At 69.0% G+C, this 115,343-nt stretch carries 91 protein-coding genes and 1 pseudogene (2 of these 92 cut by a window edge); 42 read left to right on the top strand and 50 right to left on the bottom strand.

The annotated features are described in order from the left end of the window. From J2Y58_RS01440 to J2Y58_RS01410, 7 genes are all read right to left on the bottom strand, one after another. Positions 1–178, bottom strand: the start of a protein-coding gene (locus J2Y58_RS01440) for a glucan biosynthesis protein (protein ID WP_310097618.1). 1,316 nt of this gene lie to the left of the window's left edge; 178 of the gene's 1,494 nt are visible here — the first part of the coding sequence; the start codon lies at positions 176–178; its stop codon lies beyond the left edge, outside the window. A 75-nt stretch (positions 179–253) separates the two neighbouring features. Then, the gene (locus tag J2Y58_RS01435) at positions 254–1,048 is read right to left on the bottom strand and encodes a thymidylate synthase (protein ID WP_310097615.1); all 795 of its coding nucleotides are present in this window, start codon (positions 1,046–1,048) and stop codon (positions 254–256) included. A 225-nt stretch (positions 1,049–1,273) separates the two neighbouring features. Further along, positions 1,274–1,969, bottom strand: coding sequence for a methyltransferase domain-containing protein (locus J2Y58_RS01430; protein ID WP_310098335.1), 696 nt, complete (start codon positions 1,967–1,969; stop codon positions 1,274–1,276). A gap of 30 nt (positions 1,970–1,999) precedes the next feature. Next, on the bottom strand, positions 2,000–3,127 hold the full coding sequence (gene prfB / locus J2Y58_RS01425; protein WP_310097612.1) for a peptide chain release factor 2: 1,128 nt from the start codon (positions 3,125–3,127) through the stop codon (positions 2,000–2,002). Between the two features lie 121 nt (positions 3,128–3,248). After that, entirely contained in the window at positions 3,249–5,747 is a 2,499-nt protein-coding gene (locus J2Y58_RS01420; RefSeq protein WP_310097609.1) for a transglycosylase domain-containing protein, read from the bottom strand. 45 nt (positions 5,748–5,792) lie between these two features. Then, positions 5,793–6,113, bottom strand: a complete 321-nt coding sequence (locus J2Y58_RS01415; RefSeq protein WP_310097606.1) for a multidrug efflux SMR transporter — start codon at positions 6,111–6,113, stop codon at positions 5,793–5,795. A 225-nt stretch (positions 6,114–6,338) separates the two neighbouring features. Then, complete coding sequence (locus tag J2Y58_RS01410) at positions 6,339–7,235, bottom strand: N-acetylmuramoyl-L-alanine amidase (protein ID WP_405053053.1); 897 nt, start codon at positions 7,233–7,235, stop codon at positions 6,339–6,341. Positions 7,236–7,673: 438 nt separating this feature from the next. On the opposite strand from J2Y58_RS01410, the gene J2Y58_RS01405 reads away from it, so the two are divergent. The 3 genes from J2Y58_RS01405 to J2Y58_RS01395 all read left to right on the top strand — a co-directional run bounded on the left by J2Y58_RS01405 (position 7,674) and on the right by J2Y58_RS01395 (position 12,911). Next, on the top strand, positions 7,674–10,358 hold the full coding sequence (locus tag J2Y58_RS01405; RefSeq protein WP_310098332.1) for a ribonuclease E/G: 2,685 nt from the start codon (positions 7,674–7,676) through the stop codon (positions 10,356–10,358). 496 nt (positions 10,359–10,854) lie between these two features. Continuing rightward, on the top strand, positions 10,855–12,204 hold the full coding sequence (locus tag J2Y58_RS01400) for a M48 family metalloprotease (RefSeq protein ID WP_310097604.1): 1,350 nt from the start codon (positions 10,855–10,857) through the stop codon (positions 12,202–12,204). Then, positions 12,201–12,911: a DsbA family protein gene (locus J2Y58_RS01395; RefSeq protein WP_310097600.1), complete on the top strand. Its 711-nt coding sequence runs from the start codon at positions 12,201–12,203 to the stop codon at positions 12,909–12,911. Before J2Y58_RS01400 ends, J2Y58_RS01395 begins: the two co-directional genes overlap by 4 nt. 2 nt (positions 12,912–12,913) lie before the next feature. On the opposite strand, the gene J2Y58_RS01390 is transcribed toward J2Y58_RS01395, so the two are convergent. Beyond that, entirely contained in the window at positions 12,914–13,909 is a 996-nt protein-coding gene (locus J2Y58_RS01390; RefSeq protein WP_310097597.1) for a hypothetical protein, read from the bottom strand. 137 nt (positions 13,910–14,046) lie between these two features. Here J2Y58_RS01390 and J2Y58_RS01385 point away from each other — a divergent pair, with 137 nt between their 5' ends. Together J2Y58_RS01385 and J2Y58_RS01380 are read left to right on the top strand one after the other, a co-directional pair. Further along, on the top strand, positions 14,047–14,976 hold the full coding sequence (locus J2Y58_RS01385) for an ABC transporter ATP-binding protein (RefSeq protein ID WP_310097594.1): 930 nt from the start codon (positions 14,047–14,049) through the stop codon (positions 14,974–14,976). After that, positions 14,973–15,734 carry an ABC transporter permease gene (locus J2Y58_RS01380; protein WP_310097591.1) on the top strand — a complete coding sequence of 254 codons (762 nt, stop codon included), beginning with the start codon at positions 14,973–14,975 and terminating at the stop codon, positions 15,732–15,734. The genes J2Y58_RS01385 and J2Y58_RS01380 overlap by 4 nt, the downstream gene beginning before the upstream one ends. Positions 15,735–15,795: 61 nt before the next feature. Here the strand turns inward: J2Y58_RS01380 and J2Y58_RS01375 are convergent, their stop codons facing one another. The 5 genes from J2Y58_RS01375 to J2Y58_RS01355 all read right to left on the bottom strand — a co-directional run bounded on the left by J2Y58_RS01375 (position 15,796) and on the right by J2Y58_RS01355 (position 20,560). Beyond that, positions 15,796–16,542, bottom strand: coding sequence for a CPBP family intramembrane glutamic endopeptidase (locus J2Y58_RS01375; protein WP_310097588.1), 747 nt, complete (start codon positions 16,540–16,542; stop codon positions 15,796–15,798). Beyond that, complete coding sequence (gene glpX / locus J2Y58_RS01370) at positions 16,539–17,504, bottom strand: class II fructose-bisphosphatase (RefSeq protein WP_310097585.1); 966 nt, start codon at positions 17,502–17,504, stop codon at positions 16,539–16,541. Before glpX ends, J2Y58_RS01375 begins: the two co-directional genes overlap by 4 nt. 77 nt (positions 17,505–17,581) lie before the next feature. Then, positions 17,582–19,000, bottom strand: a complete 1,419-nt coding sequence (locus J2Y58_RS01365; RefSeq protein ID WP_310097582.1) for a carbohydrate porin — start codon at positions 18,998–19,000, stop codon at positions 17,582–17,584. Between the two features lie 70 nt (positions 19,001–19,070). Further along, the gene (dapD, locus tag J2Y58_RS01360; protein ID WP_310097579.1) at positions 19,071–19,898 is read right to left on the bottom strand and encodes a 2,3,4,5-tetrahydropyridine-2,6-dicarboxylate N-succinyltransferase; all 828 of its coding nucleotides are present in this window, start codon (positions 19,896–19,898) and stop codon (positions 19,071–19,073) included. Further along, a complete protein-coding gene (locus tag J2Y58_RS01355; RefSeq protein ID WP_310097577.1) occupies positions 19,895–20,560 on the bottom strand; it encodes a pyrimidine 5'-nucleotidase in 666 nt (221 codons plus the stop codon). The genes dapD and J2Y58_RS01355 overlap by 4 nt, the downstream gene beginning before the upstream one ends. A 287-nt stretch (positions 20,561–20,847) precedes the next feature. Between J2Y58_RS01355 and J2Y58_RS01350 the strand changes: the two genes are divergently transcribed. From J2Y58_RS01350 to J2Y58_RS01340, 3 genes are all read left to right on the top strand, one after another. Next, the gene (locus J2Y58_RS01350) at positions 20,848–21,846 is read left to right on the top strand and encodes an LLM class flavin-dependent oxidoreductase (RefSeq protein WP_310097574.1); all 999 of its coding nucleotides are present in this window, start codon (positions 20,848–20,850) and stop codon (positions 21,844–21,846) included. Between the two features lie 169 nt (positions 21,847–22,015). Continuing rightward, positions 22,016–22,492: a 5-(carboxyamino)imidazole ribonucleotide mutase gene (gene purE / locus J2Y58_RS01345; protein ID WP_310097571.1), complete on the top strand. Its 477-nt coding sequence runs from the start codon at positions 22,016–22,018 to the stop codon at positions 22,490–22,492. Next, positions 22,489–23,556 (top strand): 5-(carboxyamino)imidazole ribonucleotide synthase, encoded by a 1,068-nt coding sequence (locus J2Y58_RS01340; RefSeq protein ID WP_310097569.1) that lies wholly within the window; start codon positions 22,489–22,491, stop codon positions 23,554–23,556. The genes purE and J2Y58_RS01340 overlap by 4 nt, the downstream gene beginning before the upstream one ends. Before the next feature lie 225 nt (positions 23,557–23,781). On the opposite strand, the gene J2Y58_RS01335 is transcribed toward J2Y58_RS01340, so the two are convergent. From J2Y58_RS01335 to J2Y58_RS01320, 4 genes are all read right to left on the bottom strand, one after another. Continuing rightward, entirely contained in the window at positions 23,782–24,537 is a 756-nt protein-coding gene (locus J2Y58_RS01335; protein WP_310097566.1) for an SIMPL domain-containing protein, read from the bottom strand. Between the two features lie 73 nt (positions 24,538–24,610). Next, positions 24,611–25,027, bottom strand: a complete 417-nt coding sequence (locus tag J2Y58_RS01330) for a Dabb family protein (protein ID WP_310097564.1) — start codon at positions 25,025–25,027, stop codon at positions 24,611–24,613. Between the two features lie 127 nt (positions 25,028–25,154). Beyond that, a complete protein-coding gene (locus J2Y58_RS01325) occupies positions 25,155–25,454 on the bottom strand; it encodes a hypothetical protein (protein WP_310097561.1) in 300 nt (99 codons plus the stop codon). Beyond that, entirely contained in the window at positions 25,455–28,238 is a 2,784-nt protein-coding gene (locus tag J2Y58_RS01320) for a pitrilysin family protein (protein WP_310098329.1), read from the bottom strand. It lies immediately after the preceding gene. Between the two features lie 219 nt (positions 28,239–28,457). Here J2Y58_RS01320 and J2Y58_RS01315 point away from each other — a divergent pair, with 219 nt between their 5' ends. The 7 genes from J2Y58_RS01315 to J2Y58_RS01285 all read left to right on the top strand — a co-directional run bounded on the left by J2Y58_RS01315 (position 28,458) and on the right by J2Y58_RS01285 (position 38,575). Then, positions 28,458–28,919 carry a MarR family transcriptional regulator gene (locus tag J2Y58_RS01315; RefSeq protein ID WP_310097559.1) on the top strand — a complete coding sequence of 154 codons (462 nt, stop codon included), beginning with the start codon at positions 28,458–28,460 and terminating at the stop codon, positions 28,917–28,919. Then, on the top strand, positions 28,910–30,400 hold the full coding sequence (locus tag J2Y58_RS01310; protein WP_310097556.1) for an efflux transporter outer membrane subunit: 1,491 nt from the start codon (positions 28,910–28,912) through the stop codon (positions 30,398–30,400). The genes J2Y58_RS01315 and J2Y58_RS01310 overlap by 10 nt, the downstream gene beginning before the upstream one ends. Then, on the top strand, positions 30,397–31,566 hold the full coding sequence (locus tag J2Y58_RS01305; RefSeq protein ID WP_310097553.1) for an efflux RND transporter periplasmic adaptor subunit: 1,170 nt from the start codon (positions 30,397–30,399) through the stop codon (positions 31,564–31,566). Before J2Y58_RS01310 ends, J2Y58_RS01305 begins: the two co-directional genes overlap by 4 nt. A 159-nt stretch (positions 31,567–31,725) precedes the next feature. After that, on the top strand, positions 31,726–33,270 hold the full coding sequence (locus tag J2Y58_RS01300; RefSeq protein ID WP_310097551.1) for a DHA2 family efflux MFS transporter permease subunit: 1,545 nt from the start codon (positions 31,726–31,728) through the stop codon (positions 33,268–33,270). A gap of 308 nt (positions 33,271–33,578) precedes the next feature. Further along, positions 33,579–34,772, top strand: coding sequence for a kynureninase (gene kynU / locus J2Y58_RS01295; RefSeq protein WP_310097549.1), 1,194 nt, complete (start codon positions 33,579–33,581; stop codon positions 34,770–34,772). After that, positions 34,769–35,587, top strand: a complete 819-nt coding sequence (locus J2Y58_RS01290; protein ID WP_310097547.1) for a tryptophan 2,3-dioxygenase family protein — start codon at positions 34,769–34,771, stop codon at positions 35,585–35,587. Before kynU ends, J2Y58_RS01290 begins: the two co-directional genes overlap by 4 nt. Before the next feature lie 348 nt (positions 35,588–35,935). After that, complete coding sequence (locus J2Y58_RS01285; protein WP_310097544.1) at positions 35,936–38,575, top strand: M1 family aminopeptidase; 2,640 nt, start codon at positions 35,936–35,938, stop codon at positions 38,573–38,575. Between the two features lie 65 nt (positions 38,576–38,640). Here the strand turns inward: J2Y58_RS01285 and J2Y58_RS01280 are convergent, their stop codons facing one another. From J2Y58_RS01280 to J2Y58_RS01260, 5 genes are all read right to left on the bottom strand, one after another. Beyond that, positions 38,641–40,077 (bottom strand): sugar porter family MFS transporter, encoded by a 1,437-nt coding sequence (locus J2Y58_RS01280; protein ID WP_310097542.1) that lies wholly within the window; start codon positions 40,075–40,077, stop codon positions 38,641–38,643. A gap of 63 nt (positions 40,078–40,140) precedes the next feature. Continuing rightward, on the bottom strand, positions 40,141–40,893 hold the full coding sequence (locus J2Y58_RS01275) for an SDR family oxidoreductase (RefSeq protein ID WP_310097540.1): 753 nt from the start codon (positions 40,891–40,893) through the stop codon (positions 40,141–40,143). Beyond that, positions 40,890–42,023: a fumarylacetoacetate hydrolase family protein gene (locus tag J2Y58_RS01270; protein ID WP_310097536.1), complete on the bottom strand. Its 1,134-nt coding sequence runs from the start codon at positions 42,021–42,023 to the stop codon at positions 40,890–40,892. Before J2Y58_RS01270 ends, J2Y58_RS01275 begins: the two co-directional genes overlap by 4 nt. A 93-nt stretch (positions 42,024–42,116) precedes the next feature. Beyond that, complete coding sequence (locus J2Y58_RS01265; RefSeq protein ID WP_310097533.1) at positions 42,117–42,329, bottom strand: hypothetical protein; 213 nt, start codon at positions 42,327–42,329, stop codon at positions 42,117–42,119. A gap of 65 nt (positions 42,330–42,394) precedes the next feature. Beyond that, a complete protein-coding gene (locus J2Y58_RS01260; RefSeq protein ID WP_310097530.1) occupies positions 42,395–44,515 on the bottom strand; it encodes an EAL domain-containing protein in 2,121 nt (706 codons plus the stop codon). A gap of 205 nt (positions 44,516–44,720) precedes the next feature. Between J2Y58_RS01260 and J2Y58_RS01255 the strand changes: the two genes are divergently transcribed. Further along, on the top strand, positions 44,721–45,197 hold the full coding sequence (locus tag J2Y58_RS01255) for a GAF domain-containing protein (protein WP_310097526.1): 477 nt from the start codon (positions 44,721–44,723) through the stop codon (positions 45,195–45,197). Positions 45,198–45,301: 104 nt separating this feature from the next. Beyond that, positions 45,302–45,673 carry a response regulator gene (locus J2Y58_RS01250; RefSeq protein WP_310097523.1) on the top strand — a complete coding sequence of 124 codons (372 nt, stop codon included), beginning with the start codon at positions 45,302–45,304 and terminating at the stop codon, positions 45,671–45,673. Positions 45,674–45,675: 2 nt separating this feature from the next. Here the strand turns inward: J2Y58_RS01250 and J2Y58_RS01245 are convergent, their stop codons facing one another. After that, a complete protein-coding gene (locus tag J2Y58_RS01245) occupies positions 45,676–46,509 on the bottom strand; it encodes a D-alanyl-D-alanine carboxypeptidase family protein (protein WP_310097520.1) in 834 nt (277 codons plus the stop codon). Between the two features lie 81 nt (positions 46,510–46,590). Here J2Y58_RS01245 and J2Y58_RS01240 point away from each other — a divergent pair, with 81 nt between their 5' ends. Next, entirely contained in the window at positions 46,591–47,145 is a 555-nt protein-coding gene (locus J2Y58_RS01240; RefSeq protein WP_310097517.1) for a DNA-3-methyladenine glycosylase, read from the top strand. Positions 47,146–47,167: 22 nt separating this feature from the next. On the opposite strand, the gene J2Y58_RS01235 is transcribed toward J2Y58_RS01240, so the two are convergent. The 5 genes from J2Y58_RS01235 to J2Y58_RS01215 all read right to left on the bottom strand — a co-directional run bounded on the left by J2Y58_RS01235 (position 47,168) and on the right by J2Y58_RS01215 (position 54,571). Further along, on the bottom strand, positions 47,168–47,944 hold the full coding sequence (locus J2Y58_RS01235; RefSeq protein WP_310097515.1) for a DUF1080 domain-containing protein: 777 nt from the start codon (positions 47,942–47,944) through the stop codon (positions 47,168–47,170). Further along, positions 47,941–49,311: a Gfo/Idh/MocA family oxidoreductase gene (locus tag J2Y58_RS01230; RefSeq protein ID WP_310097513.1), complete on the bottom strand. Its 1,371-nt coding sequence runs from the start codon at positions 49,309–49,311 to the stop codon at positions 47,941–47,943. Before J2Y58_RS01230 ends, J2Y58_RS01235 begins: the two co-directional genes overlap by 4 nt. Before the next feature lie 96 nt (positions 49,312–49,407). Continuing rightward, a complete protein-coding gene (locus tag J2Y58_RS01225; RefSeq protein WP_310097510.1) occupies positions 49,408–51,180 on the bottom strand; it encodes a DUF885 family protein in 1,773 nt (590 codons plus the stop codon). Next, positions 51,177–52,205 carry an Ldh family oxidoreductase gene (locus J2Y58_RS01220; RefSeq protein WP_310097508.1) on the bottom strand — a complete coding sequence of 343 codons (1,029 nt, stop codon included), beginning with the start codon at positions 52,203–52,205 and terminating at the stop codon, positions 51,177–51,179. The genes J2Y58_RS01225 and J2Y58_RS01220 overlap by 4 nt, the downstream gene beginning before the upstream one ends. Beyond that, positions 52,202–54,571, bottom strand: coding sequence for a beta-L-arabinofuranosidase domain-containing protein (locus tag J2Y58_RS01215; RefSeq protein ID WP_310097505.1), 2,370 nt, complete (start codon positions 54,569–54,571; stop codon positions 52,202–52,204). The genes J2Y58_RS01220 and J2Y58_RS01215 overlap by 4 nt, the downstream gene beginning before the upstream one ends. A 35-nt stretch (positions 54,572–54,606) precedes the next feature. On the opposite strand from J2Y58_RS01215, the gene J2Y58_RS01210 reads away from it, so the two are divergent. Then, positions 54,607–57,357, top strand: a complete 2,751-nt coding sequence (locus J2Y58_RS01210; RefSeq protein ID WP_310097502.1) for a DUF5695 domain-containing protein — start codon at positions 54,607–54,609, stop codon at positions 57,355–57,357. A gap of 108 nt (positions 57,358–57,465) precedes the next feature. Here the strand turns inward: J2Y58_RS01210 and J2Y58_RS01205 are convergent, their stop codons facing one another. The 12 genes and pseudogenes from J2Y58_RS01205 to fabG all read right to left on the bottom strand — a co-directional run bounded on the left by J2Y58_RS01205 (position 57,466) and on the right by fabG (position 75,081). Then, positions 57,466–59,715, bottom strand: coding sequence for a DPP IV N-terminal domain-containing protein (locus J2Y58_RS01205; RefSeq protein ID WP_310097498.1), 2,250 nt, complete (start codon positions 59,713–59,715; stop codon positions 57,466–57,468). After that, positions 59,712–62,822 carry a glycoside hydrolase family 2 TIM barrel-domain containing protein gene (locus J2Y58_RS01200; protein WP_310097496.1) on the bottom strand — a complete coding sequence of 1,037 codons (3,111 nt, stop codon included), beginning with the start codon at positions 62,820–62,822 and terminating at the stop codon, positions 59,712–59,714. The genes J2Y58_RS01205 and J2Y58_RS01200 overlap by 4 nt, the downstream gene beginning before the upstream one ends. 50 nt (positions 62,823–62,872) lie before the next feature. Then, the gene (locus J2Y58_RS01195) at positions 62,873–65,833 is read right to left on the bottom strand and encodes a TonB-dependent receptor domain-containing protein (RefSeq protein WP_310097492.1); all 2,961 of its coding nucleotides are present in this window, start codon (positions 65,831–65,833) and stop codon (positions 62,873–62,875) included. Between the two features lie 201 nt (positions 65,834–66,034). Continuing rightward, the gene (locus tag J2Y58_RS01190) at positions 66,035–66,700 is read right to left on the bottom strand and encodes a GntR family transcriptional regulator (RefSeq protein ID WP_310097489.1); all 666 of its coding nucleotides are present in this window, start codon (positions 66,698–66,700) and stop codon (positions 66,035–66,037) included. 76 nt (positions 66,701–66,776) lie between these two features. Continuing rightward, on the bottom strand, positions 66,777–68,021 hold the full coding sequence (locus J2Y58_RS01185; protein ID WP_310097486.1) for an FAD-dependent oxidoreductase: 1,245 nt from the start codon (positions 68,019–68,021) through the stop codon (positions 66,777–66,779). Then, positions 68,018–69,434 (bottom strand): annotated as a pseudogene (locus J2Y58_RS01180) (amino acid permease). Before J2Y58_RS01180 ends, J2Y58_RS01185 begins: the two are co-directional and overlap by 4 nt. Positions 69,435–69,570: 136 nt before the next feature. Next, positions 69,571–70,566, bottom strand: coding sequence for a 4-hydroxyproline epimerase (locus tag J2Y58_RS01175; RefSeq protein WP_310097483.1), 996 nt, complete (start codon positions 70,564–70,566; stop codon positions 69,571–69,573). After that, positions 70,566–71,483: a dihydrodipicolinate synthase family protein gene (locus tag J2Y58_RS01170; RefSeq protein WP_405053057.1), complete on the bottom strand. Its 918-nt coding sequence runs from the start codon at positions 71,481–71,483 to the stop codon at positions 70,566–70,568. The genes J2Y58_RS01175 and J2Y58_RS01170 overlap by 1 nt, the downstream gene beginning before the upstream one ends. 98 nt (positions 71,484–71,581) lie before the next feature. After that, positions 71,582–72,550, bottom strand: coding sequence for an endolytic transglycosylase MltG (gene mltG / locus J2Y58_RS01165; RefSeq protein ID WP_310097476.1), 969 nt, complete (start codon positions 72,548–72,550; stop codon positions 71,582–71,584). A gap of 7 nt (positions 72,551–72,557) precedes the next feature. Beyond that, on the bottom strand, positions 72,558–73,814 hold the full coding sequence (gene fabF / locus J2Y58_RS01160) for a beta-ketoacyl-ACP synthase II (RefSeq protein ID WP_310097474.1): 1,257 nt from the start codon (positions 73,812–73,814) through the stop codon (positions 72,558–72,560). A 165-nt stretch (positions 73,815–73,979) separates the two neighbouring features. Beyond that, positions 73,980–74,216, bottom strand: coding sequence for an acyl carrier protein (locus J2Y58_RS01155; RefSeq protein ID WP_028056834.1), 237 nt, complete (start codon positions 74,214–74,216; stop codon positions 73,980–73,982). 121 nt (positions 74,217–74,337) lie between these two features. Next, the gene (gene fabG / locus J2Y58_RS01150; protein ID WP_310097470.1) at positions 74,338–75,081 is read right to left on the bottom strand and encodes a 3-oxoacyl-[acyl-carrier-protein] reductase; all 744 of its coding nucleotides are present in this window, start codon (positions 75,079–75,081) and stop codon (positions 74,338–74,340) included. Positions 75,082–75,287: 206 nt separating this feature from the next. On the opposite strand from fabG, the gene J2Y58_RS01145 reads away from it, so the two are divergent. Next, positions 75,288–76,040, top strand: a complete 753-nt coding sequence (locus tag J2Y58_RS01145; protein WP_310097466.1) for an FkbM family methyltransferase — start codon at positions 75,288–75,290, stop codon at positions 76,038–76,040. A gap of 67 nt (positions 76,041–76,107) precedes the next feature. Here the strand turns inward: J2Y58_RS01145 and fabD are convergent, their stop codons facing one another. After that, on the bottom strand, positions 76,108–77,067 hold the full coding sequence (gene fabD, locus J2Y58_RS01140; RefSeq protein WP_310097463.1) for an ACP S-malonyltransferase: 960 nt from the start codon (positions 77,065–77,067) through the stop codon (positions 76,108–76,110). Positions 77,068–77,378: 311 nt separating this feature from the next. Here fabD and rpsF point away from each other — a divergent pair, with 311 nt between their 5' ends. From rpsF to J2Y58_RS01120, 4 genes are all read left to right on the top strand, one after another. After that, the gene (gene rpsF, locus J2Y58_RS01135) at positions 77,379–77,807 is read left to right on the top strand and encodes a 30S ribosomal protein S6 (protein WP_310097459.1); all 429 of its coding nucleotides are present in this window, start codon (positions 77,379–77,381) and stop codon (positions 77,805–77,807) included. Then, positions 77,807–78,031, top strand: coding sequence for a 30S ribosomal protein S18 (rpsR, locus tag J2Y58_RS01130; RefSeq protein ID WP_007403456.1), 225 nt, complete (start codon positions 77,807–77,809; stop codon positions 78,029–78,031). Before rpsF ends, rpsR begins: the two co-directional genes overlap by 1 nt. Before the next feature lie 12 nt (positions 78,032–78,043). After that, positions 78,044–78,637, top strand: a complete 594-nt coding sequence (gene rplI / locus J2Y58_RS01125) for a 50S ribosomal protein L9 (RefSeq protein WP_310097408.1) — start codon at positions 78,044–78,046, stop codon at positions 78,635–78,637. Positions 78,638–78,756: 119 nt separating this feature from the next. Beyond that, positions 78,757–79,221, top strand: a complete 465-nt coding sequence (locus tag J2Y58_RS01120; RefSeq protein ID WP_310097405.1) for a hypothetical protein — start codon at positions 78,757–78,759, stop codon at positions 79,219–79,221. Between the two features lie 58 nt (positions 79,222–79,279). Here the strand turns inward: J2Y58_RS01120 and J2Y58_RS01115 are convergent, their stop codons facing one another. Both J2Y58_RS01115 and J2Y58_RS01110 read right to left on the bottom strand, forming a co-directional pair. After that, a complete protein-coding gene (locus J2Y58_RS01115; protein ID WP_310097402.1) occupies positions 79,280–80,350 on the bottom strand; it encodes an FAD-dependent oxidoreductase in 1,071 nt (356 codons plus the stop codon). Then, positions 80,347–81,285 (bottom strand): alpha/beta hydrolase, encoded by a 939-nt coding sequence (locus J2Y58_RS01110; RefSeq protein ID WP_310097399.1) that lies wholly within the window; start codon positions 81,283–81,285, stop codon positions 80,347–80,349. Before J2Y58_RS01110 ends, J2Y58_RS01115 begins: the two co-directional genes overlap by 4 nt. 50 nt (positions 81,286–81,335) lie before the next feature. Here J2Y58_RS01110 and J2Y58_RS01105 point away from each other — a divergent pair, with 50 nt between their 5' ends. Genes J2Y58_RS01105 through J2Y58_RS01070 form a run of 8 tightly spaced genes read left to right on the top strand, consistent with a single transcriptional unit; the run spans position 81,336 to position 88,917 of the window. Beyond that, positions 81,336–81,812 carry a prepilin peptidase gene (locus tag J2Y58_RS01105; protein ID WP_310097396.1) on the top strand — a complete coding sequence of 159 codons (477 nt, stop codon included), beginning with the start codon at positions 81,336–81,338 and terminating at the stop codon, positions 81,810–81,812. Positions 81,813–81,860: 48 nt separating this feature from the next. Then, entirely contained in the window at positions 81,861–82,889 is a 1,029-nt protein-coding gene (gene cpaB / locus J2Y58_RS01100; protein WP_310097393.1) for a Flp pilus assembly protein CpaB, read from the top strand. A gap of 1 nt (position 82,890) precedes the next feature. After that, the gene (locus tag J2Y58_RS01095; protein WP_310097391.1) at positions 82,891–84,492 is read left to right on the top strand and encodes a type II and III secretion system protein family protein; all 1,602 of its coding nucleotides are present in this window, start codon (positions 82,891–82,893) and stop codon (positions 84,490–84,492) included. Positions 84,493–84,503: 11 nt separating this feature from the next. Further along, a complete protein-coding gene (locus J2Y58_RS01090; RefSeq protein WP_310097388.1) occupies positions 84,504–85,136 on the top strand; it encodes a CpaD family pilus assembly lipoprotein in 633 nt (210 codons plus the stop codon). 1 nt (position 85,137) lies between these two features. Beyond that, the gene (locus J2Y58_RS01085) at positions 85,138–86,409 is read left to right on the top strand and encodes a P-loop NTPase (RefSeq protein WP_310097385.1); all 1,272 of its coding nucleotides are present in this window, start codon (positions 85,138–85,140) and stop codon (positions 86,407–86,409) included. A gap of 31 nt (positions 86,410–86,440) precedes the next feature. Continuing rightward, positions 86,441–87,409, top strand: coding sequence for a type II secretion system F family protein (locus J2Y58_RS01080; RefSeq protein ID WP_310097383.1), 969 nt, complete (start codon positions 86,441–86,443; stop codon positions 87,407–87,409). A gap of 1 nt (position 87,410) precedes the next feature. Further along, a complete protein-coding gene (locus J2Y58_RS01075; protein ID WP_310097380.1) occupies positions 87,411–88,394 on the top strand; it encodes a type II secretion system F family protein in 984 nt (327 codons plus the stop codon). A 52-nt stretch (positions 88,395–88,446) separates the two neighbouring features. Then, complete coding sequence (locus J2Y58_RS01070; RefSeq protein WP_310097377.1) at positions 88,447–88,917, top strand: hypothetical protein; 471 nt, start codon at positions 88,447–88,449, stop codon at positions 88,915–88,917. A gap of 124 nt (positions 88,918–89,041) precedes the next feature. On the opposite strand, the gene J2Y58_RS01065 is transcribed toward J2Y58_RS01070, so the two are convergent. From J2Y58_RS01065 to J2Y58_RS01050, 4 genes are all read right to left on the bottom strand, one after another. After that, positions 89,042–89,764: a PEPxxWA-CTERM sorting domain-containing protein gene (locus tag J2Y58_RS01065; RefSeq protein ID WP_310097375.1), complete on the bottom strand. Its 723-nt coding sequence runs from the start codon at positions 89,762–89,764 to the stop codon at positions 89,042–89,044. After that, entirely contained in the window at positions 89,761–92,430 is a 2,670-nt protein-coding gene (gene ppdK, locus J2Y58_RS01060; RefSeq protein WP_310097372.1) for a pyruvate, phosphate dikinase, read from the bottom strand. The genes J2Y58_RS01065 and ppdK overlap by 4 nt, the downstream gene beginning before the upstream one ends. A 75-nt stretch (positions 92,431–92,505) precedes the next feature. Beyond that, positions 92,506–94,590 (bottom strand): glycine--tRNA ligase subunit beta, encoded by a 2,085-nt coding sequence (gene glyS, locus J2Y58_RS01055; protein ID WP_310097370.1) that lies wholly within the window; start codon positions 94,588–94,590, stop codon positions 92,506–92,508. Beyond that, positions 94,587–95,426, bottom strand: a complete 840-nt coding sequence (locus J2Y58_RS01050; protein ID WP_310098326.1) for a glycine--tRNA ligase subunit alpha — start codon at positions 95,424–95,426, stop codon at positions 94,587–94,589. Before J2Y58_RS01050 ends, glyS begins: the two co-directional genes overlap by 4 nt. A 128-nt stretch (positions 95,427–95,554) precedes the next feature. Between J2Y58_RS01050 and J2Y58_RS01045 the strand changes: the two genes are divergently transcribed. The 4 genes from J2Y58_RS01045 to J2Y58_RS01030 all read left to right on the top strand — a co-directional run bounded on the left by J2Y58_RS01045 (position 95,555) and on the right by J2Y58_RS01030 (position 98,633). Further along, on the top strand, positions 95,555–96,448 hold the full coding sequence (locus J2Y58_RS01045; RefSeq protein WP_310097368.1) for a TraB/GumN family protein: 894 nt from the start codon (positions 95,555–95,557) through the stop codon (positions 96,446–96,448). Between the two features lie 228 nt (positions 96,449–96,676). Beyond that, complete coding sequence (locus tag J2Y58_RS01040) at positions 96,677–97,333, top strand: 50S ribosomal protein L25/general stress protein Ctc (protein ID WP_310097363.1); 657 nt, start codon at positions 96,677–96,679, stop codon at positions 97,331–97,333. A 95-nt stretch (positions 97,334–97,428) separates the two neighbouring features. Beyond that, positions 97,429–97,995: an aminoacyl-tRNA hydrolase gene (pth, locus tag J2Y58_RS01035; RefSeq protein WP_310097360.1), complete on the top strand. Its 567-nt coding sequence runs from the start codon at positions 97,429–97,431 to the stop codon at positions 97,993–97,995. Positions 97,996–98,048: 53 nt separating this feature from the next. Beyond that, positions 98,049–98,633, top strand: coding sequence for a TIGR02466 family protein (locus J2Y58_RS01030; protein WP_310097357.1), 585 nt, complete (start codon positions 98,049–98,051; stop codon positions 98,631–98,633). Here the strand turns inward: J2Y58_RS01030 and J2Y58_RS01025 are convergent. Then, a complete protein-coding gene (locus tag J2Y58_RS01025) occupies positions 98,617–99,477 on the bottom strand; it encodes an oxidoreductase (RefSeq protein WP_310097354.1) in 861 nt (286 codons plus the stop codon). The genes J2Y58_RS01030 and J2Y58_RS01025 overlap by 17 nt on opposite strands. A gap of 100 nt (positions 99,478–99,577) precedes the next feature. Between J2Y58_RS01025 and J2Y58_RS01020 the strand changes: the two genes are divergently transcribed. After that, positions 99,578–101,263 carry a DEAD/DEAH box helicase gene (locus tag J2Y58_RS01020; RefSeq protein WP_310097351.1) on the top strand — a complete coding sequence of 562 codons (1,686 nt, stop codon included), beginning with the start codon at positions 99,578–99,580 and terminating at the stop codon, positions 101,261–101,263. A gap of 130 nt (positions 101,264–101,393) precedes the next feature. Here the strand turns inward: J2Y58_RS01020 and J2Y58_RS01015 are convergent, their stop codons facing one another. Next, the gene (locus J2Y58_RS01015; RefSeq protein ID WP_310097348.1) at positions 101,394–103,892 is read right to left on the bottom strand and encodes an alkaline phosphatase PhoX; all 2,499 of its coding nucleotides are present in this window, start codon (positions 103,890–103,892) and stop codon (positions 101,394–101,396) included. A gap of 393 nt (positions 103,893–104,285) precedes the next feature. Here J2Y58_RS01015 and rplJ point away from each other — a divergent pair, with 393 nt between their 5' ends. From rplJ to rpoC, 4 genes are all read left to right on the top strand, one after another. Next, positions 104,286–104,801, top strand: a complete 516-nt coding sequence (rplJ, locus tag J2Y58_RS01010; protein ID WP_028965446.1) for a 50S ribosomal protein L10 — start codon at positions 104,286–104,288, stop codon at positions 104,799–104,801. Positions 104,802–104,870: 69 nt separating this feature from the next. Then, positions 104,871–105,248 (top strand): 50S ribosomal protein L7/L12, encoded by a 378-nt coding sequence (gene rplL / locus J2Y58_RS01005; RefSeq protein WP_058756378.1) that lies wholly within the window; start codon positions 104,871–104,873, stop codon positions 105,246–105,248. 413 nt (positions 105,249–105,661) lie between these two features. Further along, complete coding sequence (gene rpoB, locus J2Y58_RS01000) at positions 105,662–109,837, top strand: DNA-directed RNA polymerase subunit beta (RefSeq protein ID WP_310097343.1); 4,176 nt, start codon at positions 105,662–105,664, stop codon at positions 109,835–109,837. 143 nt (positions 109,838–109,980) lie between these two features. Then, entirely contained in the window at positions 109,981–114,279 is a 4,299-nt protein-coding gene (rpoC, locus tag J2Y58_RS00995; protein ID WP_310097340.1) for a DNA-directed RNA polymerase subunit beta', read from the top strand. A 335-nt stretch (positions 114,280–114,614) separates the two neighbouring features. Here the strand turns inward: rpoC and J2Y58_RS00990 are convergent, their stop codons facing one another. Beyond that, on the bottom strand, positions 114,615–115,010 hold the full coding sequence (locus tag J2Y58_RS00990) for a hypothetical protein (RefSeq protein ID WP_310097337.1): 396 nt from the start codon (positions 115,008–115,010) through the stop codon (positions 114,615–114,617). Between the two features lie 123 nt (positions 115,011–115,133). Here J2Y58_RS00990 and J2Y58_RS00985 point away from each other — a divergent pair, with 123 nt between their 5' ends. Beyond that, on the top strand, positions 115,134–115,343 hold the 5' portion of the coding sequence (locus J2Y58_RS00985; RefSeq protein WP_310097334.1) for a TRCF domain-containing protein. 2,961 nt of this gene lie beyond the right edge of the window; the window shows 210 of its 3,171 coding nt (coding positions 1–210); it begins with the start codon at positions 115,134–115,136; its stop codon lies beyond the right edge, outside the window.

Below are 115,343 nucleotides of genomic sequence, written 5' to 3'. Positions count from 1 at the left end.
CGACCGGCTGTGGCGCGCGATACGGCTGCTTGGCCAGCGCCGCGGCCCGCTGTTGCAGGATCGCCCAGGAAAACGGCGTCGCCGCAGCGCCATTGCGCCGTTGCGCTGCCGCCAGGGCCGGCCACAGCGCCGCCGCGCCGGTCGCCAGCATCGCGTCTCGTCGACTGATATTCGTCATGGCTGCGAAACCGGCTACGCCGCCGATTGTTGCATCGCAAAACGCCAGCGACGGGCCGCCGCGCCCGCGCGACGGTCAGACCGAGACCGCCGCCTTGATATGCGGCTGCGCCTCGTAGCCGTGCAGGACGAAGTCCTCCGCCTCGTATGCGTCGATCGCCGGCGGCCGGCGCGCGATCTCCAGCCGCGGCAGCGCGGTCGGCGTCCGTGCCAGCTGCGTCTCGGCCTGTTCCAGATGGTTGAGGTACAGGTGGCAATCGCCGCCGGTCCAGATGAACTCGCCGACCTCCAGGTCGCATTGCTGCGCGATCATGTGCGTCAGCAGCGCGTAGCTGGCGATGTTGAACGGCACGCCGAGGAAGATGTCCGCCGAACGCTGGTAGAGCTGCAGCGACAGCTTGCCGTTGGCGACATGTGTCTGGAACAGGCAATGACACGGGCTGAGCGCCATCGCGTGCAACTCGCCGGGGTTCCAGGCGGTGACGATCTGCCGTCGCGATGCCGGCTTGGTCCGGATCTCCTCGATCAGCGCCGCGATCTGGTCGATATGCCGTCCGTCTGCCGCCACCCAGTCGCGCCACTGCTTGCCGTAGACCGGGCCGAGATCGCCGTCCGCGTCGGCCCATTCGTTCCAGATGCTGACCTTCCGCTCCTGCAACCACCGCACGTTGGTGTCGCCGCGCAGGAACCACAGCAGTTCGACGATGATCGAGCGCAGGTGCAGCTTCTTGGTCGTCAGCACCGGGAAACCGGCGCCCAGATCGAAGCGCATCTGGTGCCCGAAGACGCTCAGCGTCCCCGTGCCGGTCCGGTCGTCCTGCCGCACGCCCGAATCGAGCACGCGGCGCATGAGGTCTAAATATTGCTGCACGACGCGGTTGGTAGCGCGAGAGTGCGGAGATCGCCACAGCTCCCAATACCTTCGTGATGGCACGCCAGTGCCGCACCTGATCCGTCAATCCCTGCGCAGGCGGAAATCCCGATGCCGGGACCGCCCGCGGGTTCATATGTCAGAGTTTCTGAATGCTCGCCGTCGCGGGAAAGACGAGGACGCTTTCACACGACTCCGCCAGGCCGTAGCGACTGCCCGGCCCGCTCACTTCATCCGGCACGCGACGATATCGGCCGGGTCGGGCCGCGTCCCCGCCGCGCGGAATGTCGCCAGATACCCGCCCGCCGAGCGCAACTCCTGAAACCCGACCTGCGCATAGCCGACCGCCTCGAACTCGCAGCGCAGCAGCCGCGGCGGGGTACCGTGCTGCTCGGTCGGGCGGTCGGCGTCGACCACCACCACCAACCCGTCGCGGCGCAGGGACGGACGCATCCGCCACAGGAACTCGTACGGCTGCGCGATCTCATGATACATGTGCACCATGAAGATCCGTTCGAAGCTGTTGGCCGGCAGCCGCGGATCGGCCGGCAGCCCCAGCCGGACGCTGACATTGTCGAGCTGCTCGCGCGCGACGCGCTCGGCCAGCGCCTCGTGGACTGCGGGCACCACGTCCTCGGCCAGCACGCGCCCGTCCTCCCCCACGCGCGCCGCCAGCCGGATCGTGTAATACCCCTCGCCCGCGCCCAGGTCGGCGACGGTCATGCCCTTGCGGATATCCGCCAGCTGCATGACCCGCTCGGCCTCGCCCAGCCGGTCGCGCGTCTCCTCGTTCGACCAGCGCGGCGAGACGATGCGCGCGATCGGGCGGTCGGCGACCGGGAACGGCCCCGGCTCGCGCGCCTTCTTGCGGACGAGCGGCTGCGACCCGTCGCACCCCGCGATCAGCAGGGCCGCGAGCATCGCCAGGGCCAGGCGCGCGCGCCGCGCCACTTAGTCGACGTCTTCCACGACCACCGCCTCGCCGGTCACGCGCTGCGACAGCGCCGCGGCCATGAAGTCGTCGAGATCGCCGTCCAGCACGTCGCCGGGCGAGGTGCTGGTCGTGCCGGTGCGCAGGTCCTTCACCAGCTGGTACGGCTGCAGCACGTAGCTGCGAATCTGGTGGCCCCAGCCGATGTCGGTCTTGCTGGCGTTCTCGGCGTTGGCCGCCGCCTCGCGCTCGGCCAGCTCGCGCTCGTAGAGGCGCGCGCGCAGCTGGTTATAGGCTTCGGCCTTGTTCTTGTGCTGCGATCGCTGGTTCTGGCACTGCACCACGATGCCCGTCGGCAAGTGCGTGATGCGCACCGCGGAATCCGTGGTGTTGATGTGCTGCCCGCCCGCGCCCGACGCGCGATACGTGTCGATGCGCAGTTCGCTTTCGTTGATCTCGACCTCGATATTGTCGTCGATCACCGGATAGACCCACACGCTCGAAAAGCTGGTGTGGCGGCGGGCGGCGCTGTCGTACGGGCTGATCCGCACCAGCCGGTGCACGCCCGATTCGACCTTGGCATAGCCATAGGCGTTCTCGCCCTTGATCAGCAGCGTCGCGCTCTTGATCCCGGCCTGCTCGCCGGCGTGATAGTCGATCAACTCGACCTTCAGCCCGCGCCGCTCGGCCCAGCGCGTGTACATGCGCTGGAGCATCCCGGCCCAGTCCTGGCTCTCGGTGCCGCCGGCCCCGGCGTTGATCTCCAGATAGGTGTCGTTGGCGTCGGCCTCGCCCGCCAGCAGCGCCTTGACCTTGTCGGCCTGCGCGCGATCGGCGAGCGTCTTCAGCGCGGCAACGCCCTCGTCCGCCATTTCGGCGTCGCCCTCGGCCTCGGCCATCTCGATCAGCTCGGCGGTGTCGGCCAGCTCGCGCTCGATATCGCGCGTGGCGGTGATCGCCTCGTCCAGCCGCCGCCGCTCGCGCATCACCGCCTGCGCTTCCTTGGGGTTGTTCCACAACGCCTGGTCCTCGACGCGCGCGTTCAGCTCGTCGAGGCGACGCAGCGCGCGGTCCCAGTCGAGGAAGCGGCGCAACAGCGCCAGCGCCTCGTTGATGCTGTCGACATGGGCCTGCGCTTCGGCGCGCATCATTCTTCTCCACACTGTCGTCATTCCAGCGGAAGCCGGAATCTCGTGCGGCAAGCGGTGCGCTTATCATACCGGGAGATCCCGGGTTTCGCCGGGATGACGTAATCACTGAAACGACGACTTAGTAGATGCCCCCCTGCCTCTGCAAGAAGTCGCTGTCGTTCGCGGTGGCACGCGTCGCGCTGGCGCTGGGGCGTGCGGACGGGGCCGCGGCGGCCGGCGCGGCGCGGCGGGCGCGGCGCGCCTCGCTCTGCGGCTTGAACGCTTCCCAGATCACCGCCGGCTTGGGATCGGTGTCGGTCGGGAAGGTGCCGAACACCTCGAGCCCGCTCGCGCGGTCGATGCGTACCATGCGGATGCCCGGCGGCGCGCGGAAGGGGATCGGCGGCAGCCCCTCATACGCCTTCTGCGCCCATTCCCTGAACACCGGCACCGCCACCGTCCCGCCCTGCGCATAGCCGCCCAGGCTGCGCGGGCTGTCGAACCCCATGTAGAGCCCGGCGATCATCTGCGGCGTGCCGCCGACGAACCACACGTCGGTCGGGCCGTTGTTGGTGCCGGTCTTGCCGAACATCGGGCGGTTCAGGTCGCGCAGGCCGGTGGCGGTGCCGCGCTGGATCACGCCCTCGGTGATGTGCACCATCTGATACGCGCTCATCGCGTCCAGCACCTGCCGCCCGCCCGTCTGCGGGCGCGGCATCGCGCGACCGTTCCAGTCGCGCTGGTTGCACCCGTCGCACGCCCGCCAGCCCTCCGGCCAGATCACCTTGCCGTGCCGATCCTGCACCACGTCGATCAACGACGGGTCGTGCCATCGCCCCCAGTTGGCGAGCACCCCGTAAGCGTTCACCATCTTCGTCACCGTCGTCTCGCCGGCGCCCAGCGCATAGGATAGGTACGGCGCATAATCGCCGATCCCCATGCCCTTGATCAGCTTGACGACCCGGCCCATGCCGGTCTGCGCGGCGGTGCGCACCGTCATCAGGTTGCGCGACTGCTCGATGCCCCAGCGCATTGTATGCGGCCCCGCCCCGCGTGAATTGCCGAAGTTGCGGAAGCATTTCTGCCCCAGCCGCGCGCCCTGGTCGACACAGAACGGCCCGTCGACGATGATCGACGCCGGGGTCATGCCGTTCTCCAGCGCCGCGGAATAGACGATTGGCTTGATCGTCGAGCCCGGCTGCCGGAACGCCTGCGTCGCGCGATTGAAGGACTGCACGCTCGACTCGAACCCGCCCTGCATGGCCAGGATGCGGCCGGTCGCCGGCTCCTGCACCACGAACCCGCCCGAGATGCGCGGGACCGAGCGCAGCGCGAACCGCCCCGCCCCGGCGGGCGCGACCGCGATGATGTCGCCCGGCTTGATCGCGGCGAAGGCGGTGCCGCCTCGCCCGCGCACCGGCATCTGCGCCGCATCGCGCGCCATCGTGCCCGTGGATCCGTCCGCGAAGCCCAGCCGCCACGCATCGCCGTCGCGCGCGATCGCGATCCCCGCGCGCCAGTTTTCGTGGTCGAGCATGATGTTGGTGCCGAGCAGCGGCCCCTGCCACGCCTCCCCGTCGATCTCGACATGCCGCAGCGGCCCCGACCAGCCGCGCCCGGCATCGAAGCGCAACAGGCCGTTGCGCAGCGCCTCGGCGGCATAGCGCTGGATCTGCTTGTCGAGCGAGGTGCGCACCCACAGCCCGCCGGCATAGACGCTGTGCGGCCCGTCCTCGGACTGTTCGCCGAACCTGGCGATCAGTTCGCGGCGCACTTCCTCGACGAAATAGCCGCCGACGCGCTCGAACTTCGGCGTACGCCGGGTGATCGCGCCGATCGGCTCGGCGGCGGCGGCCTGCGCCTGCGCGGACGAGACGAAGCCGTTCTTCACCATCTCGCGCAGCACGTAGTTGCGGCGGTCGAGCGCGCGCTCGGTGTCGCGGAACGGGTCGTAGTTCGACGGGCCCTTCGGCAGGATCGCCAGATACGCCATCTGCCCCAGCGACAGTTCGTCCAGTTCCTTGTCGAAATAGGCGTGCGCCGCCGCCTCGACGCCGTATGCGTTGCGGCCGAGGAAGATCTGGTTGAGGTACAGTTCGATGATCTGCTGCTTGGTCAGCGTCTCCTCGATCTTATACGCCAGCAATGCCTCGCGGATCTTGCGCGTCGGGGAATATTCGTTGCCGATCAGCAGGTTCTTGGCGACCTGCTGCGTGATCGTCGATCCGCCCCGCGCGCGCTGCCCGGTGCCGAACTTGCGCGCATAATCGATCACCGCGCCCGCCAGACCGGGAAAGTCGACGCCGTGATGCTCGAAGAACGTCTTGTCCTCGGCGGCGAGGAATGCCTTCACCAGCGTCGGCGGATATTCGTTATAGGCCAGCTCGACCCTTCGCTCGCGCGCATAGGAATAGATCGGTGCCCCGTCGCTGCCGCGCACGTTGGTCGGCAACGGCGGCTCGTACGCCTTCAGCTTGTCGACCGAGGGCAGGTCGCGCGCGAACACCAGCCAGAACACGCCCAGCGCCACCGCCAGCACGCCCAGCAGGTAGACGCCCCAGCGCACCCACCACCGGCGCCAGAGCGCGCGGGGCCGGAAACGCCGAACGGGCACGGCAGCGGTCGGATCGGAAGCCATGTCGGCTAGGCGTTTACGCACGCCTCGCCGAAACGGCAACGCCGCTCACGCGGGCGCGAACAACTTGGTGCCGACCACCCCGACGATGATCAGCGCGATGAAGCCGATCTGCGCCGGGTTCAGCTTCTCGCCGAACAGGATCACGCCGAAGATCGTGACGCCGACCGCGCCCAGCCCGGTCCACACCGCATAGGCGGTGCCCGCCGGCAATCCGCGCATCGCCATCGCCAGCAGCCCCATGTTGACGAAGCTGAGCGCGATCGGGACGGCCGAGGCGGCCCACGACCCGTGCGTCGCCGCCCATTTCAGGCTCAGCGCCCAGACGATTTCGGTGACCACGGCGATGCCGAGGATGAGCCACGCCATGGCGGGGATCTCCTTAGATTGCGGGCTCGAAGGGGCAGGCGCGACGGCCGGAAACCCGTAAGAGGCGCGCGCGGCGGCTCGATTAGGCGGCATCCACCGCGATGTCCACCCGTCCGCGACGATCGTCATCCCCGCGAAGGCGGGAATCCAGACGCGCAGGTTTATCGATAGAAGCGCGAGGTCAGAGGTTCTGGATTCCCGCCGCCGCGGGGATGACGGGAACCCCTACCGTTCCGCCATCCGCCGCGCGAAGAACACGTCCACCGCCCGCCGCACGCTCTCCGCGATCTTCTCGCGCCCCTCGTCGCTGTCCAGGAACGCCGCGTCCGACGCGGTCGAGAGATAGCCGGTCTCGAACAGGATCGACGGCATGTCCGGCGCCTTCAGCACCATCAGCGAGGCGGTGCGATGGAAGTTGGTCTTTGTCGGGATCAGCGGCCGCGCCTCGCGCCCCAGCAGCCGCGCGAACCCCGCCGAGGCGTTCATCGTCTCGCGCTGCGTCAGGTCGATCAGGATCGACGACACGTCGGGGTCGCGGTCCAGCGTCACCCCCGCGATCACGTCGGCGCGGTTCTCGCGCGCCGCCAGCCGCGCCGCCTCGCGGTCCGAGGCGACGTCGGACAGGGTATAGGCGGTCGCACCCGTCGGCGTGCCCGTGCCGACGCTGTCGCAATGCACCGAAATGAACAGGTCCGCCTTCAGCCGACGCGCGATCCCGAAGCGTTCGCGCAGCACGATGAAGCGGTCGTCGTCGCGCGTCAGCGCCACGCGCGCGCGCCCGCCGTCGAGCAACGCGTCGCGGATCGCCCGCGCGATCTTCAGCGTGACGTCCTTTTCGCGCAGCCCCGTCGCCGGGTTGATCGCTCCCGGATCGCCCCCGCCGTGGCCGGCGTCGATCACCACCAGCGGCCGCCCCGCCGCCCCGCGGATGCGCGGCAGCCGCACCCCGCGCGCCGGCGGCGGGACCGGTACGGTCACCTTCCTCGGCGTCGCCGCGCGCGCCTTCCACGGCAGGAAATCGAGCTGCGGCAACGGGTCGCCGCTTGCGGCGGTGGCCGCCGTCGCCAGCACCGCCACCCCGACCACCGCCGCCGTCCACCTTGTCGGCCTGCCTGCCGCCATCGCCCCTTTCCGCTTCCGTTTCGCCGGCCCTAGCCGCCGATGCGTGTCCGTGTGGTTAACGCCTTCCCGCACCAAAAACGAGCCTGTTGAAGCGCGTGCGCAACGATGCTACGTCCGGCGATGACCGGAATGTTGCGCGAAGGTCGCGCGACGCAGCTCCGGTGCCACCCCCCGACCGGCGACGTGCCGGCCCCGGGGTCATCAGGTTGACGTTCGCAATGCCGCATTCCGCCCGATCGCTGTTCCGCCCGGCCCGTGCCGGCGGCGGCACGGTCGCGGTCGGCTCGTCCCGCTCGGTGGAGCGGGCGGCATCGCGCGCCGCAGCAGACATCATCATCCGCGCCGCCGGCCCCATCGGGCGGCCGGCCGCGCCTTATCGTCGCGCCCCTTCCCCTTCGGCGGAGGGCGGCGCGTGGAGAGTTTTCAATGACCACGCGTATGCTGATCGACGCACGCCACCGGGAAGAAACCCGCGTGGCGGTCGTCAAGGGTAACCGGATCGAGGAATTCGATTTCGAAAGTGCCGAGCGCAAGCAGCTCAAGGGCAACATCTATCTCGCCAAGGTGACGCGCGTCGAGCCGTCGCTCCAGGCCGCGTTCGTCGATTACGGCGGCAATCGCCACGGCTTCCTGGCGTTCAGCGAGATCCACCCTGATTATTACCAGATCCCCAAGGAGGATCGCGAGGCGCTGCTGCGCGAGGAGGCCGAGCACGCCGCCGAGGAGGCTGCGCTGCGCGCCGAGCAGGACGCGCTCGACGACGGCGACTTCGCCGACGACGCCGAGGGCGACGAGCACGACGAGGCGGATCACGACCACGATCACGACGACGAGGAGGGCGACGCCCCCGCGGCGCGCCGCCGCGGTCGCTCGAACGGCAACGACGATCAGGTCGAGGCGCTGCGTCAGCGCCGCATGAACCTGCGCCGCCGCTACAAGATCCAGGACGTCATCCATCGCCGCCAGGTGCTGCTGGTGCAGGTCGTCAAGGAGGAGCGCGGCAACAAGGGTGCGGCGCTGACCACCTACCTGTCGCTTGCCGGCCGCTATTGCGTGCTGATGCCCAATACGTCGCACGGCGGCGGGATCAGCCGGAAGATTTCGAACGCCGCCGACCGCAAGCGGCTGAAGTCGATCATGGCCGACCTGCAGCTCCCGGCCTCGATGGGCTGCATCGTCCGCACCGCCGGGCTCCAGCGCACCAAGTCCGAGATCAAGCGCGACTTCGACTATCTCGCGCGCCTGTGGGACGAAATCCGCGAAAAGACGCTGACCTCCAGCGCCCCCGCGCTCGTCTATGGCGACAGCGACCTGATGAAGCGCGCGATCCGCGACATCTACAACAAGGACATCGACGAGGTCATCGTCGAGGGCGACGACGGCTATCGCCAGGCGCGCGAGTTCATGCGGCTGCTGATGCCCACCCACGCCAGGAAGGTGAAGCATTACAGCGATCCGGTGCCGCTCTACCAGCGCGCCGGCGTCGAGGATCAGCTCGCCGCGATGTACCACCCGGTCGTGCAGCTCAAATCGGGCGGCTACCTCGTCATCAACCCGACCGAGGCGCTCGTCTCGATCGACATCAACTCCGGCCGCTCGACCCGCGAGCACAATATCGAGCAGACCGCCACCGCGACCAACCTCGAGGCCGCGCAGGAGATCGCGCGCCAGCTGCGGCTGCGCGACATGGCCGGGCTGATCGTCATCGACTTCATCGACATGGATAACGGATCGAACGTCCGGAAGGTCGAGAAGGCGATGAAGGAGGCGCTGAAGAACGACCGCGCCCGCATCCAGGTCGGCCGCATCTCGGGCTTCGGGTTGATGGAGATGAGCCGCCAGCGGCTGCGCACCGGCGTGCTAGAGGCCTCCACCCGCCCCTGCCCGCATTGCGAAGGCACCGGCTTCGTCCGCACCGCCTCGTCGTCGGGCCTGTCGGCGCTGCGGCTGCTGGAGGACGAGGCGGCGCGCGGGCGCGGCTCGGTCCTGACGCTGCGGTGCAGCCAGGAGGCGGCCTTCTACGTCCTCAACCGCAAGCGCGCCGACATCGCCGAGATCGAGGATCGCTACGGCGTCACCGTCGAGATCATCCCCGATGGCGAGGAGGAAGGCGCGCGCATGTCGGTCGAGGCCAGCGGCCCGCCGCCCGCGCACCCGCCCAAGTTCGACCGTCCGATCGTCGAGGAAGCCGAGGACGATCTGGTCGAGGACGAGATCGACGAGGAAGAAGACGAGGTCGAGGACGAGGACACCGTCGAACAGGTCGCCGCGCCCGAGGGCGAAGGTGGCCGCAACGGCCGTCGCCGCCGTCGCCGTCGCGGGCGTCGCGGTCGTGACCGCGCCGAGGGCGAGGAGCGTACCGAGGGCGGTGACGTCGCGGAGGACTTGGTCGCTGACGAGGAAGACGCCGACGAGGCCCCGGTCGCGGACGCGGTCGACGCCGAGGCGAGCGAGGAGGCCGAGCGCGAGGGCGGCCGTCGCCGTCGCCGCGGTCGTCGCGGTCGCCGTCGCGAGGGCGATCGCGCTGCCGAGCCGGCGGTAGAGACCGTCGAGGTCGTCGAGGAGGCACCCGCAGCGCCCGAGCCGGTCGTCGCCGACGAGCCGGCGGACGAGCCGGTTGCCGAGGTCGCGGAGGAAGCGCCCGCCGCGCCGAAGACGCGCCGTCGTCCCCGTGCGCGCGTCGCCGCCGAGCCGACCCCGGCGCCCGCTCCGGCGCGTGGTCGCGGTCGCAAGGCCGCCGCTGCGCCCGAGGCCGACGTCGTGGCCGAGCCCGCTTCCGCTCCCGAGGCGGTCGCGGAGGAGGCGCCGGCCAAGCCGAAGCGCACCCGCAAGAAGAAGGTGACCGAGCCGGTCGTCGAGGCCGGTGACGCCGGCCCGATCAGCGACGGCCTGCCCGCGCCCGAGCCGGTGGCGGAGGAAGCACCGGCCAAGCCGAAGCGGACGCGCCGCAAGAAGGTCGCCGACGATGCACCGGCGCCGTCGCCGGCAGCGGTGGCCGACGAGGCGCCCGCCGCCGACGAACCGGCGGCCGAGGCGCCTGCCGCCGCCGACACCGCGACCGGCGACGACGCCGCCACCGCACAGCCGCGTCGCGGCTGGTGGCAGCGCACCTTCGGCGCGTGACCCGATCGGCCGGGCTTTCAGCGACGGTTCAGCCGAACCGCCGCAAAGCCCGGCCGATGAACCAGCGATGCCCCCTGCGCCCTCGCCCCTCGCAAAGGGGAGAGCGTCACGCAGACCCGCTCTTCGGACCTCGCAGGCTTGGCCGAAGCTGGGCGAGGGGAGGCACTCGCGCCAGCGCGGGCGCGAGCCAACGGCGCGCACTGTCAGACGACACGCTCCGGAACACGTGCTTCGACAAGCTCAGCACGAACGGGTGGAGAGGATCATTCCTCGCGCGCGCCATACGCCTCCCTCAACGCTCGCCCCGCCCCTCCCCGTTCGTCCTGAGCTCGTCGAAGGACGTGCCCCATGACACCCCGCTCGCGTCCCTCGCTGAACACCCGCCCCACCACCCTCCGTTCGCCCTGAGCCTGTCGAAGGGCGTGTCCCAGGCGCCCGCTCCGACAAGCCCGGCGCGAACGTTTCAACCGGTCCCGAAAGGTCGTAGGGCCTCCGCATGCGCCGCCTGATCGCCGCCGTCGCCACTGCCGTCCTGCTGCTCGCGCAACCCGCGCAGGCACAATCCCTGCTGCGCGACGCCGAAACCGAGGCGCTGCTCCACGACATGTCGGCACCGCTCGTCACCGCCGCCGGCCTGCGCCCGGCCGATGTGTCCTTCGCGCTGGTCAACGACGAGTCGATCAACGCCTTCGTCGCCGGCGGCCAGACCGTCTACATCCACACCGGGCTGCTCCAGCAGGCCGACAGCGCCAACCAGGTGCAGGGCGTGATCGCGCACGAGCTCGGCCACATCGCCGACGGCCATGTCATCACCGGTGCGCAGGCGCAGAAGCCCGCGATGGGCATGTATCTCCTCTCGATGGTGCTCGGGCTCGCCGCCATGGCGGCGGGCGGCGGCGAGGCGGGCGCCGGCATCCTCGCTGCCGGGCAGCAGGTGGCGATGGGCAAGATCCTGGCGTTCAGCCGCGTGCAGGAGGCCACCGCCGATGCGTCCGCCGTCCGCTACCTCGACACCGCCGGCATCACCGGCAAGGGAATGCTGGAATTCTTCAAGAAGCTGCAGCAGCAGGAATATCGCTACGGCACGAAGAACATCGATCCGTTCATGCAGTCGCACCCGATGTCCGGCACGCGCGTCCAGACGCTGACCGCCGACGTCGAGGCGTCGAAGGCGTGGGCCAAGCCCGCGGACGCGAAGCTGCAGGAACGCTTCCTGCGCGTCCGAGCCAAGCTCGACGGCTATCTGATGCCGCCCGCGCAGGCGCTCCAGAAATATCCCGACAGCGACCAGTCGATCTACGCGCATTACGCGCGCGCCTATGCCTATCACCGCGCCGGCTACCCCGAGAAGGCCGATGCCGAGGCCGAGGCGCTGGTCGCCAGGGAGCCGTCCGACCCTTATTTCCAGGAGATCATGGGGCAGATCCTGCTGGAGGCCGGCAAGCCGAAGCTGGCGCTGGCGCCCCTCAAGCGCGCCACCGAGGGCTCGCGCTCCAACCCGCTGATCGCCACCACCTACGGCCATGCGCTGATCGCGACCGAGGATGCCGCGAACTATGACGAGGCCAAGCGCGTGCTGCGCACCGCGGTGGCGCGCGACGACGAGAATCCGTTCGCCTGGTTCCAGCTCGGCACCGTCTACGAACTGACCGGCGACGAGGCGCGCGCCGCGCTGGCAAGCGCCGAGCGTGCCAGCATGATGGGCGACGACCGCACCGCCGCGGATCGCGCGCGCTATGCGATGGCCGGCATCCCGAAGAACACCCCCGACTGGATCCGCGCGCAGGACATCGCGATGACCGCGCAGAACGAGGTCGACAAGAACGGAAAGAAGAAGCGGCGTTGAACCGGTTGATGGTGTTGGGGCTGGTCGCGATCGGCCTGGTGTTCGGGGCTGGCGGCATGTGGCTGGCGAACCGCGTCGCGCCGGTCGGCGCGGCCGACGACGCGCGGATCGGGCGCGTCGTACGCGACTATGTCCTGGCGCATCCCGAACTGATCCCGGAGGCGATCGAGCGCCTGCAACAACGCGATGCCACTCGTGCGGTGACCGCCAATCGCGGCGCGATCGAGGCGCCCTATGGCTCCGCATGGATCGGAAACCCGCACGCCGACGTCACGCTGGTCGAATATTACGACTATAATTGCGGCTTCTGCCGCGCCAGCCTGCCCGTAATCGAGCAACTGGTCGCCGCGGACAAGAACCTGCGCGTCGTCTTCAAGGAACTGCCTGTCCTCGCCGACACCAGCCGCACCGCCGCCCGCGCCTCGCTGGCCGCCGCATCGCAGGGCAAATTCAAGGCCTTCCACGACGCTCTCTACGCCGCCGGCCCCGTAAGCGACGCGACGATCGCGCAGGCGGCCCGCGCCAGCAACGTCGATCTTGCCAAACTCCCCCCCGACGCCGACGCCACCCTGCGCCAGAACCTCGAGATCGCGCAGAAACTCGGCATCACCGGCACCCCGGCCTGGGTCGTCGGCGACCAGTTGCTCTCCGGCGCCCTCCCCCTCGACCGCCTCCAAGACGCCGTCGCAAAGGCGCGTGCGTCCTAGGGCTAGGGACGTTCCAACCGCCACCGCAGCATCCGCACGAACGCCTCCGGCTCATCCAGCCGGAACGCCACCCGCACTATCGCCGGCCTGCGCCGCCACGATCGCGCCGGCAACGGTGTCCCAAGCCGCAGCACCACGTTCGGCCATGCCAGCAATGCGGCATTGAGCGTGGTGTGGTCGCGCATCTCCTCGCCGCGCACGTCGCCGTCCACCCCGGCGATCGCCGCCAGCGGGATCGTCCGATCGATCAGGAACCCGGCGCGCACGTGCACGCCCTCCGCCGTCAGCAGGATCGGCCTGAACCGGAACGACTTGATCAGCCCGATCAGATAGACGAACCCGACATCGCTCAGGACGAACATCACTACCGCCCCCGCGCGGCTCCAATGCGCGAGCAGCAGGTGACAGACCGCGATCTCGATCCCCGACAGGATCAGCAACGCCGCGCACATCGGCGCGAGGTGCCGGTGGTAAGCGAAGGCGCGCGCCCCGGCCGGCACGTCCGCCGCCCCGCCCCAGCGAACCAGCGCCATGTGCAGCACCGTGAGCTCCGCACGTGCCAGCCGTAGCAGCGCCGGCGGGAACACTTCCGCCGCCACGCCCGCGCACCGCTGCGCCACGCCACCTCCAGCCGGCACGCGCCAGCCGCGCCGCGCCGCCGGCGTGACATGCGCCAGCACCAGCGCCACCATCGCCGTCATCAGCCATGGCATCGTCCACAGCACCCCGCGCAACGCCGGCGGCGCGCCGATCGCGACGGTCGCGCTCGCGCCGGCCAGCACGCCGAGCACCGCCCGCCGCTCCGGCTTCCCGGCAGTGCGTGTAATCAAGGCCAGCATCATCGTGTCGGCGACGACCCAGAGGAAGAGCAGCAACGCCGCCAGCGGCCAGGCGGCGACGGCCGGCGTGCGCACCGCCAGCCCGGCGCCCGCCATCACCGCGACCGGCACCCATGTCGTCGCCAGCCGCCGCCCCGCGCCCTGCTCCAGCACCGTCATCGCCGCACCCCCTGTCGCCCAGGTCCGTCATCTTTGCATAGACTTCGCGCCGGCTACCCGCCATCGCGGGATCGCCGATCCGGGTCGGGAACATTGGCGGCGCGCCCGCGTACCCACGCGCAGCACAAGGGGGACGAATGCCGGAGCCGATTCTCACCGTCGCGGGCGTGTCGAAGACCTACAGGAACGGCCCGACCGCGCTCGGCACGGTCGACCTGACCGTCAACCGCGGCGAGATCTTCGCGCTGCTCGGGCCCAACGGCGCGGGCAAGACGACGCTCATCAGCATCATCTGCGGCATCGTCACCCCGACCTCGGGCACCGTCACCGTCGCCGGCCACGACGTCGTGCGCGACTACAAGGCCGCGCGCCGCGCGATCGGGCTGGTGCCGCAGGAGCTCGCCACCGACCAGTTCGAAAGCGTCCTCGCCACCGTCACCTTCTCGCGCCGGCTGTTCGGGCGCTCGGGACATTCGGACTATATCGAACAGGTGCTGCGCGACCTGTCGCTGTGGGACAAGCGGCATTCGAAGATCAAGGACCTGTCGGGCGGCATGAAGCGCCGCGTCCTCATCGCCAAGGCGCTCGCGCACGAACCTGCCATTCTCTTCCTCGACGAACCGACAGCCGGCGTCGACGTGGCGCTCCGCCGCGACATGTGGAAGCTGGTCCACCGCCTGCGCGAACAGGGCGCGACGATCATCCTGACCACCCATTATATCGAGGAGGCCGAGGAGATGGCCGACCGCGTCGGCGTCATCACCGGCGGCAAATTGCTGCTGGTCGAGGAGAAGAACGCGCTGATGGCCAAGCTCGGCAAGCGCCAGATGGACCTGACATTGGTCGAGCCGCTCGCCGCCGTGCCCCCGTCGCTCTCCGACTGGTCGCTGTCGCTGGAGGACGAGGGCCACAAACTGCGCTACGTCTTCGATGCCAAGGCCGAGGATACCGGCATCCCTGCGCTGCTCGACCGGCTGGCGCAGGAACATATCGCCTTTCGCGATCTGGAGACGCGCAAGTCGAGCCTCGAGGACATCTTCGTCGACTTGGTGGGAGAACGCGCATGAACCTGCACGGGATCTGGGCGATCTATCGCTTCGAAATGGCGCGGTTCGGACGGACGATCTGGACCAGCCTCGCGACGCCGGTCATCACGACGACGCTGTATTTCATCGTGTTCGGCGCCGCGATCGGGTCGCAGATGCGCGGCATCGACGGGGTCAGCTACGGCGCGTTCATCGTGCCGGGGCTGATGCTGCTGACGATCTTTTCCGAAAGCATCTTCAACGCCAGCCTCGGCATCTACATGCCCAAGTTCACCGGCACGATCTACGAACTGCTGTCCGCGCCGCTGTCGCCGGTCGAGACCGTGATCGGCTATGTCGGCGCGGCGGCGACCAAGTCGATGGTGATCGCGCTGGTGATCTTCGCGACCGCGCATCTCTTCGTCGACCTGCACGTCGCGCATCCGGCGCTGATGCTGCTCTACCTGCTGCTGGTCACCGCCAGCTTCGCGCTGTTCGGCTTCTGCCTCGGCATCTGGGCGAACGGTTTCGAGCAATTGCAGGTCATCCCGCTGCTCGTCATCACCCCGCTGACGTTCCTGGGCGGCGCCTTCTACTCGGTCAACGTGCTGCCCGAGCCGTGGCGCACGGTGACGTTGTTCAATCCCGTCGCCTATCTCATCAACGGCTTCCGCTGGACCTTCTTCGGGCAGAGCGACGTGTCGTTCGGGCTGTGCGTCGCGGTGACGCTCGGCTTCGCGGGCCTATGCCTCGCCGCGGTGGTGACCATCTTCCGCACCGGCTGGCGCCTGAAAAGCTGAGCACCCGCTCCGTCATTTCCGCGGCGGAACGCCGGAACCTCTCAGCTCGCGGCGCCGACGATCACCCGCTCGTCTGGACTCCCGCCCTCGCGGGAGTGACGGACAAAAGACCCGCCAGCACCGGCCGCAGCACCAATCCGTTCAGATCGATCACGGCATGCACCAGCATCGCCACCCACAGCTTCGCCGAGACCAGATACACCAGCGCCAGCACCACCCCTGCCAGCACCGTCGCGACCACCCCGCGCCAGCCCTGATAAAGATGCGCATAGCCGAACAGCAGCGTCGCGACGGCGAACCCCAGCACCGCCGACCCGCCGACCAGCACCACCGATAACGGCAGCAGCAGCCGGAAGAACAATTCCTCCGTCACTCCCGCGACGATCGCCAGCACCACGCCCCAGCCGAGTTCGGCCCGCCGCACCGGCAGCACCGCGCGCGCATCGCCGAGCGTCGTGCGCCATCCCCGCCGCGCCGCGACCGCCGCGATCGCCACCCCCGCCACGCCGCCGACCGCCAGGGGTTCCCACGACAACTGCCCGGCCCAGGAAAGCGCAACCGCGCGCGCCGGGACGAACGCCGCCGGAAACCCGCCGATCGCCGGCCACGCGCCGACGACACCGAGCAGCACCACCGCCACCAATCCGAAATGCACCAGCGAACGCAGCGCCAGCCGCGCGAAATAGCGATGCCGTACCGTACCGGCCGGTACCGCGGCCGCACGCGGCCAATAGCCGAAGCGCGCGCCGTGCAGGTGCAGCGCCAGACTCGCCAGCGCGACCGCCAGCGCGGCGACCGCGATCGTCACCGATCGAGGCGATGCTCGCCCTTCACCCAGCGCACCGTCCCAGACGAGGCGCGCATCACCACGCTCTCGGTCGTCATCTTGCCGCCGACGCGCCGCACGCCTTCCAGCAGCGAGCCGTCGGTCACGCCGGTCGCCGCGAAGATGCAATCGCCCTTCGCCAACTCCTTCAGGTCGTACTGGCGGTCGAGGTCCTCGATCCCCCATTTGCGCGCGCGCGCACGCTCGTCGTCGTTGCGGAACAGCAACCGGCCCTTGAACTGCCCGCCGACGCAGCGCAGCGCCGCGCACGCCAGCACGCCCTCGGGCGCGCCGCCCGATCCCATATACACGTCGATCGTCGTATCCGGGTCGCTGGTCGCGATCACCCCCGCGACGTCGCCGTCGCCGATCAGCACCACGCCGCACCCGATCGCGCGCAATTCCGCGATCAGTGGCTCGTGGCGCGGGCGGTCGAGCACGCACGCGATGATGTCCTTGGGCGCGACGCCCTTGGCCGCCGCGATCGCCTGCACGTTCTCGGTCGGCGTCCGGTCGAGGTCGATCACGCCGGCCGGCAGCCCCGGCCCCACCGCCAGCTTGTCCATATACACGTCGGGGGCGTTCAGCAGCCCGCCCGCCTCCGCGATCGCCAGCACCGCCAGGCTGTTCGGCCCCGACTTGGCGCAGATCGTCGTACCTTCCAGCGGGTCGAGCGCGATGTCGATCGCCGGGCCGTTGCCGGTGCCGACCTTCTCGCCGATGAACAGCATCGGCGCCTCGTCGCGCTCGCCCTCGCCGATCACGACGGTGCCGTCCATGTCGAGCTCGTTGAGCGCGGCGCGCATCGCCTCGACGGCGGCGGCATCCGCCGCCTTTTCGTCGCCGCGCCCGGTCAGCGTCGAGGCGGCGATCGCCGCCGCTTCGGTGACGCGCACCATTTCCAGCACGAGCACACGGTCGAGAACCTTGCTGGCGGTCGGCATCCTGGCGTCCTTATCCTGTGTCGCGCCACGGATAGGCGCGCAACATGACGCTGTCGAGGCATTTTGTTTTACACGTTTTACAGCGTCAATGCCGCCTTGAGCCCGACCACCCCGACGTCCGGCGCGTCGCGCACGCCGCCGGGCTGGTGCACCCATTGCAGGTTGGGGCGCAGCTCCAGCCAGTCGATCGGATGCAGGCTGTAATAGACTTCGGCGGCATATTCCGCATCGCGCACCGGCGTGCCCGGCACCAGTTCGTCGCCGCGGGCCGCCCGACCGTTGACGTTGGTGCGCGCCACCGCGACGCCCAGCACGTCGCCCGGCAGCGTGGGCACCAGTCCCTTGTAGAACAGGCCGAGCGCGACCTGATTGTCGGTCACGCTCGTCTTGCGGTCGGCCTGCGTCACGTTCAGGAACATGCCCAGCCCGGTCAGCGACTTGCCGTCCTTCGACGTGCCGGTCAGCTGCTGCTGCATCGTGAAGTACACGCCGTAGCGGCTGGATCGCCGCAGCGGGTCGGTACCGGTCAGCACGATCGCGCGGCGGTTGCGGTCGAGCAGCACGTCGTCGCCGTCCGCGGTCGCGATCCAGCCGCCGACCTTGTACGATCCGACCTTGCCGTCGTCGCCGCCCCGGCTGACACCGGTCTCGACCGGGATCAGCACGCCCGTCGCGCCGCGGAAATGCCCGATGAAGAAGTCGTTATCCAGGTTGCGCGGATTGATCTCGTACACCGCGCCCTGCACGTAGCGGTCGTCGTCCAGCGCGACGCGCACCCGCGCGCCCCATTGGCTGACGGGCCAGTTGTACCAGTAATCGCCCGCCAGATTGCCGGGCTGCGCGCCGCAGAAGCTGAGGTTCATGAAGTGGCACGAAAACGCCGCGAAGTCTTCGCCGGGGTTGGTGCGGCCCAGCTTCACCTCGGTGCGCGCGCCGATCTTCTGCTCCCACCACAATTGCGTGACGCGCACCGTCTGCCCGCGCCCGTAGATCTCCTGCACCTGCTGAAGCGTGTTCAGTCCGGCATCCGCGGTCAGGTTATAGCCGCGCCGCCAGGTCACCGTCGCCTGCACGGCGCCGCCGGTGACGCCCGCCAGCTTCTCCATATCGAGCAGCGCCCCGGCGTCGAACTGCCCGGTCTCGCGGAACAGCTTCCGCGCGCCGCCGGCGAAATTATACCCGCTCTCGGAGGCATAGCGCGCGGTCAGCCCGATCCCGCGCCGCCCCAGCCGGGTGCGGATCTCCTGCCAGTCGCCGATCAGCCCCGGCGGCGGCGTGCTTTGCGTGTCGCCGACCAGCGACGACGGCGAGGTATCGCGCGGCCGCCGCGCCACGGGAGTACGTGGCTGCCGCTGCGTATCGCCCGACCGCGTCGTCGCGCTGTTGCCCGGCTTGGGCGCGTTGGGATCGTCGGGCGGCGACGCCCCGATATCCACCTGTTGCGCCTGCGCCGCGCCCGCAAACACCAGCGCCGCGACGAACAACCCCTTGCGCATCGACTCTCGAACCTTCCCGGTTATCGTTTCACCACGACAACAAAGAAGGTCCGGAAAGGTTCGGCGCGCGTCAGTCGCGCAGCAGATCGTTGATGCTCGTCTTGCTGCGCGTCTGCGCATCGACGCGCTTGACGATCACCGCGCAGTACAGCGCCGGCTTGCCGTCCCCGCCGCCGATCGAACCGGGCACCACCACCGCATACGGCGGCACCTGCCCGCGGAACGTCTCGCCGGTCTCGCGGTCGATGATCTTGGTCGACGCGCCCAGATAGACGCCCATCGACAGGACCGCGCCCTCGCCGACGCGCACGCCCTCCGCCACCTCGGCGCGCGCGCCGATGAACGCGCCATCGCCGATGATGACCGGATCGGCCTGCAACGGCTCCAGCACGCCGCCGATGCCGGCCCCGCCCGACAGATGGACGTTCTTCCCGATCTGCGCGCAGCTGCCCACCGTCGCCCAGGTGTCGACCATCGTGCCCTCGCCGACATAGGCGCCGATGTTGACGAAGCTCGGCATCAGGATCGCGCCCTTGCCGACGAACGCGCCGCGCCGCACGACGCTGCCCGGCACCGCGCGGAACCCGGCGCTGCGGAACTCCGCCTCGCTCCAGCCAGAGAACTTGCTCGGCACCTTGTCGAACCAGTGCCCCGCACCCGGCCCGTTGTCGATCAACGCATTGTCGTTCAGGCGAAAGCTGAGCAGCACCGCCTTCTTCAGCCACTGGTTGACCCGCCAGCCACCCTGGCCGTCCGGCTCCGCGACCCGCGCTTCGCCGGCGTCCAGCAGCGCCAGCGCGCGATCGACCGCGACGCGTACCTCGCCGCCGGTGGTCAGCCCCAGCTCGGCGCGGTTCTCCCACGCGGCGTCGATCGTGGCGGAAAGCTCTGCGGTCATCGGTCCTCCAAAACAGACTGGACCCACGCGGTGACATCGGTCACGCGGTGGTCGACATAGGATCGGTCGGCGTCGTGGTCCTGCTCGGACCCGTTGTCCACCCAGACGGTGGTCATCCCGATCGCCTTGGCGGGTTTCAGGTTGCGCGCCATGTCCTCGACGAACAGCGCGCGGGTCGGCTCGATCCCGAAGGCGGCGCACAGCCCGGCATAGGCGCTGGCGGCGGGCTTGGGCACCAGGTTCATCGCGACGATGTCGTGCACCGCCTCGAAACTCTGCCCCAGCCCCAGCCGCTCCAGCACCTTCAGCGCATACGGTCGGTCGCCGTTCGTGAAGACCAGCTTGCGCCCCGGCAATCGCGCCAGCCCGGCGGCGAGCGGCGCATTCTGCTCCAGCGCGTCCATCTCGATATCGTGGACATAGGCGAGGAAGGCGTGCGGATCGACATCATGTTCGGCCATCAGCCCGGCCAACGTCGTGCCGTGACCGAGGAAATACTCCTTCTGGATCCGCCGCGCCTCGACCGGATCGACGTCGAGGAACTCGCCGATGAACGCGGTCATCCGCCGGTCGATATGCGCGAACAGATCCGCCGTCGCCGGGTAGAGCGTGTTGTCGAGATCGAAGATCCACGTGTCGACGTGCGCGAAGTCGGGGTGCATGGCCGCGCGTCTAGTGGGTTCGAAGGCAGGCGTCATCCCATTGCTTCCCCCTGCTCCCTTCTTCGTATTCCCGCGAAGTCCCCTTCCATCATCGTCATTCCCGCGCAGGCGGGAATCCAGACGCGCAGGTCTTGCGATAGAAGCGCTACGCCAGAGCTTCTGGATTCCCGCCTTCGCGGGAATGACGAAGCGCGCGGGATGACGAACCGGGCGTCTGAAACCCATCCTTTGCTCCACCAAAGCACACCACACTGGCGCTCCCCCGCCACGCTCCCCACCTTGCTGATATGACCCGTTATTCCCTCCTGGACCTCGTCCCCGTCACCGAAGGCGGCTCGGTCGCGCAGTCGCTCGCCAACGCCGCCGATCTCGCGCAGCATGCCGAGCAGCTCGGCTTCAACCGCTATTGGGTGGCCGAGCACCACGGCATGACCGGGATCGCGTCGGCCGCCACCGCGGTGGTGATCGCGCACGTCGGCCATGCGACGAAGCGCATACGGATCGGCGCGGGCGGCATCATGCTGCCCAATTCGGCTCCGCTCCAGATCGCCGAGCAGTTCGGCACGCTCGACGCGCTGTTTCCCGGCCGCATCGACCTGGGGCTCGGGCGCGCGCCCGGCTCCGACCAGCGCGTCGCGCACGCGCTGCGTCGCAATTTGAGCAGCGACGCCAACGAATTCCCGCGCGACGTGGTCGAGCTGCAAAGCTACTTCGCCGATGACGGCCGCACCGGCATCACCGCCACGCCGGGCGCGGGCGCGAAGCCGGAGATGTGGATCCTCGGCTCCAGCCTGTTCGGCGCGCAGCTCGCCGCGATGCTCGGCCTGCCCTACGCCTTCGCGTCGCACTTCGCGCCCGATGCGCTCGATCAGGCGCTGGCGATCTACCGCCGCGACTTCCGCCCGTCGCCGACGCTGGCCAAGCCCTATGCGATGGCCGGCTTCAACGTCTTCGCCGCCGACACGCGCGAGGAGGCCGAGCTGCTCGCCAGTTCGCAGCAGCAGCAGTTCGTGGCGCTGCGCACCGGCAATCCCGGTCGCATGAAGCCGCCGGTGCCCGGCTACCGCGCCTCGCTCCCGCCGCAGCACGCCGCGATCCTCGACCACGCTTTGTCGGCGAGCGCGATCGGCACCCGCGACGACGTCGCGCGCGGCATCGCGGCGTTCGTCGAGCGCACGCAGGTCGACGAGTTGATGCTGACCAGCGCGGTCTACGACCACCAGGCCCGCCGCCGCTCGATCGCGCTGGCCGCCGAGGCGATGCAGGAACTACCGCTGGCGGCGTGAGCGACGTAAGGACGTCACCCCAGCGAAAGCTGGGGTCTACCCGCGACAAGCGGCACGCCCGCCAAGCAGAAGACCCCAGCCTCCGCTCGGCTGACGTCGCGGGCGGCACGGTCGCCCCTGCTGCGCAAAGTCGGTTGCCCTCCTTGCGCCGCCCCGCTAACCGCGCCCGATGGCGCACGTCGGCATCATCATGGGCTCCACCTCGGACTGGGAAACGATGCGCCATGCGAGCGAGACGCTCGACGCGCTCGGCATCGCGTATGAGGCGAAGGTCGTCTCCGCGCACCGCACGCCCCAGCGCCTCTACGATTACGCCACCGGCGCCGCCGGCCGCGGGCTGCGCGTCATCATCGCCGGCGCGGGCGGTGCCGCGCATCTGCCCGGCATGGCCGCGTCGATGACGCACCTCCCCGTGCTCGGCGTGCCGGTCGAATCCAAGGCGCTGAAGGGCATGGATAGCCTGCTGTCGATCGTCCAGATGCCCGGCGGCATCCCCGTCGGCACGCTCGCGATCGGCAAGGCCGGCGCGATCAATGCCGCGTTGCTCGCCGCATCGATCCTCGCACTCTCCGACGACGCGCTGTCGCAACGGCTTCGGGCCTGGCGCGCGCAGCAGACGGACGGCGTCGCGGTCGACCCGGCATGAGCGTGATCCCGCCCGGCAGCACCATCGGCATCCTTGGCGGCGGGCAGCTCGGCCGCATGATCGCCAGCGCCGCGGCTGATCTCGGCTATCGCACCCACGTCCTCGCGCCCGACCGCGAAAGCGTCGCCGCGCAGACCGCCTCGTCGCTGACCCGCGCCGATTACCACAACAAGGTCGTCCTCGCCGACTTCGCCGCGCAATGCGACGTCGTCACCTACGAGTTCGAGAATATTGCGGTGGCGCCGGTCGAATGGCTCGCCGAGCGTGTCCCCGTCTACCCCTCGCCGCGCAGCCTCGCGGTCGCGCAGGACCGCGTGCGCGAGAAGCAGTTCGTCGCGCAGGTCGGCGGTCGCCCCGCGCGCTGGCAGGCAGTGAACTCGCGCGAGGAACTGGACGACGCGCTTGCCGCGATCGGTTGCCCCGCGGTGCTCAAGACGACGCGCTTCGGCTACGACGGCAAGGGGCAGACCCGCCTCCAGTCGCCCGCTGACGCCGACACCGCCTGGGAAGCGATCGGCGGCCCGGCGATCCTCGAGGCATTCGTCACCTTTACGCACGAATTCTCGATCGTGCTGGTGCGCGGCCGCGACGGCACGATCACCAGCTACCCGCCGCCCTGGAACGAGCACCGCGACGGCATCCTCCACCGCTCGACCCTGCCCGCGCCGGCGCAGATCGCCGCGCAATGGACCGAGGCGGCGGCGCTCACCGGCCGCATCGCCGACGCGCTCGACCATGTCGGCGTGCTGACCTGCGAGTTCTTCGCCGGCGCCGAGGGTCCGGTGTTCAACGAAATGGCCCCGCGCGTCCACAATTCCGGCCATTGGACGATCGAGGGCGCGGCGACCTCGCAATTCGCCAACCACGTCCGCGCGATCTGCGGGCTGCCGCTCGGCGACACCGCGCTGGTCGCGCAGTCGGTCGAGATGGAGAATCTGATCGGCGCCGATTGGGAACGCTGGCCCGACTATGTCGCCGCACGCGATACCTACCTGCACCTCTACGGCAAGCGCGAGACCCGGCCCGGGCGCAAGATGGGCCATGTGACGCGGCTGGGCCGGTAGGCTCCGGCGCTCCCCGGACGCTGCGTACCCTCCGGGCGGTCAGCGAAAGAGCTGCACCTCCCGCGGCCCCGGACCACCCACCGTCATCCCCGCGAAGGCGGGGATCCAGAACCTCTGACCTCCCAGTTCAACACGCGACCAAAGCGTGTTTGGAAGCCCGCTTCCCGCGGGAAGGACGGCCAGAACGTCTCCAAGCCGACGCGTTCCCGCCCTCCGCCTCGCCCGTTACGGCGCGATCGCATATTTGACGTACACCTGCGCGCGCGTCTCGATGGGCCGCGGCTTAGTGTCGAGTTCGACCGGCGGAGGCGCGGGGGGCGGCGGCGGCGGGGGAGGCGGCGGCACGTCGCCCACCCGCATCTGCGCCGCGCCATCATACCCCTGCTGATCGCGCACCTCGATCAGTTCGCCCAGTCTGACGCCCGCATTGCGCGCGAGCGTCGCGGCCCGCTGCGCCGCATCCTTCATCGCCGCGACCCCGGCGCGCGCCTGCGCCGCCTCGGGATCGGACAGCACGAAGCCCTGCAACCGCGCGTCGTTCGCGCCCAGCCGCGCCGCCAGCCCGGCCGCGGTCGCCGCCTTCGCCACGTTGCGCGTCCGCACGTCGGCCTGCATCGTCGCGATATAGCCGACGATCGCGCAGTCGCCGGTGCTGACGCGCGGCTGGCTGTTATAGCCCTGCCCGTCGGCGCAGGTGCCGCCGCGCGCGCCGATCACCGTGACGTTGCCGGTCGTCATCGCGCTGTCCGCGCCCAACAGCGCGGCCAATCCCCCGGCTACCGCCTTCTGCCTGGCCGCCAGCTGCCGGGTCGCGTCGTCCGGCGTCGCGCCCTCGCCGCGCAGATAGACCACCAGCGTCGCGACGTCTGGGACGGTTTCAACGGCCGCGCTGCCGGTCACCTGGATCACGCGCACCGGCGGCTCCTGCGCCACCGCCGGCGCGGCGCCGAGCACCGCCGCCATCACGATCATCTTGCGCATCCACCGCTCTCCTGCCCGTCGCCGATGCGGTAGCGTGCGGCCATGACAGCGCCGCGTCAATCCGCGTGCAGCGTCACACCCGCAGCACGTCGTAGACGACCACCTTGCGCCACAGCGGCTCGCAATCGGCGACGAACTTGCGGTGGATCGGATGGTCCTGATAGGCCTTCTGGTCGGCGACGGTGTCGAAGAACATCAGCTCCGACACCTGCCAGCTGCCGTCGACCACGTCGCGCGCCTCGGTATCGGCGGGCACGCCGATGTGCAGCGCGCGGATGACCGGGATCGCCGCCAGCGTGCGCAGCCCCGCGATCAGCCGGTCGCGATCGGCGGTCGAATCGACGTTCTTCAGCCAGAAGAAGACATGATGCACCACCTTGGCGGGCACCGTCGCCGCCGCGGCCTCGCCGGTGCCCGATGCGCCCGCCACCAATCCCGCGCCGCCGGCTGCCATCATCGCCATCATCTCCCTGCGTCCTGCGTCCACCATGCGTCTCCCTTGCGGCACAAGGGACTAGCCGCACCGCCGCGCCAGGGGCCAGCGCCAAATGGTCGTAAGGTGCGGGCAGGGTCTCCCCCACCCGCGCCTTACCTGCACCCGTCGCCGGGACGCTCGATCAGGCGGTGCGCGTGCCCGTCAGCGGGAAGCTGCCGAACGCACCCGCGCCGACACTGCCGGTCACCGTGTCGCCGTCGACGGTGGCGGTGATGTCGAGCGTCATCGGCATCGGCACGGTCATCTGCTGCTTCCAGGCCAGCGTATTGCCGTCCACCGTGCCGTTCACGTCCGACGCGCCCATCGCGCCCGACGCCTGGCCGGTGAAGGTGTCGCCCGACTGCGTGACCGTCAGCGTCAGCTTCTGGTCGCCCAGCGGCGATTTCACCGTGCAATCGTACGTACCATCCACTCCGGCCATTTACTTCACTCCTTGCTTGGCGGCATTCGCCGGAGGCGTTCCGGCCACCGCGGCAGCGGGCATGACCTCGACCGGCAGGCCGATGGTGTCAAGCTGCGGCTTCACCTTCGCCGCCTCGCCGACCACCACCCAGACGAACTTCGCCGGATCGATCGCCGCCTTCGTTGCCGCGGTCACCTGCGGCAGCGTCAGCGCGCGATACTTCTGCGTGATCGTCGCATAATAATCGTCGGGGCGCCCGTAGAGGTCGTTGGCCTGCATCGCCGCCAGCACGTTGTCCGACGTCTCGAAATCGCCCGACAGCGAGCGGGTGCCGGAGTTGATCGCCCGCGCGAACTCCTCGGGCGTCATCGGCTTGGTGGTCAGATATTGCGTCACGTCGCCCCGCAGCGCCGTCACCGAAGGGCCGGTCTGGTCGGCCTGCACCGGCGCGTAGAGCACATAGGGCGCATCCATCGCCTTGCGGCTGTAGGCGCCCCGGACGCCATACGACCAATGCTTGTCCTCGCGCAGGTCCATGTTCAGCCGCCCCAGGAAGCTGCCGCCCAGCGCGTCGTTGCCGACCTCGACCGGCAGCAGGTCGTCGACCCCCTTCAGCCCGGTCTGCACCCCCGCCGCGATCATCGACTGCGGGCTGTTCGGCCGATCGATCAGCACGATGCGCGGCGAGACCGATGCCGTCGTCGCGGGAAACGCCTTCGTGCCGGCCGCGCCCGTCGCCTTCCAGTCGCCGAACCGAGTCTCCAGCACCTGCCGGATTTCCGCCAGCGGCCGGTCCGACACGACGAAGATCTTCGCCTTGTCCGGGCGCAGCCATGCCTGCTGGAACGCGATCAGGTCGGCGCGGGTCAGCCCCTGCACCGCCGCCGCATCGCCCGAGCCCTGCGCCTTGGCATAGGGCGATCCCGGCGACACCAGCTTCGGCAGCACGCGCTGCACCAGCCCCTGCGGGCTCGTCAGTTCCTGCGCGATCTGCGCCACCTGCTGGCCCTTGACGCGGCCCAGTTCGTCCTCCGGGAACGTCGGCTGGCGCGCGATCTGCGCCCACAGGTCGGCCGCGGCGGGCAGGTTGGCGCTGGGCACGCGCAGCGACAGCGTGGTGCGATCCGCGCTGCTGCCGCTCGAAATCGACGCACCCAGCCGCTCGCCCGCCTCGGCGATCTGGATCGAGTTCAGCTTGCCCGCGCCCTCGTCCATCATGTTCAGCGTCAGCTGCTGCGTGCCCAGCTTGTCCGCCACGTCCGCCGCGACGCCGGCGTCGAAGCTCAGCACCGCCTGCGTGATCGGCACCACCGAACGGTTGGCATAAACCACTTCGATCCCGTTCGACAGCCTGGTGCGCTCGACGGTCGGGAACGACAGGTTCGCGACCTGCCCGACCTCGGGCAGCGGCCCACGATTGCCCTTCACCGGCTGCTCGGGCGCCTCGACGACCTTGGCCGGCGGCGCCGCCTTGGATTCGGCATAGGCGTCGCGATCGCCGTTGACGATGTCGACCTGATAGAACGGCCGCGACAGCCACTTGTCCGCCGCCGCCTTCACGCTCGCCGGGGTCTGCGCCGCCAGCGCCGCCAGCTGCTTCTTATAGAAGCCGGGATCGTTCGAATATAGCGCCCCCTCGGCGAGCGCGGTCGCCTTGCCGCCGAAGCCGCCGACCGCCTCCAGCCCGTCGATGCGGTTCGACACCGTGCTGGTGACGTAGCGGTTGACCTCGTCCGCGGTCGGCCCGGTGCGCAGGAACTCCGCCACCAGCTCGTCGAGCCGCTTCGACACCAGCGCCGCATCGCCGCCCGGACGGACGATCGCGGTGAGGCTGAACGTGCCGACCTGCGCGAACGATTCGTACGACGCCGACACCCGCGTCGCCAGCTTCTCGCGCTTGACCAGCGCATTGTCGAACCGCGAGCTGGCGAGGCCGCCCAGCACGCCGGCCGCGACCTGCAACGCCGCGGCATCCTTGTCGTTCAGCCCGGGCACCGCCCATTCCTTGAACACCATCGTCGCGGCGACGCGGTCCTTCATCACTTCCTTGGCGGCACCCGGCAGCGACATCGGGATCGGCGCGGGCGGTGCGACGCTCTTCGGCCCCGCCGGGATGTCGCCGAAATACTTCTCGACCAGCGGGCGCGCGGTCGCGACGTCGACGTCGCCGGCCAGCACCAGCACCGCATTGTTCGGGCCGTAATGGCTGCGGAACCAGTTCTTCACGTCCGCCAGGCTGGCCGCGTCCAGGTCTGCCATCGACCCGATCGTGGAGTGGCCGTACGGGTGTCCGGCCGGGAACAGCCCCTCGATCGCCTTGTATTCCAGCAGGCCGTACGGCTGGTTGTCGCCCTGCCGCTTCTCGTTCTGGACGACGCCGCGCTGCTCGTCGAGCACGCCCTGCGTGATCGCGCCGGTCAGATGCCCCATGCGGTCCGATTCGAGGAACAGTGCGCGGTCCAGCGCCGCGGTCGGCACCGTCTCGAAATAATTGGTGCGGTCGTAATAGGTCGTGCCGTTGAAGTCGGTCGCGCCGACCTGTTGCAGCGGCTCGAAGAAGTCGCCCGGCGCATTCTCGCTGCCGTTGAACATCAGGTGTTCGAACAGGTGCGCAAAGCCGGTCTTGCCCTTCGGCTCGTGCTTGGAACCGACGTCGTACCAGACGCTCACCGCGACGACCGGCGCCTTGCGGTCGGTGTGTACGATCACGCGCAATCCGTTCTTCAGCGTGAATTGCTGATACGGAATGTCGACCGCCTTCACCAGTTGCGCGACGGGCGCCGGCGCGGCGGCCTGCGCCATCACGGGGGTCGTCAGAAGGGGGGTCGTCAGGGCCGCCAGCGCCGAACCGGCGGCCAGGAATGCGCGATAAGCCAAAGTGGATGCTCCCCCGGGGAAAGGTGTCTGGCGAAACCATAGCGCGCGCCCCCGCCGCCGCAAGCCGTCGCGCACGCGCGTGTTCGGCAACGTTGCGAAACAAACTCGTTGACTGCCCCGGCAATGGTTGCCATGGCAACCGTAATGAGTTTCTACGATCCCGATGACTACACGCCCGAACGATCGGTCGGTTACGTGATAAAGGTCTGTAATCAGATCGGCGTCGCGGCGCTCGACCGTGCCTTCGCGGCGGAGGGGCTGAACGCGTCGCAATGGTCGGCACTGATGGGAATCCATCACCATATTGAGCCAACCTGCGCGGTGCTGGCGCGCGACATGGCGCACGACAAGGGCGCGATGACGCGGATGATGGACACGCTGGAGGCGCGCGGCTGGGTGGAACGCACTCGCAGCGCCGACGACCGCCGGGTCGTCCACCTGTCGCTGACGGTCGATGGACAGGCAGTGATGAAGCGCTGCCGCGACCTCGTCGTCGCCTATTGGAACCGTTGCCTCGCCGACTGGAGCGATGCGGAGATCGAGCAATTCCTCGCCCATTTGCAGAAACTGCGCGGCACGATGGAGGACATCGCGACATGCCCCTGACCATGTCGGCTCCCACGCCGGCCCCTTCGCCCACCGCTGGCCCGGCGACACCGCCCCCGTCGCGCTGCGGCGTCGCGCGCGCCCGCGCCGGGCTGACGGCCGCGATCGCACTGCTGTTCGCCGGATGCGCCGCCCCTGCCTCGCACACCTCGGTGGCCGCAACGACGCCCGCGACGCTCGCACTCGCCGGCCCGTCGGTCCAGCTCGCCCCCGATTGGTGGCGGGCGATCGGCGACCCGCAGCTCGACCGGCTGGTCGCCGATGCGCTCGCCGGCAATCCCTCGCTCGACATCGCCGCCGCGCGCGTCCGCCAGGCACAGGCGGCGCTGGAACGGCAGGATGCCGAACGCCGCCCCTCGGTCGACGTCGACGCGCAGGTGCAGGGTTCGCGGCTGTCGGGCAATTACACCATCCCGCCGCCCTTCGCCGGCACCGTCCGTGCGCTCGGCACGGCGCAGGCCGGGCTGTCGTGGAACCTCGACCTGTTCGGGCGCCAGAAGGCCGCGATCGAGGCGGCGGCCGCGCAGACCCGCGCCGCCGGCTATGACGTCGCCGCCGCGCGCCTGATGCTCGCCGGCGCGGTCGTGCAAAGCTATGCCGAGGTCGCGCGCGCCGAACGCCGCGCCGCGATTGCCACGCGCACGATCCAGACGCGACAGGGCTCGCTGTCGCTGGTGCAGGCGCGCGAGCGCAGCCAGCTGGCCAGCCGCATCGACGTCACCGCCGCCGGCACCCTGCTGGCGCAGGCCCGGCTCGCGCTGGTGCAGGCGCAGGCCGCCCGCGTGCTCGCCACCAATGCGCTGGCGGCACTCGCCGGCCGCGGCGCCGACTATGCCGCCGCGATCGGCCCGACGCAGCTGGCGAGCAACACCGCGCTCCCCGTCCCCGCCACGATCCCGGCCGACCTGCTCGCGCGCCGCGCCGACATCGCCGCCGCACAGGCGCGCATCGCGGCGGCCGGGGCGGAGCGGCAGGTGGCGCGCCGCGCCTTCTACCCCAACATCAACCTGTCGGCGCTCGTCGGGCTTCAGGCGATCGGCTTCGGCAATTTCGTCGACCTCGACTCCGGCACCGCCGGCGGCGGGGCGGCGATCCACCTGCCGCTGTTCGACAGCGGGCGGCGCCGTGCCGAGCTCGCCGGCGCCACCGCCGCGCTCGACGTCGCGACCGCGCAATATAACGACGCGGTCGTCACCGCCGCCAGGCAGGTCGCCGATGCCATCGCACAGGTCCGCGCCACCGACACCGCGCGCCTGCGACAACGCGAGGTGACCGCCGGCTTCGCGGAGACCAACCGGCTCAACGCGGTCCGTGTCGAAAGCGGGCTCAACAGCCGCCTCGACCTCGTCGACAACGACGTCCGGCTGCTCGACGCGCAGCTCGCCGACGCCAGCCTCTCCATCGACGCGCTCACCGCGCGCGCGCAACTCGCCACCGCTCTGGGCGGCGGCTTCGACCCCGTTCAGGACGCTGCCCGATGACCGATACCCAGACGCCTGCACCCGCTCCCGCCCCAACCCCCACCGGCAAGCCCGCCGCGCGCCGCCGCGCGCTCAGCATCCTCGCGGTCGTCGTGGTCGTCGCCGCGGTCGCATGGGCGATCTTCCACTTCTTCTTCAGCCCGCCCGAACAGGAAACCGACGACGCCTATGTCGCCGGCGACGTGGTCGCGATCACCGCACGCGATCCCGGCACCGTCACCGCGCTGCGCGCCGACAACACGCAGGCGGTCAAGGCCGGACAGCCGCTGATCGACCTCGACCCGACCACCGCCGACGTCAACGTCGCCGCCGCCGCGGCGCAGCTGGCACAGGCGGTCCGCGCCACCCGCGCGGACTTCACCCGCGTCGGGCAGAGCGACGCCGGCATCGTCCAGGCGCAGGCCGAACTCTCGCGCGCACAGGCCGACTACGCCCGCCGCCGGAGCGCCGCCGCGCAGGGCGCGGTCTCGGGCGAGGAACTGTCGCACGCCGCCGACGCGGTGAAGGTCGCCTCCGCCAATCTCCGCCTCGCGCGCGAGCAGCGGCGGCAGGCGCAGGCGACCGTGCAGGGCACCGACGTGAACACCAACCCCGCGGTGCTGGCCGCGATCGCCGCCTATCGCCGCGCCGCGATCGTGCGCGGGCACATGCACATCACCGCGCCGATCGCCGGCGTCGTCGCGCAGCGCACCGTGCAGGTCGGGCAGCAGGTCAACGCCGGCACGCCCCTGATGGCGATCGTCCCGCTCGACCGCGTCTGGGTCGACGCCAACTTCCGCGAGACGCAGCTGAAGGACGTGCGTATCGGCCAGCCGGTCGAGCTGACCAGCGACATGTACGGCGACGACGTGACGTATCATGGTCGCGTCGTCGGTCTGTCGGCGGGCAGCGGCAACGCCTTCGCGCTCCTGCCGCCGCAGAACGCCAGCGGCAACTGGATCAAGATCGTCCAGCGCCTGCCGGTCCGCATCAGCCTCGACCCGCGCGAGTTGCGCGCGCATCCGTTGCGCGTCGGGCTGTCGATGAAGACCGTGATCGACACCGCCGACACCCGCGGCGCGCTGCTCGCGCAGACCGCGGCGGTGCCCTACCAGGGCGACACGACCACCGGCACCGACCCGCAGGTCGAGGCGCAGATCCGCCGCATCGTGGCGGCGAACCGGTGAAACCGGTGCGGTTTCGCCCATTCTCACGCCGTCGTCATCCCCGCGGAGGCGGGGATCCAGAACCTCTGACCTGGCGGCTCCTGCCCCACGCTCAGCGTGTCTGGATTCCCGCCTGTGCGGGAATGACGGCAGGGGTTGGAACGACGGGAGTACGCCACCATGGCTGACGCCGCCCCCGCCGGCCCGCCGCCGCTCACCGGCGTCAAGCTCGGCATCACCGCCTTCGCGCTGGCGCTCGGCACCTTCATGATGGTGCTCGACAGCACGATCGCCAACGTGTCGCTGCCGACGATCGCGGGCAACCTCGGCGTCTCCAGCGACAATTCGACCTGGGTGGTCACCGCGTTTGCGGTCGCCAACGGCGTCGCGGTGCCGCTGACCGGCTGGCTGATGCGCCGCTTCGGCGTGGTGCGCGTGTTCTGCACCTCGGTGGCGCTGTTCACGCTGGCCTCGTTCCTGTGCGGCATCGCCTGGGATCTGCCGTCGCTGATCCTCTTCCGCGTCATGCAGGGCGCCGTCTCCGGCCCGATGATGCCCGGCAGCCAGGCGCTGCTGATCTCGATCTTCCCGTCGGACAGGCGCTCCACCGCGCTCGGCATCTGGTCGATGACGACGCTGGTCGCGCCGATCATGGGGCCGATCCTCGGCGGCTACATCTCCGACAACTACCATTGGTCGTGGATCTTCCTGATCAACGTGCCCTTCGGCATCCTGACCGCCTTCGTCTGCTGGACGCGGCTGAAGGACCGCGAGACGCCGACGATGCGGCTGCCGATCGACACCGTCGGCCTGGGGCTGCTGGTGCTGTGGGTCGGCTCGCTCCAGGTGATGCTCGACCTCGGCAAGAACGCCGACTGGTTCAACGATCCCTTGATCGTCGCGCTGACGATCACCGCGATCGTCGGCTTCGTCGCGTGGGTGATCTGGGAGTTGACCGACGCCAACCCGACCGTCGACCTCACGCTGTTCGCCAGGCGCAACTTCTGGATCGGCAACCTCGCCTTTGCGCTCGGCTATGCGGTGTTCTTCGCCAACATCCTGATCCTGCCGCTGTGGCTCCAGACGCAGATGGGCTATACCGCCACCTGGGCCGGCCTCGTCGCCGCGCCCAGCGGGGTGGTCGCGGTGATCCTCACCCCGCTCGTCGCGCGGCTGTCGGGCAAGGTCGACGCGCGCATCCTCGCCACCGTCGCCTTCGCCGGCTTCGCGATCAGCTACTGGATGCGCTCTGGCCTCACCACGCAGGCGACGTTCGTCGACCTCATGCTCCCGCTGCTGGTGCAGGGCGTGTCGATGGGCACCTTCTTCCTGGCGATGCTGACGATCCTGCTCGACCGCATCCCGCCCGAAAAGCTCCCCTCGGCGACCGGCATCTCCAATTTCGGCCGCATCGTCGCGGGCGGGTTCGCCGCCTCGCTGATCTCGACCGCGTGGGACCGGCGCGAGGCGCTGCACCAAAGCCGCCTCGCGGAGGCGATCGGCAGCGGCGTGCCGTGGCAGATGGCGTCGGCGCAGCTCGAGAAGCTGGGCATGACCACGCAGCAGGCCGCCGCCGCCGTCACCCGCCAGATGGTCGGCCAGGCCTATCTGCTCTCGTCGACCGACCTGTTCCGGCTGTCGGCCTGGCTCGCCGCGGTGCTGATCGTCCCCATCTGGCTGTGCCGCCGCCCGACCCCGCAACACGGCCCGGTCGCCGCCGATTAGGGTCTGTACTCAGTCGCAACAAGGTCGTGACGGAGCGGATTTTGGCGCCAGGCCAGGAGCAAGGAGGGGGGCGATGCAGTAGCATCGTGACCGCCGACGCGACGCCGCATGGCGCCAAAAGCCGCCCGCCGCGCAGCGGTCGCCCGTGGAAAGCCGCCCAGCATCGTCGCTTGCTTGCGGGTAGCGCAGCTACCCGACTGCGCTGCGCTCCTTGTGGGCGGCGTTCCACGGGCGATCACGATCCTTGTTGCGACTGAGTACAGACCCGAACGCTTCCGTATCGCGCGAGACGAACCTAGGGTGGCGCCATGACCGATTTCACCGCCACCCGCGCGCTGTTCCATTTGCCCCCTGGTGTCATCTACCTCGACGGCAATTCGCTCGGCCCCCTGCCGCTCGCCGCCGAGGCACGCGCGGTGCAGGTGCTGCGTGCCGAATGGGGCGACCGGCTGATCCGCGCCTGGAACGAGGCGGAGTGGACGACGCTCCCCACTCGCGTCGGCGACCGCATCGCGCGGCTGATCGGCGCGCCGCCGGGCACCGTCACCACCGGCGACACGCTGTCGATCAAGGTCTTCCAGGCGCTCGCCGCCGCGCTCGCGCTGCGACCCGACCGCCGCGTGATCCTGTCCGACAGCGGCAACTTCCCCACCGACCTCTACATCGCCGATGCGCTCGCACAGGCGCTCGGCCGCGGGATCGAGGTCAAGGTGGTCGCTCCGGAAGACGTCGCCGCCGCGATCGACGAGACGGTCGCGGTGTTGATGCTCACCCAGGTCGACTATCGCACCGGCCGCCTCCACGACATGCCCGCGCTCACCGCCCGCGCCCACGCGGCGGGCGCAGTCACCGTCTGGGACCTCGCGCATTCCGCCGGCGCGCTCCCCGTCGACGTCACCGCCGCGAAGGCCGACTTCGCGGTCGGCTGCACCTACAAATATCTCAACGGCGGCCCCGGCGCCCCCGCCTTCATCCACGTCGCGCCCGCGCACGCCGACGTCGCCGAGCCGATCCTCGCCGGCTGGTTCGGCCACGACGCCCCCTTCGCGTTCGAGCGCGGCTACCGTCCCGCCCCCGGTGTCGCGCGGATGCGCGTGGGCACGCCCCCGATCGTCGCGCTGTCGATCCTCGACGCCGCGCTCGACGTGTGGGACGGCGTCGACATGGCCGATGTCCGCGCCGCGTCGATCCGCCTGTCGGAAACCTTCATCCGCGAGGTCGAGGCGCGCTGCCCGCACGTCACCCTCGCCTCCCCCCGCGATCCGCACGCGCGCGGCAGCCAGGTCAGCGTCACCCACCCGCACGCCTACCCGGTCATGCAGGCGCTGATCGCGCGCGGCGTGATCGGCGACGTCCGCCAGCCCGACGTGCTGCGCTTCGGCTTCACCCCGCTCTACCTCGCCGAGAACGAGGTGATCCAAGCGGCCGGCATCCTCGCGGAAATCCTGACGACCGGCGAATGGGACCAGCCGCACTTTCATCAGCGCGCCAACGTCACATGAGCGAGCGCCACCACGATGCCGAACTCAACTTCGCCGGGAAGATGGGGTACGCCGACTATCTCGCGCTCGACCGCGTGCTGGACGCGCAGCACCCGCTGAGCACCGCGCACGACGAACTGCTGTTCATCATCCAGCACCAGACCAGCGAATTGTGGATGAAGCTCGCCGTCCACGAACTCGAAAGCGCGCGCGACGCGATCCTGTCGGGCGCCCTGCCGCAGGCGTTCAAGCTGCTCGCCCGCGTCTCCCGCATCCTCAAGCAGTTGAACGGCGCCTGGGACGTGCTCCGCACGATGACGCCCAGCGACTATACCACCTTTCGCGACACGCTCGGCCAGTCGTCGGGCTTCCAGTCGTGGCAATATCGCGCGATCGAATATCTCTGCGGCAACCGCACCGCCGCGACGCTCGGCCCGCACCGCCACCGCCCTCAAACGCTGGCGCGGCTGGAGGCGATCCTCGCCGCGCCCAGCATCTACGATGCGGCCCTGGTCTGCCTCCACGCCGCCGGGCTGCTCCCCGCCGACCCGACCCGCGACTGGCGCACGCCGCATCGCGCCGACGAGGCGGTCACCGCCGCCTGGGCGACGATCTACCGCGACCCGCCCGCGCACTGGCCGCTCTACGAACTCGCCGAGAAGCTGGTGGATCTGGAGGATTACTTCCGCCGCTGGCGCTTCAACCACGTCACCACCGTCGAGCGCGTGATCGGCATGAAGCGCGGCACCGGCGGCACCGCCGGCGCCTCCTACCTGCGCCGGATGTTGGAGGTCGAGCTGTTCCCCGAATTATGGGCGGTCCGCACGCATCTTTAGGGTACCCGCCTGCCCCCCAGCCCACCTCCCGTCATCCCCGCGGCGCCGGGGATCCGGCTCCTCCGACCTGACGGCTCATCGAAGACCGGCGCGTCTGGATTCCCGCCTGCGCGGGAATGACGTGGGTGGCAAGGAAACTCCTTCTCGCCATCCAGCTGGTCACACCGACCCCCCGTTCACCGCCGTCATCCCCGCGAAGGCGGGGATCCAGAACCTCTGACCCCCGCGGCTCTCACAAGGACCTGCGCGTCTGGATTCCCGCCTGCGCGGGAATGACGGGACGGAGCCACCCACCTCGCCATCCCGCACCCCGCCTGTTACCCTATCCCGAAAAAGGGACCCCACCGAATGAAGACCATCCTGCTCGCCTCCGCGGCGCTGCTCATCGCCACGCCCGCCCTTGCCCGGGCGCCCGCCGCGGCCCCCGCCGCCATCCCGCTGGGCAAGCTCTCCGACGCCGCACGCCCGACCGCCTATCGGCTCGACCTCACCGTCGACCCGACGCAAACGCGCTTCACCGGCCATACCGAGATCGACACGCAGGTCGCCCGCCCCACCCGCACGCTCTACCTCCACGGCAACGGCCTGAACGTCACCCGCGTCGCCGCCACCATCGGCACCCGCAAGATCACTGCGCGCTATACGCAGGTCGATCCCTCCGGCGTCGCCCGGCTCGATTTCGACGGCGATCTGCCCGCCGGCCGCGTGACGCTCGCCTTCGACTATGACGCGCCGTTCATGACCGGCGGCGAGGGTCTGTACCGCACCCGGGTCGGCGACCGATGGTATGCCTGGACGCAGTTCGAGCCGATCGACGCCCGGCGGATGTTCCCGTCGTTCGACGAACCCGGCTTCAAGACCCCGTTCACGCTGTCGATCACCGCGCCGACCACGCAGCGCGTCTTCGCCAACACGCCCGAGGTGGCGCATGGCACGTCGGGCGGCGGGCTGACCGTCCACACATTCGCGCCCTCGCGCCCGCTGCCGACCTATCTGGTCGCGATCGCGGTCGGCGCGTTCGATGTCGTGCCGGGCAACGCCCCCGCCAATGCGGTGCGCAAGACCGCGCTCCCCTACCGTGTGATCGCCACCAAGGGGCAGGCGCCGCGGCTGCAACTCGCCGCCAGCGAAGGCCCGAAGATCCTCGCGCTGCACGAGGACTATTTCGGCATCCCCTACCCGTTCGAGAAGCTCGACCAGATCGCCTCGCCCGAGATGAGCGGCGCGATGGAGAATGCCGGGCTGGTCACCTACGGCGACACGCTCCTGCTGCTGTCGCCCGACGCGCCGCCGTCGCAGCGCCGCGACTTCGGCATGGTCGTCGCGCACGAACTCGCTCATCAATGGTTCGGCGACCTGGTCACCCCGAAATGGTGGACGGACCTTTGGCTGAACGAAAGCTTCGCCGAATGGGCGGGCAACCGGGTGGGCGAGCTGTGGCAGCCGGGGCTCGGCACGGAGGTCGGGCAACTGGCGGAGGCGCTGGCGGCGATGGATACCGACAGCCAGTCGGTCGGCCGTCCGATCCGGCAGGAGATCACCCGCAACGATCAGATCGCCAGCGCCTTCGACGCGATCACCTATCAGAAGGGCGGGCAGGTGCTGACGATGGTCGAGCGCTACCTCGGCCCCGACCGCTTCCGCCGCGGCGTGCAATATCACCTGAACCGCTTCCGCTACGGCAATGCCGCCGCCGACGATTTTTTCGCTTCCATGGCGAAGGGGTCGGGCGACCCCGGCATCGTTCCGGTCTTCCGCAGCTTCGTCGAGCAGACCGGCGTGCCGGTGCTGTCGATCCGTCAGGACGGCGACAGCTGGCATGTGTCGCAGCGTCGCTATCGCCCGATCGGCGTCGCCCCGCTCGCGCCGCAGACGTGGAACGTGCCGGTCTGCGCGCGTCAGGGCGAGGTGCGCAGCTGCACGTTGCTGACCGGTGCGACCGGCACGCTCGCGCTCAAGGGCAGCGGGCTGGCCGTGCCTAACGCCGATGGCGCGGGCTATTGGCGCTACAGCCTCGACGATGCCGGCTGGCAGACGCTGATGGCGGGTGCGCCGTCGCTGCCCGCACGCGAGGCGATGGCCGCCGCCGACAGCTTGTGGGCCGATTTCACCGCCGGCAACGCCCGCTTCGCGCGCGTCGTGGACAGCGCGCGGCTGCTCGCCGGGCACCGCGAGCGTTCCGCCACGCTATTGCTCCCCGCCGCGATCGACGGGGTCGAGCGGTTCGACCTGTCGCCCGCCGCCGATCGCGGCTTGCGGCGTTTCGCCGCCGATGTGTCGCTCCCGCGGTTGCGCACGCTGGGTCCGCTCAGGCTGACCGCCGGGGCCTATGCCGGCGAGGAATCGGGCCAGAGCCAGCTGCGCCAGTCGCTCGTCTCCTATGCCGCCTTCGTCGCCAGGGACGCGGCACTCCGCCGCCAGCTGAGCGACGCGGCGCGCGCGTCGGTCGGCGGCGACGCGCAGGCGCTCGACCCCGGCTACCGCGCGATCGCGCTACTCGCCGGCGTGCAGGAAGTGGGCGTGCCGTTCATGGACCGGCTCCGGACGGCGCTGATCGCCAGCACCGACCCGCTGTTCCGCCAGCAGGCGGTTCGCGCGCTCGGCGGCGCGGACACGCCCGCGACGGTCGCGCGCGCGCTGGCGCTGTCGGACGACGTCGCGCTGCAACCCAGCGAGCGGCTGTCGATCATGCGGACGCTCACCAACCGCCCGGTCGGGCGTGACGCGGTGTTCGCGCGGCTCCGGCAGAATTTCGATGCGATCGCCGGGACCGTCCCGGCGTTCGGCCGTCCGCGCCTGCCGATGCTGTTCGCGGGCTATTGCAGCGCCGACAAGGCCGCGGCGGTCGAGGCGCTGTTCCGCCCGAAACTGGCGGTGCTCGGCGGCGGGGAACTGGAGCTTGGCCAATCGCTCGACGCGATCCGGCAATGCGTGGCACTGAAGGACGCCAAAGGCGCCGAGATCGAGAGCGTTCTGGGCAAGTTCTGACACCTGCGCCGTTATTTTGGGCGCCCGTGCGGTACGGGCGCCCGTTTTCGTGTCACCGGCGGGCGTCAGCCCTGCATGTCCTCCAGCTCGCGTCCGCGCGTCTCGTGCACCATCTTGCGCACGAAGAAGAACGACACCGCGGCGAAGAACGCATAGCCGCTATAGGTCACCGCCAGACCCGGCGAGACGACAAGTGCCGGAAACGACACCGAAATCACCGCGTTGGCGATCCACTGCGCGAAGCCGGCGACCGCCAGGCCGGAGCCGCGGATCTGGTTCGGGAACATCTCGCCCAGCATCACCCACATGATCGGGCCCCAGCTGGCGTTGAAGAAGATGACGTAAAGATTGGCCGCAACCAACGCAATTACCCCGTTATTTTCCGGCAGGCTCACCGCGCCGGCCGCGTCGGTGATCGCGGTCGAGAACGCCCAGGCGACCACCGCCAACGTCACCGCCATCCCCGCCGAACCGATCAGAAGCAACGGCTTGCGCCCGATCCGATCGACCGTGAAGATCGTGAACACGCACGCCGCGATCGAAAGAACGCCCGACAAGATGTTGGTTTGCAGCGCATAATCTTCGGAGAAGCCCACCGCTTCCCACAAGGTCGCGCCGTAGTAGAAGACGACGTTGATTCCGACGAGCTGCTGGAACACGGCCAGCCCGATCCCCGCCCACACGATCGGCCGGATCTTGCCGCTGGCCCGATCCTTCAGATCCGACAACCGCGGCCGATGCTGATCGCCCGCCAGACTGCGACGGATATCCGCCACCTTGCGGTCCGCCTCGGCCGTCCCGAACAGCCGCGTCAGCACCGCATGTGCCTCGGCATCGCGCTTCTGCGCCACCAGGAAGCGCGGGCTTTCGGGGATAACCAACAGCGCGATCAGGTAGATAGCCGCCGGAATCGCCTGGAGCCAGAACATCCACCGCCACGCCGGAAAGCCCAGCCAGAAGCTGGCGGTCGATCCGCCCGCGTAGCGTGCGAGCGCGAAATTGGCCACGAACGCACCGGTCAGACCGGTGATGATCATCACCTGCTGCACGCTCGACAGCCGTCCGCGAATCGCCGCCGGCGTCACCTCGGAAATGTAGACGGGCGAGATGACGCTGGCTGCACCGACGCCCAACCCCCCGATAATGCGCGCAAAGATAAAGATCGCCGACGCACTCGCCGCTCCCGCCAGCAGCGCGCTGCCGAGGAAGAGCACCGCCGACAGCATCATCACGCCGCGCCGCCCGATCCGGTCCGCCAGCCGCCCGGCGAGGAATGCGCCGATCGACGAACCGACGAGGATCGCGCCGACGTTGACGCCGATCCCCAGCTTGCCGAGGTCGAAGGCCGATTCCAGCCCCTTCTGCGTCCCGTTGATGACGCCCGAATCGTACCCGAACATGAAGCCGCCGATCGTCGCCACCGCCACGATCGCGGCGATGAAGCCCATGTTCACCTGCGCCGCGGCGCCGGGGTCGCCCGGCTCCATCACTCTCGTCGCCATCCCGTCCCGCTCCTGTCTCGTCGTTGTTTTGTCGCCTATCGTCAGGCGTTTGTCACGTCCGGCTCAGCGCCAGCCCGCATCCACGAAATACTCATGCCCGGTCACCATCCGCGCGTCGTCGGAAGCGAGGAACAGCGCCAGCGCGGCCACGTCGGCGGGCTGGATGCGTCCGTCCAGACATTGCGCCGCCACGATCTCCGCCTCGCCCTCCGGCGTATACCATTTTTCCTGCCGCGGAGTCTGGACGTTACCGGGCACGATGGTGGTGACACGGATGTTGTCACGTCCCAGGTCGCGCGCCATGCTGCGCGTCATCCCCTCGATCGCGGCCTTGGCGGTCTGGTACAGCACCAGTTCGGGCAGCCCCAGATGCCAGCTGATCGATCCGAAGTTGACGATGCTGCCACCGCCGGCAGTCCTCAGATGCGGAACCGCAGCCTGCGCGGCGAAGAACAGGTGGCGCAGGTTGACCGCCATCCGTTCGTCCCAATAGGCCGGCGTGACCTCGGCGATCGTATGCCGATCGTCGTTGGCGGCGTTGTTGATCAGCACGTCGAGACCGCCGATGTCGGCGGCAAGCGCGTCGATCGTGCCCGGCAGCGCGGCAACATCGGTCAGGTCGCAGCGGCGGAAGACCACGCGCTCGCCCAGCCGCGCGGCCAACGCCTGCCCCGCCTCCTCGACAACATCGACGAACGCGACGTGCGCACCTTGTCCGGCGAACGCCTCGACCAGCCCCGCGCCGATCCCGCTCGCGCCGCCGGTGATCAGGACGCGCTTGTTCTTCAACGATGGGTAGATCGCGCGCCCGCTCACTTGGCCGTCTCCAGCAGCCCGCGCTGCGCCAGATTGCGGAACAGGGCGCCGATCCCGTCGGTCCACGGCGCGGCGTCCTTCGACGTCACCACCCGGTTGACCAGCCGGCCGAGCCGCGCGCTCTCGATCGTCACGGTGTCGCCGATCTTGTGCGTGAAACCGCGACCGGGCTCGTCCCGGTCCTGCACCGGCGCGAACAACGTGCCCAGAAACAGCACGAAGCCGTCGGGATATTGGTGCTCGGACAGCGTCTGCCGCACCAGATCGAGCGGATCGCGGCTGATCTCGGCCATGTTGCTGACCCCATCGAGTTCGTAGCCGTCGGCGCCACGGATGTTCAGGCGCACCTCGGCGTGGCGCACGTCGTCGATCGTGAACGTGTCGTCGAACAGCCGCACGAGCGGCCCGAGCGAGCACGACGCGTTATTGTCCTTGGCCTTGCCGAGCAGCAGCGCCGAGCGCCCCTCGAAATCGCGCAGGTTGACGTCGTTGCCCAGCGTCGCGCCGACCGCCTCGCCGCGGCTGTTCACCAGCAGCGCGACCTCCGGCTCGGGGTTGTTCCAGCTCGAATCGGAGCGGATGCCGATCTCCGCGCCCGCGCCGACCGTGGCCAGCACCGGCGCCTTGGTGAACACTTCCGCGTCCGGCCCGATCGCGACCTCGAGATATTGCGACCAGAGCCCGTCCTCGATCAGCGCGCGCTTCAGCTCCGCCGCCTCGGGCGTGCCCGGCACCACCGAGCGGATCGAGCCGCCGACGCGTGCCTCCAGCCGGCCGCGGATCTCGGACGCCGCCGACCAGTCGCCGCGCGCGCGCTCCTCGATCACGCGCTCGATCGCCGATACCGCAAAGGTGACGCCGCACGCCTTGACGCATTGCAGGTCGACCGGGCTCAGCAGCGTCAGTCCTGCGTCGTCGAACATCCCCAGCGACCGACCGCCAGCGCCAGAAAGGTCGCCGCGCTCGACCAGCATCGACACGGTCGGCGCGACCGACGACATGTCGAACACCTCACCGGCAATGACCAGCAGCGGGATCGGACCCGTGCCGGTCGCGGCGCGTCCCACGAATCGTCCTGCCCGCCAGTCGTGCGGCAAGCCCGACGCGAATGCATCGGCTGCTTCAGCCATCATCCCCTCCACACCATCTAAACCTGATAGCGCTACCAACACTGCGGAACGGCGCATGTCAAGCCGGCGTGGCGATCGTTGGCGATCCTTCGATCAGCGGCCGCGACGCGCGAGCCACGGCGGCAACGTGCGTGGCGCCAGCGCACTTTTCACCGCGCTGCGCCGTCCCAGCCACGGCAGTACGGGCGCCGCCTCCTGCGCCTCATCATGCTCACGCAGTTTCTCGACCATTTCACGCTGCAATTTCTCGAGCTCGGCCAATTGTTGCGCCAGCACATCACGAGTCACGGTACCGCTGTCGTTCATCTTCCAACCCCCCGGTTCGAGATGACGCAGCCTACACCGGTTCGTTTCGAGCGACAATTCGGGGATCAGCGGCGCGCGACCCATTCCGGCGATGCCGGGCGTGCACACGCCAGCGCCGCGGGATCGGCGCAATGCAGCGCCTCGCGGCTCGGGCGCCCGACCAGAAAGCCCTGCACCTGCGGCACCGCCCACTCGCGCAGCTGAAGCAACTGCGCTTCCTCCTCCACCCCTTCGGCGACGATCGGGATTCCCAGGCTGGCGCCCAGCGCCGCGATGCTGCGCACGATCGACCCCGAGGGCGCATGGTTGAGCATCGTCGTCACGAAGCTGCGATCGATCTTCAGCTTGTCGAAGCGAAAGTCGCGCAGATTTCCCAGCGACGAATAACCGGTGCCGAAATCGTCCATCACGATCCGGGCGCCGTGGTGCTGCAACGTCCGCAGCACGGTCAGCACCGGCTGGCGACGGTTGTCGAGCAGCGTCGCGCTCTCTGTGACCTCGAATTCGAGCCGCGTCGGCGCGACCTTGTGCCGCCGCGCCAGCGCCAGAAGTTCGTGCCCGAGCGCCGGCTGGCGGAACTGGATCGCCGACAGGTTCAGCGCCAGCGTCATGTCGTCGGGCCATCGGCTCGCCGCCGCCATCGCATGATCCGCCATCCACAAGCCGATCGCGTCGATCCGCCCGCTCGCCTCGGCCAGCGGGATGAAGCGGTCCGGCGGTATCTCGCCCAGCTCAGGATGCGCCCAGCGCAGCAGCACCTCCTGCCCGATCACCTCCAGCGTGTCGGCATCGGCGATCGGCTGGAAGACGAGATACAGCTCGCCGCGCTCCGCCGCCCCCTCCAGGTCGCGCGACAGCCGCCAGCGCAGCCGGACCTCCTCCTTGAAATGGTCGTCGAAGAAGCGGGCGGTATGCCGTCCCTCGGCCTTGGCGCGGTACATCGCCATGTCGGCCAGGTTGTAGAGTTCCTCGCCCGCCTGCTCGACGCCCGACATTGCGACGCCGATGCTCATCTGCACCGGTACGGTATCGCCCGCCGTCGCCTCGCAGGCGCGCAGGATCCGCCGGACCAGCGCCTCGGCGGCATCCGGCTGCTCGCCGCCGACCTGGATGATCGCGAATTCGTCCCCGCCCAGCCGCGCCACGAGGTCGCTGGCACGAACGCTCGCGCTCAGCAGTTGCGCGGCCGCGCGCAATGCCTCGTCGCCGCCGGCGTGTCCGAACCGGTCGTTGATCGACTTGAAGTCGTCTAGGTCGATCGCGAACACCGCCACCCGCTCGCCGGTACGCCGCACGCGGGCCAGCTCCTGCGTCAGTCGCTCTTCGAACAGCAACCGGTTGGGCAGGCCGGTCAGCATGTCGTGATGTGCCAGGAACTCCGCCCGCCGCTCGGCCCGCTGCCGCTCCTCGACGGCGCTGCGATATTCGCCGATCCCCCGCGCCAGATCGCCCAGCTCGTCGCGTCGCGATGCGCCGGGCACGCGCGCCCACGCATCCTCGCCACGGCTCAACTGCCGTACCCGCTCCGCGATTGCGGCGATGGGCCGGATCACCCGTCGCCGCAACCACACCATGCACGCCAGCAATAACGCCAGCACGACGCCCGCGCCGATCAGCACGCGGGCCAGGTTGGTGGCCAGCGTGCGCGAACTGCCGCGCACCTCGACGTCGATCCGGTCGACCAACGCCCCGCGCAAGCTGGAGCGCGACGATTCCAAGGTCCGCAACGCCGACAGGAACGCCGGCATGTGCGCCGGGATCGCCGCGGGCTGCTCGTGCGCATCGCGCAGCAGCTGCAGGCTCAGCTCGGCGAAACGTGCCTCCGCCCTCGTGCGTGCGTCCGCAAACGCACGAAGATCGGCGGAAACCGGCAAGCCGGGCGACAGATGTGCATTGCCGCGATGGAAGCCAGCCAATGCGCTCCCGACGTGGCGCCACTGCGCGGGCTTCACCGGACGCCCCTGCTCGGCAAGGCGCGTCACCTCACCCACCCCCAGCCGCAGCCGGCGTTGCAGCTGATCCTGGCGGTTCTCCATCTGCAACAAGGTGGTCAGCTGCCCGACCACCACATTCTCGGACTGGATCGCCCGCGCCAGCACCAGCCCGCCTGCGAGTAGCATCACGCCCAGCGCCAGCACGGCACCGAACGCGGCAGCGACTCGAGTCGAAATGGATGTCGGCAGCACACAACCTCCGCGGAGCAACCTATTGTAAGGTGCAGAATCTTACCGATCCATGAGCAAGCACGGGCCTTACGCGCCGATTGCCGGACGGCGGCATGGTCGGGCGCGCGGTCGCCATCAGGCGGCGCCCGCACTTGACTCGCGCGAGATCGGATTCAAAAATGCTGTATTAACAAGTGGCTGCACCAAAATTTTGAGCGAAGGTTCGATGATGGTCGCCGACGAGCCCGATCGCCAGCGTGCGGTGGACCGGCTCGATCTGCGGTCGAAGCGTGGAGCGGACGGCCTACAGGAGGTGGTCGAACGCGCCGCCCGGCTGGCGAGCACGCCGATCGGTGCGATCTCGGTCATCGATCGCACGCGGCAGTGGACGATCGCACAGCACGGCCCGATGTCGGAGGATATCCCGCGCGCGCTGTCGTTCTGCGCCCACGCGATCCATCGCCCGGGCGAAGCGATGATCGTGCCCGATGCGGCGCGCGACGCGCGCTTCGTGGACAACCCGCTGGTCGCCAAGGCGCCGCCGATCCGCTTCTACATCGGCATCCCGCTGGTCGACCGCGCCGGCTATCCGCTCGGTGCGCTGTGCGTGATCGACCACAAGCCGCGCGACCAGATGCCGGACCTCTACGAACTCGCCGCGCTGGCGCGCGAGGCGGAGCGGATCGTCACGCGGCGCCACTGATAATTCCGTCGGAAAGACAACGCACTTCGGAACGCGGTTGCCGTTTGCGACTTGCAGTGACGCGGCGCAGCGCGCACGCCAGATCGTCGGCGACGGGAGGAACGGTGAACGACCGGAAGTGCATCATGCTGGTGGAGGATACCGCCAGCCATCGCAAGCTCTACGCCTCCTGGCTGCGGATCGGCGGGTATGATCCGCACGTACTGACCGACGAACGCACCGCGCAGGCGGTCGCCGAGGAACTGAATCCCGCCGCGATCATCGTCGACATCCGCCTGCCGAACGTCAGTGGGCTGGACGTGATCGAGGGGTTGAAGACGGCGACCAGCACACGCGCGATCCCGGTCATGGCGCTGACCGTGCTCGACAGCCCGACCGATCGCAGCGCCTGCCTGGCCGCAGGCGCCGACGTGTTCGTGACCAAGCCCGATCACATCGCGACCTTCCTCGATCGGATCGCCGCGCTGCTTGACTGACGTCAGCGCCGGGGGCGGCGCAGCCGCGGCTCGCTGAACCCCACTTCCATCAGGTTCGCGACCAGCAGGTCGCGCTCCGACGCCGAGGGCGCCCCCATCACCACCACGATCACGCGGCGCGCGCCGCGCTTCGCCGAGGCCGCCAGATTGAACCCGGCCTCCACGGTATAACCGGTCTTGAGCCCGTCGAGCCCCGCGACCTTGCCCAGCAGCTTGTTGTGATTGGGCCGCGACCGCCCCTCCCAGCTGATCGAGCGCGTCGAGAACAGCCGATAGTGTCTCGGCTCGGCGCGGATCAGGTGCCGTGCCAGGATCGCCATGTCGCGCGCCGTCGTCCGTCCCGCGCTCGGCGCCAGACCGGTGGCGTTGCCGAAGCGCGTGTCCGTCATCCCGATCGCGCGCGCGCGCGCGTTCATGCGCGCGACGAACGCGCGCTCGCTGCCCGCCAGCCGGTCGCCGATCGCCACCGCGATGTCATTCGCCGAAATCACCGCCACCGCGCGCAACGCCGCATCGACCCGGATCGAGCGCCCACGCCGCAGCCCCAGCCGCGACGGTTGCTGCCGCTCGCCCGCTGCGGTCATGCGCAGCATCGTCCCCGGCTTCAATTCGCCCGCGTCGAGCGCCTCGAACGCGAGCAGCAGCGTCATCATCTTGGCCAGCGATGCCGGCGGGCGCGCCCGATCGGCGTTCTCGCTCTCCAGCACCTCGCCGGTCCCGGCATCCATCACGATGTCCGACACCGGCGCACGCGGCGCGGCATCAACGGATGAGGGGGCGGACACGGCGGCGAGCAGCGGCAGCCCCCATGCGACGACACGCGACACGATCGACATAGCCGGCAGGCGTAACCGCTGCGTCGCGCGGCGACAACGCCGCGCGGTTCACATCGCGCGACGGGTCGCCATATCGCAGCGATGAACCGCTCGTTCTTCGCCCGCGACGTGGTCGCGGTGGCGCGCGCACTGATCGGCATGACGCTGACCGTCGACGACGTCGGCGGCACGATCGTCGAGACCGAGGCGTATGACGCTGCCGATCCCGCCTCGCACAGCTTCGCCGGCCCCACTGCCCGCAACGCCGCGATGTTCGGTCCGGCGGGCGTCGCCTACGTCTATCGCATCTACGGCCTGCACCATTGCCTGAACGTCACCTGCGGCGACGGCGCGGCGGTGCTGATCCGCGCGCTGGCGCCGACCATCGGCGTCGCCGCGATGCGCACGCGGCGCGCGACGACAAAACCCGACGCGTTGCTCTGCGCCGGGCCGGGCCGGCTGGCCAGGGCGCTCGGCATCGACCTGTCGCTGAACGCCGCGCCGCTCGACACCGCGCCGTTCGCGTGGGCCGAGCGTGACGGCGAACCGCCGATCGCCGCCACGCCGCGCATCGGCATCACCCGCGCCGCGGAGGTGCCGTGGCGCTTCATCCTGCCCGGCTCGCCATCGCTGAGCCGCGCCGGACCGAAGGGGTGATGCTCCGGTCCGGCCTGGCTATTCAGTCCTTCAGCTCGCGAATCCAGATATTGCGGAAGCTGATCGGCTGGCTCGGATCGCCGTGGTCCTGCAATTTGATCGGCGCGCGGCCGTGTGCGGTATATTCCGCCTGCCCGATGTAGCGCGTCTGTCCGCGCACCTGCGTATGGTTCTGCACCAGCACGCCGTTGACATAGGCGGTGACGAACGCAGGCCGCGTCACCTTGCCGTCGCCGCCGAACTGCGGCGCGCTCCACGTCACGTCGACCGTCTGCCACTCGCCGGGCTTGCGCGCCGGATTGGCGAGCGGCGGCGTCTGCTTGTACACCGCGCCCAGCTGCCCGTTGACGTAGGTGGCGTTGTTGTAGCTGTCCATGATCTGCAACTCGTACCCCTCGTCCCCCTTGCCGGTGGACGCCAGGAACAGCCCGCTGTTGCCGCGCGCCTGTCCCTCCCCGGTGATCCCGACCGGGATGCGATATTCCAGGTGGAGCTGATAGCTGCCGAACGCCTGCTTGGTCTGGATGTTGCCGGTGCCCTTCTTCACCGTCACCGCCCCGTTCGCGACCGTCCAGCCCGCCGCGCCGCCGGTGTTCACCGCCGTCCATTTGTCGAGGTTGGCGCCGTCGAACAGCACCACCGCGTCGGCCGGCGCCGCCCAGCCCGCGAACGCGCCCGGCGTCACCACCGGCACCGCCGGCGACCATTGCTCGGTCGCCTTCGGGTCACCCTGTGGCGCCTGCGCCAACCCGGCCGAGGATGCCAACGCCAGCCCGGCGCCCAGCACGATACCCTTCATAGCTCCCATCCCTTTCGATACTCCCGATCCAGATGACGGTTCGCATCCGCCACGTTGGTAACGCGTCCCGCCGCCCCGTCATAGTCGATCGGGGCGCCCGCCTTCAGCGCGACGACGCCCAGCAGCATCGTCTCGGTCAGCGGTACCGCGGTCGCGAACGGGCTGGAAATCGCCTCCTCGCCGCGGATCGCGCGGATCCAGTTCATCTCGTGGCCGCCCATGCCGCCGCGGATGCGCGGCAGCGTCTGCGCCACCGCCTGCGCGCGCTCGGCGACGCCGTCACCGATCAGCGTCGGATTCTCGCCATAGGTTTCGTGCATCAACATGCCCTGCTCGCCGATGTAGAGCACGCCCCCGCCCGGATCCATCCGCGCGCCCGCCGGCATCCCCGGCGGCGTCGGCGGCATCAACCCACCGTCGTACCACGTCATGCGGATCGGCCCGCCCTTGGCATTGCCGAAGTCGAAATAGGTGACGGTCGCCAGCGGATAGCTGCCGTCCGCCGGATTCTTGGGATTGCCCCACACGCTGTGCCGCGTCTCGACCCGCGTCGGCAGCCCTAACTCCAGCGCCCACACCGGGAAGTCGACCAGATGCGCGCCCATGTCGCCCAGCGCCCCGGTCCCGAACGGTGCCCAGCCGCGCCAGTTGAAATGCGCGTACATCGGGTTGTAGCCCCAGTCGACCGGCGCCGGCCCGCGCCATGCGTCCCAGTCGAGCGAAGCGGGCGCCGCCACCGGCTCCGGCCGTGCGACGCCCTGCGGCCAGATCGGGCGGTTGGTCCACACCTGCACCTCGCGCACGCGCCCGATCGCGCCGCCGCGCAGGATCTCGACCACGCGGCGGCCATCGTCACCCGAATGGCCCTGGTTGCCCATCTGCGTCACCAGCTTCGGGTTGGCGCGCGCCAGTTCGGCCAGCACCCGCCCCTCGCGCACGGTATAGGTCAGCGGCTTCTGCACGTAGACGTGCAAGCCTCGCTCCATCGCCCATTTCGCCGCCACAGCATGATGATGGTCGGGTGCCGCGATCAGGACCGCGTCGACGTCCTTGCGCGCGTCGAACATCCGTCGATAGTCGGCGTATTTGTCAGCCTTGTCATAGGCGGCCTTCAGCGCGGCACGCTTCGGATCGGCGACGGACTTCGCGACATGCGCCATGTCGACGTCGCACATTGCGACGATGTTCTGCGAGGTCAGCTTGTCCATATTGGACGCGCCCATGCCGCCCGCGCCGATCACTGCCACGTTCACGCGGTCGCTGGCAGAGCGGCGGCGCGTCCGCGGCGCAGCGCCGGCCGGCGAAGCGCCCAACCCGGCCGCCAGCGCCGCGGCGCCGCCCATCCATGTCCGGCGGTCGATCGTCATCCGTGCCTCTCCCGTTATGCTCTAGGGCACAGGATGATCGGATCGGCCAGCGAACTCAAGCAATTACGCTATCGTCTTTGCTTATCTCGTCCCCTTTCACGGTATCGGGTACGGCCCCTTCCCCTTGTCGGCGATGAAGCGGTCGACGCGCGCGTCGATCATCGGCAGCGGCACCGATCCCAGGCTCAGCATCGCATCGTGGAAGGCGCGATAGTCGAACTTCTCGCCCAGCGCCTTCTGCGCCTTGGCGCGCGCGTCCAGGAACGCCAGCTCGCCCATGTAGTAGCTCAGCGCCTGACCCGGCCAGGCGATGTAGCGATCGACCTCGGTGGTGATCTCGTGATTGGACAAGGCGGTATTGTCGCGCAGGAAGGCCTGCGCCTGCTCGCGCGTCCACCCCTTGGCATGGATGCCGGTGTCGACCACCAGCCGCGCCGCGCGCCACATCTGGTAGCTGAGCATCCCGAACGTGTCATAGGGCGTCTCGTACATCCCCATGTCCTCGCCCAGCGCCTCGCAATACAGCGCCCAGCCCTCGCCGAATGCCGAAATATATTCGTTGCGGCGATAATCGGGCAGGTCGGTCAGCTCCATCGCGAACGGCATCTGGAAGGCGTGCCCCGGCGCGCTTTCGTGCAGTGTCAGCGCGGGCAGCGAATAGAGCGCGCGCGACGGCAGGTCGTAGGTGTTGACCAGATAGATGCCCGGCCCACCCCGCCCGCTGGTATAGAAGGGTGCGATGTCGGGCGCGACCGGCTTGATCGCGAAGCGCATGCGCGGCAGCCGCCCGAAATAGGTGCCGGCCTTGCCGTCGAAGGTCTTGGCGATCCACGCGGCGCGATCGAGCAGGTCCTGCGGTGTCTTGGCGTAGAATTGCGGATCGGTGCGCAGATGGTTCAGGAACGACGGCAGGTCGCCCTGCCATTTCACCTGGGCCATCACCTCCAGCATCCGCGCGCGGATCTTCGCCACCTCGCGCACGCCGATCGCGTGGATCTCCTCGGGCGGCAGATCGCGGGTCACGAATTCGCGGATCTTCGACTGATAATAGGCGCGCCCGTCGGGCAGGTCGTAGGCCGCCAGCTGCACCCGCGCATTCGGGATGTAGTCGTCGCGCAGGAAGATCTGCAACTTCCGGTGCGCCGGCACCACCGCCTCTGCGATCACGCGCTTCGCCTCGGCGCGCAATGCCGCCTGCCTGGCCGCGGGGATCGTCGACGGCATGGTCTTGAACGGCGCGTAGAAGGGTGATGCCTCGCCGGCTCCGGCCTTCACGATCTCCGCCACCCCGGCATCGCGTCCCTGCAGGGTGACTCGCGGCGGCGTGAACCCGCGCTTCAGCCCGGCGCGCATGTTGACGATCTGCTGATCGAAGTAGCGCGGCACGCTCGCCAGTTGCGACAGGTAGCGGCGATACGCCGCCTCGTCGCGATACGTGTCGCGCGCCATCCCGCCGACGTTCATCCAGAAACTGGTGTCGGCGTTCAGCGGCTTCTCATATTCGCGGAACTGCTGCTCGGCGAGCAGCGCGGCGATCTGTCCGCGATAGACGGTGTAATCGTCGCGTGCCGCCGGGCTGAGCGTCGCCGGATCGATCCGGTCGAGCGCCGCCATCGTCTCGGTCCAGCGCCGGGTCATCGCCGCCTGTGCCGCCGGGCCGACATCGGGCAGCGTCGCATTCTGGCTTGCGGGCGCATCCTCGTCCGGACCGTTCAGCGTCCGCCGCCACGCATATTCGCTGTCCGAGAGCTTGCGGAACGCCGCGTCGCTCGCCGGCACCGCGCTCGCGGCGGTCGGCGGCGGCGTCGCCGCCGCCTGGGTCGCGGCAGGCGCCGCCATCAACAGCGTCAGCGCAAGCGTGGTCGTCATGCCTTCTCCCTCGTCACTTCGTCGATGTCGCGCAGCAGCGCCCGCGACACCAGCACGCCTTCGCGCTCGCTGACCGGACGCAGCGCATGGCGCCGCGATCCCGACACGCGCGCGCCCTGTTCCTCGATCGCCGCGAACACGCGCTCGGCACGCGCCATCTGCTCGGCCGCTGCCTCGCCCAGAAAGCCTGCAGGGTCCAGCGCGACGATCAATTCGCCGCCCAGTGGCGAGCCCTTGCGCCCCGCGTCCCAGGCGATCGATTCCGCACTGGTCATGTCACCGATCAGCGGCCCGGCCAGCAATTCGACCATCAGCGCCAGCGCCGATCCCTTGTGCCCGCCAAACGTCCGCATCGCGCCCGCCAGCACCGCCGCGGCGTCAGTCGTGTCGCTGCCGTCCGGCGCATGGCCCCAATCGGCCGGCACCGGCTTGCCCGCCCGCCGGTGCAATTCGATCTCACCCCGCGCCACCGCACTCGTCGCGAAGTCGAAGACGAACGGCGCGCCCCCGGCGCGCGGCCAGCCGAACGCGATCGGATTGGTGCCGAACACCGGCATCGTGCCCCCGGCCGGCGCAACCCACGCGTGGTTGGGCGTCACCGCCAGCGCCACCAGCCCGCGCTCCACCAGCGCCTCGATCTCCGGCCACAGCGCCGCGAAATGCACGACATTGTTGAGCGCCAGCGCCGCGATCCCGTTCGCGCGCACCGCCTCCACCAGCGCCTCGCGCCCGGTTTCGAACGCCAGCTGCGCGAAGCCGCCCCCGCCGTCGACGCGCACTACGCCGCGCGCGCGCCTCTCCAGCATCGGCACCGCATCGGGCACCACCACCCCGGTTGCGACCGAATGCGCGGCGACCAGCAACCGGTACAGACCGTGCGCCCCGCATCCGTCGCGCTCCCCGGCCACGATCGTCTCCGCCACCGCCGCGACATGCGCCGGTGCCAGCCCGACCCGCGCCAGCGTGGCGCGCGCATAATCGCGCACCGCCGGCAGCGTCATGCGGACCCGGTCGTCGTCGCTCATGCGGTCATCGTGGCGGGCTTCGCGGTGAACATCCGCACCCCGAACACCGGCCCGGCGCTGTTCTTGTCATGCGGCACGAACCGCACCTTCACCTTGCTCTTGCCCTTGGTCAGCGCCGGCGGCACCGGGTAATCGACGTCGAAGAACGATCCCGGCCTGTCGGCATCGAGCGTCTGCGTGGCGATGCGCTGGTTGTCGATCAGGATATCGAAGCTGCGCTTGCGCTCGTCGCCCCAATAGGTCGCCTGCAGGATCAGCGGCCCCGGCTTCACCGCCATCGCGAACTCGAAGAACCCGCCGGTGCGCGCGTCGCGCCCGTTCCGCCCGCGATAGACCAGCGGATAGGAAATCTCCGAGGTCAGCTGATGGTCGCGCTCCGGCTGCATCTCGCCCAGGTGCATGACGTCGACCGAGCGCGCCGCCAGATCCTTCTGTCGTGCCTGCTCGGCCAGGAACGCGGCCTCCTCCACCTTCCACTGCGCCTCCGTGAAGCGCTTGAAATAGACGGCCGAGCGCCGGTCGTACTGGCGATAGAAGGGCACGAACGTCAGGTCCGCCGGGCGGATCAGCCCGGTCGTCGCATATTGCGCCTCCTGCGCCGCGACGGGCGCGAACCCGGCGAGCAGGTCGTCGCCGACCATCGACGGATCGGGCTTGTCCCAGTCGCCATCCGCGCGCCCCAGATCACCCGCCAGCACCAGCGGCCCGCGCAGCACCGCGATCGTCTGCGCATCGCCCGGCGTCGCCTCGATGCGCAGGTCGAGCGGCAAGCGGATCGTCACCGCATCCCCCGCCTTCCAGCGCCGCGTCACGATCGCATAGCCGCCCGCCGACGCGGCTTCGACCGGCTTGCCGTTGACCAGCACCTCGCGTCCCTTGGCCCAGCCCGGCACGCGCAACGCGACCGGGAACGTCCCGGCCTTGCCCAGCGTCGCGAAGGTCAGCGTCGCCTCGCCCGCGAACGGATAGGCGGTCTCCAGCCCCAGCGTCGCGCCGCGCGCCGCCCACGTCGCGTCGGCGGGAATGTAGAGATTGACGATCAGCGCGTCGTCGCCGGTCCAGAAGATGCTCTCGCCATGCTTGGCATGACTCTCCATGCCGGTGCCGACGCAGCACCAGAATTCCTCGCCGTCGCGCGCCGAATAATCGCGCTTCGTGCCGGTCATCAACGGCGTCATATAGGTGAAGCCGCCGTTCACCGGCTCCTGCTGCGCCATGACATGGTTCAGGTGCGCGCGCTCGTAGAAGTCGAACAGCGCGCCGTCCGGCTGCCACCCGTACAGATGCCGCGTCAGCTTCAGCATGTTGTACGTGTTGCAATGCTCGCACGTCTGTTCGGTGATGTGCTGCGCGATCGTGTCGGGCGCGCTGAAATATTCGCGGTCGGCGTTGCCGCCGATGACGTAGCTGTGGTGCCGCGTCACCTGTTCCCAGAAAAAGCGCGCCGCGGTCGCCTGTTCGGGCTTGCCGGTGATCTCGTGCAGTCGCGCCAGCCCGATCAGCTTGGGCACCTGCGTGTTGGCATGGAAGTTCGCCAGCTGGTCGCGCTTCTGCGTCAGTGGATCGAGGTTGCGCTTGTCGTAGATACGCTCGGCGAGCCGCAGCCAGCGCGCGTCGCCGGTGCGCGCGTGCAGTTCGGCGAAGCTCTCGTTCAGCCCGCCATATTCGCACGCCAGCATCGTCTGCACCTGCGCGTCGCTAAGCGCGGCGAACACCTTATCGATATAACCGCCCAGGCCGATGGCGATCGCCATCGCCTGTTCGTTCGGGCCGATATGGTCGATGACGTCGAACAGCCCGGTGTAGAGCTTGTGCCAGTTGTAATACGGCACCCAGCAGCCGTTGAGATCGAACCCTGCCGAGCGGATGTCGCCGCGCATGATCTCCGGGAAGATCTCCTTGCCGTCGACGACGGTCCCGTCCTTGCGCTTGCGCGTGAACCCGGCGACGTAACCGTCGCCGCTCGCCGCCTGACATTGCGCGAGCTCTCCGACGATATAGCGCGCACGCGTCGCGCACTCCTCGCATCCGGTCTGCGCGTGGGTCAGCGCCAGCCCCGAAAGATAATGGCCGAGCGTGTGCCCCGCGATCGTGTCGCTCTCCCACCCGCCATAGATGGGAGCCTTGGGCGGCAAGCCCGCATGTTGGCGGAAGTTGTGCAGCAGCCGGTCGGGGGACAGCCGCAGCAGGTACGCGCGGTTCACCTCCACCGCGCGCGCGTAATCGGACGGGCGCAGTCGCACCGCCGCCAGCGGGAAAGGCCTGGCCTTCGTCGGCAGCCCCGCCCCGCCCTGCGCCGCTGCGGGCAGCGCCAGCATCGGCAAGGTCGCTGACGACATCAGGAACGCACGACGACCAACCAGCATTTCCATCTCCCCGGAATATTGTATACGATACTTCGATGCCGTTCGGAGTCAACCGATCGGCCGAGGAAAAGGACAGGGCGATGCGGCGGTTGGCACTTTATCTGAGCAGCGTGGCGCTGGCGAGCGGTGCGATGCTCCACGCCGCTGCGCCCGCCCCTGCCGGCGCCCCCGCACCTGCCGGCGCCTCCGCCACCGCTCGTCACGTCGTCGGTGCGCTGACGCTCACGCTCGATCCCGCCAGCCAGACGCTGCGCCGCCTTTCGCCGGTCAGCGAACCCGCCTTCGACTTCGCCCCCTCCGGCCGTGCGGCGGAGCGTAGCGGCGACGGCTATGTCCACGTCGGCGACCTCCACCTGCGCGTGCGCTCCGCCGGCGGCACATGGCGCGACTTCTCCTCCGCCCGCCACCGCGTGCCCGTCCGCGCGCTCTCCGCCCGCGGCGACGTGCTCGCGCGCGCCGATATCACCGCCACCATGGGCGCCGGAATCCCGCTCACCGTCGAGCGCGCGTGGCTGCGCGATCGCGGCGCGCCGGTGCTGCGCTTCACGCTCGCCAACCGCGGCACGACCCCCGTCGAGATCGGCGCGCTGGGGATGCCGATGGTCTTCGACAACATCATCACCGACCGCACGCTCGAACAGGCGCATGCAAAGGCGAGCTTCGTCGACCCGTACATCGGCAACGACGCCGGCTATCTCCAGGTCACCCGCCTCAACGGCCGCGGACCGGCGCTGCTCGTGCTGCCCGACGGCCGGACCCCGCTGGAGCAATATCGTATCCTCCACGACGCGAAGCGCGCGCCGGCCGGCGACATCTTCACCGATCGCACCCCTCGCCAGCAGACGTTCGAGGGCTTCTACGACTGGATGGTCGCCAGCGCCGCGATGAACGACGCCGGCCGGCCGTGGAACCCGGCCACCACCTTCACGCTGGCGCCGGGCGAGCGACGCAGCATCGGCGTCCGCCTGGTCGCCGCACCGTCGATCCGCGGCATCGAGGCGACGTTGCAGGCGGAGCGCCGCCCGGTCGCGATCGGGCTGCCCGGGTATGTCGTCCCGACCGACAGCCCCGCCGACCTGTTCGTCCGCGCCGCGCAGGCCGTGCGCGGGGTCGACGTCACCCCCGCCGACGCGCTGACGCTGACGAAGGTCGCCGGCCCCGCCGGGTGGCACCGCTGGCGCGTGACCGGCACGGGCTGGGGCCGCGCGCGCGTCGCGATCACCTATGCGGACGGCAGCGTGCAAAGCGTGCATTACTACGTCACCAAACCGCTCGATCGGGTCTCCGCCGACCTCGGTCGCTTCGCGACCACGCGCCAATGGTTCGACGACGCCGCCGACCCGTTCCACCGGGCGCCGTCGATCCTCACCTACGATCGCGACGCGAACCGCATCGTCACGCAGGACCAGCGCGTCTGGATTTCGGGGATGAGCGACGAAGGCGGCGGCGGCGCATGGGTGGCGGCGACCATGAAGCAGCTCGATCACCCGGATGCGACCGAGATCGCGAAGCTGGAGCGGATGGTCGACGAAACCGTGCTCGGCAAGCTGCAGGTCGCAGGAGGCGGCGTGAAGAAGAGCCTGTTCTACTACGATCCGAAGGCGTTCGCCGGCTATTACGACAAGGCGATCGACTGGTCGACATGGGCATCGTGGGACAGGAAGCAGGCCGACGACCTCGGCCGCTCCTACAACTACCCGCATGTCGCGATCGGGCATTGGGTGCTCTACCGCCTCGCCCGCCACCACGCCGGCCTGGTCACGCGGCACGACTGGCGCTTCTACCTCGACCGGGCATACCGGACAACGATCGCGATGATGCGCGACGCGCCGCATTATGCGCAGTTCGGGCAGATGGAGGGCGAGATCTTCCTCGAAATCCTCGCCGACCTGCAACGCGAGGGGATGACGACGCAGGCCGCAGACGTCGACAAACTGATGAAGGCGCGCGCCGACCACTGGCGCACGCTCGCCTATCCGTTCGGCAGCGAGATGGCGTGGGATTCGACCGGCCAGCCGGAAGTCTACGCCTGGATGCAGCATTTCGCACACCCGCGCGAAGCGGCGGTCACGCGCGACGTCATCCTCGGCTACGACCCCACCGTCCCTCACTGGGGCTATAACGGCAATGCCCGCCGTTATTGGGACTTCCTGTATGGCGGCAAGGTAAAGCGCATCGAGCGCCAACTTCACCACTACGGCTCGGCGCTCAACGCCGTCCCGCTGTTCGACGCCTTCCGCCGCGATCCTGCCGACCTGCACCTGCTGCGCGTCGCCTATGGCGGGTTCATGGGCGGGATCACCAATGTCGATCGCGACGGTTTCGCGTCGGCCGCCTTCCACTCCGAACCCGACATGATGCGCTGGGACGCGTATAGCGGCGACTATGGCATGGGCTATTTCGGCCATGCCTATGCCGCCGCCACCTATCTCGTCCGACATCCGACGTTCGGCTGGCTGGGCTTCGGCGGCACGGTGACGGAGCGCGGCGACGCGATCGAGATCGTCCCCCACGACGGCGCACGCACCCGCCTGTTCGTCGCCCCCGCCGGGCAATGGATCACGCTGGCGGCGGGGAAGATCGCGCGCGCGCGCTGGCTGCCGGGGAGCCGTCGTATCGAGGTGACGCTCGATCCGGCGACCGCGACGACGCCCGCGGCGCATCTGTCGGTCGAGGCGCCCGCGGGGGGCGCCGCCTATTCGATCGATCGCGGCACGCCGGAACGCGGGTTCACGACGATCCCGCTGTCACCGGGCGCTACGACCGTGATCCTGACCCCGCCCTAACCACCCCCGTGCTTCCCGCGCAGGCGGGAATCCAGACGCGCAGGTCCGTCGATTGAGGCGCAACCGGCAGAGGTTCTGGATTCCCGCCTCCGTGTGAATGACGGACGGCTAACGCGCCCCGCCCAGCGCCCGCAGGAAGAAGTCATATTCGCGTCGCTGACCGTATGCGACCGGCCCGGTCGACCGCCCGGCGGCATGTTCGCCGTTCGGGATCACCAGCAGCTCGAAGTCCTTGTCGGCGCGCACCAGCGCGTCGACCACCTGCATCGTCGAGGCCGGATCGACATTGGAATCCTGCTCGCCGACCACCAGCAGCAACTTGCCCTGCAACTTGCCCGCATGAACCACGCCCGAGGCGGCAAGATAGCTTTGGTCCACCGGCCAGCCGAGCCACTGTTCGTTCCAGTCGACCTTGTCCATTCGGTTGTCGAAACACCCCGCGAAGGCGACCCCGGCCTTGTAGAATTCGGGATGGAACAGCAGCGCGTTCAGCGTGCTCTGCCCGCCCGCCGACCCGCCGTAGATGCCGACCCGCGACAGGTCGATCGCGGCGTCCTTCGCCGCCAGCGCCTTCATCCACGCGATGCGATCGGGAAAGCCGCTGTCGGCCAGGTTCTTCCACGCGACGTCGTGGAACGCCTTCGACCGGTTCGCCGTCCCCATCCCGTCGATCATGACCACGACGAAGCCCAGGTCGGCGATCTGCTGCATCCCCATCGCCTTGTCGCCGCCCGAAAAGGCGCCGAACGGCCAGTACCCCTTCGGCACGAAGCTGTCGTGCGGCCCGGCATAGATGTTCTCGATCACCGCATAACGCTTGGCGGGATCGTAATCGCGCGGGCGCACCACCAGCCCGTAGATGTCGGTCGTGCCGTCGCGTCCCTTGGCGACGAACGGTTCGGGCGGGCGATAGCCCGCGGCGGTCAGCGCGCGCACGTCGCCACGCTCCAGCGTCGCGATCACATGGCCGTCGTTCGCATCGCGCAGGTCGGCGACCTCTGGCACGTCGGTGCGCGAATGCACGTCGACGAAGGTCGCGCCATCCGGCGAGAACCGTGCCTCGTGCGTCTCGTCGCCACGCGTCAGGCGTGTCAGGTGGCGCCCGTCGAAGTCGACGCGAAACCAGTGCTTGTGGTACGGGTCCTCGCCCGGCGTCGCGCCGCTGGCCGAAAACCAGATGCGCCGGGCGTCGTCGTCGACCCGCGCGATGTCGCGCACCACCCACTTGCCCGTGGTGATCTGCCGCGTGATCCGCCCGGTCCGCGCATCGATCAGGTACAGGTGCCGCCAGCCGTCGCGCTCCGATGCCCAGATCAGCTCGCGTCCCTCGCCCTTCACGTCGTGTGCGAAGCGCCGCTCGTTGAAGACGAAGGTGTTCGCATCCTCGCTGACCGCCGCATGAGCCGCGCCGGTCGCGGCGTCGACCGCCACGACCTTTGCATGCTGGAACCCGCGCTGCATGTAATCGAACGCGAAGCTGCGCGCGTCCTTGCGCCACACGATCGCGCCCAGCTGCCACGGGTTCGGGAACAGCGTTGCATCGACGTCGATGCGCCGCCCCGTCGCCGCCTCGAAGATCACCGGCCGCTCCTGGTCGATCGCATCGCCGGGCTTGGGATAGAGCTGCTCGGCCAGTTTCGGCTGTACCTGTCCGGCCGGCGACGACACCACGCGCGTCACGATCCGGCGATATCCCGGCCGCACGCGGTATAGCGCGATCCACTTGCCGTCCGGCGACCAGGCGATCGTCTCGGGATCGTAGAAGTCGCCTGCGCTGCCGTCCTGGCTCCGCCACGCCTCCGCGCCGCCGCCGACCGCGCGCACGACCAGATTGTCGTCCACCACCAGCGCCTCGCGCGCGTCGTCCGGGGAGCGATGCGGCACGTTGAGCGCCGGCACCGTCAGGTCGCGCACCACGCCGAACCCGCGCGGCCGGGGGCCCGGCGTATCGGCCCGCGCACAGACATGATCGGTCAGTGAACAGCGCCACGGTTCGTAGTCGATCGAAAACGCGATCGCGCGCCGCCCGTCCTCGAACGTGAAGTCCTCGAACGGCAGGCGCAGCGGATCGATCGTCCGCCCCATCGCGGTGCCGAGCGCGCCGGCGATCGCCGCCGCATCGAAAGCTGCGCCCTTCGTCCGCGTCGCCGCATCGACGTCGACGAAGGCGAACCCGCCCGCCACCGTCTTGCGATAATGGAAGTGCCGCCCGTCCGCGTCCCACCCCGCCGGGAACGCGATATCGCGCGTCAGCCACTGCCATTCCTCGCGAAGCGCGATCGAGCGCGCGACGCGCGGATCGGTCTGCGCCAACGCCGGTGTCGCCAGCAGCGCCAACGCCAGAACGATCCGCTTCATCGCACCACTCCCAGGGTGAAGGTCCAGTCGATCGGCCTGAGCGGCACGCGATATTTCATATGCGGCCGCCCGTCGGTGCTCCATCCGGTATCGCCGCCCACCCCGCTCTGCACGGCGTCGATCAGCAGCGTGCCGTCGCCATGCGGACGAATGTCGCTGCTATGCGCCTTTGCCGGCGGCTTCTCCATCAGGTCGGCATAGGGAAACGGCAACGCATTGACCGCCAGCGGCCGGTCGCCCGCCACCCGCACCCCCGCGCCGTCGGCGCCGGTCACGTCGATCCACCGCACGTCCTGTTTGGTCCCCGTTTCCTGCGGCCGCGCATAGCCGTGATACTGGTCCGCCAGCAGGCCGCGCCACGCGCCGACCAGCGCGGCGGTCTTGCGATCGGCATAGCTCTCCCACGGTCCGCGCCCGTACCAGCGGATGCGGTCGAGCGTCGCCGGCATCCGGAACTGCACGCCGACGCGCGGCGGATCGGGCAAGTCGTCGCGCACGGGCACGAACCGGACGGCTGCACGCGCGACCCCCGCCGCGTCCATCGTCCAGCGTGTGGTGACCTTTACCGATCCCACGCCCATGTCGAGCGTCACGACGATCGCATCGCCGTCGCGCGCGATGGCATCCACGCGGCGGTTGTTGCTGAACTGCTCCCACATCTTGTGCGTCTTGGTCATGCCGGTACCGATGTCATTGTCGGTCGGCGCGCGCCAGAAATCGGGCGCGCCGCCGGTCAGCAGCGTCGCGCCCCCGCGCGCATAGCGCCGCACCAGCCCGGTCGCCTTGTCGATCTCGAGCACGGCACCCCCCGCCACCAGCCGCCACGCATCGCCCGCATCGACCGGCACGACGCTTCCCTGCTGCGCGGCCAGCGCGCGCGGCGGCGACAGCGCGAACTGCTCGTAGCCGACGACATGCCCCGCCGCGACCAGCGGGATCGCCCCCTTCGTCGCCCGCGCGCGCAGCACGAGCATCCGCTCCGCCCCCGCGTCGCGCGCCGCCGGCAATGCCAGCGCCAGCGGTGCGCGCGCGCCTGCGGCGACCTGCGGCGTCGCGACGGTACCGCGCGCCACCTCGCGCCCGTCCTCCAGCACCGCATAGTCGAGCGTGAACCGCGACAGGTCGATATGGTCATGCCGGTTCACCACCGCGAAACCGTCGCCGCTGCGCTCAAAGGCGATCGGTGCATAGACCTTGGCCAGCTCGAAATATTCCGGATCGGGTGTGCGGTCCGACCGTATTACGCCGTCGCCGACCGGGCTGTCGTCGCCATCGGGCACGAAGTCGCGCCCCTGCGCCCAATACTCCCGGCCGTCCGCATCCTTGCGGATGATCGTCTGGTCCACCCAGTCCCACACGAACCCGCCCTGCAACTTCGGGTGCGCATGGATGACGTCCCAATAATCCTGGAAATTGCCCAGGCTGTTGCCCATCGCATGCGCATACTCGCACAGGATCAGCGGCTGCGTGAACTCCGGCCGCTCGGCATAGTCGACCAGCTTCTCGACGTCGTCGTACATCGGGGCGAAGATATCGACATACGCATTGGTCGGGTGTCGCCACCCGCTCATGCTATGCCCCAGAAAGCTGATCAGCCGCGTATCGTCGCGCGCCCGCACCCACTTGGCCGCCGCTTCGAAGCTGGTGCCGACCCCGGTCTCGTTGCCCAGCGACCAGAAGATGATCGACGGATGGTTCTTGTCGCGCTCCACCATCCGCTCGACCCGGTCGAGGTGCGCGGCCTTCCACTCCGGCTTGTAGCCGAGCAACGTCCCCTTGAAGTCGCCGCTCGCTTGCGCCTTCGCCAGATAGCCGTGCGTCTCGATATTTGCCTCGTCCATCACATACAGCCCGACCTGGTCGGCCAGGTCGTAGATGCGCGGATCGTTGGGATAGTGCGACAGTCGCAGCGCGTTGACGTTCGCCGCCTTCATCAACTCCAGGTCGCGACGAAGCGTCGCGTCGGAGACGATCCGAAAGGTGTGCGGGTCATGTTCGTGGCGGTTGACCCCGCGAATCGTGATGCGCCGTCCGTTGACCCGCACCGCGCCGCCCTCGACCGCGACGGTGCGGAACCCGATCCGCCGCGTCGTCGCCTCCACGACGCGCCCCTCGGCGTCGAGCAACTCGACCAGCAACGTGTAAAGCTCCGGCGTCTCCGCGCTCCACGCCCGCACCGCCGGCACCGTGCCGTCCAGCCGCACGTCGCGCCTTGCATCCGGCACCCCCTCGCGCGTCAGCAGCACGCGCCCGCCGTCCATGACCCGCGCGCGCACCCGCACCGCCGCCGGCACCCCGGACACCGCGACCTTCAGCGCCAGCGTCCCGTCGCGATAGCCGTTCTCCAGCCCCGCCCGCGCGTCGACGTCGCGGATGTGCGTCGCAGGCGCGGCATACAGCGTCACGCTGCGCTCGATCCCGTTGACGCGCCAGAAATCCTGATCCTCCAGATAGCTGCCGTCGGCATAGCGATACAGTTCGATCGCCACCGTATTGCGCCCCGGCCGCATCGCGCGCGTCACGTCGAACTCGGCCGGCAGCTTGGAATCCTCCGAATACCCGACGCGCACGCCGTTGACCCAAAGGTAATAGGCCGCCCCCGCCGCCCCGACCGTCAGCAGCAGCCGCCGTCCCGCAAAATGCGCGGGCACCATGATGTCGCGCCGGTACGACCCGACCTCGTTCAGCTTATGGTCGATCCATGGCTGGTTCATGGGAAAGGGATAGCCCGCGCCGACGAACACCGGCGTTCCCTGCCCCTGCGCCTGCAAAATGCCCGGCACCGCCACCGTGCCCCATGCCCCGACGTCGTAATCCGGCCGCTCGAACCCGACCGGCCGCGTCTCCGGCGTCGCCGAACGGCGGAAGCGCCACTGCCCGTCCAGCGACAGGTGATAGCGCGACCGTCGCACGTCGCCGCGCATCGCCAGCGCGGCCGTCTCATACCCGTCGAAGGTCGCGTGCATCGGCTCGGCGCCGATGCGGATCACCTCGGGCCGCTCCCATTCGGCGAGCGCGGCAGGGGCCGTGCCGGGAGCGATCTGGGCGGTCGCGCTCGCCATCGCCGATGTCGAGACCAGCGCGGCGAGCACGATACGACCTGTCATTCTTCTCTCCCTGCCGGCGGCCGGCACTGCGCCGACCGCCACCCTCACCGTCAGAACTCGGCGGACAGGCCGACGAAGAAGCTGCGTCCCGCCACGTCATAGATGCCCGGATAGGTGTTGCCATTCCCGAACGACGACAGCACCCCCTGCGCGATCGCCGGCGGATCGCGGTCGAGCAGGTTGTTGACCCCGACGCGGAACGTCAGTGCCTTCGTCACCGTCGCGGTCGCCGCCAGATCGAAGTAATTGGCGACCGGCAGGCGCGAGTGGATGACGTATTTGTCGCCGGTTAGCGACGGATCGGACGTGTTGTACGACAGCTTCGTCGCGCCGATGTAGCGCCAGTTGAGCGAGATCGAGCCCTTTTCGTCGCGCGACACCCAGGTGAAGCGCGCCTGATGCCGCCACTCCGGCGACGGTTGTCCGCACGATCCGCCGAACAGCCCCTTGCAGTCGTAGGTCGCCAGCCCCGGCAGCGACTGCGTGGTCAGGTCGCGCAGCCACGTGCCCAGCATGTCGGCGCTGAACCGCCCGATGCCGGTCGGCACCGAATAGCTCGCCCCGATGTCGAGCCCGCTCGTCCCCAGTTCGCCGGTATTCAGGTTCGTGGCGGTGACATAGCCGAGCGTGGTCGCATCGGCGCCGAACAGCGCGCCGTTGCGCGGATTGCGCTGGAACAGCGAGCAGAAGAACGGATCGCCGGTCGCGAAACACTGGCTGATCGTCAGCGGCACCGGGATGGTGCCGATATAATCCTTCACCTTGATGTTGAAGTAATCGACCGACAGGGTCAGCCGCGGCACGAACGTCGGGGTCAGCACCACGCCCGCGGTATAGGTATCCGCCTCCTCGGGCTTCAGCGCCGGGTTGCCGCCGAAGAAGCCGTTGCAGGTCTCGCTCGGGCACACCGGCACTCGCCCGTATTGCGCGGCGGTCACGCCCGTCAGCGCGCACTGCGCGGCGGTGGCGGTCGGCGACGGGGTGTTGGGATCGTTGTCGACCACGCCCGCGCACGGATCCTGCGAGGTGACGTTGCCCGGCCCGCTCGGGGAGAACAGCTCCGAGATGTTGGGGGCGCGGATCGCGCGATTGTACCCGCCGCGCAGGCGCAGGTCGCGCGACGGCGCCCAGGCGATCTCGCCCTTGAAGGTCGACACGCCCTTGTCGTTGGTGCTGTACTTCGAATAGCGATAGCCGCCGGTCAGCGACAATTCCTCGAAGAACGGCCGGTTCTCGACCAGCGGCACGCGCACTTCGGTGAAGAACTCGGTGACGTCGAACTTGCCCGCCACTTCCTGCGTGCCCTTCGCCTGCGCCAGCGCATCGGCGCGGAATTCGAAGCTTTCGCGGCGGTGCTCGACACCGAAGACCGCGCCGATCCCCGAGTCGGCCCACGGCAGCTTCGCGCCGAACGCGCCACCGTCGAACGTCACCGTGCCCGACAGCACGGTTTCCTTGCTGGTGCTCTCGGTGCTGGTCGGCGAGTAGATGTAGTTCAGCGCCTCCGCACTCGGCCCGCCGTACTGGAAGACGTTCAGCGGCACGCACTTCGGATCGGTCCCGTCGACCACCGACTGGCAGGTCGGCACGCCGCCCACGTTGACGACCTTCAGCGCCTTGTTGGCCTTCACCGGGTCGATGTCGTTGCGATAGGTCTCGTTGAACAGCACCGTCGAGAACAGCGCGTTCGCGTCATAGCGGATGCCCTCCGCGATCTGCCCGCGCACGCCGCCGCTGACCCGGTAGTCGGTGTGGCGCAGGTCGTCGCGGCGCGGCTGCGCGGGCGCGGCCACCGGGCGATAGCCGATATAGGTGTCCTGCGTCGCGCTGGTCCCGTATGCGGCGCCGCACAGCAGCTGCCCCTGTTGCGCGCTGAGCAACGGGTTGTTGCAGTTGATTGAATAATTATAGCCCTGGAACAGCGCCGACGGCGCGACCTGCGAATTGGTCTGGTCGTCCATGAACATGAAGCTGCCGTAGATCTCGGCGGCCGGAGTCACTTCGTACCGCGCGAAGGCACCCGCGGTGTAGCGCGTGTCATTGCGCTGGAAGTAGTTCAGCGGCGCGTAATTGTAGCGGAAGCTGCTGTCGTACGGGACCCAGGTCTTCTGTCCGTCGCGGGTGTTGTTATACCCGGTCGGCGACACGCCGTCGCGCTGCGGCAGGAAGAAGCCGAACTCGTTGTTCGACGATCCGCCGCAGATCAGGTCGGTGCGGTCTCCGTTCGGATCGAGCGCGCACGCAGACACGTCGCGGTTGTATTGCAGGATCGGCTTGACGTCGCGGTAGCCGAAATAGGCGGTCACGTTGCCGCGGTTCTCGGCGAAGTTGGTGCCGACCGCGATGTTCGCGTCGAAGCGCTGCCCGTCGACCGGCGAGTCCGGCGCGCGGCTGAACCCGGCGGCGCCGACGCGCTGACGATAGCCGGCATTGTCGTTGTGGTGCGCGGCGAAACCATATTGCACGTCGGCCTTCACGCCGTTCAGGTCGTCGCGCAGCACGAAGTTGATGACGCCCGATACCGCGTCCGACCCGTACACCGCCGATGCGCCGCCGGTCACCACGTCGACGCGCTTGATCATGAAGGCCGGCACGAAGTTCAGGTCGATCGCCTGCACCGGCAACAGCCGTTGCCCGTTCAGCAGCACCAGGTTCCGGTTGCTGCCCAGGTTGCGCAGGTTGACCGCCGACGTGCCGTCCGACCCGTTGGACACGTTCTCGTTCGCGTCCGCGGTGACCTGCGGCAGTCGGTTCAGCACGCTTTCGATGTTGGTCGCGCCCTGCAACCGGATTTCGGAGGCGTTGACGGTCGTGATCGGGCTGTTGCTCATCACCCCGGGTTGCGCCAGCCGCGTGCCGGTGACGGTGATCGCCTCGCCTTCGGTATCGCCCGCTGCGGGCACCGCGTCGGCCGGCGCGCCCGCCGTCGCCTGCGCCATCGCCGTCGTCGCACTTCCCAGCACCAACGCGCTCATCGCCGCCGACGCCAGCCACCTCTTCGTCCGGATCATGTCCTTACCCCTTCTTTTTCTTGGGAGAAAATACACGATCTTCGACGTACATCAAATATATTATACGATGTGGGCGATCAGAAGTTTCGCATCAGGGTTCGGCGGTGAAGCAAAGATGCATCAATGAGGCGCGTTGAGAGGGTGCAGGCACCTTTGCGGCGGCACCGTGTTGCGGATGCGCCGGTGCCCACCGGCACGCGTTCAACCGGCGGCGCGGTCCAGCATCTCGAACTCACGCCGCAGGTCGAGCACGGTCTGCTCGATATGCGCGTGCATCCGCTCGCGCACCCCGGCGGTGTCGCGCGCCAGCCAGCGGTCGAGCAGTTCGGCATGCTCGTCGTTGGCGCGCTGGTCGCGCCCCAGCGGCTCCAGATGCTTGCGCACGTAGCGTTCGCCCAGCACGTGCAGCCGCTCCAGCATCGTCGTCGTGATCGGCTGGTGCGACGGCCGCAGCAACGCGAGATGGAACGCGCGGTTGAACGCTCCCACGCCGTCGCCATGCGCGTGCGTCACTTCGTCGAGCTGCGCCAGCGTCCGCACCGCCACCGCGCGCTCCTCCTCCGACGCACGCCCCGCCGCCTGCGCGGCGATTTCCGGCTCCAGCTTCAGCCGCAACGCATAGACCTCCTCCGCCTCCGCGATCGTCAGCTCGCGCACGAAATAGCCGCGGTTGGCGCGCGAGCGCACCAGCCCTTCCTGCTCCAGCCGCGTCAGCGCCTCGCGCAGCGGGATCTTGCTGACACCCAGTTCGGCGGCCAGCGCATCCTGCCGGATCGCGCGGTCGCCTTCGACCTGCCCGGCCAGGATGCGCTCGCGCACCAGGTCGACGAGCTGTTCGGAAAGATTGCGGACGATGATGCCGGTCATGGAAGAAGCCTCATCCGGCGGGTGCGTACCGGAGCAAGCCACTTAGCGCCTGCACAAACCGTGACGCAACTGTCGCTTATCCGAAGCGGGACAGATCGAGGGGCGCCAGGTCGAACGCCGGCGCTTCGCCATGCAGCAGCGCCGCCAGCGCCTCGCCACTGGTCGCCGACAGCGTCAGCCCCAGGTGCTGGTGCCCGAACGCATAGGCCACCGCGCCGCGCCGCCCGATCGCGGGCAGGTAGTCGGGCAGCGTCGGCCGCGCCCCCATCCACGGCTCGACCGGTGCGCGCAGGCTCAGCCCGAGCGCGGCGACATGCGCGCGCAGCCGCGCCCATTTCGCCGGATCGGCCGGGGTGTCGATGCGCGCGAACTCGACGATGCTGGCGGCGCGCAGCCGGTCGGCGAAGCGGGTGACGATCATGGACCGGTCCTCGAACACCACCGGCGGCAGGTCGGCGGGCCAGTCGCCGGGCGCGCCCTCGACATGATAGCCGCGCTCGGCGATCAGCGGCGCGCGCAATCCGAGCGGCGCGACCAGCCGTGCCGATGCCGCCCCCGCCGCCACCACCGCGACATCGGCGTCGAGCGTCGCCCCGTCATCGAGTGTGACGTGCGCACGCCCGCTCCGCTCCGAAATCGTCCGCACACGGCCGTGCCGCAGCGCCCCGCCACCGGCCACGAAGCGCGCGAGCAGCGCCTCACCCAGTGCGCCGGTATCGACGATCTGTCCGCTGCCCTCGAACCGGATCGCGCCCGCGATCGGCACGGTCGTGATCGTCGCCAATGTCGCCAGTTCGTCCGCCGTGGCGTCGCGCACCGTCGCGGTGCCGGTATCCGCCGCCATCCACGCCGCGCGCCCGCGCGCCGCGTTCTCCGGCGTCTCCCACACCACGAAATGTCCGTCGACGCGCAGCAGGTGCGCCGCGCCCGCCTCTGCCAGCACGCGCCGCCACGCCGGAACCGCGGTAGCCAGCATCGCCGACAGCACCGCCTTCCCGCGCCGGAACCGCGCCGGGCCGGCTGAACGCACCATCCGCAGCGAAAACGGCAGCCACGCCGCGATCGCGCGCGGCGGCAGCGCCAGCGCCCCGCCGCGGGAGAACAGCCGCTTGGGCACGCTGCGCAGGGTCGCCAGCGAGGCGAGCGGCTCGACCTGCTCGACCGCGATATGCCCGGCATTGCCCCACGACGCGCCGCGCCACGGCGCGTCGGGGGCGACGATCGTCACCGCCGTCCCGCGCCGCTGCAACGCCAGCGCGACGCCCAGCCCGACGACGCCGTTACCGATGACGATCGCGCTGCCAAGCACGGGATCGGTCACGCGCGCGCCCGCACCAGGCTGCGCGCGCGGCCATAAGCCAGATAGAAGACCACCCCGGCGACGTTCCACAGGGCGAACCGCACCAATGTGTGCGTCGGCAGGCTGACCAGCAGATAGACGCAACCGAGGATCGCGAGCGTGCCGACGACGAACGGTGCCGGGCAGCGGAAGACGCGCTTCAGCTCCGGTGCCGTCCTGCGCAGCACCATCATGCACGCCGCCACCGCGATGAACGCCAGCAGCGTGCCCGCATTGGCCAGTTCGGCGATCTCGTCGAGGCGAAAGAAGCCCGCCACCGCCGCGACGAACACGCCCGTCACCATCGTCACCAGCGCGGGCGATCCGGTCCGCGCCGACACGCGGCTCAAGCTGCGCGGCAGCAGCCCGTCGCGCGACATGACGAAGAAGATGCGGCTCTGTCCGTACATCATGACCAGGATTACCGACGGCAGCGCGATCAGCGCCGCCAGCCCGATCGCCCATGCCGCGAACGGATGCTGGAGCGTGCGCAGGACGTAGGCGAGCGGCTCGGCCGAACGCCCGAGGTCGACATAGCTGACCGCCCCCAATCGCCGCGACCGCGACGCCCATATAGATGGCGGTGCACGCCGCCATCGACCCGACGATCCCGATCGTCAGGTCGCGGCCCGGGTTGCGCGCCTCCTCCGCCGAGGTCGCGACCGCATCGAAGCCGTAGAAGGCGAAGAACACGATCGCCGCCGCCGCCATCACCCCGCGCGTCGCGCCGCCCTCGACATGGCTGCCGAACCCATAAGGCATGAACGGCTCGAAATTGCTTCCCGAGAACGCCGGCAGCGCGAAGACGACGAACACCGCCAGTGCGACCATCTTGATCGCGACCAGCACGATGTTGAAGGTCGCGCTCTCTTTCGTGCCGGCGACCAGCATGCCTGCGATCCCCAGCGCGACCAGCACCGCCGGCAGGTTCACGATGCCGCCGGCATGCGGCCCCGACAGCAGGATCGCGGGCATATTTACGCCCACGCTCTGCAACCAACCGACCAGATACGCGGACCAGCCGACCGCCACCGTCGAACAGGCCAGCGAATATTCGAGGATCAGGCTCCACCCGACGATCCAGGCGATGCTCTCGCCGATCACCGAATAGGTATAGGTGTAGGCGCTGCCCGCCGTCGGGATCAGCGTCGCCATCTCGGCATAGGCCAATGCCGCACACGCACAAACCGCTCCCGCAATCGCGAACGACAGGATCACCGCCGGTCCCGCGCGATCCGCCCCGACACCGGTCAGGGTGTAGATGCCGGTCCCGACGATCGCCCCGATTCCCAGGGCGATCAGATGCGGCCAGCTGAGCGTCTTGCGCAGCTTGCGGTCCGGCTCCGCGTCCGTCGCGTCCAAGGGCTTCAGCGGCCCCAATAATCCTCGTGCCATGCGCCCCTCCCCGTTTGTCGTTTATTCCACCAGCGTCATCCCCGCGCAGGCGGGGATCCAGAACCGCTGACCTGCCGGCCCTTGCGAGGACCAGCGCGTCTGGATTCCCGCCGCCGCGGCAATGACGGAGAGCGCCTCACACCACCGTGAACCCCGCGAAGAACGGATCCTCGCGATCGATCCAGATCGTGTTGAACCCGGTCGCGACCGCCGAGCCTTCGATCGACGGCACGATCGCCGCCTGATCGCCGATCGTCGTCTCCGCCTCGACCCGCCCGACGAAGCGGCTGCCGATATAGCTTTCGTGGACGAAGCGATCCCCGACCCCCAGCCGCCCGGTCGCGTGCAGATGCGCCAGCCGCGCCGAGGTGCCGGTGCCGCACGGGCTGCGGTCGATCGCACGCTCGCCGTAGAACACGGCATTGCGCCCGTCCGCGCCCTCTCCCTTCGGCGTGTCGGCCCACAGCACGTGGCTGACCCCGCGGATCGTCGGCTCCAGCGGGTGCACCGGCTCGTAGACCGCACGCACCAGCTCGCGGATCGTCCGGCTGAGCTCCACGATCCGCGCCGCGCCCAGATCGTCGAGCCCCGTGTAGGCGCCCTGCGGCTCGACGATCGCGTAATAATTGCCGCCATAGGCGACATCGATCGACAGCGGACCGAAACCGGGCACCTCGATCGTCAACCCCTGCCGGGCCAGATAGGCGGGCACGTTGCGGATCTTCACCGAGCGGACCCGGTTGCCCTCCGCGACATAGTCGATGTCGATCACGCCCGCGGGCACCTCGACGCGCAGCCGTCCGGGCTCGCGCGGGGTGATCAGGCCGTTCTCCAGCCCGAAGGTGATCATCCCGATCGTGCCGTGGCCGCACATCGGGAGGCAGCCGGACGTCTCGATGAACAGGATCGCCGCATCCGCATCGCCGCACGGCGGGTACAGGAACCCGCCCGACATCATGTCGTGCCCACGCGGTTCGAAGCACAATCCGGTGCGGATCCAGTCGAAGCGCGCGAGGAAGTCCTGCCGCCGCTCCGCCATACTGGCGCCGCGCAGCAGCGGCGCCCCCCCGGCCACCAGACGAACCGGATTGCCCGCCGTATGGCCGTCGATGCAGAAGAAGGTGTGACGCATCAGGCGGCCACGGTGGAGAGCGGCGCCTCCTTGAGCACCGGCCGCGTCGCGGCGCACTTCTCGACCATCGCGATCACCTCGGCACGGCGCGCACCTTCCAGCGGCAGGCGCGGCAGGCGCACGCGCTCCGACCCGCGACCCATGATCTCCTCGGCCAGCTTGATCGACTGCACCAGGTCATGCTCGGCATCCAGATGCAGCAAGGGCATGAACCAGCGATAGATGCGCCGCGCCTCTTCCCAGTCGCCGCGATCCACCGCGGCGATCAGCGCGACCGATTCCTGCGGGAACGCACTGGTCAATCCCGACACCCAGCCGCTCGCGCCCAGCAGCATGCCCTCCAGCGCGACATCGTCCAGCCCGGCCATCACGATATAGCGATCGCCGAAGCGGTTGATGACGTCGGTGAAGCGGCGCGGATCGGGCGCGCTTTCCTTGACCGCGACGATGTTTTTGACCGGCTCCAGCAGCTCGAGCGTGTTGAAATCGACCGACACGCGGTACGCTGGCGGGTTGTTGTAGAGCATGATCGGCAGCGCGGTCGCTTCCGCGACGGTGCGGAAATGCGTCGCGAGCTCGTTCGGCGTCGGCACATAGACCATCGCCGGCAACAGCATCAGCGCATCGACGCCGATCGCCTCGACCTCTGTCGCGAACGCCGCCGCGCGCCGCGTGGTGAACTCCGACACGCCGCACACCAGCGGCACGCGCCCGCCGACCGCCTCGACCCCCGCGCGCAGCACCGCGTGCTTTTCGTCGACGTCCAGCGAGTTGTTCTCACCGCAGGTGCCGAGCAGGATCAGCCCGTCGACGCCGTCCTCGACCAGCGCGACCAACCCGCGTTGCGTCGCATCGATATCGACCGAACCGTCCGCCGCGAACTGCGTCGTCGCTGCGGGATAGACGCCCGTCCACATGCTCGAACCAGAAACCACATCGTCCTCCATGACCATGAGGTTCGTATACGATATAAGATGCTTACTGCCAACCATAATCGGCAGGTCGTCGGATGACGCTACATTTCCCCGCGTGCGCGGCGGATCGCGTACCACTTCTTCACGTTCGCGTTATGCTCGGCCAGCGTGTTCGCGAAGACGTGCCCGCCGGTCCCGTCCGCCACGAAGTACAGCGCCTTGCTCTGCGCGGGCTTCAGCACCGCGTCGATCGACAACCGCCCCGGATTGGCGATCGGTCCACGCGGCAACCCGGCCTCCGCATAGGTATTGTAGCCGTTCTTCGCGCGCAGTTCCGACTGGCGGATCCGTCGTCCCAGCGGACGGCCCCTCGTGATCGGATAGATCACGGTCGGATCGGCCTGGAGCGGCATCCCGAGCCGCAGCCGATTGCCATAGACCGCCGCCACCGTCCGCCGCTCGGCCGGCTTGCCGGTTTCCTTCTCGACGATCGAGGCGAGGGTGATCGCCTCGGCGGGCGTCTTCACCACGGCCGCCGGCGAGCGCGTCTTCCACGCCGCGGCCAGATACGTCTTCATCGCCGCCTGCATCCGCGCGAGCACCGCCGCGCGCGACTCGCCGCGCTCGAACGCATAGCCGTCGGGCAGCACCGATCCTTCGGCGGGCGTCGCCACGGCGCCGGTCAGCGTCTCTGCCTTCATCAGCGCGTCGCGCACCATCACCGACGGCAATCCTTCCGGGATCACCACCAGCCGCTGGACCGCCTTGCCGCCCTGCAGGATCGCCAGCACCTGCGACGCGCTGGCATGTTCGGGGAAGGCATATTCGCCCGCCTTGATCGGCGCGCCCGAGCCGAACACGCGCGCCTGCAAGCGGAAGCGGCCGGCGGAGGCAATGACCCCCGCCTTCTCCAGCGTCCGCGCGGCGGCGGCGAGGCTCGACCCCTCGGCGATCTCGACGTTCGCCGCCCTGGGCAGCGGCCCCGCGCCCTTCCAGCCGTAACCGACCCAGACGCCGGCCGCGATCAGCAGCAGGCCGGCGACAAGGGCGAAGCAGCCGAGCCTGCGCATGGAACGGTCAGACCGCCTTCATCACCAGCGACGCATTGGTCCCGCCGAACCCGAAGCTGTTGTTCAGCACCGCGCGCACCGGCCGCTTCTTGGCGACCAGCGGCACCAGGTCGACGCCTTCGGTGCCTTCGTCGGGATCGTGCAGGTTCAGTGTCGGCGGTACGATCTGGTCGCGCAGCGCCAGGATACAGAAGATGCTCTCGACCGCGCCCGCGCCGCCCAGCAGATGGCCGATCGCCGATTTCGTGCTCGACATCGACGCGCCCGACAGGTCGTCGCCGAACACGCGCTTGGCCGCCGCCAGCTCGATCGTGTCCGCCATCGTCGAGGTGCCGTGCGCGTTGATATAGTCGATGTCGGACGGCTGCATCCCCGCCTTGCGCAGCGCCATGCGCATCGCCAGTTCCGCGCCCTTGCCCTCGGGATGCGGCGCGGTGACGTGATAGGCATCGCCCGACAGGCCGTAGCCGACGACCTCGGCATAGATCGTCGCGCCGCGCGCCTTGGCGTGTTCGTATTCCTCCAGCACGATCACGCCCGCGCCCTCGCCCATGACGAAACCGTCGCGGTTCTTGTCATACGGGCGGCTGGCTTCGGTCGGCCGGTCGTTCATGCTGGTGTTCAGCGCGCGCGCCTGTGCGAAGCCGGCGACGCCCAGCGGGTTGACCGTGCTCTCCGCACCGCCGGCCAGCATAATGTCGGCATCGTCGTCGCGGATCATCCGCGCGGCGTCGCCGATAGAATGCGCGCCGGTCGAGCAGGCGGTGACAACCGCATGGTTCGGCCCCATCAACCCGTATTTAATCGATACCTGGCCCGAAATCAGGTTGATCAGGCGCCCGTGGACGAAATGCGGGCTGACCCGGCCCGGCCCGCGCTCGTGCAGGTTGACCGATTCGATCTCGATCCCCGGCAGCCCGCCGATCCCCGATCCGATCGACACGCCGGCGCGCATCCGCGTCGCCTCGTCCATCTCGGTCAGCCCGGCATCCTCCAGCGCCTGTCCCGCGGCGTCGATGCCGTAGACGATGAAGGGATCGACCTGCCGCTGGATCTTGTGATCGACCCGGCGATCCGGATCGAAGCCGTATTCGTGATCCTTGGGCTTCACCTCGCACGCGATCGTGCACTTCTGCCCCGTGGTGTCGAAGCGCGTGATCGGCCCGGCGCCCGATGTGCCGGCGATCAGATTGGCCCAGACGGTTTCCACGTCCGCACCCAGCGGGGTGACGAGGCCGAGACCAGTGACGACGACGCGACGCATAGGCTTCCCTTCATTACCGCGCCGCACGACCTCTCCCACGTGCGGACGGTTCATCAAAAATGAAACGGCTCCCCATCCTCTAGCGAAGGACGGGGAGCCGCTCAAATTCCGTCGACTGCCGGGACGTCCGCCGGTTCACCCGGCCCGCCGCCCCGACACAGGGGCTCAGCCCTTGTGCTCGTCGATGTAGGTGATCGCGTCCTTGACGGTCGAGATCTTCTCGGCGGCATCGTCCGGGATCTCGACGCCGAACTCTTCCTCGAACGCCATCACCAGCTCGACGATGTCGAGGCTGTCCGCGCCCAGATCGTCGATGAAGCTGGCGTCCTCGGTCACCTTGTCGGCCTCGACGCCGAGATGCTCGACGACGATCTTCTTCACGCGGTCGGCGGTCTCGCTCATAACTTTCCCTCTTTCGATTTGGGGGGTAGATTTCCAATTCCTGAACGCAGGTAGAGCCGGTCGGCCCGCCTGACAAGTCCGTGCGTGTGTCTCGGCACACGCATGGCTCAGGCGCCACGCCTTAAACCATCGCCATGCCCCCGTTGACGTGGATGGTCTGCCCGGTGACGTAACCCGCCTCCTTGGACGCCAGATAGACGACTGCCGCGGCGATGTCATCGCCCGTCCCCAGATCGCCCGCCGGGATGCGCGACGTCAGCTGCGCCTTCTGCGCCTCGGGCAGCACGTCGGTCATCGCCGAACGGATGAAGCCCGGCGCGACGCAATTGACGGTGATGTTGCGGCTGGCCAATTCCTGCGCCAGCGCCTTGGACATGCCGACCAGCCCGGCCTTGGACGCGGCATAATTCGCCTGCCCCGGATTGCCGGTCTGCCCGACCACCGAGGTGATCGAAATCACCCGGCCGAAGCGCTGCTTCATCATCGGCTTGGCCGCCGCGCGGATCAGGCGGAACGCGGCCTCCAGGTTGACGCGGATCACCTGATCCCATTCGTCGTCCTTCATCCGCATCGCCAAGTTGTCGCGCGTGACCCCGGCGTTGTTGACCAGGATGTCGATCCGTCCGCCCAGCGCCGACACCGCCTGCGGCACCAGCGCGTCGACCGCGGCGGCATCCGACAGGTCGCACGGGACCGCGACATGGCCGTCTCCGCCCAGCCCGGCCAGAAACGCCTCCAGCTTGGCGACGTTCGACCCCGACACCGCCAGCCGCGCGCCCTGCGCCGCCAGCCCCGTCGCGATCGCCGACCCGATCCCCCCGGATGCGCCGGTGACCAGCGCGGTCATGCCTGTAAGGTCGAACATTCTCTACTCCGAAACTGCTGCGGTCGTCACAATCGTCGTGAACCGGTCGCCTGCGCTGTAACCGCAGCCGCGGCATCGTGCAAAACCGTCGTCGCGGGCGGCTTGGCGACCACCGGAATGGGGAGCTGCGCTGTAGCCGGGGCGGGCGAACCGTGCAAAACTTCCGTTGCGGCGGGCTTCAGCCACCGCGAAATGGGGGGCCATTCATGAAGCAGAGCATCGTCCGTCACCTGGATGGAGCGACGACGCGCGTCCACCGCGCCCTGTCGCCGCGCGCGCGGCGGCTCTGGGCCGATCTGGTCGCGCGTTCTGCGGAGGAAGTGACCTACGGCCGGCTAATCGAGCGCGGCTTTCGCCCGGACGGCATCATCGACGTCGGCGCGTTCGACGGCGACTGGACGCGCATGACGCAGCGGCTGTTCGGCCCTACCCCGGCCTTGATGGTGGAGGCGCAGGAGGGCAAGCGCCAAGTCCTGGAGCTGTTGACGCGCGAAAAGCCGCACGTCCGGCTGGCGCTGTCCCCCTTGTCCGGAAAGAGCGGCGAGCGGATCACCTTCTTCGAGATGGGCACGGGATCGTCGTTCATGGCAGAAGCCAGCAACGCGCCGCGAACCGAGCGGCGACTGACCACCCGCACGTTGGACGAAGTGGCGGCGGAGGCGCTGCCCGACGCGCGCGAGCTGTTCCTGAAAATCGACGTGCAGGGCGCGGAACTGCATGTGCTGGATGGGGGAGCGGCCACGCTGGAGCGCTGCGCCGCCGTGCAGCTCGAAACCGCGCTGCTCCAGTACAATCAAGGCGCGCCGCTGCTGCCGGTGGTGACGAACTACATGGCCGAACGCGGGTTTCTGCCGTTCGAAGTGTCGGGGTTCAGCCGTCCGCGCGACGTGCTGGTGCAGATCGACCTGCTGTTCGCGCGGCCGGGCACGATGCTCCGGCCGGACCGGTTCGTGTTCTGAACGGGCGCTCGCAAGGCGCGCCTTGGGCTGCGCCTTCGCGACGACCGGGTTTGGGACGGGCGCTGCGTTACAGCCGCTTCAACACCGCCTCGACATCGTCCATCGAAACGACGCTCACCGTCTCCACGTCCGGCGCGATGCGCTTCACCATCGGCGCCAGCACCTTGCCGCCGAACTCGACGAACTCGGTCACGCCCGCGTCCACCATCGCCAGCACCGATTCGCGCCACCGCACGCGCCCGGTCACCTGCTCGACCAGCAACCGCCGGATCGCGCCCGGATCGGCGACCGCCGCCGCATCGACGTTCGCGAACACCGGTACCAGCGGCGCGCGCAGGTCCGCCTCGGCCAGCGCGCCCTCCATCACCCGCGCGGCATCCTCCATCAGCGGGCAGTGGAACGGCGCCGATACCGGCAGCAGCACGGCGCGCTTCGCCCCCATCTCCTTGGCGAGCGCCACCGCGCGCTCTACTGCGAGGCGGTGCCCGGAGATCACGACCTGCGACGGGTCGTTGTCGTTGGCGACCGTGCAGACCGATGTCTCGCCGGTTTCGGTCAGGATCGAATCGACCGCCGCGCCCGCGATTGCCTGCGCCTTCTCGACGTCCGCGCCCAGCAGCGCCGCCATCGCGCCCTCGCCAACCGGCACCGCCGCCTGCATCGCGCGCCCGCGCGTCTTCAGCAGTCGTGCGGTCGTCCCCAGGTCCAGCGCCTCCGCCGCGCACAAGGCGCTATATTCGCCCAGCGAATGCCCCGCGACGTAATCGGCCTTTTCCGCCAGCCGCACGTTGCCCTCGCGCGTCAGCACGCGCAGCGTCGCGATCGCGTTCGCCATGATCGCAGGCTGCGCATTCTCGGTCAGCGTCAGCTCGTCCGCCGGGCCTTCCGCCATCAGCCGGCGCAGATTCTGCCCCAGCGCCTCGTCGACCTCCCCGAACACCTCGCGCGCGACCGCCGAGGCGTCGGCCAGCGCCGCCCCCATGCCGACCGCCTGGCTGCCCTGACCCGGAAAGATGAACGCGCGCATGTGGATCTCCGTCTGAAGGCCGCGCTGCTAGGCCCCGGGCGCCGTTCCGGTCAACCATACTGGCGATTCGCGCCGGTTTGTGGCATTAGGATACGCGGGATGGCGAACGTTGAATCCAACGCGCTATCGTCTCAACTTTCGCAACATTCGCAGCCCAACATTCGGTTGCGCCGCCTGCCGAACTCGGCCATAGCGCGGCAGCGTCGGGCGGAAGGGAATCACCCTTGCCGCCCGTTGCCGTTGGAACGACAGCCGGAGGGGCGTTGCGCATGGGGCGTACGTCAGCGATCGGCCAACATGAAGGTACATGCATGGCTCTGTACGAGCATGTGTTCCTTGCGCGCCAGGATCTGGCACAGGCGCAGGTGGACACGCTGGCGGAAACCGCCACCAAGATCGTCGAGGAACGTGGCGGCAAGGTCGTCAAGACCGAGACCTGGGGCCTGCGCAGCCTCGCCTATCGCATCGCGAAGAACCGCAAGGCGCATTACGTGATGCTCGAGATCGACGCGCCGGGCGACACCGTCGCCGAGCTGGAGCGTCAGACCAGCATCAACGAGGACGTGATCCGCTACATGACCGTCCGCGTCGACGAGCATGAGAACGGCCCGACCGTGATGATGCGCAAGCAGGAGCGCGACCGCGAGCGCCGCAGCGACCGTGAAGGCGGCCGCGAGGGTGGCCGTGGCGAGCGTGGTGATCGCGGCCCGCGTCGCGATCGTGAAGAGGAGGCCGCATAATGGCGCGTCCGTTTTTCCGTCGTCGCAAGTCGTGCCCGTTCAGCGCCAAGGATGCGCCCCGGATCGACTATAAGGACGTTCGTCTGCTCCAGGGCTTCGTGTCCGAGCGTGGCAAGATCGTCCCGTCGCGCATCACCTCGGTGAGCGCCAAGAAGCAGCGCGAGCTGGCGCAGGCGATCAAGCGCGCCCGCCACCTGGGCCTGCTGCCCTACGTCGTGAAGTAAGGAGAAGAGCAGATGGACGTCATTCTGCTTGAGCGCGTCGAGAAGCTCGGCGGCATCGGCGACGTGGTGAAGGTGAAGGACGGGTTCGCCCGCAACTTCCTGCTGCCGCGCAAGAAGGCGCTGCGCGCCAACGAAGCCAACCGCAAGGTGTTCGAGGCGAACCGCGCCCGCATCGAGAGCGAGAACGCCAACCGTCGCGGCGAGGCCGAAAAGGAAGCGGGCTCGTTCAAGGACGCGCAGATCACGCTGATCCGCCAGTCGTCGAACACCGGCCAGCTGTACGGCTCGGTCGCGGTCCGCGATCTGGTCGAGGCGCTGCAGGCCGACGGTCACAAGGTGACCAAGAGCCAGATCGTGCTCGACCGTCCGATCAAGTCGATCGGCCTGTACGACGTGAAGGTGCAACTGCACCCGGAAGTCGCGGTGAACGTCAAGGTCAACGTCGCACGCTCGCCCGAAGAGGCCGAGATGCAGACGCAGGGCGTCGACGTCATGGCGCAGGTCTTCGAGGAAGGCCGCGATCAGGGCGGCTTCACCGAGGACTACGATCCGAATGCCGAGCCGGGCGCGACCGCCGAGGCGCAGTCGGACGACGCGCAGGGCTGACCCCGCGCGCCGCTTCGCCGGTGATAAAGAGAAAGGCCCGTCCGGATAGCTCCGGGCGGGCCTTTCCTTTTTGCGTCGTCGCTTCGGGGGGGGGGGCGCGACGACGCTCGGGGGGACGGATGGCTCAGGGGACCGCGAACACCGCGCCGATTACGGCAGCCAACGGCATCAGCGCCAGTGCAAGGGGCATGAACTGTTTCAGCATGGCGACCTTCGATGCCATTGTGATGAATGGCGTCACAATCGCTGCGATGCGGGAAAGGTTTCGCGACGCTGAACATTTTCGCTGCGTTCGGTCGCGTGGCGGATGCGACGAACCGCGGGTGCGTCATGGAACACCCTCATATGACGCAGGTTCTTTGACCATGCCGGTTTCGATCGTGGACGGCATCATCGTACAGCGTATGGGAACTAGGTTCGTGCAGGCGAGGGAGCGGGAGCGTCAGGAACGACTGGCGATGATGGGCAAGGCCCTGCGCAGCAGCGTGCGAGTCCCGACCGACACCTACATCACCGGCGACATCCCGACCTTGCTCACCCGCCTGGGCCAGGTGCCAGCGGTGCCGGAGACGAAGCGCTCCTAGCGCGTACAACCGGCGATGCGCCCTGCCGGGCCGGCACGAACGGATCAGGTGGACAACCCTACCCGAACCGCCCGGGCGCATATCGCTCGACATCGATCCCCGCCAGTGGCGCATCGCCCAACAGCAACGCCGCCGCCACCGCTGCCGCAGCCGGCGCGGTCTGGATGCCGAAGCCGCCCTGCCCCGCGAACCAGAAGAAGCCCGCCGCCGCCATGCCGTACACCGGCAAGCGGTCGGGCGCGAACGACCGCAACCCCGCCCAGCGCCGCTCGACGCGGAGCACGCGCCAGTCGACCGCCTGCTGGAACCGGTCGATCGCCACCGCCACGTCCCATTCCTCCGCGGCGACATCGTGCGGTTCGACCGGGTGTTCGTCGTGCGGGCTCAGCCACAGCCGCCCGCCCGCCTCGGGCTTGAAGTAGAAGCGCCCGCTCACGTCGATGACGAACGGCAGATCGGCCGGCGCGGCGGGATCGGTCTGCACCTGCACCATCGTCCGGCGATACGGCGTGACCCCGATCGGCGACACGCCGCTGCGCACCGCCACCTCGTCCGCCCACGCGCCCGCGGCATCGACCAGCACCGTCGCCGAGAATACGCGCCCGTCCTCGGTGTCGATCCGCCAACACCCGTCTGCGCGCACCGCACGGCTCAGTCGCGCGCGGCTCTCCACCACCACGCCCGCCCGCCGCGCCGTCGCCAGATAATCGCCGTGCAGCTTCGCCACGTCGATATAGGCACAGGTCGGCTCGCTGACCCCCAGCGTCCATTCCGATCGCAGCCCGGGGATCAGCGGCTGCGGATCGACCGCCGCCAGCGGGACCGGCGTCGCCGCGAACTCGTCGAGCAGCGCCGCCACCGCGCCTGCGTCCTCCGCACGCCCGATATGTACCGCGCCCAAGGGATCGAGGTACCCGCCCGCCTGCAACGCCGCGCCCGACGCGGTGGTCAGCGGCTGGATCGCCGGGCCGCCATAGGTTTCGGACCAGAACGCCGCCGAGCGCCCGGTCGCGTGATAGCCCGGCCGCTCCTCACCCTCAAGCAGCAGCACTCGCGCGCGGTAGCCGATCGCCGCGGCCACGCTGGCGCCGGCGATCCCCGCACCCACGATCGCGATGTCGTATCTCATCGCGCATGCCGATCGAGAAACGCGTCGATCGCCGCCATCGCCCGCCCGCGCACCGGATCGGCCTCGCGCAGCAGCTCGTGCGCCGCCTCCTTGCCGAACCGCAGCAGCGTCGCCGCGGGCAGCCGCGCCGCCACGTGCGCCGCGGCGCGCGCGTCGACCAGCCGGTCGTGGTCCGCCACCAGCATCAGTACCGGAGTCGTCATCCGCCCCAGCGCCGGATCGGCGCGCAGCCGCGCGGTCGCCGCGAACGCCTCGTCGAGCCACGCCCAGCTCGGCGGCCCGAGTCGCAGGTCCGGTTGCGCGTCCAGCCACCACGCCTCGTCGGCGTAGCGATCGTCGTCGGCGGTCAGCAGCGCCTGCCGCGCCAGCATCCCCGGCCGCTCGTGGCTCTTCCACGCCGGCCGCGCCGGATCGCCGAGCCGGCGCATCGCGCGCGCCACCCGCGTGCCGAGCCACGTCCCGACCGGCGAGCGCAGTCCCAGCATCGGCGCGACCAGCACCGCCGCATCCGCACGAATCATTCCGTCGAGCAAGGCGCGCAGCGCCAGATACCCGCCCATCGAATGGCCGACGATCACGTGCGGCGGATCGTTGATCGTGGTCCACGCGCGCCACACCGCCGCCAGATCGTCCAGCCACGGCGCGAAATCGTCGCAATGCCCGACATGATGGTCGGCGCACAGCCGCCCCGACCCGCCCTGACCGCGCCAGTCGAACGCGGTCACCGCCCAGCCGCGCGCATGCCAGTCCGCGAACGCTTCGAGATATTTCTCGATCATGTCGCCGCGCCCGCCCTGGAACATCAGCGCCCCGCGCCCCGCGCCGCCACGGGCGAATCGCCGCAGACGCCAGCCGTCCGCGGCGGTGTCGAACGACAGCTGCGCCTCCGCCGGCAGGGTGCGGCGCACCGCAGCGGGATCGATCGTCGTCGGCATCGCGGGCATGGTTACGGTTTCTCAAACCATTCCGTCTAGCGCCATGCGGCATGGACGTAGGTTTTCTTACCTGGCTGCTCCCCGCGGTAATGGGCGCACTGCTGCTGTCGGCGGGCATCCAGGACGTGCGGACGCGCGAGATCGCCAACGCCAAGAACGCCGCGATTGCGCTGCTCGCTCCCGTGTGGTGGTGGTCGATCGGGCTCGATCCGTGGCCCGGCATGGCGGTGCAGCTGCTCGTCGCCGCGCTGGTCTTCGCGCTCTTCGTCGGGGCGTTCGCGCTCGGGCAGATGGGGGGCGGCGACGTGAAGCTGATCGGCGCGCTGTCGCTGTGGCTCGCGCCGCTTCACGTGCTCGACATGCTGCTTGCGATGTCGGTGATCGGCGGCGCGCTGACGCTCGCGATGCTCATCGAACGGCGCGTACGGCGCAGCACTGCCGCGATCGAGGTGCCGTACGGCGTCGCCATCGCGCTGGCCGGGCTGCTGGCGCTTCGCGAACCGCTCCTTAACCAATTTACCCAATAAGCATCGATAGATCGGCGCCGGGGGCGTCGTGCGAGGACAGGCTCACTCATGGACAGTCGCAAGCTCATTCTGCTGGTCGGTGCGCTGATGGTGGCGGCGATCACCGCCTTTGCCGCCCGCTCGCTGCTGGCCGGCGCGCCCGCCCCCCAGGCGCAGGCCATGCCCGCGCCGGTGCAGGTCGACGGCCCCGAGGTGCTGGTCGCCACCCGCGCGCTGCCGGTCGGCACGATCCTCGATGCGTCCGCGCTGAAGTTTCAGCCGTGGCCCAAGGAACTGGTCGAAAACGCTTACTACCTTCGCACCGGCACCGACATGTCGAAGCTGATCGGCACGGTCGTGCGGCTGCCGATCACCGCCGGGCAACCGGTGACGCAGGGGCAGTTGGTCAAGCCCGGCGACCGCGGGTTCCTGGCGGCGGCGCTCGGGCCGGGGATGCGCGCGGTGACGGTGCCGGTGTCGGCACAGACCAGCGTCGCGGGCTTCGTCTTCCCGGGCGACCATATCGACCTGATCCTCACCCAGTCGGTCGAGGGCGACGGCCCGCCGCTGCGCGCCAGCGAGACGGTCATGCGCAACCTGCGCGTGCTCGCCACCGATCAGCGCACCACCGATCAAAAGGACGACAAGGGCAATACGATCGTCCAGACCTTCTCCACGATCACCGTCGAGGCGACGCCCAAGATCGCCGAGCAGATCGCGGTCGCACAGACGATCGGCACGCTCTCGCTGTCACTGCGCTCGCTGGCCGACAATGCCTCCGAACTCGACCGCGCGATCGCCTCGGGCAGCGTCTCGGTCGGGGACGGCAAGGATGCGGGCGCGGAGGAGGCGATGCTCGATCGCCTCGCCAACACGCCGCAGACCGGCAACACCACCTATGCGGTCGGCGCCGACGTGTCGCGCTTCCAGCGCCGCACCGCCCCGCCGCGCCAGAACCAGGGTGCCGTTCCGGCCGCTCCCGCCGCGCCCGGTATGCCGGTCGCCACTGCCGCCGCCGGCGCGGTGCCGGTCGGTCCGCGGGTCCGCGTCACGCGCGGCAATGCCGTCACCGAAGTCTCCGTCGCAGGAAAGAACTGAGATGCGCATCCTCCTTCCCCTCGCGCACGGTACCGCGCTCGCTGCGGCGCTGATCGCGGCGACCGCGCCCGCCGCCGCCGCCCCGCGTGCCGCCGCCGCGGCGACCGCCCGCACCGCCGCGCGCGTCGGTCTGCCGCCGGTCGGCACGACGAAGCCGAGCATCGAGAAGTGGCTGTCGATCGGCGAGGGCGAACTCATCACCCTGCCCGCCGCGGTCGCCGAGGTCTGGACCTCGAACGCCGAGACCGCCGACGTCTATGTCGCCAATCCGCGGCAGATCCACCTGTTCGGCAAGGCGAACGGCGAGGCGACGATCTTCGCCACCGACCGCGCCGGCGCCCTGGTCTATTCCGCGACCGTGCGCGTCGCGCAGAATGCGACGCAGGTCGACCGCATGTTGCAGGCCGCACTGCCGGGCACCGACTTCCACGTCACGCTCGTCGGGCAGATCGCGGTCCTCAACGGCACCGCCGCCTCCCCCGCCGACGCCGAACAGGCGCAGCGGCTAGTGACCGGGCTGCTCAACCCCGGCGTCGACCCGACCGCCGAGGGCGCGACGCTGAAGATCGGCATCATCAACCGCATCAAGGTGCCGACGCCGCTGCAGGTCAATCTGCAGGTGCGCTTCGCCGAGGTGAGCCGCAATTTCCTGAAGAACATCGCCAACAACATCACCACGCGCGGTCTGGGCCGCGGCAACCCGCAACTGGGCGTCGGATTCGGGCGACAGGGATCGATCACGACCGTCCCGGGCGTGCCGGGCACGAACGTCGTGGACGCGAACAATGCGCGACCCGGCGACACCCTGTTCACCTTGCCCGGCATCACCAACGGCGGCGGCACGTTCAGCCTGTTCGGCCGGCTGCTCGGCACCGATTACATCAACGCGCTCGACCTCGGCGAGACGCTGGGCCAGGTGACGACGCTCGCCAGCCCGAATCTCACCGCGCTGTCGGGCGAGACGGGCACCTTCCTGGCCGGCGGCGAGATCCCGATCCCGATCGCGCAGGCGCTCGGCACCAACTCGATCGAGTACAAGCAATTCGGCGTCAGCCTCGCCTACACCCCGACCGTGCTGTCGGACGGGCGCATCTCGCTGCGCGTGAAGCCGGAAGTGTCGCAGCTCGACTATGGCAACGCCGTGTCGGTCGGCAACGGGCGCATCCCGGCGCTCACCACGCGCCGTGCGGAGACGACGGTCGAGCTCGGCTCGGGCCAGAGCTTCATGATCGCCGGCCTGATGCAGAACACGCACAACAACAGCTACACCAAGACGCCGGGCATCGGCGACCTGCCGATCTTGGGCGCGCTGTTCCGCTCCAACGGCTTCCAACGCAACGAGACCGAGCTGGTGATCGTCATCACCCCGTATCTCGTCCGCCCGGTGAACAACCCGGCCGACATCAAGCTGCCGACCGACGGCTACAAGGCGCCAACCGATCTGGAGCGTGTGTTCCTGGGCAAGCTGGAGAGCGGCAACCGCGCCGATACCCGCCCCACGCCCCAGCTCGCCCCGCCCGCCCCGGCCCCCGCTCCGGCAACCCCGTCGGCTCCGGCCCGGCGCGGTGCCGCCGCGCCGACGCCCGGCTTCTCGATCAACTGAGGATGCTTCCCATGACCCTGCGTCCGCTTGCCCTCCTGCTCGGCGCCGCGCTGCCGCTCGCCGCGTGCGGCGACTATCGCGGGCTGGAGACCGTCCACCAGCCGGTCGTCGCGCAGACCGACTACACGCTCGACCTGCTCGCCGGTCCCGACGGACTGGCCGGCGGCGAGGCGCAGCGGCTGCGCGGCTGGCTCGACGTGCTCGCCGCCGCCCCGGGCAGCGCGATCGCGCTCGACGATCCGTTCGCGTCGCCCGCCGCCCGTGCCGACATCGCCGCCGCCGCTGCCGAGCATGGCCTGCGCGTGGCGCCGGTCGTCGCTGCACAGGCTGCGCCCCCCGCGTCGGGCATGCTGCGCGTCGTCGTCACGCGCGCGACCGTCTCGGTCCCCAGCTGCCAGACGCCCGCCGAACGCACCGCGCTCGTCAATTTCGACGCGCACACCAGCAGCAGCTTCGGTTGCGCGGTCAACGGCACGTTGGCGGCGATGGTCGCCGACCCCAACGACCTGATCCGCGGCAAGACCGACGACGGCGCATACGGCGCCGGCACCGCCGCCAAGGCGGTCACGATCTGGCGCAAGGCTGCCCCGAGCGGCGGCGGCGGAACGGTGTTGAAGAGCGAATCGACCGGAGGAAGCCGCTAAGATGAACGCGCCGTGGAAAGTCGCCGGTGCCGCCGCGCGCGCCCCGTTTCTCGCCTTCTGCTGCGACGACAGCGCGTCGGAGACCGTGCGCACCGTGGTCGACGACCTCGGCTGGCCGCAGGAGAACGTCTACAAGGGCGGCCTGCGCCAGGCCGTGCAGACGCTAGCGGTCAGCTCCAGCCCGCAGCTGCTGTTCGTCGACCTGAGCGAGACCAGCGACCCGCTGGGCGATATCAACGGCCTTGCGGAGGTCTGCGAACCCGGCACGATCGTGATCGCCGCCGGGCAGGTCAACGACGTGCGGCTGTACCGCGACCTGCTCGCCAGCGGCATCCACGACTATCTGCTCAAGCCGCTCGGCGTCGACGCGGTACGCGACGCCTTCGCCTCGGCGCAGACGATGCTCAATGCCCCGCGCCTCACCGACGCGGGAAGCGAGCGCCCGCACGCCGCGCTGGCGGTGATCGGCTGCCGCGGCGGCGTCGGCGCCTCGACGATCGCGACCTCGCTCGCCTGGCAGATGAGCGAGGCGGGCAAGCGATCCACCGCGCTGCTCGACCTCGACGTGCATTTCGGCACCAACGCACTCGCGCTCGATCTGGAGCCGGGACGCGGGCTGATCGACGCGATCGACAATCCCAGCCGCATCGACGGGCTGTTCCTGGAACGCGCCCTGGTCCGCGCCTCCGACAAATTGTCGGTGCTGTCGGCCGAGGCGCCGATCAGCAACCCGGTCGTCACCGACGGCGCGGCCTATTACCAACTCCAGGAGGAGCTGCGCGGCGCGTTCGAGATCAGCGTCATGGACCTGCCGCGCGCGATGCTGATCCAGCATCCGCATCTGATGGCCGAGGTGCAGGCGGTGGTGCTGGTCACCGAGCTGACGCTGGCGGCGGCACGCGATACGATCCGGCTGGTCTCGTGGCTGCGCACCAACGCCCCGCAGGCGCAGCTCTGCATCGTCGCCAACCGCGTCCATCCGGGGCCGCAGCAAGAGGTGATGCGCAAGGATTTCGAGAATTCGATCGAGCGCAAGGTCGATGTCGCAATCCCCTACGATCACAAGCTGGCGGTGCAGGCCGCCAAGCTCGGCAAGCCGCTGACCGCCGCCGGCAAGGGATCGAAGACGGTCGCGCCGCTCGCGGAGCTGGCCGATCGCCTGCTCGCCGCAACCGGGGAGGATCCGGTGCCGCTCGCCGCGGCCGGCGCGCGCGGCGGCTCGCTGCTGGCGCGGATCACCGAGCTGGTGAGCAAGAAGCCCGCGCAGAAGTGATCCCTACCGCCCCCTTGCCTGCGGAGCCGCCATGTCGCCGCTGATCCTGCTGCTCGTCGCTGCGGCCCTGACGCTCGGGCTGATCGGCTTCGCCTTGTCGGCGCCCTCGACCCAGAAGGCGAGCGCTCGCCGCCTCGCGGGCGTGCGCGATCGTCACGTCGTGGTCGCCACCAACACGATGGAGGCGCAGATGCGCCGCATCACCGGGCGGCGCGCGACCAAGGCCGACATGGCGGTGATGCGCATCCTGCCCAACGAGGCCGAGCTGAAGAAGCGGCTGGCGATGTCGGGCACCAGCTGGACGCCCGGACAGTACGGGATCGGCGCCGGCGCGATCGCGCTGGTCGCCTTCGCCATGCTGTGGCTGTACGGCGTGCCGCTGCTCGTCGCATTGTTCGTCGGCGGGCTGCTCGGCGCGGCGATCCCGCATCTGGTGCTGAGCTATCTCATCAAGCGGCGCGTGGCGGCGTTCATCGCCAAGTTTCCCGACGCGATCGAGCTGCTGGTGCGCGGCCTGCGCTCCGGCCTGCCGATCTCGGAGACGATGCAGGTCGTCGGCGCCGAGGTGCCCGGCCCGGTCGGCGAGGAATTCCGCGCGGTGTCGGACAAGATGCGCATCGGCCGCTCGATGGACGTCGCGCTTCAGGAAACCGCCGACCGATTGATGACGCCCGAGTTCCAGTTCTTTGTCATCACCATCGCCATCCAGCGTGAAACCGGCGGCAATCTGGCCGAAACGCTCCAGAATCTCGCCACCGTCCTGCGCCAGCGCGGACAGATGAAGCTGAAGATCAAGGCGATGTCGTCGGAATCGAAGGCGTCGGCCTATATTATCGGCGCGCTGCCGTTCATCGTCTTCGGGCTGATCTACACGATCAACCCGCCCTACATGATGACCTTCTTCAGCGACACGCGCCTGATGATCGTCGCGACCGGCGGCTTCACGTGGATGGGGATCGGCGCCTTCATCATGTCCCGTATGGTGAGCTTCGAGATCTGACATGCCCACGATCTTCGGCCTCGACGCCCTGATGCTCGCCACCCTGCTGCCCGCCTTCGCCGCGGCGCTGCTGGTCGGTGTCTATGCGCTGCGCGGATTGCGCGATCCGATGGCGCGGCGCGTCCGCGCGCTCAACGACCGCCGCGAGCAGTTGAAGGCGGGTATCACCGCATCGACCGCGAAGCGCCGCACCAAGCTGGTCCACCAGAGCAATACCGCCGACCGGCTGCGCAGCGTGCTGTCGTCGTTGCGCGTGCTTCAGGACGAACAGCTCAAGGAGGCGCAGCGAAAGCTGTTGCAGGCCGGCATCCGCAACAAGGAATGGGCGGTGGCGGTCATCTTCGGGCGGCTGGTGCTGCCGATCGCGTTCGGCGGGCTGATGGTCGTCTGGGTCTATCTGCTCGACGCCTTTCCCGAATGGGGCGCACTGAAGCGCTATGCGCTGGTCGCCTGCACCTTCGTGATCGCGTACAAGGCGCCGGACATCTTCCTGAAGAACAAGATCACGAAGCGCAGCGACGCGATCCGCAAGGGGCTGCCGGACGCGCTCGACCTGCTGGTGATCTGCGCCGAGGCGGGCCTGACCGTCGACGCCGCCTTCCACCGCGTCTCGCGCGAGCTGGGCAAGGCGTATCCGGAACTGGGCGAGGAGTTCGCGCTCACCGCGATCGAGCTGGGCTTCCTCACCGATCGCCGCCACGCCTTCGAGAATCTCGCCGCGCGCGTCGATCTCGATGCGGTGCGCGGCGTCGTGACGACGATGATCCAGACCGAGAAATACGGCACCCCGCTCGCCAGCGCGCTGCGCGTCCTGTCGGCGGAGTTCCGCAACGAACGCATGATGCGCGCCGAGGAAAAGGCCGCGCGTCTCCCTGCGATCATGACGGTGCCGCTGATCCTGTTCATCCTGCCTGTGCTGTTCGTCGTCATCCTCGGGCCGGCTGCCTGCTCGCTCAACGACTCGTTCATCAACGCCGGGCCGTAGGAACAGCGCGGTCGCTGCGTCGTTCACTGGCGAAACGATCCGGAGCACCGCCATGCTGTTCACTACCACGACGCAATATATCGCACTGGCGGTGGCGCTGGTCGCCGGCTGGCTATTCGGGCTGGCGAGCCATCCCGGCGGCCGTAAGTGGAAGGAACGCTACGTCACCGAGCGTGACGCCCACGCCGTCACCAACAAGCGCGTGAGCGAGCTGGAACGCGACCACGACACCGCCACGAAGCGTGCCGCCGAGCTGGAGCGCGATCACGGGACGACGTCGACCCGCATCGCCGAGCTGGAGCGTGATCACGGCACGGCCGCGACTCGCATCACGGAACTGGAGCGCGAGCGTGACGCCGCCAACGCACGTATCGCAGAGCTGAAGCGCGAGAACGACGAACTGGAACGCGAAAACAGCCGCCTCTCGCCCCCGCTCGCCGGCGACCCCCCGCTGGCCGGGGACCGCTATGTCAAAGACGACCGGCTCGCCCCCGGCCACCCGCGCGACCGCGGCTTCATCTGACCGTCCACTTCCACCTCGCCTGATCCCCGACCGAAACGTCGTCCCTGCGAAGGCTGGGGCGACTGGCGGCTTCCGGCATGCCACCGACGCCGGCAGGGTTTCGCCCGATCCCTGCCGACCTCTGTTACGCCGCCACGCTCGCCCGCCGCCTTCGCAGCGCCATCCCGGTCGCCGCGAGCCCGGTCAGCAGGAGCCCCCATGTCGCCGGCTCAGGGACGCTGCGGATCGTGAAGCTGTACTGGCTCGACAACCCGCTTGTGGTCCCCGCCGGAGCGATCGGCGCCACCATATCGAAAATCCGCAGCTCGTAGCTTCCCGCCGCCAGCGCCGCCGACCGCGATCCGCTTGCGCCGTCGCCCGGCAGATCCAGCGCCAGCAACGTGTCCCCGCTGCCGCGCACGGCCAGCGACAGCGCCTGCCCCGGCGTCGCGCCGCCCACGCCGCTGCCGTAGGACGAGAGGCCCCAGTTGACGTCGAACGCACCCGGCGCGTCCGTGGTGAAAAAGTAGCGGTAATTTGCCGCCGACGCCTGCACCGAGGCTGCCATTCCCGGGGTCAGCGTGCGACGGAACGTCACCCGGCCGCGCTCGCCGCCCGTCAATTCCGCCACCACGGTCGACACCCCGCTAACCATCGGGAACCCGCCCGCCGGCCGCTTGACCAGCTGCGCCGCCGCGCTGATCGTCCCCGAACCCGCCGCGGCATCGCTGCCGTCCGACGCGACCGGCGCGCCGCCGATCGTTCCCGACAGCCGCGTATCCACGATCTGCGTCCCGATCGTGACCGCCGCCGACGCCGGCACCGCCGCCGCCATCGCGACGCCGGCTACCAATCCGCGAACGATCACGCGCGTGCCGCCAGCGCCGCCTGCGCCGCCGCCAGCCGCGCGATCGGCACGCGGTACGGCGAGGCGGAGACGTAATCGAGCCCGACCTGCTCGCAAAAGGCGATCGACGCCGGATCGCCGCCGTGCTCGCCGCAGATACCCAGCTTGATGCCCGGCCGCGTCGCGCGCCCGCGTTCCGCGGCGATCTCGACCAACTCGCCCACCCCCTCGACATCCAGGCTGACGAACGGGTCGCGGGCGTAGATGCCCTTCTCGACATACGCGCCCAGGAAGCGGCTGGCATCGTCGCGGCTGACGCCGAGCGTCGTCTGGGTCAGGTCATTGGTGCCGAAGGAAAAGAACTCGCCCGCCTCCGCGATCTCGCCCGCCCGTAGCGCGGCGCGCGGCAGCTCGATCATCGTACCGACCAGATAGTCGATCGTCCGCCCGCGCTCGGTGAACACCGCCCTGGCCGCGGCATCGACGACCGTCTTCATCAACTCCAATTCGCGCTTGGTGCCGACCAGCGGGATCATTACTTCGGGGATCGGCGCCTCGCCGGACTTTTCCGCGACATCGATCGCCGCCTCGAAGATCGCACGCGCCTGCATCTCGTAGATTTCGGGATAGGTCACGCCCAACCGGCAGCCGCGATGCCCGAGCATCGGATTGAATTCGTGCAATTCCCCGGCACGCCGCTTCAATTGCTCGACTGCGATCCCCGCCGCCGCCGCGACCTCGGCGAACTCGTTTTCCTCGTGCGGCAGGAACTCGTGGAGCGGCGGGTCGAGCAGCCGCACCGTCACCGGCAGCCCGGCCATCACCTCGAAGATCGCGGTGAAATCGGCGCGTTGCTCCGGAAGCAGTCTCTCCAGCGCGGCGCGGCGCCCCGCCTCGTCCTCCGCCAGGATCATCTGGCGCACCGCGGTGATGCGCGCGGCGTCGAAGAACATATGTTCGGTCCGGCACAGCCCGACGCCCTCCGCGCCGAAATCGCGCGCGGTGCGGCAATCGAGCGGCGTCTCGGCATTGGCGCGCACCTTCAGGCGGCGGACGCCGTCGGCCCATTCCATCAGCGTGCCGAAATCGCCCGCCAGTTCGGGCTGGATCGTCGCGACCTCGCCGACCATCACCTCGCCGGTCGCGCCGTCGATGGTCAGCGTGTCGCCTTCCCGCACCTCACGCGCGCCGACGCGCAAGACCTTGTCCCTGGCCGAGATCGACAGCGATCCCGCCCCCGACACGCACGGCCGCCCCATGCCGCGGGCGACCACCGCGGCGTGGCTGGTCATGCCGCCGCGCGCGGTCAGGATGCCCTTGGCCGCGTGCATCCCGTGGATGTCCTCGGGGCTGGTCTCGGTACGCACCAGGATCACCGCCTTGCCGTCCGCCGCCATCCGCTCCGCGGTGTCGGCGTCGAAGACCACGAGGCCGCTGGCCGCGCCGGGCGAGGCGGGCAGGCCCTTGGTCAGCACGTCGCGCGCCGCCTCGGGATCGAGCGTCGGGTGCAGCAACTGGTCGAGCGCCTGCGGCTCGACCCTCGCGATCGCTTCCTCGCGGGTGATCAGCCCCTCGCTCGCCATCTCCACCGCGATCTTCAACGCCGCCTTGGCGGTGCGCTTGCCCGAGCGCGTCTGGAGCATCCACAGCTTCCCGCGCTCGACCGTGAACTCGATGTCCTGCATGTCGCGGTAGTGCGTCTCGAGCTTGTCGAAGACCGCCGCGAGTTCGCCGTACACCTCCGGCAGCGCCTCTTCCATCGACAGCGGCTTGGCGCCCGCCTCCTCGCGCGCCGCCTTCGTCAGATATTGCGGGGTGCGGATGCCCGCCACGACATCCTCGCCCTGCGCGTTGATGAGGAATTCGCCGTAATAGGCGCGGTCGCCCTTGGCGGGGTCGCGGGTGAAGGCGACGCCGGTGGCGCTGGTGTCGCCCATGTTGCCGAATACCATCGCCTGCACGTTGACGGCGGTGCCCCAGTCGCCGGGAATGTGGTTCAGGCGGCGATAGACCTTGGCACGCTCGGACTGCCACGATCCGAACACCGCGCCGACCGCGCCCCACAATTGATCATGAACGTCCTGCGGGAACGGCTTGCCCCATTCCTTCTCGACCAGCCCCTTGTATTCGGCGACCAGTTCGCGCCAGTCGGCCGCCGTCAGCTCAGTATCGAGCGTGTAGCCACGATCTTCCTTGGCGATCTCCAGCGCTTCCTCGAACGCGCCGTGATCGAGTTCGAGCACGACGTCCGAATACATCTGGATGAAGCGCCGATAGCTGTCCCAGGCGAAGCGCTCGTCACCGCTGGCCGCGGCCAGCCCCTCGACCGTCGCATCGTTCAGCCCCAGATTGAGGACCGTGTCCATCATCCCCGGCATCGAGACGCGCGCGCCCGAGCGGACCGAGACCAGCAGCGGATCGGCGGCGTCGCCGAATCGCTTGCCGGTCACCTGCTCGATATGCGCGATCCCCTCGGCCACCTCGGCCTTCAGCGAGTCCGGGAAGCGCTCGCCTTCCTCGTAATAGCGGGTGCACATCGCGGTCGAGATCGTGAAGCCCGGCGGGACCGGCAGGTCGATCGACGCCATTTCGGCCAGGTTCGCCCCCTTGCCGCCGAGCAGGTTCCTGTCGCCCTTTCCCCCATCGGAGACGCCCCCACCGAAGCGATAGACGTAACGCTGGGTCATCGTGCCAAGTCCTTGATTTCGCGACGTCGGTCGACGCGAATGTTGCGAAAGTTGAGACGCTGGCGGGGTTGTTCGTCAGCCCTCGATTCTCGAGAAATCGGCGACCTTGTGCACTGCGGCACGCACCCACGCCAGCAGGTTTAGTCGATCCGTGCGCTTTTGCGGATCGGCATCATTTACGGTAACGCTATCAAAGAACGCGTCGATCGGCGCGCGCAGCGTCGCCAGCGCCGCCATCGCACCTTCGAAATCCTCGCGCGCGATCGCTTGCGCCGCGGCAGGCTCGGCGGCGTCGAGCGCCGCGATCAGCGCAGCTTCGTCCTTTTCGGGCGTGTAGGACAGCGTTTGTTTCGCCGGGGGGGCGTCGGCGGCGACGCCTTCCTTCTTGAGGATGTTGGCGGCGCGCTTGTAGCCCGCGAGCAGGTTCGCACCGTCGTCGGTACCGACGAACGACTGGAGCGCGTGGACGCGGGCGAGCAGCCGGACCAGATCGTCCTCGCCGCCGAGCGCGAAGACGGCGTCGATCAGGTCGTGGCGGACGCCGGCCTCGCGCTGCTGGACCTTGAGGCGGTCGGCGAAGAAGTCGAGGAGATCGGCGGGCACACGATAACGCAAACCGTTCCCCGTGATGAGGCGAATGACCCCCAGCGCCGAGCGGCGGAGCGCGAAAGGATCCTTCGACCCGGTCGGCGCATGACCGATGGCGAAGAACTGCTGGAGGCTATCCAGCTTGTCCGCCAGCGCCACCGCCACCGTCACCGGGTCGGTCGGTACGTCGTCGCCCTGCCCGACCGGCTTGTAATGGTCGCGGATCGCGTTCGCGACGGCTTCGTCCTCGCGCTGCGCAGCGGCGTAATAGCCGCCCATTAGCCCTTGCAGCTCGGGGAACTCGCCGACCATGCCGGTGACGAGATCGGCCTTGGCGAGCTTGGCGGCGCGATAGGCTTGTTGGGCGAGGTGCTTGGTTTCTTCATCGAGACCGGGCTCTCGGTGAGACACCTGCCCCTCACCCAAACCCTCTCCCCGGCGGGGAGAGGGCTTGATGACGCCCTCCTCCACCAGCCATTTGGCCAACTTCGCGACGCGCTCGACCTTGTCGGCGACCGTCCCCAGTTTTTCGTGGAAGACGATGCGGTCGAGCTTCTGCGCCTGGTCCTCCAGCGGCACCTTCAGGTCGGTGTCGTAGAAGAAGCGCGCGTCGCTCAGGCGGGCGGCCAGGACCTTGCGGTTGCCCTCGACGATCTTCGCGCCGCCGTCGTGCGCGACGATGTTAGCGGTACAGACGAACGCGTTGGCGAGCGTGCCCGCGGCGTCGCGACAAACGAAATATTTTTGATTCACGCGCGCGGTCAGCTGGATAACCTCGGGCGGAACCGACAGGAACTCCGCGTCGAATCGGCCGAGCAGCGGCACCGGCCATTCGGTCAGCCCGGCATTCTCGGCGACCAGTCCCTCGTCCTCGACCAGCACCAGCCCGGCCTCGGCGGCCAGCGCGGCGGCACGATCGCGGATGATCGCGGCGCGCTCGTCCTGGTCGACGATGACGTGGCAGGCGCGCAGCTTCTCGACGTAATCCGCCGCCGAGCCGATCGTGATGCTGCCCGGATGGTGAAAGCGGTGGCCGAGCGTCGCCGCGCCGCTCTCGACGCCCGCGATCGTGACCGGCACGACCTGATCGCCGAACAGCGCCACGATGCCTTGCAGCGGGCGGACCCAGCGCAGGCTCTCGGTCGACAGCGACGCCGCGCCCCAACGCATCGACTTGGGCCACGGAAAGGCGCGGATGACGGCCGGAATCGTCTCGGCGAGCACGTCGGCGGTGGCGCGGCCGGGCTTTTCGGTGACGGCGTAGAGCACGCCGTCGCGCTCGGTCAGCTGCTCGCGCGTCAGTCCGGTCTTGCGAAGGAAGCCCTCCAGCGCCTGCGGCGGGGCGGAGGCGCGCGGGCCCTTCACTTCCTCGGCGACCGCCTCGGTCGCCTGCGGAAGGTCGCGCAGGATCAGCGTCAGGCGGCGCGGCGTCGCGTAGGTGACGCCGGCGCCGGCGGTCAGGCCGGCCTTCGCCAGCTCGGCGGCGAACAGCCGTGCGAGATCCTCCCGCGCCTTGGCCTGCATCCGTGCCGGGATTTCCTCGGAGCGGAGTTCGAGAAGAAAGTCCGTCACGCCGCCCACCCGTTCTTTTCCATATACGCTTCGCAGCTCGCCTTCGCGAGATCGCGGACGCGGCCCATGTACGCCTGCCGCTCCGCCACCGAGATCACGCCGCGCGCCTGGAGCAGGTTGAAGGTGTGGCTGGCCTTGATCGCCTGTTCATAGGCGGGGATCGGCAGCTTCGCGGCGAGGCTGCGCTCGCATTCGGCGGTGGCCTTGCGGAACAGGTCGAACAAGGCGTCGGTGTCGGCGACCTCGAAGTTCCAGGTCGACATCTGCCGCTCGTTCTCCAGGAACACGTCGCCATAGCTCACGCCGGCATCGTTGAAGGCCAGATCGTACACGTTGTCGACGTTCTGGATGTACATCGCGAGACGCTCCAGCCCGTAGGTCAGCTCGCCCGCGACCGGCTTCATGTCGAAACCGCCCATCTGCTGGAAGTAGGTGAATTGCGTCACCTCCATCCCGTCGCACCAGACCTCCCAGCCCAGTCCCCAGGCGCCGAGCGTCGGGCTTTCCCAATCGTCCTCGACGAAGCGGATGTCGTGAAGGCCCATGTCGACGCCGATCGCCGCCAGGCTGCCGAGATACAGTTCCTGCAGGTCGGGCGGGCTGGGCTTCAGGATCACCTGATACTGGTAATAATGCTGGAGCCGGTTGGGGTTCTCGCCGTATCGGCCGTCGGTGGGGCGGCGGCATGGCTGGACATAGGCGGCGTTCCACGTGTCCGGCCCCAGCGCGCGCAGCGTGGTGGCCGGGTGGAAGGTCCCCGCGCCCATTTCCATGTCATAGGGCTGGAGGATCGCACAGCCGCGCTCCGACCAATATTGGTGGAGCCGCAGGATCATCGCCTGGAAGCTGAGCGGGCGGGGAGCGCTGATGTCGGTCACAGGCGCGGTCTCTGGCGCAAGGGCGGCGCGGAATCAACAAAGCCGTCGCCCTTCCCTTTCGCGCGCCGGCTCGCCATGGAGGGCGCATGAAGATCGCCGCCACCGCGCTCGCGCTGCTGCTCGCCCTTCCCGCCTGCGCGCAGCAGGCCCCAGCACCCGCCGCGGCGGAGCAGGATGCCGATCCGGCGCTGTGGGTGGTCAAGGACAAGGACACGACCGTCTATCTGTTCGGGACGATCCACGTCCTGAAGCCCGGCCTGTCGTGGTTCGACGAGGCGGTGAAAAGCGCGTTCGATCGCTCGCAGACGCTGGTGCTGGAGATGGTCGAGCCCGATGCGGCGACCCAGCAGAAGGTGGTGACGGCGACCGCCTTTGCGCCGGGCGGGACACCGCTGACCGAGCAATTGCCGCCGAACTACCGCCCGGCGTTCACGAAGGCGATGAGCGAGGGCAAGGTGCCGGCGGCGCTGTACGACCGGATGCGGCCGTGGTTCGCGGCGGTCACGCTGTCGCTGCTGCCGGTGCAGAAGCTGGGCTACGATCCTGCCAACGGGCCGGAAAAGGTGCTGACCGCCGCCGCGCAGGCCGCGGGCAAGCCGATCCAGGGACTGGAGACGTTCGAGGGACAATTGCGCATCTTCGAGACGCTGCCGCAGCCCGCGCAGGTGCAGCTGCTGGAAAGCACGCTCGACGAACTGCCCAAGGTCGACGCGACGTTCCGTGCGCTGGTCGATGCGTGGGCGGCCGGCAAGCCCGAGGGCGTGGCGAAGGAGATGAACGACTCGCTTCGGGACTCGCCGGAAGTGACGAAGGCGCTGCTGACCGACCGCAACAAGCGCTGGGCAGCGTGGATCGCCGAGCGGATGAAGCGTCCGGGGACGGTGTTCGTCGCGGTCGGCGCGGGGCATCTGGCGGGCAAGGGGAGCGTGCAGGACCAGTTGCGCGCGTACCGGCTGAAGGCGGTGCGGGTCAGGTATTGAGGCTGTCACTATCCTCAGCCGTCGCTCCAGCGAAAGCTGGAGCCCCCTGCCGCGGGCCGCTCCATTCGCCAGTGACCCCGGCTTTCGCTGGGGTGACGGTCTGGCGGGAGGGGCGCCGACCCACTCCTTGCCTTTCTCCCCGCGCCGGGCTATGCGCGCCGGCTTCCGGTCATGGTCATCCCTGGAGGCGTGGCCGGGAAGCATATCACCGTTTTCGGAGCATTTCAGATGAGCGACACCATTACGCTCGCAGCCGAGACGCGCGACCGGGTTGGCAAGGGAGCCTCCCGTGCACTGCGTCGCGACGGCCGCGTCCCCGCCGTGATCTACGGCCAGAACAAGGAACCGACCTCGATCCACCTCGAGGAGAAGGCGCTGGTGAAGGCGCTTATGACGGGTCACTTCATGAACTCGGTCATCATGGTCGGCGGCACGCGCACCCTGGCCAAGGACGTCGCGTTCCACCCGGTTACCGACCGCCCGACGCACGTCGACTTCCTGCGCATCGGCGAGCACGAGACCGTGACGATCGCGGTGCCGGTCGTGTTCGCGGACGAGGATGACGCGCCGGGCATCAAGCAGGGCAACGGCGTGCTCAACATCGTCAAGCACGAGATCGAGCTGGTCGTCGACGCCGCCGAGATCCCCAGCGAGATCACCGTTTCGCTCAAGGGCCTGAATATCGGCGACACGATCCACCTCGCCGACGTGGCGCTGCCCAAGGGCGCGCAGCCGGCCGCCGAGGGCGACATCGCGATCGCCACGATCGTGCCGCCGACGGTCCCGACCGCCGCGGACGATGCGCTCGAGGCTGAGATCGCCGAGACGCAGGCCGCCGAGGCGGCTGGCGGCGACGACGCCGGGGACGAGAACAAGGGCGAGTGATCGCCGCTCCGCCGCCTGGCGGAGGATGGATGTTCGGGGGCAGGGCAGCGGCGACGCTCCCCTGCCCTTTCCTTTTCGCCTAAGGAGCACATGCGATGCAGCTATGGGTCGGGCTCGGCAATCCGGGCGCGCAATATGCGATGCACCGGCACAATGTCGGCTTCATGGCGCTGGATGCGATCGCCGAGGTGCACGGCTTCGGCGCGCCCGCCAAGAAGTTCCAGGGCTGGGTGCAGGAAGGACGCATCGGGAGCAGCAAGGTGCTGCTGCTGAAACCCGCCACCTTCATGAACGACAGCGGCCGCTCGGTCGGCGAGGCGCTGCGCTTCTACAAGCTCGGCACCGACGCGCTGACCGTGTTCCACGACGAGCTGGACCTGGCGCCGATGAAGGTGAAGGTGAAGCAGGGCGGCGGCACCGCCGGGCACAACGGGCTGCGCTCGATCGACCAGCATCTCGGGCCGGACTTCCGCCGCGTGCGGATCGGCATCGGGCATCCGGGGCACAAGGACCGCGTGACCGGGCATGTGCTGGGCAATTACGCCAAGGTCGAGATCGATCCGCTGAGCGACCTGCTGGGCGCAGTGGCAGCGGAGGCGGCGTGGCTGGCGGACGGGGACGACGTGCGCTTCATGAACGACGTGGCGCTGCGGCTGGGGTGAGCATGCTCCTGCCGCTCGCAATGACGGATCGGTTGCCCTAAGCCGACGCGACCATGCCGACCCGCCAGCTCTTCCCCACGCTCTTCTACGAAGCCCGATTGAACGATGCCGCGCTGCTCGCCGAGCTCGACGCCTCGTGCCGTGCGCTCGCCGATGAGGATGTCGCCGGCAAGCGCTGGTCGAAGGCGCACGGCTACCGCGGCTATACCAGCTACGCCTCGCTCAACGACCTGCCGCTGCGCGATCCCGCGTTCGCCGACCTCAAGAAACTGCTCGACCGCCACGTCGCCGCCTTTGCCAGGGAGGCCGGGTTCGACCTGGGCGGCCGCAAGCTGAAGCTCGACAGCCTGTGGGTGAACGTCATGAAGCCCGGCGGCACCCATTCCGGGCACCTCCACCCGCACAGCGTCGTCTCCGGCACCTTCTACGTCGCGGTGCCGCCAGGGTCGGGTGCGCTGAAGCTGGAGGACCCTCGCCTCCCGATGCTGATGGCCGCGCCGCCGCGCGACGGCACCTTCGTCTATGCCGAACCGCAGGACGGATCGCTGTTTCTGTGGGAAAGCTGGCTGCGCCACGAAGTGATGCCGAGCACCGCCAGGGCCGAGCGGATCAGCGTCAGCTTCAACTATCGCTGGTAGCGTCGGGGTAATCGGCGCCGAGCGCCGCGTCGCGCAGCCCCTCGATCTCCGCGACGCGGGTGCGAAGCCGTTCGGTCACGGCGTCGAAGCCCCATTTGCCCAGCACCAGATGCCGCGGCGGCGCGGCGCGCGTGACCGCCGCGATCATCGCCTCCCCCGCGCGGACCGGATCGCCCGGCTGATTGCCCGAATACCCCTTGGTCGAGGCCATCCGCGCCGACGCCGTCTCGGCATAATCGGCGATGCGGCTGGGGGTCTGGCGCAGCGAGCGCCCGGCCCAGTCGGTGCGGAACGGCCCCGGCTCCACGCAGGTGACCGAAATCCCGAGCGGCGCCACCTCCGCGGCAAGCGCGTCGGAGAAACCCTCCACCGCGTGCTTGGACGCGGCATAATAGCCCGACGAGGGGAAGCCGACCAACCCGGCGACCGAGGTGATGTTGACGATCGCCCCCTGCCGTCGCTCGCGCATTCCCGGCAGCACCGCGCGCGTCATCGCGAACAGCCCGAAGACGTTGGCGTCGAACTGCGCGCGAATCTCGGCGTCCTCGCCTTCCTCGATGCTCGACTGATAGCCATAGCCGGCGTTGTTCACCAGCACGTCGACCTGCCCGAACCGCTCCTGCGCGGCGGCCACGGCGTCGGCGATCGCAGCATCGTCGGTCACGTCGAGCGCCAGCGCGAGGGCGCGGTCGTCATGCCCGTCGGCCAGATCGGCGACGCGGCCCGCATCGCGCGCCGTCACCACCGCCCGCCACCCGCGCGCGAGCACCAGCCGCGCCAGTTCGCGCCCGAAGCCGGTCGAGCAACCCGTGATGAACCACACCGGATCGGCGGGGAGAGTCATGCGAATTTTCCCGTGATTTCAACTTATCGGCCGAACGCCTCGTTATAGGACCGCGTTCCCGCTGGCATTTTGCCGATAAAAGGCCCATGTGGGAATCTTCATGGACTTTCCGAACCTCCCCCCCGCGCTCGCCAGCGCGCTCGCCGCGCGTGGTTACGCCACGCTTACCCCCGTCCAGGCCGAGGTGACGGCCGACGCCGCGCACGGCCGCGACCTGCTCGTCTCCGCGCAGACCGGCTCCGGCAAGACCGTCGCCTTCGGCCTCGCGATGGCCGAGCAGCTGCTGGCGGACGGCGGCGACCTGCCGCCCGCCGGCGCGCCACTGGCGCTGGTGATCGCTCCGACCCGCGAGCTGGCGTTGCAGGTCGCCAAGGAGCTGATGTGGCTCTACGCCGGCGCGCGGATCGCGACCTGCGTCGGCGGGATGGACGCCAGCCGCGAGCGTCGCACGCTGAACCAGGGCGCCCATATCGTCGTCGGCACGCCCGGGCGCCTGCGCGACCATGCCGAGCGCGGCGCGCTGAACCTCGCGCAGATCCGCGCCGCCGTCCTCGACGAGGCCGACGAGATGCTCGACATGGGCTTCCGCGACGATCTCGAGGCGCTGCTCGACCAGACGCCTGCCGAGCGCCGCACCCTGCTGTTCTCCGCGACGCTGCCGCGCCCGATCGTGGCGCTGGCCAAGGCGTATCAGCGCGACGCGCTGCGCATCTCGACGGTCAGCGAGCAGCGCGGGCACGGCGACATCACCTATCGCGCGGTGACCGTCTCGCCGTCCGAGATCGAGCATGCGGTGATCAACCTCCTGCGCTTCTACGAGGCGGAGACCGCGATTCTCTTCTGCGCGACCCGCGACAATGTCCGGCACCTGCATGCCGGGCTGGTCGAGCGCGGCTTCGCGGCGGTGGCGCTGTCGGGCGAGCATTCGCAGAACGAGCGCAACCATGCGTTGCAGGCGCTTCGCGATCGCCGCGCGCGCGTCTGCGTCGCCACCGACGTCGCGGCGCGCGGGATCGACCTGCCGACGCTGAGCCTGGTGATCCACGTCGAGATGCCGCGCGATGCCGAGGTGTTGCAGCATCGGTCTGGCCGCACCGGTCGCGCGGGCAAGAAGGGCACCGCGGTGCTGATCGTCCCCTACCCGCGTCGTCGCCGCGTCGAGATGATGCTGCGCGGTGCGCGCATCGCCGCCGAATGGGGCGAGGTGCCGAGCGCCGAGGCGATCCGCGCCAAGGATCGCGAGCGGTTGCTGGAACAGCTGCTCGCGCCGGTCGAGGTCGACGACGACGACCGTGCGCTGGCCGCCGAGCTGCTGGCGCAGCGCACGCCGGAGGACATCGCCGCCGCGCTGGTCGCCGCGCAGCGCGCTGCCTTGCCCGCGCCCGAGGAGCTGGCCGATCGCAGCGAGCTGAGCGAACGCCAGCAGAAGGGGCATCGCGACGGCTTCGACGATGTCGTCTGGTTCCACATGAACGTCGGCCGCCGCCAGAACGCCGACCCGCGCTGGGTGCTGCCGCTGCTGTGCCGTCGCGGGCATGTGACCAAGGCGGAGATCGGTGCGATCCGCATCGGCGCGACCGAGACGCAGTTCCAGGTGCCGCGCGCGCTGGCCGGGCGCTTCGCCGCCGCGGTCAAGGCGACCGCGAACGCGGACGGCGAGGACGAGAGCGGCGTCCGTATCGAGCCGATGCCGAGCGGCACCGTCCCGATCCGCAATGCCGGCGGCCCGCCGCAGCGCCGCCACGGCGGCGGCCACGCACGCGGGGCACCACGCCCGCGGCGGTGACGGCGGCCCACCGCAGCACCGACGAGAAAACGGCGACCGCAGCCCCCCGCTGCGGTCGCCGTTCGCGTATGGCGGCCCGCCACCGCCGCGCCGCTTCACCAGCCGGGCGCGACGATGCGGGTCGCTGACGTCAGAGCCCGACGACGCCGCCGTCGTTCTTGGTGATGACGATCGTCGCCGAGCGCGGGCGGACGCCCGCGGCGGTGCCGGCCTGCGACGCGGGCCAGTTGGAGGTGATGTTCGACACCTCGCCGCCCTCGCCCGGATGCTGGATGTTGACGAACACCGAGCGGCCGTCCGGGGTCGAGCTGATCCCGGTGATCTCGCACCCGACCGGGCCGACGAGGAAGCGCTTCAGCTTCGCGCCCGGCGCAGCGCCGATCCGCGTCGTGACGGTGGCGCTGGCACCGGCCACCGTGCTGGTCACCTGGCGCGTGCCGCCGTCGCCGACGCGGCCGGGCATGCCGACCAGCATCTGGTTGTTGGTCACGTCGGTGAAGGCGCCGTCGTCGGTCTGGAGCCACAGCAGCGGCGCGACCTGCCCGCTGGCGTTGGTCGACAGCCCGAACCACAGCCCGTCGGGCGACGAGAAGTCGTTGGTGGCGTCGAGCGACGACAGGTTGATGTTGACCGGATCGAGGTCCGAGCCCGCACCGAACGCGTAGATATCCCAGGTGAAGGTGGTCGCCTCCGTCGTGTCGCCGGTTTCGCGCAGACGGATGACATGGCCGTTGGCGTTGCCTGTCGTGCTGGTGCCGGTGGTGCGCGGGTCGACATAGGCGCGCGGGTTGGAAGCATCCACCGCGCGCTGGCTTCCGCTCGCCACCGGGCGGCGCGACGAATTGTTGGTCAGCGTGCAATACATCTCGCCGTTGACCGGGTTCACCGCGGTCCATTCCGGCCGGTCCATCGGGGTCGCGCCCAGCACGTCGGCGGCCAGCCGCGTGTTGATGAGCACGTCGGCCTGATCCGCGAAGGGATAGGTCGTATTGCTCGCGGTCAGCCCGTTCTGCCCGAAGACCAGCGGCAGCCAGGTGCCGGTGCCGTCGTCGTTGAACTTCGCGACGTAGAGCGTGCCGGCGTCGAGATACTTATCGCCGATCGCCAGCCGGTCGGCAGCGGTGGCGTCCGCCGCCGCCCAAGCGACGTTCGACACGAACTTGTAGATATATTCGTTCTGCGCGTCGTCGCCCATGTAGAAGGCCGGCTTCACCCCGGCGATCGTGCGGCCCGGCCAGCAGCCTTCGTGGTTCATGCGGCCGAGCGCGGTGCGCTTGCGCGGCGTCGACTGCGGATTGAACGGGTCGATCTCGACCACCCAGCCGAAGGTGAACGGCTCGTTGCGGAAATCCTGCGTGCCGTCCGCCGCGGCGTTCGCCAGCACGCTGGCGTTCCAGCGCGAGAAGGTGGTGCTCGATGCATCCGCCGGGGTGACGGTGGTCCAGCGATAGTTGCCGGTCCGCCCCTGCCCGATGCCGTAGCGGCGCAGCGACACGTTCTGCTTGGCCGCATTCGCCGCGGTGCGCGCGGCCTCGTCACCCGCCGCGCGGGTGAAATAGCCGGCCCAATTCTCCTCGCAGGTCAGATACGTCTGCCACGGCATCTGGCCGTTGGCGCAATTGTTGATCGTACCGTTGCTGCGCGTGCCGTCGCTCGACACGCGGGTGCGCAGCGCCGCGTTGCCGCGGGCCGGGCCGTTGAACTGCATCGGCGTGTTCGGGGTGATGCGGCGGTTGAGGGTGCTGGCCTGCACATAGCTCCACGCACCGGTGTTGCCCGCGCGCGTGACCTCCACCACCGAGACGCCGTGCGCCTCGATCTCCTTGATCGCCTCGGCCTCCGGGCGGACGCCGGTGCCGGTCAGCCCGGTCGGGCCGTTGGCGTGCAGGTAGCTTTCGGTGATGTTCTCGTGGTTCATCACCAGCACGCCCCGCGTGTTGCTGGTCGCATCCGGCGCCGTACCGGTCGCGGCGAGCCCGAAATAGCTCATGCCGTCGTGATGGTCGCCGGCGCGCTGCGCGAAATTGGTGTCCGTGCCGTTGTTGGCATAGGCGGCCACCCCCGAGGCGAGCGGATCGCCCAGCCGGTAGAGCACGGTGACGGTATAGTTCGCCGGCACCGTGACCAGGTCGTTCTTGTTCTTGGCCACCGCGGTGAAATCGAGCGTGGCCGGCAGGACGTTGACCGTCGTCCGCTCGCTGCTGGTCCCGCTGGCGTTGCTGGCGCTGAACTCGAAGACCAGCGCGGTCGATTGCGCGACGTTGGGCGCCACGAAGGTGATCGAATTGCCGCTGGTGACGGCCGCGACGGTCGGGCCGGCCACCTGCTTGAAGCTGGTCGTGGTGGCGTTGCTGCTGGCGGTGGCGCTCAGCGTCACCACGCGTCCGCCCTGCGTCTGCACGGTCGTGCCGTCGGACACGGTCACCACGTCGCCGTCATCGTCGTCGCTGCACCCCGTCAGCAGCGCGCCGCCGAACACCGCGGTCGTCATCGCACTCATTCCGCCCATCAGCGAGCGGCGCGAATAACGGCGCGCGACCAACTCGTTGAGGTGCGTCGAAGTGGAAGGATTGGTGTCGATGTCGCCGTCGTCGTACGCGACGGATTCGACAAGGGTCATCTCGGTCATTGCTGTTCCCCGCTTTGGATCGCCGCCCTTTGGGGGCAATGCGCGGCACCGCGGTTGCACTTCGGTGACCGATAGATGAAATCGCCGCGGCACTTTCGTGACACGCGGTTCGTGCTTGACCGGCCGTGCCGATCCGCTATAGGCCGCCGCGTCGCCGATCCGCTCGCGGACCCGGCACACCGTCCGAGACAGCGGGTGGCCTTCGCGGCCTTAATTCCCCGCCGAGACGGGGACAGGATCGATGCTTTTCCCGCCCGCGCTGTTCCAGCGTGGCCGGCAGCCGGTCATTCCCCATCGCTGGACAATGCCGCAGGTCGCGCATCCGCGCGACAGGCGGTTCGTACCCGGAAGGGCGCGTGCCCCGGCACGTCCCTTCCCAATGTGGAGAATGGCATGGATCGTAGTCAGAAGACCGCGGCCGTCGCCGAGCTCAACCGTACCTTCTCCGAGGTCGCCGTGGTGGTCGTCACCCGCAACCTGGGGATGACGGTGGCGCAGTCGACCGACTTGCGCAACCGGATGCGGGATGCCGGCGCGACCTACAAGGTCTCGAAGAACAAGCTTGCCAGGATCGCACTCGACGGCACCGATTACGGCTCGATCAGCGACATGCTGACCGGCCCGGTCGGCCTGGCGACCTCGACCGATCCGGTCGCGGCCGCCAAGGTTGCCGCCGAATTCGCCAAGACGACCGACAAGTTCGAGATCGTCGGCGGTGCGATGGGCGCGACCCCGCTCGACGTGGCGGGCGTGCAGGCACTGGCCACGCTGCCGTCGCTGGACGAGCTGCGTGCGAAGATCGTCGGCCTCATCGTGGCACCCGCCACGAAGCTGGCGACCATCACCCAGGCCCCGGCCGCGCAGATCGCGCGCGTGCTGGCAGCTTATTCGGAGAAGGAGGCGGCCTGATTTCGGGCGGCATCCTGTTGATGTGTTGGAATATGGGGCACCTGTCCCCGTTTGATAGGAAGTAAGATCATGGCAGACCTGAACGCGCTGGTTGACCAGCTGAGCGAACTGACCGTCCTCGAGGCGGCCGAGCTGTCGAAGCTGCTCGAAGAGAAGTGGGGCGTTTCGGCCGCTGCGGCGGTTGCGGCTGCTCCGGCAGCTGGCGGTGGCGCTGGCGCCCCGGCCGCTGAAGAGAAGACCGAGTTCGACGTGATCCTGACCGGCGACGGTGGCAAGAAGATCAACGTCATCAAGGAAGTCCGCGCGATCACCGGCCTGGGCCTGACCGAAGCCAAGGCGCTCGTCGAAGGCGCGCCGAAGCCCGTCAAGGAAGGCGTGAGCAAGGACGAGGCCGAGAAGGTCAAGAAGCAGCTGGAAGAAGCCGGCGCGACCGTCGAGCTGAAGTAAGCCGACGTGTGAGGGGCAAGCCCCTCACACGAGGCCGGCCGACGAACGGCGCAGCCCGTTCGTTCGACGTCAGGGGTTCAGCCCCATGACGCGGCCACCAGCCAAAAAGGGGCGACACCCAATTCGGGTGCCGCCCCTTTTTTGTGCCGGGCGCGGATCCCCCCTACCCGTTCGTGCTGAATGGATCGGGCGGCCCGCCTCGCGGCAGCCCCCGCGTTTGACACACCCGCCCCTACCCCCTATATCCCGATCCTCACCACAGCTTCCGGGAAACGCCTCGCCGTCGCGCAGCGGGTCGATCGGATTGGGAAGCCGCTGGTTCTTGGACGCCGAAAGCCGACGCACCTCGTTGCGATCGGCTTTTATGCGTTCGATGCGCCTGCATTTTGACGGCTGACGAGGCACAGGCTTTTATGGCGACCAATCCGATCGACGCGGGCACCGCGCGGACCGAGAAGGCGGGCACGCGCAAGCGTCGCATCCGCAAGGTATTCGGCAACATCCACGAAGTGGTGCAGATGCCGAACCTGATCGAGGTCCAGCGCGAGAGCTACGAACAGTTCCTGCGCTCCGATCCGTCGATCGGCTATGTCTCGGGTCTCGAGAAGACGCTGCGCAGCGTGTTCCCGATCCGCGACTTCGCGGGCACGGCGGAGCTGGACTTCGTCAACTATGAGCTGGAGCCGCCGAAGTTCGACGTCGAGGAATGCCGTCAGCGCGGCATCACCTATGCGGCGCCGATGCGCGTCACGCTGCGCCTGATCGTGTTCGAGGTGGATCCGGATACGGAAACCCGCTCGGTGCTCGATATCAAGGAGCAGGACGTGTACATGGGCGACATGCCGCTCATGACCGAGAACGGCACGTTCTTCATCAACGGCACCGAACGCGTCATCGTCAGCCAGATGCACCGCTCGCCGGGCGTGCTGTTCGACCATGACCGTGGCAAGACGCACGCGTCGGGCAAGTACCTCTTCGCCGCGCGCGTGATCCCGTACCGCGGCTCGTGGCTCGATTTCGAGTTCGACGCCAAGGACATCGTCAACGTCCGTATCGACCGCAAGCGCAAGCTGCCGGTCACCGCGCTGCTGTACGCGCTCGGGATGAACGGCGAGGAGATCCTCAACCACTTCTACAACCGCGTCACGTTCGTGCGCGGCGAAGGCGGCTGGCAGATCCCGTTCGCGGCCGAGAACTGGCGCGGCGTGAAGCCGACGTTCGACATCGTCGACGCCAAGTCGGGCGAGGTGATCTTCGCCGCGGGCACCAAGATCACGCCGCGCGCCGCCAACAAGGCCGGCAAGGACGGTCTGGAGACGCTGCTGATCCCGACCGACGAGATCTACGGCCGCTATTCGGCCTACGACCTCATCAACGAGAGCACCGGCGAGATCTACGTCGAGGCCGGTGACGAAATCGGCCCCGACAATCTCGAGAAGCTCGACCAGGCCGGCATCGACCGCATCGAACTGCTCGACATCGATCACGTCGCGACCGGCCCGTGGATCCGCAACACGCTGAAGGCCGACAAGGCCGAGGAGCGCGAGCAGGCGCTGTCGGACATCTACCGCGTGATGCGCCCCGGCGAGCCGCCGACGCTGGAGACCGCGGAGTCGCTGTTCGCCGGCCTGTTCTTCGATCCGGACCGCTACGACCTGTCGGCGGTGGGCCGCGTCAAGCTGAACATGCGCCTCGACCTCGATGCCGAGGACACGGTGACGACGCTGCGCACCGAGGACATCCTGGCGGTGGTCAAGACCCTGGTCGACCTGAAGGACGGCAAGGGCGAGATCGACGACATCGACAACCTCGGCAACCGCCGCGTGCGTTCGGTGGGCGAGCTGCTGGAGAACCAGTATCGCGTCGGCCTGCTCCGCATGGAGCGCGCCGTGAAGGAGCGCATGTCGTCGGTCGACGTCTCGACCGTGATGCCGAACGACCTGATCAACGCGAAGCCTGCGGTCGCCGCGGTGCGCGAGTTCTTCGGTTCGTCGCAGCTGTCGCAGTTCATGGACCAGACCAACCCGCTGTCCGAAGTGACGCACAAGCGTCGCGTCTCGGCGCTCGGGCCGGGCGGCCTGACGCGTGAGCGCGCGGGCTTCGAAGTCCGCGACGTCCACCCGACGCACTACGGCCGCATCTGCCCGATCGAGACGCCGGAAGGCCCGAACATCGGTCTGATCAACTCGCTGTCGACCTTCGCGCGCGTCAACAAGTACGGCTTCATCGAGACGCCGTACCGCAAGATCGTCGACGGCAAGGTGACCAACGAGGTCGTCTACCTTTCGGCGATGGAAGAGCAGAAGCACACCGTCGCGCAGGCGTCGGCGGAGCTGAACGCGGATGGTTCGTTCGCCGAGGAGCTGGTCTCCGCACGGCAGGCGGGCGAATTCCTGATGGCGCTGCCGGAAACGGTGACGCTGATGGACGTCTCGCCGAAGCAGCTGGTGTCGGTCGCGGCCTCGCTGATCCCGTTCCTGGAGAACGACGACGCGAACCGCGCGCTGATGGGCTCGAACATGCAGCGTCAGGCCGTGCCGCTGGTGCGCGCCGAGGCGCCGTTCGTCGGCACCGGCATGGAAGAGACCGTGGCGCGCGATTCGGGCGCGGCGATCTCGGCCAAGCGTGCGGGCATCGTCGACCAGGTCGACGCGGCGCGTATCGTCGTCCGCGCGACCGGCGAGATCGACTCGGCCAAGTCGGGCGTCGACATCTACACGCTGATGAAGTTCCAGCGTTCGAACCAGTCGACCTGCATCAACCAGCGTCCGCTGGTGAAGGTGGGCGACGTGGTCAACGCCGGTGACGTGATCGCCGACGGCCCGTCGACCGAGTTCGGCGAGCTGGCGCTGGGTCGCAACGCGCTCGTCGCGTTCATGCCCTGGAACGGCTACAACTACGAGGACTCGATCCTCATCAGCGAGCGGATCGTGAAGGACGACGTGTTCACGTCGATCCACATCGACGAGTTCGAGGTGATGGCCCGCGACACGAAGCTCGGGCCGGAGGACATCACCCGCGACATCCCGAACGTCGGCGAGGAAGCGCTGCGCAACCTCGACGAGGCGGGCATCGTCTACGTCGGCGCCGAGGTCGAGCCGGGCGACATCCTGGTCGGCAAGATCACGCCGAAGGGCGAAAGCCCGATGACGCCGGAAGAGAAGCTGCTCCGCGCGATCTTCGGTGAGAAGGCGTCGGACGTGCGCGACACGTCGCTGCGCCTGCCGCCGGGCGTTGCCGGGACGATCGTCGACGTTCGCGTCTTCAATCGCCACGGCATCGACAAGGACGAGCGCGCGATGGCGATCGAGCGCGAGGAGATCGAGCGCCTGAAGAAGGACTCGGACGACGAACGCACGATCCTCAACCGTGCCACCTGGTCGCGGCTGCGCGAGATGCTGCTGGGTCAGGTCGCCACGGGCGCGCCGAAGGGCGTGAAGAAGGGCGTGACCATCGACATGGACGTGCTCGACTCGGTCGAGCGCCATGAGTGGTGGAAGTTCGCGGTCCAGGACGATGCCGTGCAGGCGAACCTGGAGGCCGTGAAGGGCCAGTACGACGAAGCCGCCAAGCGCATCCGCGACAAGTTCGAGGATCGCCGCGAGAAGCTGGAGCGTGGCGACGAGCTGCCGCCGGGCGTGCTGAAGATGGTCAAGGTGTTCGTGGCGGTGAAGCGCAAGCTGCAGCCGGGCGACAAGATGGCCGGCCGTCACGGCAACAAGGGCGTCATCAGCCGCATCCTGCCGGCGGAGGACATGCCGTTCCTCGCCGACGGGACCCCGGTCGACCTCGTGCTCAACCCGCTGGGCGTGCCGAGCCGCATGAACGTCGGGCAGATCTTCGAGACGCACCTGGGCTGGGCGGCGCGCGGGCTGGGTCAGCAGATCAAGCACGCGCTGGAGGACTGGCGCGAGGCCAATCCGGACGCCACGGCGGGCGAGATGCCCGACGCGGTCAAGGAGCGGCTGCGGACGGTCTACGGCGAACATTATCTCGACGACATCGACTCGCGCGATGCCGCCGAGATCGTCGAGCTGGCGCAGAACCTGACCCCGGGCGTTCCGATGGGCACCCCGGTGTTCGACGGCGCGGTCGAGCGCGACGTGTCCGACATGCTGGAGCTGGCGGGTCTCGATCCGTCGGGCCAGTCGGACCTGTTCGACGGGCGCACCGGCGACAAGTTCGACCGCAAGGTGACGGTGGGCATCATCTACATGCTCAAGCTGCACCACCTGGTGGACGACAAGATCCACGCCCGGTCGATCGGGCCGTACTCGCTCGTCACGCAGCAGCCGCTGGGTGGCAAGGCGCAGTTCGGCGGTCAGCGCTTCGGCGAAATGGAAGTCTGGGCGCTCCAGGCGTATGGCGCGGCGTACACGCTCCAGGAAATGCTGACGGTGAAGTCGGACGACGTGGTCGGCCGCACCAAGGTCTACGAGGCGATCGTCAAGGGCGACGACACGTTCGAGGCCGGCATCCCGGAGAGCTTCAACGTGCTGGTCAAGGAAATGCGCTCGCTGGGTCTCAACGTCGACCTCCGGTCGATGGAAGAGTCGGAAGGCGACGGCTTGGCCGAGGCCGCGGAGTAACGAACGCCCATCCTCCCTCTCCCCGCCGGGGAGAGGGCCGGGGTGAGGGGTAGGTGTCTCACCGAGACCAGCGCCTGCGGCGGCCCCTCACCCAACCCTCTCCCCGCTGGGAGAGGGCTAAAGATGCAAAGAGGTTCATCAAGATGAACGAACTGACCAATTTCGCCAATCCGCTCGCGAAGCCGGAAACCTTCGACCAGATCCAGATCGGGATCGCGTCGCCGGACAAGATCCGTTCGTGGTCGTTCGGCGAGATCAAGAAGCCCGAGACGATCAACTATCGCACGTTCAAGCCCGAGCGTGACGGCCTGTTCTGCGCGCGCATCTTCGGTCCGATCAAGGACTACGAATGCCTGTGCGGCAAGTACAAGCGCATGAAGTACAAGGGCATCGTCTGCGAGAAGTGCGGTGTCGAGGTCACGGTGTCGAAGGTCCGCCGCGAGCGGATGGGCCATATCGAGCTCGCCGCGCCGGTCGCGCACATCTGGTTCCTGAAGTCGCTGCCGAGCCGCATCGGCCTGCTGCTCGACATGCAGTTGAAGCAGCTGGAGCGCGTGCTGTACTTCGAGGCGTATATCGTCATCGAGCCGGGCCTGACCCCGCTCGAGAAGTATCAGCTGCTCACCGAGGATGAGCTGCTCGAGGCGCAGGACGAGTATGGCGAGGACGCGTTCTCGGCCGGGATCGGCGCGGAAGCGGTCCGCATCATGCTCGAAAGCCTCGATCTCGAGGGGGAGAAGGTGCAGCTTCTGGAAGAGCTGGCCACGACCAAGTCGGAGCTGAAGCCCAAGAAGATCATCAAGCGCCTGAAGGTCGTCGAGAGCTTCCTGGAATCGGGCAATCGTCCGGAATGGATGATCCTCGAGGTCGTGCCGGTCATCCCGCCCGAGCTGCGCCCGCTGGTGCCGCTGGACGGCGGCCGTTTCGCGACGTCGGACCTCAACGACCTGTACCGCCGCGTCATCAACCGCAACAACCGCCTGAAGCGGCTGATGGAGCTGCGTGCGCCGGACATCATCGTCCGCAACGAAAAGCGCATGTTGCAGGAAGCGGTCGACGCCTTGTTCGACAACGGCCGTCGCGGTCGCACGATCACCGGCGCCAACAAGCGTCCGCTGAAGTCGCTGTCCGACATGCTGAAGGGCAAGCAGGGCCGCTTCCGCCAGAACCTGCTCGGCAAGCGCGTCGACTATTCGGGCCGCTCGGTCATCGTGACCGGTCCGGAGCTGAAGCTGCACCAGTGCGGCCTGCCCAAGAAGATGGCGCTCGAGCTGTTCAAGCCGTTCATCTACGCGCGCCTCGACGCCAAGGGCCTCAGCATGACGCTGAAGCAGGCCAAGAAGTGGGTCGAGAAGGAGCGCAAGGAAGTCTGGGACATCCTGGACGAGGTGATCCGCGAGCATCCGGTGCTGCTGAACCGCGCGCCGACGCTCCACCGCCTCGGCATCCAGGCGTTCGAGCCGGTGCTGATCGAAGGCAAGGCGATCCAGCTGCACCCGCTGGTCTGCTCGGCGTTCAACGCCGACTTCGACGGCGACCAGATGGCCGTGCACGTTCCGCTGAGCCTTGAGGCGCAGCTGGAAGCGCGCGTCCTGATGATGTCGACCAACAACATCCTGTCCCCTGCGAACGGCAAGCCGATCATCGTTCCGTCGCAGGACATGGTGCTGGGCCTCTACTATCTCTCGCTGGAGAAGCAGAAGGAGCCGGGCGAGGGCATGATGCTGGGCGACATGGCCGAGGTGCATCAGGCGCTCTACGCGGGCGCCGTGACGCTCCACACCAAGATCGTCAGCCGCGTTCCGCAGACCGACGAGAACGGCAAGCAGTATCTCAAGCGCTATGAGACCACCCCCGGTCGCATGCTGCTGGGCGAATGCCTGCCCAAGAGCCACAAGGTGCCGTTCGACGTCGTCAACCGCGTCCTGACCAAGAAGGACGTCGGCGAGGTCATCGACGAGGTGTATCGTCACACCGGCCAGAAGGAGACGGTGCTGTTCGCGGACGCGATCATGGCGCTGGGCTTCCGTCACGCGTTCCGCGCCGGCATTTCGTTCGGCAAGGACGACATGCTGATCGCACCGGACAAGGACAAGCTGGTCGACGAGACCCGCGACCTCGTGAAGGACTTCGAGCAGCAGTATCAGGACGGCCTGATCACGCAGCAGGAGAAGTACAACAAGGTCATCGACGCCTGGAGCCGTTGCGGCGACCAGGTCGCGAACTCGATGATGAACGAGATCAAGGCGGTGCGCCACTACGAGGACGGCCCGATGGTCGGCCGCGAGAAGGACATCAACTCGATCTACATGATGGCGCACTCCGGTGCGCGTGGCTCCCCCGCGCAGATCAAGCAGTTGGCGGGCATGCGCGGCCTGATGGCCAAGCCGTCGGGCGAGATCATCGAAACGCCGATCATCTCGAACTTCAAGGAAGGTCTGACCGTCCTCGAATACTTCAACTCCACCCACGGCGCGCGCAAGGGCCTCGCGGACACGGCGTTGAAGACCGCGAACTCGGGGTATCTGACCCGCCGTCTCGTCGACGTGTCGCAGGACTGCGTCATCATCGAGGAGGATTGCGGGACCGGGCGCGCGCTGGAGATGAAGGCGATCGTGCAGGGCGGATCGACGATCGCGTCGCTGGGCGAGCGTATCCTTGGCCGCACCACGGCCGAGGACGTCGTCGATGCCAAGAGCGGCAAGGTCGTGATCCCGGTCGGCACGCTGCTCGACGAGCCGATGGTCGCGCAGATCGAGGCGCTGGGCATTCAGGCGATGAAGATCCGCTCGCCGCTGGTCTGCGAGAGCAAGGTCGGGGTGTGCGGCAAGTGCTACGGGCGTGACCTCGCCCGCGGTACGCCGGTCAACATCGGCGAGGCGGTCGGCGTCATCGCGGCGCAGTCGATCGGTGAGCCGGGCACGCAGCTGACGATGCGTACCTTCCACATCGGCGGTGCGGCGCAGCTGAACGAGCAGTCGAACCTCGAGGCGCCGGTCGACGGCACCGTCGAGTTCCGCGACCTGCGCATCATCGAGGACCAGCGCGGTCGTCGCGTGGTGCTCAGCCGCTCGGGCGAGATCGCGATCGTCGACATGGACGGTCGCGAGCTGGCGGTGCACAAGATCCCGTACGGTGCCTACGTCATGTTCGATGATGGCCACATCATCAGCAAGGGCGACCGGATGGCCGAATGGGATCCGTTCACCATGCCGGTCATCACCGAGACGGGCGGCACCGTGCGCTTCCAGGACCTGATCGAGGGCAAGACCCTGACCGAGCAGGTCGACGAGGCGACCGGCATCGCGCAGCGCGTGGTGATCGAATATCGCGCGACGTCCAAGTCGAAGGAGGATCTGCGTCCGCGCATGACCCTGCTCGACGAGGGGTCGGGCGAGGCCGCGCGCTACCTGCTGGCGCCGGGTGCGGTGCTGTCGGTGGAGGACAATGCCACCGTCCAGGCCGGCGACGTGCTCGCCCGTGTCGCTCGCGAGTCCGCCAAGACCCGCGACATCACCGGCGGTCTGCCGCGCGTCGCCGAGCTGTTCGAGGCGCGCAAGCCCAAGGAAAATGCCATCATCGCCAAGGTCTCCGGCCGCGTGGTGTTCGGCAAGGACTATAAGGCGAAGCGCAAGATCGGCATCCAGCCGGAGGACGGCGGCGAGGTCGTCGAGTATCTGGTGCCCAAGTCGAAGGTGATCGACGTTCAGGAAGGCGACTACGTCAAGCGTGGCGACAACCTGATCGGCGGCAGCCCCGACCCGCACGACATCCTGGAAGTGCTCGGCATCGAGCCGCTGGCCGAATATCTGGTCAGCGAAATCCAGGAAGTCTATCGCTTGCAGGGCGTGAAGATCAACGACAAGCACATCGAGACGATCGTTCGTCAGATGCTGCAAAAGGTCGAGATCACCGAGTCCGGCGACACCACCTTGCTGGTGGGCGAGCAGGTCGATCGCGAGGAGATGGACGCGATCAACGACAAGCTGGAGGATGGCCAGGCGCGTGCGCAGGGCAAGCCGATCCTGCTGGGCATCACCAAGGCGAGCCTGCAGACCCGCAGCTTCATCTCGGCGGCGTCGTTCCAGGAGACCACCCGCGTCCTCACCGAGGCGGCGGTCCAGGGGAAGCAGGACACGCTGATGGGGCTGAAGGAGAATGTCATCGTCGGCCGCCTGATCCCGGCGGGCACCGGCGCGGGCATGAACCGCCTGCGCGTGGCGGCCTCGTCGCGCGACGCGGCACTGCGGGCGCAGCAGCGCAAGTTGCAGGACGCGATGGTCGCGGCGGGTTCCGCGGGCAATGCGGCGCAGACCCGCGCTGCCGAGGAATCGCGCACCCCGCGCGACGACGTCGGCACCGGCAGCGATCCGCTGGCGGCCGTCGTTCCCTCGGGCACCGGCAGCGATGCCGATGCCGGCGAGTATCTGAACGAGGAGTGATCCTCGCTTCGGGCATCCGCCTGACCAAGAAAAGAGCCGCCGTCCGGATGCCGGGCGGCGGCTTTTTTCATCCCTGCCTTCCATCGAGGCGAGAGGTGCATGGCCCTTGCAACCGACGCACGCGTGATCGCGCAGGTTGCAATTGCTGCATCATGCTTTCTTCACCAGATGGGGCGCACACGCTGCATCGCAGCACGTCACCAGCAACAGTGAGGTCCCGGATGCTTTATCTTGTCTATCTGATCGCCCAGTACCGCAACCAGGCCCGCGCGCGCGCCGTCGCCGCCAACGACGCCGAATATCGTCAGGCTGCCTGAACTACTTTCACGCGACGATTACTTGGGTGCGCGACGGATGTAGGGCGTGAAGTCGCCCAGCAACAACGCCGCCTTTGGGATGCGCGACAGCCGATTGAGCGGCCGGACCTGATCGTTCCGGCACAATTGCGAACCGAACGGCTCGGTGATCAGGATGTCGTCGTCGTCCAGCGTATCGGCGCGACCGCGCGGCACGTTGACGTAGAGCCGCCCCCCGCTTCGCCACACGATCGCGCGGCCGCGCACGATCTGCGACGACCCCATTCCCGGTGATACCGAGATGCAGCGGACCGGCGGTTCGGCGACGCGGCCTTTCAACAGGTCGGCAAGCACCGCATCGGGATCGCGCGATGCGGCCTGCGCGGGTGCGACGAAAGCGGCGACCAGCGCCGCGGCGGCAAACAGGCGTTTCATCCCGCCGATATAGGATCGTGCCACCCGCTGTCCACGCGGCGTCCTGATCTGGCGCAAGCGGTTTGTGCCGGAACGCCGCTGGCCCGCGGGCCGTTCGAACGAACCTATGAAGATCGTTCGCTAATGTCTGCCCGCCCCGCCCCATCCGCTACGCCGTCCGCCGCGCCGCTGTCGATCGCCGAACAGGCGGCGATGCTCGCCGAGGCGCTGTCCGACGGCGATGTGATCGCGGCGGTCGCCGACGACGTCCGCGCCGCCGCGCTGGCGCAGTCGCTGCAGGCGGCGATGCCCGATGCCATGGTGCTGTTCTGCCCGGGCAGCGACGCACTCCCC

This window comes from Sphingomonas sp. BE138 (assembly GCF_031456125.1).
GTDB lineage: Bacteria > Pseudomonadota > Alphaproteobacteria > Sphingomonadales > Sphingomonadaceae > Sphingomonas.
This window is presented reverse-complemented; position numbering and strand designations above follow the sequence as displayed.

Bases quoted from the DNA above. Each gene is read 5' to 3' on its own strand.
- J2Y58_RS01430 (WP_310098335.1), bottom strand. From the start codon at position 1,969: ATGCTCGCGGCCCTGCTGATCGCGGGGTGCGACGGGTCGCAGCCGCTC.
- prfB (WP_310097612.1), bottom strand. From the start codon at position 3,127: ATGCGCGCCGAAGCGCAGGCCCATGTCGACAGCATCAACGAGGCGCTG.
- J2Y58_RS01420 (WP_310097609.1), bottom strand. From the start codon at position 5,747: ATGGCTTCCGATCCGACCGCTGCCGTGCCCGTTCGGCGTTTCCGGCCC.
- J2Y58_RS01415 (WP_310097606.1), bottom strand. From the start codon at position 6,113: ATGGCGTGGCTCATCCTCGGCATCGCCGTGGTCACCGAAATCGTCTGG.
- J2Y58_RS01410 (WP_405053053.1), bottom strand. From the start codon at position 7,235: ATGGCGGCAGGCAGGCCGACAAGGTGGACGGCGGCGGTGGTCGGGGTG.
- J2Y58_RS01405 (WP_310098332.1), top strand. From the start codon at position 7,674: ATGCTGATCGACGCACGCCACCGGGAAGAAACCCGCGTGGCGGTCGTC.
- J2Y58_RS01400 (WP_310097604.1), top strand. From the start codon at position 10,855: ATGCGCCGCCTGATCGCCGCCGTCGCCACTGCCGTCCTGCTGCTCGCG.
- J2Y58_RS01390 (WP_310097597.1), bottom strand. From the start codon at position 13,909: ATGACGGTGCTGGAGCAGGGCGCGGGGCGGCGGCTGGCGACGACATGG.
- J2Y58_RS01385 (WP_310097594.1), top strand. From the start codon at position 14,047: ATGCCGGAGCCGATTCTCACCGTCGCGGGCGTGTCGAAGACCTACAGG.
- J2Y58_RS01380 (WP_310097591.1), top strand. From the start codon at position 14,973: ATGAACCTGCACGGGATCTGGGCGATCTATCGCTTCGAAATGGCGCGG.
- glpX (WP_310097585.1), bottom strand. From the start codon at position 17,504: ATGCCGACCGCCAGCAAGGTTCTCGACCGTGTGCTCGTGCTGGAAATG.
- J2Y58_RS01365 (WP_310097582.1), bottom strand. From the start codon at position 19,000: ATGCGCAAGGGGTTGTTCGTCGCGGCGCTGGTGTTTGCGGGCGCGGCG.
- dapD (WP_310097579.1), bottom strand. From the start codon at position 19,898: ATGACCGCAGAGCTTTCCGCCACGATCGACGCCGCGTGGGAGAACCGC.
- J2Y58_RS01355 (WP_310097577.1), bottom strand. From the start codon at position 20,560: ATGCACCCCGACTTCGCGCACGTCGACACGTGGATCTTCGATCTCGAC.
- J2Y58_RS01350 (WP_310097574.1), top strand. From the start codon at position 20,848: ATGACCCGTTATTCCCTCCTGGACCTCGTCCCCGTCACCGAAGGCGGC.
- purE (WP_310097571.1), top strand. From the start codon at position 22,016: ATGGCGCACGTCGGCATCATCATGGGCTCCACCTCGGACTGGGAAACG.
- J2Y58_RS01340 (WP_310097569.1), top strand. From the start codon at position 22,489: ATGAGCGTGATCCCGCCCGGCAGCACCATCGGCATCCTTGGCGGCGGG.
- J2Y58_RS01335 (WP_310097566.1), bottom strand. From the start codon at position 24,537: ATGCGCAAGATGATCGTGATGGCGGCGGTGCTCGGCGCCGCGCCGGCG.
- J2Y58_RS01330 (WP_310097564.1), bottom strand. From the start codon at position 25,027: ATGGTGGACGCAGGACGCAGGGAGATGATGGCGATGATGGCAGCCGGC.
- J2Y58_RS01325 (WP_310097561.1), bottom strand. From the start codon at position 25,454: ATGGCCGGAGTGGATGGTACGTACGATTGCACGGTGAAATCGCCGCTG.
- J2Y58_RS01320 (WP_310098329.1), bottom strand. From the start codon at position 28,238: ATGGCGCAGGCCGCCGCGCCGGCGCCCGTCGCGCAACTGGTGAAGGCG.
- J2Y58_RS01315 (WP_310097559.1), top strand. From the start codon at position 28,458: ATGAGTTTCTACGATCCCGATGACTACACGCCCGAACGATCGGTCGGT.
- J2Y58_RS01310 (WP_310097556.1), top strand. From the start codon at position 28,910: ATGCCCCTGACCATGTCGGCTCCCACGCCGGCCCCTTCGCCCACCGCT.
- J2Y58_RS01305 (WP_310097553.1), top strand. From the start codon at position 30,397: ATGACCGATACCCAGACGCCTGCACCCGCTCCCGCCCCAACCCCCACC.
- J2Y58_RS01300 (WP_310097551.1), top strand. From the start codon at position 31,726: ATGGCTGACGCCGCCCCCGCCGGCCCGCCGCCGCTCACCGGCGTCAAG.
- kynU (WP_310097549.1), top strand. From the start codon at position 33,579: ATGACCGATTTCACCGCCACCCGCGCGCTGTTCCATTTGCCCCCTGGT.
- J2Y58_RS01290 (WP_310097547.1), top strand. From the start codon at position 34,769: ATGAGCGAGCGCCACCACGATGCCGAACTCAACTTCGCCGGGAAGATG.
- J2Y58_RS01285 (WP_310097544.1), top strand. From the start codon at position 35,936: ATGAAGACCATCCTGCTCGCCTCCGCGGCGCTGCTCATCGCCACGCCC.
- J2Y58_RS01280 (WP_310097542.1), bottom strand. From the start codon at position 40,077: ATGGCGACGAGAGTGATGGAGCCGGGCGACCCCGGCGCCGCGGCGCAG.
- J2Y58_RS01270 (WP_310097536.1), bottom strand. From the start codon at position 42,023: ATGGCTGAAGCAGCCGATGCATTCGCGTCGGGCTTGCCGCACGACTGG.
- J2Y58_RS01265 (WP_310097533.1), bottom strand. From the start codon at position 42,329: ATGAACGACAGCGGTACCGTGACTCGTGATGTGCTGGCGCAACAATTG.
- J2Y58_RS01255 (WP_310097526.1), top strand. From the start codon at position 44,721: ATGATGGTCGCCGACGAGCCCGATCGCCAGCGTGCGGTGGACCGGCTC.
- J2Y58_RS01245 (WP_310097520.1), bottom strand. From the start codon at position 46,509: ATGTCGATCGTGTCGCGTGTCGTCGCATGGGGGCTGCCGCTGCTCGCC.
- J2Y58_RS01240 (WP_310097517.1), top strand. From the start codon at position 46,591: ATGAACCGCTCGTTCTTCGCCCGCGACGTGGTCGCGGTGGCGCGCGCA.
- J2Y58_RS01235 (WP_310097515.1), bottom strand. From the start codon at position 47,944: ATGAAGGGTATCGTGCTGGGCGCCGGGCTGGCGTTGGCATCCTCGGCC.
- J2Y58_RS01230 (WP_310097513.1), bottom strand. From the start codon at position 49,311: ATGACGATCGACCGCCGGACATGGATGGGCGGCGCCGCGGCGCTGGCG.
- J2Y58_RS01225 (WP_310097510.1), bottom strand. From the start codon at position 51,180: ATGACGACCACGCTTGCGCTGACGCTGTTGATGGCGGCGCCTGCCGCG.
- J2Y58_RS01220 (WP_310097508.1), bottom strand. From the start codon at position 52,205: ATGAGCGACGACGACCGGGTCCGCATGACGCTGCCGGCGGTGCGCGAT.
- J2Y58_RS01215 (WP_310097505.1), bottom strand. From the start codon at position 54,571: ATGCTGGTTGGTCGTCGTGCGTTCCTGATGTCGTCAGCGACCTTGCCG.
- J2Y58_RS01210 (WP_310097502.1), top strand. From the start codon at position 54,607: ATGCCGTTCGGAGTCAACCGATCGGCCGAGGAAAAGGACAGGGCGATG.
- J2Y58_RS01205 (WP_310097498.1), bottom strand. From the start codon at position 59,715: ATGAAGCGGATCGTTCTGGCGTTGGCGCTGCTGGCGACACCGGCGTTG.
- J2Y58_RS01200 (WP_310097496.1), bottom strand. From the start codon at position 62,822: ATGACAGGTCGTATCGTGCTCGCCGCGCTGGTCTCGACATCGGCGATG.
- J2Y58_RS01195 (WP_310097492.1), bottom strand. From the start codon at position 65,833: ATGATCCGGACGAAGAGGTGGCTGGCGTCGGCGGCGATGAGCGCGTTG.
- J2Y58_RS01190 (WP_310097489.1), bottom strand. From the start codon at position 66,700: ATGACCGGCATCATCGTCCGCAATCTTTCCGAACAGCTCGTCGACCTG.
- J2Y58_RS01175 (WP_310097483.1), bottom strand. From the start codon at position 70,566: ATGCGTCACACCTTCTTCTGCATCGACGGCCATACGGCGGGCAATCCG.
- J2Y58_RS01170 (WP_405053057.1), bottom strand. From the start codon at position 71,483: ATGTGGACGGGCGTCTATCCCGCAGCGACGACGCAGTTCGCGGCGGAC.
- mltG (WP_310097476.1), bottom strand. From the start codon at position 72,550: ATGCGCAGGCTCGGCTGCTTCGCCCTTGTCGCCGGCCTGCTGCTGATC.
- fabF (WP_310097474.1), bottom strand. From the start codon at position 73,814: ATGCGTCGCGTCGTCGTCACTGGTCTCGGCCTCGTCACCCCGCTGGGT.
- J2Y58_RS01155 (WP_028056834.1), bottom strand. From the start codon at position 74,216: ATGAGCGAGACCGCCGACCGCGTGAAGAAGATCGTCGTCGAGCATCTC.
- fabG (WP_310097470.1), bottom strand. From the start codon at position 75,081: ATGTTCGACCTTACAGGCATGACCGCGCTGGTCACCGGCGCATCCGGG.
- J2Y58_RS01145 (WP_310097466.1), top strand. From the start codon at position 75,288: ATGAAGCAGAGCATCGTCCGTCACCTGGATGGAGCGACGACGCGCGTC.
- fabD (WP_310097463.1), bottom strand. From the start codon at position 77,067: ATGCGCGCGTTCATCTTTCCGGGTCAGGGCAGCCAGGCGGTCGGCATG.
- rpsF (WP_310097459.1), top strand. From the start codon at position 77,379: ATGGCTCTGTACGAGCATGTGTTCCTTGCGCGCCAGGATCTGGCACAG.
- rpsR (WP_007403456.1), top strand. From the start codon at position 77,807: ATGGCGCGTCCGTTTTTCCGTCGTCGCAAGTCGTGCCCGTTCAGCGCC.
- rplI (WP_310097408.1), top strand. From the start codon at position 78,044: ATGGACGTCATTCTGCTTGAGCGCGTCGAGAAGCTCGGCGGCATCGGC.
- J2Y58_RS01120 (WP_310097405.1), top strand. From the start codon at position 78,757: ATGGCTCAGGGGACCGCGAACACCGCGCCGATTACGGCAGCCAACGGC.
- J2Y58_RS01115 (WP_310097402.1), bottom strand. From the start codon at position 80,350: ATGAGATACGACATCGCGATCGTGGGTGCGGGGATCGCCGGCGCCAGC.
- J2Y58_RS01110 (WP_310097399.1), bottom strand. From the start codon at position 81,285: ATGCCGACGACGATCGATCCCGCTGCGGTGCGCCGCACCCTGCCGGCG.
- J2Y58_RS01105 (WP_310097396.1), top strand. From the start codon at position 81,336: ATGGACGTAGGTTTTCTTACCTGGCTGCTCCCCGCGGTAATGGGCGCA.
- cpaB (WP_310097393.1), top strand. From the start codon at position 81,861: ATGGACAGTCGCAAGCTCATTCTGCTGGTCGGTGCGCTGATGGTGGCG.
- J2Y58_RS01095 (WP_310097391.1), top strand. From the start codon at position 82,891: ATGCGCATCCTCCTTCCCCTCGCGCACGGTACCGCGCTCGCTGCGGCG.
- J2Y58_RS01090 (WP_310097388.1), top strand. From the start codon at position 84,504: ATGACCCTGCGTCCGCTTGCCCTCCTGCTCGGCGCCGCGCTGCCGCTC.
- J2Y58_RS01085 (WP_310097385.1), top strand. From the start codon at position 85,138: ATGAACGCGCCGTGGAAAGTCGCCGGTGCCGCCGCGCGCGCCCCGTTT.
- J2Y58_RS01080 (WP_310097383.1), top strand. From the start codon at position 86,441: ATGTCGCCGCTGATCCTGCTGCTCGTCGCTGCGGCCCTGACGCTCGGG.
- J2Y58_RS01075 (WP_310097380.1), top strand. From the start codon at position 87,411: ATGCCCACGATCTTCGGCCTCGACGCCCTGATGCTCGCCACCCTGCTG.
- J2Y58_RS01070 (WP_310097377.1), top strand. From the start codon at position 88,447: ATGCTGTTCACTACCACGACGCAATATATCGCACTGGCGGTGGCGCTG.
- ppdK (WP_310097372.1), bottom strand. From the start codon at position 92,430: ATGACCCAGCGTTACGTCTATCGCTTCGGTGGGGGCGTCTCCGATGGG.
- J2Y58_RS01050 (WP_310098326.1), bottom strand. From the start codon at position 95,426: ATGATCCTGCGGCTCCACCAATATTGGTCGGAGCGCGGCTGTGCGATC.
- J2Y58_RS01045 (WP_310097368.1), top strand. From the start codon at position 95,555: ATGAAGATCGCCGCCACCGCGCTCGCGCTGCTGCTCGCCCTTCCCGCC.
- J2Y58_RS01040 (WP_310097363.1), top strand. From the start codon at position 96,677: ATGAGCGACACCATTACGCTCGCAGCCGAGACGCGCGACCGGGTTGGC.
- pth (WP_310097360.1), top strand. From the start codon at position 97,429: ATGCAGCTATGGGTCGGGCTCGGCAATCCGGGCGCGCAATATGCGATG.
- J2Y58_RS01030 (WP_310097357.1), top strand. From the start codon at position 98,049: ATGCCGACCCGCCAGCTCTTCCCCACGCTCTTCTACGAAGCCCGATTG.
- J2Y58_RS01025 (WP_310097354.1), bottom strand. From the start codon at position 99,477: ATGACTCTCCCCGCCGATCCGGTGTGGTTCATCACGGGTTGCTCGACC.
- J2Y58_RS01020 (WP_310097351.1), top strand. From the start codon at position 99,578: ATGGACTTTCCGAACCTCCCCCCCGCGCTCGCCAGCGCGCTCGCCGCG.
- J2Y58_RS01015 (WP_310097348.1), bottom strand. From the start codon at position 103,892: ATGACCGAGATGACCCTTGTCGAATCCGTCGCGTACGACGACGGCGAC.
- rplJ (WP_028965446.1), top strand. From the start codon at position 104,286: ATGGATCGTAGTCAGAAGACCGCGGCCGTCGCCGAGCTCAACCGTACC.
- rplL (WP_058756378.1), top strand. From the start codon at position 104,871: ATGGCAGACCTGAACGCGCTGGTTGACCAGCTGAGCGAACTGACCGTC.
- rpoB (WP_310097343.1), top strand. From the start codon at position 105,662: ATGGCGACCAATCCGATCGACGCGGGCACCGCGCGGACCGAGAAGGCG.
- rpoC (WP_310097340.1), top strand. From the start codon at position 109,981: ATGAACGAACTGACCAATTTCGCCAATCCGCTCGCGAAGCCGGAAACC.
- J2Y58_RS00990 (WP_310097337.1), bottom strand. From the start codon at position 115,010: ATGAAACGCCTGTTTGCCGCCGCGGCGCTGGTCGCCGCTTTCGTCGCA.